This is a genomic window from Acidovorax sp. SUPP2825, assembly GCF_030158995.1.
GTDB lineage: Bacteria > Pseudomonadota > Gammaproteobacteria > Burkholderiales > Burkholderiaceae_C > Paracidovorax.
The window spans coordinates 55,906-168,530 of the sequence record NZ_BQXK01000001.1; the positions used below are offsets into that span (position 1 = coordinate 55,906).

General features: G+C 69.0%; 98 protein-coding genes, 1 tRNA gene, 2 pseudogenes and 1 riboswitch (2 of these 102 only partly in view). Of the genes and pseudogenes, 61 read left to right on the plus strand and 40 right to left on the minus strand.

Annotation, left to right across the window (positions count from 1 at the left end; genetic code table 11):
• Positions 1-723, plus strand: partial view of a class I SAM-dependent rRNA methyltransferase gene (locus tag AVAK2825_RS00260; RefSeq protein WP_284393002.1) — the 3' portion only. Its footprint begins 459 nt before the window's first position; 723 of the gene's 1,182 nt are visible here — the last part of the coding sequence; the start codon falls outside the window, past its left edge; its stop codon occupies positions 721-723.
• Positions 724-733: 10 nt separating this feature from the next.
• Here AVAK2825_RS00260 and AVAK2825_RS00265 read toward each other — a convergent pair whose 3' ends face one another.
• Together AVAK2825_RS00265 and AVAK2825_RS00270 are read right to left on the minus strand one after the other, a co-directional pair.
• Positions 734-1,612: a sensor domain-containing diguanylate cyclase gene (locus AVAK2825_RS00265; protein ID WP_284393004.1), complete on the minus strand. Its 879-nt coding sequence runs from the start codon at positions 1,610-1,612 to the stop codon at positions 734-736.
• A gap of 143 nt (positions 1,613-1,755) precedes the next feature.
• A pseudogene (locus AVAK2825_RS00270) lies at positions 1,756-2,046 on the minus strand (PAS-domain containing protein); the annotation flags it as partial.
• 208 nt (positions 2,047-2,254) lie between these two features.
• Here AVAK2825_RS00270 and AVAK2825_RS00275 point away from each other — a divergent pair.
• The 23 genes from AVAK2825_RS00275 (at position 2,255) to thiC (ending at position 29,770) form a co-directional block, all read left to right on the plus strand.
• The gene (locus tag AVAK2825_RS00275; protein ID WP_284393007.1) at positions 2,255-3,337 is read left to right on the plus strand and encodes a CobW family GTP-binding protein; all 1,083 of its coding nucleotides are present in this window, start codon (positions 2,255-2,257) and stop codon (positions 3,335-3,337) included.
• A 175-nt stretch (positions 3,338-3,512) separates the two neighbouring features.
• Positions 3,513-4,250 carry an RNA polymerase-binding protein DksA gene (gene dksA / locus AVAK2825_RS00280; RefSeq protein WP_272567197.1) on the plus strand — a complete coding sequence of 246 codons (738 nt, stop codon included), beginning with the start codon at positions 3,513-3,515 and terminating at the stop codon, positions 4,248-4,250.
• Positions 4,251-4,303: 53 nt separating this feature from the next.
• A complete protein-coding gene (locus AVAK2825_RS00285; protein WP_284393011.1) occupies positions 4,304-6,037 on the plus strand; it encodes an STAS domain-containing protein in 1,734 nt (577 codons plus the stop codon).
• A gap of 109 nt (positions 6,038-6,146) precedes the next feature.
• A complete protein-coding gene (hslV, locus tag AVAK2825_RS00290; protein WP_272567200.1) occupies positions 6,147-6,692 on the plus strand; it encodes an ATP-dependent protease subunit HslV in 546 nt (181 codons plus the stop codon).
• Between the two features lie 82 nt (positions 6,693-6,774).
• Positions 6,775-8,106, plus strand: a complete 1,332-nt coding sequence (hslU, locus tag AVAK2825_RS00295; protein WP_284393014.1) for an ATP-dependent protease ATPase subunit HslU — start codon at positions 6,775-6,777, stop codon at positions 8,104-8,106.
• Positions 8,107-8,404: 298 nt separating this feature from the next.
• On the plus strand, positions 8,405-8,833 hold the full coding sequence (mraZ, locus tag AVAK2825_RS00300) for a division/cell wall cluster transcriptional repressor MraZ (RefSeq protein ID WP_272569587.1): 429 nt from the start codon (positions 8,405-8,407) through the stop codon (positions 8,831-8,833).
• Between the two features lie 7 nt (positions 8,834-8,840).
• Positions 8,841-9,770, plus strand: coding sequence for a 16S rRNA (cytosine(1402)-N(4))-methyltransferase RsmH (gene rsmH, locus AVAK2825_RS00305; RefSeq protein WP_284393823.1), 930 nt, complete (start codon positions 8,841-8,843; stop codon positions 9,768-9,770).
• Positions 9,767-10,105, plus strand: coding sequence for a cell division protein FtsL (gene ftsL / locus AVAK2825_RS00310; protein ID WP_284393016.1), 339 nt, complete (start codon positions 9,767-9,769; stop codon positions 10,103-10,105). Before rsmH ends, ftsL begins: the two co-directional genes overlap by 4 nt.
• Positions 10,102-11,847, plus strand: coding sequence for a peptidoglycan D,D-transpeptidase FtsI family protein (locus tag AVAK2825_RS00315; RefSeq protein ID WP_284393018.1), 1,746 nt, complete (start codon positions 10,102-10,104; stop codon positions 11,845-11,847). Before ftsL ends, AVAK2825_RS00315 begins: the two co-directional genes overlap by 4 nt.
• Positions 11,844-13,349, plus strand: coding sequence for a UDP-N-acetylmuramoyl-L-alanyl-D-glutamate--2,6-diaminopimelate ligase (locus AVAK2825_RS00320; RefSeq protein WP_284393020.1), 1,506 nt, complete (start codon positions 11,844-11,846; stop codon positions 13,347-13,349). Before AVAK2825_RS00315 ends, AVAK2825_RS00320 begins: the two co-directional genes overlap by 4 nt.
• On the plus strand, positions 13,346-14,758 hold the full coding sequence (locus tag AVAK2825_RS00325; RefSeq protein WP_284393023.1) for a UDP-N-acetylmuramoyl-tripeptide--D-alanyl-D-alanine ligase: 1,413 nt from the start codon (positions 13,346-13,348) through the stop codon (positions 14,756-14,758). Before AVAK2825_RS00320 ends, AVAK2825_RS00325 begins: the two co-directional genes overlap by 4 nt.
• Positions 14,749-15,927: a phospho-N-acetylmuramoyl-pentapeptide-transferase gene (gene mraY / locus AVAK2825_RS00330; RefSeq protein ID WP_284393025.1), complete on the plus strand. Its 1,179-nt coding sequence runs from the start codon at positions 14,749-14,751 to the stop codon at positions 15,925-15,927. Before AVAK2825_RS00325 ends, mraY begins: the two co-directional genes overlap by 10 nt.
• Positions 15,924-17,981: a UDP-N-acetylmuramoyl-L-alanine--D-glutamate ligase gene (murD, locus tag AVAK2825_RS00335; RefSeq protein ID WP_502870464.1), complete on the plus strand. Its 2,058-nt coding sequence runs from the start codon at positions 15,924-15,926 to the stop codon at positions 17,979-17,981. The genes mraY and murD overlap by 4 nt, the downstream gene beginning before the upstream one ends.
• Positions 17,978-19,264: a putative lipid II flippase FtsW gene (gene ftsW / locus AVAK2825_RS00340; protein WP_284393027.1), complete on the plus strand. Its 1,287-nt coding sequence runs from the start codon at positions 17,978-17,980 to the stop codon at positions 19,262-19,264. Before murD ends, ftsW begins: the two co-directional genes overlap by 4 nt.
• Before the next feature lie 79 nt (positions 19,265-19,343).
• Positions 19,344-20,408 carry an undecaprenyldiphospho-muramoylpentapeptide beta-N-acetylglucosaminyltransferase gene (gene murG / locus AVAK2825_RS00345; RefSeq protein ID WP_284393029.1) on the plus strand — a complete coding sequence of 355 codons (1,065 nt, stop codon included), beginning with the start codon at positions 19,344-19,346 and terminating at the stop codon, positions 20,406-20,408.
• A complete protein-coding gene (gene murC / locus AVAK2825_RS00350) occupies positions 20,405-21,838 on the plus strand; it encodes a UDP-N-acetylmuramate--L-alanine ligase (RefSeq protein ID WP_272567214.1) in 1,434 nt (477 codons plus the stop codon). Before murG ends, murC begins: the two co-directional genes overlap by 4 nt.
• Positions 21,835-22,860 carry a D-alanine--D-alanine ligase gene (locus tag AVAK2825_RS00355; protein WP_284393032.1) on the plus strand — a complete coding sequence of 342 codons (1,026 nt, stop codon included), beginning with the start codon at positions 21,835-21,837 and terminating at the stop codon, positions 22,858-22,860. The genes murC and AVAK2825_RS00355 overlap by 4 nt, the downstream gene beginning before the upstream one ends.
• On the plus strand, positions 22,857-23,711 hold the full coding sequence (locus tag AVAK2825_RS00360; protein ID WP_284393035.1) for a cell division protein FtsQ/DivIB: 855 nt from the start codon (positions 22,857-22,859) through the stop codon (positions 23,709-23,711). Before AVAK2825_RS00355 ends, AVAK2825_RS00360 begins: the two co-directional genes overlap by 4 nt.
• Before the next feature lie 16 nt (positions 23,712-23,727).
• Positions 23,728-24,957, plus strand: coding sequence for a cell division protein FtsA (gene ftsA / locus AVAK2825_RS00365; RefSeq protein WP_092741824.1), 1,230 nt, complete (start codon positions 23,728-23,730; stop codon positions 24,955-24,957).
• 171 nt (positions 24,958-25,128) lie between these two features.
• Positions 25,129-26,355: a cell division protein FtsZ gene (ftsZ, locus tag AVAK2825_RS00370; protein WP_272567219.1), complete on the plus strand. Its 1,227-nt coding sequence runs from the start codon at positions 25,129-25,131 to the stop codon at positions 26,353-26,355.
• A 145-nt stretch (positions 26,356-26,500) separates the two neighbouring features.
• Positions 26,501-27,424 (plus strand): UDP-3-O-acyl-N-acetylglucosamine deacetylase, encoded by a 924-nt coding sequence (lpxC, locus tag AVAK2825_RS00375; RefSeq protein WP_272567220.1) that lies wholly within the window; start codon positions 26,501-26,503, stop codon positions 27,422-27,424.
• Positions 27,425-27,446: 22 nt separating this feature from the next.
• The gene (locus tag AVAK2825_RS00380) at positions 27,447-27,623 is read left to right on the plus strand and encodes a hypothetical protein (RefSeq protein ID WP_272567221.1); all 177 of its coding nucleotides are present in this window, start codon (positions 27,447-27,449) and stop codon (positions 27,621-27,623) included.
• 44 nt (positions 27,624-27,667) lie between these two features.
• Positions 27,668-27,791, plus strand: a riboswitch (TPP riboswitch).
• A gap of 116 nt (positions 27,792-27,907) precedes the next feature.
• Positions 27,908-29,770, plus strand: a complete 1,863-nt coding sequence (thiC, locus tag AVAK2825_RS00385; protein WP_284393048.1) for a phosphomethylpyrimidine synthase ThiC — start codon at positions 27,908-27,910, stop codon at positions 29,768-29,770.
• Between the two features lie 62 nt (positions 29,771-29,832).
• Here thiC and AVAK2825_RS00390 read toward each other — a convergent pair whose 3' ends face one another.
• The gene (locus AVAK2825_RS00390; protein WP_284393050.1) at positions 29,833-31,515 is read right to left on the minus strand and encodes a methyl-accepting chemotaxis protein; all 1,683 of its coding nucleotides are present in this window, start codon (positions 31,513-31,515) and stop codon (positions 29,833-29,835) included.
• A 272-nt stretch (positions 31,516-31,787) separates the two neighbouring features.
• Between AVAK2825_RS00390 and AVAK2825_RS00395 the strand changes: the two genes are divergently transcribed.
• On the plus strand, positions 31,788-33,452 hold the full coding sequence (locus AVAK2825_RS00395) for a methyl-accepting chemotaxis protein (protein WP_284393052.1): 1,665 nt from the start codon (positions 31,788-31,790) through the stop codon (positions 33,450-33,452).
• 300 nt (positions 33,453-33,752) lie between these two features.
• Positions 33,753-34,259 (plus strand): RcnB family protein, encoded by a 507-nt coding sequence (locus tag AVAK2825_RS00400; protein ID WP_284393054.1) that lies wholly within the window; start codon positions 33,753-33,755, stop codon positions 34,257-34,259.
• A gap of 52 nt (positions 34,260-34,311) precedes the next feature.
• Here AVAK2825_RS00400 and ruvC read toward each other — a convergent pair whose 3' ends face one another.
• The 3 genes from ruvC to AVAK2825_RS00415 are packed head-to-tail and all read right to left on the minus strand — an operon-like array spanning position 34,312 to position 36,744.
• Positions 34,312-34,860: a crossover junction endodeoxyribonuclease RuvC gene (ruvC, locus tag AVAK2825_RS00405; protein ID WP_272567228.1), complete on the minus strand. Its 549-nt coding sequence runs from the start codon at positions 34,858-34,860 to the stop codon at positions 34,312-34,314.
• A gap of 59 nt (positions 34,861-34,919) precedes the next feature.
• Positions 34,920-35,924 carry a phosphatidate cytidylyltransferase gene (locus tag AVAK2825_RS00410; protein WP_272567229.1) on the minus strand — a complete coding sequence of 335 codons (1,005 nt, stop codon included), beginning with the start codon at positions 35,922-35,924 and terminating at the stop codon, positions 34,920-34,922.
• Position 35,925: 1 nt separating this feature from the next.
• The gene (locus AVAK2825_RS00415) at positions 35,926-36,744 is read right to left on the minus strand and encodes a lysophospholipid acyltransferase family protein (RefSeq protein ID WP_284393060.1); all 819 of its coding nucleotides are present in this window, start codon (positions 36,742-36,744) and stop codon (positions 35,926-35,928) included.
• 211 nt (positions 36,745-36,955) lie between these two features.
• On the opposite strand from AVAK2825_RS00415, the gene AVAK2825_RS00420 reads away from it, so the two are divergent.
• The 4 genes from AVAK2825_RS00420 (at position 36,956) to AVAK2825_RS00435 (ending at position 39,957) form a co-directional block, all read left to right on the plus strand.
• Positions 36,956-37,939 carry a Bug family tripartite tricarboxylate transporter substrate binding protein gene (locus AVAK2825_RS00420; RefSeq protein WP_272567231.1) on the plus strand — a complete coding sequence of 328 codons (984 nt, stop codon included), beginning with the start codon at positions 36,956-36,958 and terminating at the stop codon, positions 37,937-37,939.
• Positions 37,936-38,295, plus strand: coding sequence for a cupin domain-containing protein (locus AVAK2825_RS00425; protein ID WP_272567232.1), 360 nt, complete (start codon positions 37,936-37,938; stop codon positions 38,293-38,295). The genes AVAK2825_RS00420 and AVAK2825_RS00425 overlap by 4 nt, the downstream gene beginning before the upstream one ends.
• Complete coding sequence (locus AVAK2825_RS00430; protein WP_284393066.1) at positions 38,292-39,086, plus strand: HpcH/HpaI aldolase family protein; 795 nt, start codon at positions 38,292-38,294, stop codon at positions 39,084-39,086. The genes AVAK2825_RS00425 and AVAK2825_RS00430 overlap by 4 nt, the downstream gene beginning before the upstream one ends.
• 73 nt (positions 39,087-39,159) lie before the next feature.
• Entirely contained in the window at positions 39,160-39,957 is a 798-nt protein-coding gene (locus AVAK2825_RS00435) for an IclR family transcriptional regulator domain-containing protein (protein ID WP_272567234.1), read from the plus strand.
• Between the two features lie 50 nt (positions 39,958-40,007).
• Here AVAK2825_RS00435 and mtgA read toward each other — a convergent pair whose 3' ends face one another.
• The 4 genes from mtgA to AVAK2825_RS00455 all read right to left on the minus strand — a co-directional run bounded on the left by mtgA (position 40,008) and on the right by AVAK2825_RS00455 (position 44,640).
• The gene (gene mtgA / locus AVAK2825_RS00440) at positions 40,008-40,739 is read right to left on the minus strand and encodes a monofunctional biosynthetic peptidoglycan transglycosylase (RefSeq protein WP_284393067.1); all 732 of its coding nucleotides are present in this window, start codon (positions 40,737-40,739) and stop codon (positions 40,008-40,010) included.
• A gap of 24 nt (positions 40,740-40,763) precedes the next feature.
• Positions 40,764-41,615: a shikimate dehydrogenase gene (gene aroE, locus AVAK2825_RS00445; protein WP_284393068.1), complete on the minus strand. Its 852-nt coding sequence runs from the start codon at positions 41,613-41,615 to the stop codon at positions 40,764-40,766.
• Positions 41,616-41,686: 71 nt separating this feature from the next.
• The gene (locus tag AVAK2825_RS00450) at positions 41,687-42,547 is read right to left on the minus strand and encodes an energy transducer TonB (protein WP_284393069.1); all 861 of its coding nucleotides are present in this window, start codon (positions 42,545-42,547) and stop codon (positions 41,687-41,689) included.
• Complete coding sequence (locus AVAK2825_RS00455; protein ID WP_284393070.1) at positions 42,544-44,640, minus strand: ribonuclease catalytic domain-containing protein; 2,097 nt, start codon at positions 44,638-44,640, stop codon at positions 42,544-42,546. The genes AVAK2825_RS00450 and AVAK2825_RS00455 overlap by 4 nt, the downstream gene beginning before the upstream one ends.
• A gap of 83 nt (positions 44,641-44,723) precedes the next feature.
• On the opposite strand from AVAK2825_RS00455, the gene AVAK2825_RS00460 reads away from it, so the two are divergent.
• Complete coding sequence (locus AVAK2825_RS00460; protein ID WP_284393071.1) at positions 44,724-46,283, plus strand: PglL family O-oligosaccharyltransferase; 1,560 nt, start codon at positions 44,724-44,726, stop codon at positions 46,281-46,283.
• A gap of 15 nt (positions 46,284-46,298) precedes the next feature.
• Here AVAK2825_RS00460 and AVAK2825_RS00465 read toward each other — a convergent pair whose 3' ends face one another.
• Positions 46,299-46,883, minus strand: a complete 585-nt coding sequence (locus tag AVAK2825_RS00465; protein ID WP_284393072.1) for a YqiA/YcfP family alpha/beta fold hydrolase — start codon at positions 46,881-46,883, stop codon at positions 46,299-46,301.
• Between the two features lie 110 nt (positions 46,884-46,993).
• On the opposite strand from AVAK2825_RS00465, the gene rodA reads away from it, so the two are divergent.
• Positions 46,994-48,157, plus strand: a complete 1,164-nt coding sequence (gene rodA / locus AVAK2825_RS00470; RefSeq protein WP_272567244.1) for a rod shape-determining protein RodA — start codon at positions 46,994-46,996, stop codon at positions 48,155-48,157.
• 42 nt (positions 48,158-48,199) lie between these two features.
• Here the strand turns inward: rodA and AVAK2825_RS00475 are convergent, their stop codons facing one another.
• The 6 genes from AVAK2825_RS00475 to AVAK2825_RS00500 form a co-directional block, all read right to left on the minus strand.
• Positions 48,200-49,510 (minus strand): MFS transporter, encoded by a 1,311-nt coding sequence (locus AVAK2825_RS00475; RefSeq protein WP_284393073.1) that lies wholly within the window; start codon positions 49,508-49,510, stop codon positions 48,200-48,202.
• Between the two features lie 70 nt (positions 49,511-49,580).
• Positions 49,581-50,261, minus strand: a complete 681-nt coding sequence (locus AVAK2825_RS00480; RefSeq protein ID WP_284393074.1) for a DUF4286 family protein — start codon at positions 50,259-50,261, stop codon at positions 49,581-49,583.
• Positions 50,262-50,389: 128 nt separating this feature from the next.
• Complete coding sequence (locus AVAK2825_RS00485) at positions 50,390-51,322, minus strand: LysR family transcriptional regulator (protein ID WP_284393075.1); 933 nt, start codon at positions 51,320-51,322, stop codon at positions 50,390-50,392.
• Between the two features lie 28 nt (positions 51,323-51,350).
• A complete protein-coding gene (locus tag AVAK2825_RS00490; protein ID WP_284393076.1) occupies positions 51,351-52,718 on the minus strand; it encodes an amidase in 1,368 nt (455 codons plus the stop codon).
• Positions 52,715-53,395, minus strand: a complete 681-nt coding sequence (locus AVAK2825_RS00495) for a DUF2848 domain-containing protein (protein ID WP_284393077.1) — start codon at positions 53,393-53,395, stop codon at positions 52,715-52,717. Before AVAK2825_RS00495 ends, AVAK2825_RS00490 begins: the two co-directional genes overlap by 4 nt.
• A 26-nt stretch (positions 53,396-53,421) precedes the next feature.
• Complete coding sequence (locus tag AVAK2825_RS00500) at positions 53,422-54,096, minus strand: GntR family transcriptional regulator (protein WP_284393078.1); 675 nt, start codon at positions 54,094-54,096, stop codon at positions 53,422-53,424.
• A 158-nt stretch (positions 54,097-54,254) separates the two neighbouring features.
• Between AVAK2825_RS00500 and tldD the strand changes: the two genes are divergently transcribed.
• The 4 genes from tldD to AVAK2825_RS00520 all read left to right on the plus strand — a co-directional run bounded on the left by tldD (position 54,255) and on the right by AVAK2825_RS00520 (position 58,098).
• Positions 54,255-55,715 (plus strand): metalloprotease TldD, encoded by a 1,461-nt coding sequence (gene tldD, locus AVAK2825_RS00505; protein ID WP_272567255.1) that lies wholly within the window; start codon positions 54,255-54,257, stop codon positions 55,713-55,715.
• 40 nt (positions 55,716-55,755) lie between these two features.
• Positions 55,756-56,301, plus strand: coding sequence for a hypothetical protein (locus AVAK2825_RS00510; protein ID WP_272567257.1), 546 nt, complete (start codon positions 55,756-55,758; stop codon positions 56,299-56,301).
• 257 nt (positions 56,302-56,558) lie between these two features.
• Positions 56,559-57,680, plus strand: coding sequence for a 3-deoxy-7-phosphoheptulonate synthase (locus AVAK2825_RS00515; RefSeq protein ID WP_284393081.1), 1,122 nt, complete (start codon positions 56,559-56,561; stop codon positions 57,678-57,680).
• A gap of 106 nt (positions 57,681-57,786) precedes the next feature.
• Positions 57,787-58,098, plus strand: coding sequence for a hypothetical protein (locus AVAK2825_RS00520; protein ID WP_284393083.1), 312 nt, complete (start codon positions 57,787-57,789; stop codon positions 58,096-58,098).
• A 76-nt stretch (positions 58,099-58,174) separates the two neighbouring features.
• On the opposite strand, the gene mpl is transcribed toward AVAK2825_RS00520, so the two are convergent.
• Positions 58,175-59,584 carry a UDP-N-acetylmuramate:L-alanyl-gamma-D-glutamyl-meso-diaminopimelate ligase gene (gene mpl / locus AVAK2825_RS00525; RefSeq protein ID WP_284393085.1) on the minus strand — a complete coding sequence of 470 codons (1,410 nt, stop codon included), beginning with the start codon at positions 59,582-59,584 and terminating at the stop codon, positions 58,175-58,177.
• A gap of 188 nt (positions 59,585-59,772) precedes the next feature.
• Between mpl and AVAK2825_RS00530 the strand changes: the two genes are divergently transcribed.
• The 8 genes from AVAK2825_RS00530 to AVAK2825_RS00565 all read left to right on the plus strand — a co-directional run bounded on the left by AVAK2825_RS00530 (position 59,773) and on the right by AVAK2825_RS00565 (position 66,624).
• Complete coding sequence (locus AVAK2825_RS00530) at positions 59,773-60,369, plus strand: hypothetical protein (RefSeq protein WP_272567267.1); 597 nt, start codon at positions 59,773-59,775, stop codon at positions 60,367-60,369.
• A 32-nt stretch (positions 60,370-60,401) separates the two neighbouring features.
• On the plus strand, positions 60,402-60,983 hold the full coding sequence (locus AVAK2825_RS00535; protein WP_284393088.1) for a TlpA disulfide reductase family protein: 582 nt from the start codon (positions 60,402-60,404) through the stop codon (positions 60,981-60,983).
• 108 nt (positions 60,984-61,091) lie between these two features.
• Positions 61,092-61,538, plus strand: a complete 447-nt coding sequence (gene accB, locus AVAK2825_RS00540) for an acetyl-CoA carboxylase biotin carboxyl carrier protein (protein ID WP_284393090.1) — start codon at positions 61,092-61,094, stop codon at positions 61,536-61,538.
• A gap of 7 nt (positions 61,539-61,545) precedes the next feature.
• Positions 61,546-61,722, plus strand: a complete 177-nt coding sequence (locus tag AVAK2825_RS00545) for a hypothetical protein (RefSeq protein WP_272567275.1) — start codon at positions 61,546-61,548, stop codon at positions 61,720-61,722.
• On the plus strand, positions 61,715-63,064 hold the full coding sequence (gene accC / locus AVAK2825_RS00550; protein ID WP_284393093.1) for an acetyl-CoA carboxylase biotin carboxylase subunit: 1,350 nt from the start codon (positions 61,715-61,717) through the stop codon (positions 63,062-63,064). Before AVAK2825_RS00545 ends, accC begins: the two co-directional genes overlap by 8 nt.
• Positions 63,065-63,143: 79 nt before the next feature.
• Positions 63,144-64,046, plus strand: a complete 903-nt coding sequence (gene prmA, locus AVAK2825_RS00555; RefSeq protein WP_284393095.1) for a 50S ribosomal protein L11 methyltransferase — start codon at positions 63,144-63,146, stop codon at positions 64,044-64,046.
• A gap of 58 nt (positions 64,047-64,104) precedes the next feature.
• A complete protein-coding gene (locus AVAK2825_RS00560; RefSeq protein ID WP_284393097.1) occupies positions 64,105-65,694 on the plus strand; it encodes a DUF3426 domain-containing protein in 1,590 nt (529 codons plus the stop codon).
• A 33-nt stretch (positions 65,695-65,727) separates the two neighbouring features.
• On the plus strand, positions 65,728-66,624 hold the full coding sequence (locus AVAK2825_RS00565) for a carbohydrate kinase family protein (RefSeq protein ID WP_272567283.1): 897 nt from the start codon (positions 65,728-65,730) through the stop codon (positions 66,622-66,624).
• Between the two features lie 104 nt (positions 66,625-66,728).
• Here AVAK2825_RS00565 and AVAK2825_RS00570 read toward each other — a convergent pair whose 3' ends face one another.
• The 8 genes from AVAK2825_RS00570 to AVAK2825_RS00605 form a co-directional block, all read right to left on the minus strand.
• On the minus strand, positions 66,729-67,337 hold the full coding sequence (locus AVAK2825_RS00570; RefSeq protein WP_284393101.1) for a histone: 609 nt from the start codon (positions 67,335-67,337) through the stop codon (positions 66,729-66,731).
• Positions 67,338-67,519: 182 nt separating this feature from the next.
• Entirely contained in the window at positions 67,520-68,716 is a 1,197-nt protein-coding gene (locus AVAK2825_RS00575) for a ribonucleotide-diphosphate reductase subunit beta (protein ID WP_284393103.1), read from the minus strand.
• Positions 68,717-68,853: 137 nt separating this feature from the next.
• Positions 68,854-71,796, minus strand: a complete 2,943-nt coding sequence (locus tag AVAK2825_RS00580) for a ribonucleoside-diphosphate reductase subunit alpha (RefSeq protein WP_284393105.1) — start codon at positions 71,794-71,796, stop codon at positions 68,854-68,856.
• Between the two features lie 387 nt (positions 71,797-72,183).
• The gene (ampD, locus tag AVAK2825_RS00585; protein WP_284393107.1) at positions 72,184-72,825 is read right to left on the minus strand and encodes a 1,6-anhydro-N-acetylmuramyl-L-alanine amidase AmpD; all 642 of its coding nucleotides are present in this window, start codon (positions 72,823-72,825) and stop codon (positions 72,184-72,186) included.
• Positions 72,809-74,311: a sigma-54-dependent transcriptional regulator gene (locus tag AVAK2825_RS00590; RefSeq protein ID WP_284393109.1), complete on the minus strand. Its 1,503-nt coding sequence runs from the start codon at positions 74,309-74,311 to the stop codon at positions 72,809-72,811. Before AVAK2825_RS00590 ends, ampD begins: the two co-directional genes overlap by 17 nt.
• Positions 74,312-74,329: 18 nt before the next feature.
• Positions 74,330-76,036, minus strand: a complete 1,707-nt coding sequence (locus AVAK2825_RS00595) for a sensor histidine kinase (RefSeq protein ID WP_284393110.1) — start codon at positions 76,034-76,036, stop codon at positions 74,330-74,332.
• A gap of 13 nt (positions 76,037-76,049) precedes the next feature.
• The gene (locus tag AVAK2825_RS00600; RefSeq protein ID WP_284393112.1) at positions 76,050-76,271 is read right to left on the minus strand and encodes a PP0621 family protein; all 222 of its coding nucleotides are present in this window, start codon (positions 76,269-76,271) and stop codon (positions 76,050-76,052) included.
• Positions 76,268-77,065, minus strand: a complete 798-nt coding sequence (locus AVAK2825_RS00605) for a cytochrome C assembly family protein (RefSeq protein WP_284393114.1) — start codon at positions 77,063-77,065, stop codon at positions 76,268-76,270. Before AVAK2825_RS00605 ends, AVAK2825_RS00600 begins: the two co-directional genes overlap by 4 nt.
• Before the next feature lie 89 nt (positions 77,066-77,154).
• Between AVAK2825_RS00605 and ffh the strand changes: the two genes are divergently transcribed.
• Complete coding sequence (gene ffh, locus AVAK2825_RS00610; protein WP_272567296.1) at positions 77,155-78,534, plus strand: signal recognition particle protein; 1,380 nt, start codon at positions 77,155-77,157, stop codon at positions 78,532-78,534.
• Between the two features lie 299 nt (positions 78,535-78,833).
• On the opposite strand, the gene mdoH is transcribed toward ffh, so the two are convergent.
• The 6 genes from mdoH to AVAK2825_RS00640 all read right to left on the minus strand — a co-directional run bounded on the left by mdoH (position 78,834) and on the right by AVAK2825_RS00640 (position 86,791).
• Positions 78,834-80,906, minus strand: coding sequence for a glucans biosynthesis glucosyltransferase MdoH (gene mdoH, locus AVAK2825_RS00615; protein WP_284393116.1), 2,073 nt, complete (start codon positions 80,904-80,906; stop codon positions 78,834-78,836).
• 404 nt (positions 80,907-81,310) lie between these two features.
• Complete coding sequence (locus AVAK2825_RS00620; RefSeq protein ID WP_272567300.1) at positions 81,311-82,711, minus strand: sigma 54-interacting transcriptional regulator; 1,401 nt, start codon at positions 82,709-82,711, stop codon at positions 81,311-81,313.
• 19 nt (positions 82,712-82,730) lie between these two features.
• Positions 82,731-83,447 (minus strand): hypothetical protein, encoded by a 717-nt coding sequence (locus AVAK2825_RS00625; protein ID WP_284393119.1) that lies wholly within the window; start codon positions 83,445-83,447, stop codon positions 82,731-82,733.
• Entirely contained in the window at positions 83,437-84,897 is a 1,461-nt protein-coding gene (locus AVAK2825_RS00630) for a sensor histidine kinase (RefSeq protein WP_272569595.1), read from the minus strand. The genes AVAK2825_RS00625 and AVAK2825_RS00630 overlap by 11 nt, the downstream gene beginning before the upstream one ends.
• Before the next feature lie 11 nt (positions 84,898-84,908).
• Entirely contained in the window at positions 84,909-86,252 is a 1,344-nt protein-coding gene (miaB, locus tag AVAK2825_RS00635) for a tRNA (N6-isopentenyl adenosine(37)-C2)-methylthiotransferase MiaB (protein WP_284393124.1), read from the minus strand.
• A gap of 116 nt (positions 86,253-86,368) precedes the next feature.
• On the minus strand, positions 86,369-86,791 hold the full coding sequence (locus tag AVAK2825_RS00640) for a hypothetical protein (RefSeq protein ID WP_284393126.1): 423 nt from the start codon (positions 86,789-86,791) through the stop codon (positions 86,369-86,371).
• A 125-nt stretch (positions 86,792-86,916) separates the two neighbouring features.
• Between AVAK2825_RS00640 and AVAK2825_RS00645 the strand changes: the two genes are divergently transcribed.
• Positions 86,917-86,993: transfer RNA gene (locus AVAK2825_RS00645), tRNA-Met, on the plus strand.
• 136 nt (positions 86,994-87,129) lie between these two features.
• On the opposite strand, the gene AVAK2825_RS00650 is transcribed toward AVAK2825_RS00645, so the two are convergent.
• Positions 87,130-87,618, minus strand: a complete 489-nt coding sequence (locus tag AVAK2825_RS00650; protein WP_349817149.1) for a winged helix-turn-helix transcriptional regulator — start codon at positions 87,616-87,618, stop codon at positions 87,130-87,132.
• Positions 87,619-87,697: 79 nt separating this feature from the next.
• On the opposite strand from AVAK2825_RS00650, the gene AVAK2825_RS00655 reads away from it, so the two are divergent.
• The 10 genes from AVAK2825_RS00655 to AVAK2825_RS00700 all read left to right on the plus strand — a co-directional run bounded on the left by AVAK2825_RS00655 (position 87,698) and on the right by AVAK2825_RS00700 (position 99,548).
• Positions 87,698-88,573, plus strand: coding sequence for an SDR family oxidoreductase (locus AVAK2825_RS00655; RefSeq protein ID WP_284393129.1), 876 nt, complete (start codon positions 87,698-87,700; stop codon positions 88,571-88,573).
• Between the two features lie 146 nt (positions 88,574-88,719).
• On the plus strand, positions 88,720-89,709 hold the full coding sequence (locus tag AVAK2825_RS00660) for a LysR substrate-binding domain-containing protein (RefSeq protein ID WP_284393131.1): 990 nt from the start codon (positions 88,720-88,722) through the stop codon (positions 89,707-89,709).
• Complete coding sequence (locus tag AVAK2825_RS00665; protein WP_284393135.1) at positions 89,706-91,259, plus strand: flavin-containing monooxygenase; 1,554 nt, start codon at positions 89,706-89,708, stop codon at positions 91,257-91,259. Before AVAK2825_RS00660 ends, AVAK2825_RS00665 begins: the two co-directional genes overlap by 4 nt.
• Before the next feature lie 94 nt (positions 91,260-91,353).
• The gene (locus tag AVAK2825_RS00670; protein WP_284393141.1) at positions 91,354-92,328 is read left to right on the plus strand and encodes an ABC transporter permease; all 975 of its coding nucleotides are present in this window, start codon (positions 91,354-91,356) and stop codon (positions 92,326-92,328) included.
• On the plus strand, positions 92,325-93,251 hold the full coding sequence (locus AVAK2825_RS00675) for an ABC transporter permease (protein ID WP_284393144.1): 927 nt from the start codon (positions 92,325-92,327) through the stop codon (positions 93,249-93,251). Before AVAK2825_RS00670 ends, AVAK2825_RS00675 begins: the two co-directional genes overlap by 4 nt.
• Positions 93,248-94,291 (plus strand): ABC transporter ATP-binding protein, encoded by a 1,044-nt coding sequence (locus tag AVAK2825_RS00680; RefSeq protein ID WP_502870465.1) that lies wholly within the window; start codon positions 93,248-93,250, stop codon positions 94,289-94,291. The genes AVAK2825_RS00675 and AVAK2825_RS00680 overlap by 4 nt, the downstream gene beginning before the upstream one ends.
• Positions 94,288-95,352 (plus strand): ABC transporter ATP-binding protein, encoded by a 1,065-nt coding sequence (locus AVAK2825_RS00685; protein ID WP_284393146.1) that lies wholly within the window; start codon positions 94,288-94,290, stop codon positions 95,350-95,352. The genes AVAK2825_RS00680 and AVAK2825_RS00685 overlap by 4 nt, the downstream gene beginning before the upstream one ends.
• A gap of 56 nt (positions 95,353-95,408) precedes the next feature.
• Entirely contained in the window at positions 95,409-96,998 is a 1,590-nt protein-coding gene (locus AVAK2825_RS00690; RefSeq protein WP_284393148.1) for an ABC transporter substrate-binding protein, read from the plus strand.
• 3 nt (positions 96,999-97,001) lie between these two features.
• Complete coding sequence (locus tag AVAK2825_RS00695) at positions 97,002-98,324, plus strand: acyl-CoA thioesterase/bile acid-CoA:amino acid N-acyltransferase family protein (RefSeq protein WP_284393150.1); 1,323 nt, start codon at positions 97,002-97,004, stop codon at positions 98,322-98,324.
• Positions 98,325-98,372: 48 nt separating this feature from the next.
• Complete coding sequence (locus AVAK2825_RS00700; RefSeq protein ID WP_284393153.1) at positions 98,373-99,548, plus strand: CMD domain protein; 1,176 nt, start codon at positions 98,373-98,375, stop codon at positions 99,546-99,548.
• Positions 99,549-99,579: 31 nt separating this feature from the next.
• Here AVAK2825_RS00700 and AVAK2825_RS00705 read toward each other — a convergent pair whose 3' ends face one another.
• The gene (locus tag AVAK2825_RS00705) at positions 99,580-100,311 is read right to left on the minus strand and encodes a DsbA family protein (RefSeq protein ID WP_284393156.1); all 732 of its coding nucleotides are present in this window, start codon (positions 100,309-100,311) and stop codon (positions 99,580-99,582) included.
• A pseudogene (locus AVAK2825_RS00710) lies at positions 100,305-101,201 on the minus strand (MBL fold metallo-hydrolase); the annotation flags it as partial. The pseudogene AVAK2825_RS00710 and the gene AVAK2825_RS00705, both read right to left, overlap by 7 nt.
• 123 nt (positions 101,202-101,324) lie before the next feature.
• On the opposite strand from AVAK2825_RS00710, the gene AVAK2825_RS00715 reads away from it, so the two are divergent.
• Complete coding sequence (locus AVAK2825_RS00715; protein WP_284393160.1) at positions 101,325-102,275, plus strand: LysR family transcriptional regulator; 951 nt, start codon at positions 101,325-101,327, stop codon at positions 102,273-102,275.
• A 57-nt stretch (positions 102,276-102,332) separates the two neighbouring features.
• Here AVAK2825_RS00715 and AVAK2825_RS00720 read toward each other — a convergent pair whose 3' ends face one another.
• The 4 genes from AVAK2825_RS00720 to AVAK2825_RS00735 form a co-directional block, all read right to left on the minus strand.
• A complete protein-coding gene (locus tag AVAK2825_RS00720; protein WP_284393162.1) occupies positions 102,333-103,112 on the minus strand; it encodes an enoyl-CoA hydratase in 780 nt (259 codons plus the stop codon).
• A gap of 73 nt (positions 103,113-103,185) precedes the next feature.
• Positions 103,186-104,976: a M61 family metallopeptidase gene (locus AVAK2825_RS00725; protein ID WP_284393164.1), complete on the minus strand. Its 1,791-nt coding sequence runs from the start codon at positions 104,974-104,976 to the stop codon at positions 103,186-103,188.
• Between the two features lie 111 nt (positions 104,977-105,087).
• A complete protein-coding gene (locus tag AVAK2825_RS00730) occupies positions 105,088-105,807 on the minus strand; it encodes a DsbC family protein (RefSeq protein ID WP_284393166.1) in 720 nt (239 codons plus the stop codon).
• A gap of 87 nt (positions 105,808-105,894) precedes the next feature.
• On the minus strand, positions 105,895-107,025 hold the full coding sequence (locus AVAK2825_RS00735; RefSeq protein WP_284393168.1) for an FAD-dependent monooxygenase: 1,131 nt from the start codon (positions 107,023-107,025) through the stop codon (positions 105,895-105,897).
• A 95-nt stretch (positions 107,026-107,120) separates the two neighbouring features.
• On the opposite strand from AVAK2825_RS00735, the gene AVAK2825_RS00740 reads away from it, so the two are divergent.
• The 4 genes from AVAK2825_RS00740 to AVAK2825_RS00755 all read left to right on the plus strand — a co-directional run bounded on the left by AVAK2825_RS00740 (position 107,121) and on the right by AVAK2825_RS00755 (position 110,260).
• On the plus strand, positions 107,121-107,993 hold the full coding sequence (locus AVAK2825_RS00740; protein ID WP_284393173.1) for an MOSC domain-containing protein: 873 nt from the start codon (positions 107,121-107,123) through the stop codon (positions 107,991-107,993).
• Positions 107,994-108,094: 101 nt separating this feature from the next.
• Positions 108,095-109,189 (plus strand): redox-regulated ATPase YchF, encoded by a 1,095-nt coding sequence (gene ychF / locus AVAK2825_RS00745; protein ID WP_272567328.1) that lies wholly within the window; start codon positions 108,095-108,097, stop codon positions 109,187-109,189.
• Positions 109,190-109,590: 401 nt separating this feature from the next.
• On the plus strand, positions 109,591-110,025 hold the full coding sequence (locus tag AVAK2825_RS00750) for a hypothetical protein (RefSeq protein WP_284393184.1): 435 nt from the start codon (positions 109,591-109,593) through the stop codon (positions 110,023-110,025).
• A 25-nt stretch (positions 110,026-110,050) separates the two neighbouring features.
• On the plus strand, positions 110,051-110,260 hold the full coding sequence (locus AVAK2825_RS00755) for a hypothetical protein (RefSeq protein WP_284393186.1): 210 nt from the start codon (positions 110,051-110,053) through the stop codon (positions 110,258-110,260).
• A 218-nt stretch (positions 110,261-110,478) separates the two neighbouring features.
• Here AVAK2825_RS00755 and AVAK2825_RS00760 read toward each other — a convergent pair whose 3' ends face one another.
• Positions 110,479-112,625 carry the 3' portion of an AAA family ATPase gene (locus AVAK2825_RS00760; RefSeq protein WP_284393190.1) on the minus strand. Its footprint extends 88 nt past the window's final position, so only the last 2,147 of its 2,235 coding nucleotides appear in the window; its start codon lies off the right edge, out of view; it ends in the stop codon at positions 110,479-110,481.

The window sequence follows — 112,625 nt, forward strand, 5'->3', positions numbered from 1 at the left end:
GCCAGCGTGCGCGGGCTGGAAGGGCTGGAGCCCGCCACCGGCTGGCTGCGCGGCGAGGGCGAGACGGGCCTGTCGATCCGTGAACACGGCTGGCGCCTGACGCTGGACATCGCCGAAGGCCACAAGACCGGCTTCTATCTGGACCAGCGCGACAGCCGCAAGCGCTTTGCCGACGCCACGCAGCGCCTGGGCTTCCAGCGCGTGCTCAACTGCTACTGCTACACGGGTGGGTTCACCGTCGCGGCGCTCTCGGGCGGGGCAGGGCACGTGACCTCGATCGATTCGTCCGGCCCGGCGCTGGAGCGCGCCCGGGCGCACGTCGCCCTGAACGGCTTCGAGGCCGGCCGCGCGGATTTCCTCGATGCCGATGTGAACGCCTCGCTGCGGCAGTTCCTCAAGGACGGGCGCACCTTCGACGCCATCGTGCTGGACCCGCCGAAGTTCGCGCCCACCGCCGCGCACGCCGACCGGGCCGCGCGCGCCTACAAAGACATCAACCGCCTGGCACTGCAGCTGCTGGAGCCGGGCGGCATGCTGTACACCTTCTCGTGCTCGGGCGGCATCAGCGCCGACCTGTTCCACAAGATCGTCGCCTCGGCCGGGGCCGATGCGGGGGTGGACGGCTTCATCCTGGAGCGCCTGGGCGGCGCGCCCGACCACCCCATGACGCTGGAGTTTCCCGAGGGCGAATACCTCAAGGGCCTGGCGGTGATGCGCAAATAACCGGCCGCGCTCAGCCGCCCGCGCCGAACACTTCGACGCGCCCGCGGCCGTTGTGCTTGGCCCGGTAGCAGGCCACGTCGGCATCGTGCAGCACCACGTCGGGGCTGTCGCTGTGGCTGGAGAAGACGCGCACCCCCACGCTGGCGCCCACGCGGAAGCGGGCGCCTTCGGCGGCGAAGTCCTGCTGGTGGATGGCCTGGACGATCTTCGCCCCCACGGCCTGCGCCTGCTGCGTCTCGCAGGCCTGCAGCACCACGACGAATTCGTCGCCGCCGATGCGCACCAGCGTGTCGGCCATGCGCACCGACTGGCGCAGCAGCACGGCCACCTGGCACAGCACCTGGTCGCCCGCGCCGTGGCCCGCCGCGTCGTTCACCGCCTTGAAGCCGTCCAGGTCGATGTACAGCAGGGCATGCGGCCCAGGCTGGCCGGACAGCGTCTGCACGATCGAGTGCAGCCCGCGCCGGTTCTGCAGGCCCGTGAGCGCATCGTGCAGGCTTTCCTCGCGCAATTGGTCCGTCAGCGCGCGCAGTTCGTCCTGGCGCCGCTTGTCGGTGCTGATGTCGGTGTGGAAGGCGCAGGTCTGCCCGTCGGCCATGCGGTTCATGGCCACCCGCACCCAGCGGCCGCCGGGCAGGGGCACCTCGAACGGCACCCCGGCGAAGTTCAGGCTGTCGTGCAGGGCGGCGACGATGTCTTCGGCGCGCGCCGCGTATTCGTCCGGGGCGCAGGCCGACGCCCAATGCTGGCGCACCACCTCGGCGTAGCTGCGCCCGAGCGCCGCCACCTTCGAGGGCAGGCCGTACATGGCAAGAAAGTGGTCGCTCGCAAACACGATGCGCCCGTCGCCGCTTTGCACCGAGGCGCCGTCGCCCGCGTGTTCGAGCATCTGCAGCGCATCGTCGGTCGGCCGGTCGGCCGGTCGGCGGGAGGCGGTGCGGGCGCCTGGGTGGGCATGGGAAGGGCGGCCTCGGCCACCTCCAGCCAGATGCGCACGCGGTGCCCATCGCCCATGGAGGACGCCGCCACCCGCAGCCAGCGGCCTCGGTGCTGGAAGACGTAGGGGCGCGTCTGCTGCACGTGCCGCGCGATGCCGTCGGCCACATGGCGCTCCAGGTAGCGCAGGTCATCCGGGGCCAGGCGCTGGCGGTAGAAGCGGCGCAGGTTGTCCGCGTACGGCTCGCCGGCGTGGACGTGGCCGTCGTGCTCTGGAAAGAAGCGCAGGAAGCTCTGGTTCCACAGCACGGTGCGGTGCTGGTCGTCGAAGACGCACAGGGCGATGCCCAGGGAGTCGAGCAGCGTGGCGGTCAGGCGGTAGTCCATGGCCAAAACGTATCAAAAAGCTTCTTCGATAGTCAATGTATAGCAGGGCGATGACGGTGTTGCGCTCGATGGGGGTGCTTGACAGCGCCGCTACACTGGATGATGGTCCTGCAGCCGCCTTCGCGGCCGCGCTGCAGAGGCCGGCGCGCCGTGCTTTTTCTTTCTTTCCGCGTTGCGGCACCCGCTGTTTCACCCAAGGCTTTTCTCCATGTCCCTCATTCCCGCCACCATCCTGACCGGCTTCCTGGGCTCGGGCAAGACCACGCTGCTCAAGCGCCTGCTGTCCGAGGCCCACGGCCAGAAGATCGCCGTGATCGAAAACGAATTCGGCGAAGAGAACATCGACAACGACATCCTGGTCACCGAGTCCAAGGAGCAGATCGTGCAGATGAGCAACGGCTGCATCTGCTGCACCATCCGCGAGGACCTGCGCGAGACGCTGCAGCAGCTGGCCGCCAAGAGGCGCAAGGGCCTGCTCGACTTCGAGCGCATCGTGATCGAGACCACGGGCCTGGCCGACCCCGGCCCCGTGGCGCAGACCTTCTTCATGGACGAGGAGATCGCCGAGACCTACCTCATCGACTCCATCATCACCCTGGTGGACGCCAAGCACGCCCCCCAGCAGCTCAACGACCGCCAGGAAGCGCGCCGCCAGGTGGGCTTCGCCGACCAGATCTTCCTGTCCAAGACCGACCTCGTGGGCAAGGAGGAGGCCGACGCCCTGATCCACCGCCTCAAGCACATGAACCCGCGCGCGCCGATCAAGGCCGTGCATTTCGGCGAGGTGCCTCTGGCCGAGGTGCTGGACCTGCGCGGCTTCAACCTGAACGCCAAGCTCGACATCGACCCGGATTTCCTCAAGGAAGACGACCACGGGCATGACCACGACCATGGGCATGACCACCACGATCACGACCACGCGCATGGCGAGCATTGCGACCACCCCTCGCACCAGCACGGCCAGGGACATGGCCACCACCATCACCACGACGATGACGTCAAGAGCTTCGTCTACCGCGCCGAGCGCCCGTTCGATCCCGCCAAGCTGGAAGACTTCCTGGGCGCCATCGTCAACATCTACGGCCCGCGCATGCTGCGCTACAAGGGCGTGCTGAACATGAAGGGCACCGAGCGCAAGGTGATCTTCCAGGGCGTGCACCAACTCATGGGCAGCGATCTGGGCCCGCAGTGGGCCGAGGGCGAGCAGCGCCTGAGCAAGATGGTCTTCATCGGCATCGACCTGCCCAAGGACATCTTTCTCCAAGGCCTGGGACAGTGCCTGGCCGAGTAGGACAGGACCCCGTTTGGGGCTTGCCGCACCGGCTTGTGTGATATCTGCCACTTTCCAGTTCGCGCCGGGCCTGGATCGATACAATCGCGCCCCGGTAAAACGCCGGAAGGCCTGCTACTGCCCCTGGAGCCGCGTCGCGTGCTCAGGGCCCGCCCCTACTGCGAGGAGACAGGAAGTGAAAGCCGAACCCAGCAAACCCGAGGCGGATGCCAAGGCACCCTCCAGCGGCACCGTCCGCGCGGCCGCCAAGGCGCCCGCCAAGTCCAAAGCCGCCGTGCCGGTGCCTGCCTCCGCGGGGCCTTCGAGCGAACCCGCGCGCAGTCCCCGGCCTTCTTCCCGTTTGGCCCAATTGACCGTACCATCCATGGCACCCGCGGTGGCCTCCACCGCCGCCAAAGCCAGCTATACACACACCATGCCTACGACCCTGCAACCGCAAAATTCCGTCGCGGCCGCCAAGAAAGATCCCAAGCTGGCCGGCAACTGGAAAACCAAGTCTGCCGAAGAACTGAGCGACGCCGAAGTGCTCGCCATGCCCGACAGCGAGTACATGAACGAAAAGCAGCTGGCGTTCTTCCGCCACAAGCTGGTGCAGCTCAAGCAGGACATGCACAACAACGCCGGTGAAACCACCGAGCACCTGCGCGAAGACACCGTGGTCGTGCCCGACCCCGCCGACCGCGCCACCATCGAAGAAGAGCACGCCCTTGAACTGCGCACGCGCGACCGCGAACGCAAGCTGCTCAAGAAGATCGAGCAATCCATCGGCCGCATCGATGCGGGCGACTACGGCTACTGCGACGAGACGGGCGAGCCCATCGGCGTCGGCCGGCTGCTGGCGCGCCCCACGGCCACGCTGTCGCTGGAAGCGCAGCAGCGCCGCGAACTCAAGCAAAAGATGTTCGGGGACTGACCGGCCGATCCTGTCTTCCCTTTTTGCGCGGCGAGCGACCTGACCCACCATCCATGAGCAAGGAAGAGTCTTCCCCCGGCCTGTTGTCCAAGATGGTTCGGTTCGTCCGCAACCCCACGGTCAACTGGACCGATCTCGACTCCATCGACGCCGACCGCGAAAGCCAGTACAGCAAGCAGATGCTCAAGGAGATGATCGAGCGCAAGCGCCGCAACGATTTCGTGCGGCGCCGGGAGTTCGATCAGTTGCGCAAGCTGCGCAAGCGCGAGGCCCTGCAGGGCCAGCGCACCGAAGACCCGACCGCGCGGCCTTCGTTCTTCCAGAGCAGCATGGCATCACCCGATGACCGGGCCGTCACGCTCAAGAAGATCGACGAGATCGAAGCGCAGATGTCCCAGCAGTGGTGGAAGAGCAAGAACACCCCCACGCCCAGCGAACTGGGTGACTCCGCCGCCACCGCCACCGATTCCACCATCGCCACGGCCCACGACCGGGCCTTCGCCCCCACGGCACCCGCCAGCCTGCCTGGCGTGCTGTCGGCGCCGACCGCCGTGCAGCCGCTGTTTTCGGGCGAGAGCCTGCTGCCCTCCGGCGCGTCCGAGGGGGCCGGCGCAGCGCCATCGCCTTCGCAGGCGGTGCCGGCAGCCGCTGCTGCATACGCCCCGCCACCGGCCCCCGAGGTGGCCCCCGCAGAACCGGAGGAATTCGTGCACGAACCCGACCTCGAGGAAGCCGCCATCCGCTTTGCCAATGGCGACCATGCCGGCGCGGAGTCCGGCCTGCTCGAAGTGCTGGCGCAGCACGAGCAGGACGATCCCCAGCAGCAGCTGGAGATCTGGATGACGCTGTTCGACTTGTACCGCGCCATCGGGGAGCACGAGCGCTTCGATGCGCTGGCGATCGACTACGCGGCCCGGTTCAGCCGCTCGGCGCCACTGTGGTTTTCCATGCCCGAGCTGCTGGGCCTGCAGGCGCAGCCCGCGCCGGCCGCCCCGGGCTTCGCGCAGCGCGAGTTCAGCTGGAACTCGCCGACCACGCTGGCCGCGCAATCGGTGGTGGCGCTGCAGGCGTCGCTCGCCCGCGCCGCGCCGCCCTGGACGCTGACCTGGTCGCGCCTGGCCGCCATCGACGAGGCGGCCGTGCCGCTGCTGGCCAACCTGTTCACGCAGTGGGCGGAGCAGGAGGTGCAGCTGACGTTCTTCGGCGTGGAGGCGCTCAACACGGTGCTGGAAGCCCGCACCCAGTCCGGTGACCGGGATACGTCCCCCGAGTGGTGGCGCCTGCGCATGGCGGCGCTGCGCCTCATGGGCCGACCCGACGAGTTCGAACTCGTGGCACTCGACTACTGCGTGACCTACGAGGTCTCGCCGCCATCGTGGATTTCGCCGCGATGCAGCTATTCCAGCGACGACGGCGGGGCCCCGGTGCCCGAAGATGCCACGTCCTCCGATTTGCATGCCTCGGGCTACGGCGATCCTTCGTCCATGCCGGCGGGCCTGGAGAGCGCCGAGCCTTCAGCCTCGCTGTCCGGCCACATCGAGGGCGATGCAGTGCCGCTGCTGGCGCCGTTCGAGGAGCAGGTGAAGCCCGGCGCGCCGCTGATCATCGCGTGCGACCGCCTGGTGCGCGTGGACTTCGCGGCGGCCGGCTCGGTGCTCAACTGGGCGGCCGAGCAGCAGGCCCACGGCCATGCGGTCCACTTCGTCAACCTGCAGCGGCTGGTGGCGGTGTTCTTCAACGTGATCGGCGTGAACGAACACGCCTGGGTCGTTCCGCGCAAGAACTGACCCTCGGGGCAGGGCGCCGCCAGGGCGCGCTGGCCGCTCTTCATGCCCCGTGCAACGCCGTGCGCTGGGGCCGTTGCAAACCGTGCAGGCATCCCCACATGCCAACGCTATGGAACAGTTTCACGGCACCACCATCCTCAGCGTCCGCCGCCAGACGGCGGACGGCATTCAGGTCGCCATCGGCGGCGACGGCCAGGTCACCCTGGGCAACATCGTGGTCAAGGGCACCGCGCGCAAGGTGCGCAAGCTCTACCACGGCAAGGTCCTGGCGGGCTTCGCCGGGGCCACGGCCGATGCGTTCACGCTCTTCGAACGGTTCGAGGCCAAGCTGGAAAAGCACCAGGGCCACCTGACGCGCGCGGCCATCGAACTCACCAAGGACTGGCGCACCGACCGCGTGCTGCGCCGTCTGGAGGCCATGCTGGCCGTGGCCGATACCAGCGCCTCGCTCATCATCACCGGCAACGGCGACGTGCTGGAGCCAGAGCAGGGCATCGTGGCCATCGGATCGGGCGGCGCCTATGCGCACTCGGCGGCCAAGGCGCTGCTGAACCACACCGAGCTCAGCGCGCAGGAAGTGGTCAAGAAGTCGCTGGAGATCGCCGGCGAACTGTGCATCTACACCAACATGAACCACACCATCGAGACGCTCTGAGCGCCCCGGCGGTTACTATTATTTTGATAGCTGTCTGCCCTAGAAGAATATGCGCTGACGGCTCATTTGATTACAGGTCCCCATGTCGTCCATGACCCCCCAGGAAATCGTCTCCGAACTCGACCACCACATCGTCGGCCAGGCCAGCGCCAAGCGCGCCGTTGCCATCGCGCTGCGCAACCGCTGGCGCCGCCAGCAGGTGGAAGGCAGCCTGCGCCACGAGATCACCCCCAAGAACATCCTCATGATCGGCCCCACCGGCGTGGGCAAGACCGAGATCGCGCGCCGCCTGGCCCGGCTGGCCGATGCGCCATTCATCAAGGTCGAGGCCACCAAGTTCACCGAGGTGGGCTACGTGGGCAAGGACGTGGACTCCATCGTCCGCGACCTGGTCGAGATGGCCGTCAAGCAGGCGCGCGAGAGCGACATGAAGAAGGGCCGCGCCCGCGCCGAAGACGCGGCCGAGGACCGCATCCTCGACGTGCTGGTGCCGCCCGCGCGGGGCCATGCGGCGGCCGAGGCCGCGCCGCCGGCCGACAACACCGCCCGGCAGGTGTTCCGCAAGAAGCTGCGCGAGGGCCAGCTGGACGACAAGGAAATCGAGATCGACGTGGCCGACGCCCGGCCGCAGCTGGAGATCATGGGCCCGCAGGGCATGGAAGAGATGGCCGAGCAGCTGCGCGGCATGTTCAGCCAGATGGGCCAGGAAAAGCGCCGCACGCGCAAGCTCAAGATCGCCGAGGCGCTCAAGCTGCTCACCGACGAGGAGGCCGCCAAGCTCGTGAACGAGGACGAGGTGAAGACCCGCGCCGTGCAGAACGCCGAGCAGAACGGCATCGTCTTCATCGACGAGATCGACAAGGTGGCCACCCGCCAGGAATCGAGCGGCTCGGACATCTCGCGCCAGGGCGTGCAGCGCGACCTGCTGCCGCTGGTGGAGGGCACCACCGTGTCCACCAAGTACGGCATGGTCAAGACGGACCACATCCTGTTCATCGCCTCGGGCGCTTTCCACCTGAGCAAGCCGAGCGACCTGATCCCCGAGCTGCAGGGGCGCTTTCCGATCCGCGTCGAACTCGAATCGCTGTCCGTGCAGGATTTCGAAGCCATCCTCACGCAGACGCATGCCTCGCTGGTCAAGCAGTACCAGGCCCTGCTGGCCACCGAAGGCGTCACGCTCGAATTCGCGCCCGAGGGCATCACGCGCCTGGCGCACATCGCCTTCGAGGTGAACGAGCGCACCGAGAACATCGGCGCGCGCCGGCTGTCCACGGTGATGGAGCGGCTGCTGGACGAAGTGAGCTTCGATGCCGCCCGTTTGTCCGGCCAGACGGTGGTGGTGGATGCCGCGTACGTGAACGCACGGCTCGAGTCCTTGAGCCAGGACGAGGATTTGTCGCGCTATATCTTGTAAAAGATTCCGGCGTGTTGCGGGCCCCTGGATTCTTGCCCGGATTCCAGGTTGCCCGATAGCCTTCAGGTATCACTTGCATAGCCTGGGCTAAGTGCTTATTCAGTAAAGCATTTTGGGTGTTCTCCACTGGCACTGTCGGTGCTAAGTCGTTGATTTCATTGCAAAACTTTGTTGCACCTGGCGGGGCTCGGTATTTTTTTCCTGCTACAGTGCAAAAAAGTGCAATTAAGTGGTGAAAAGTGCCCTCGTGCGTCCATTCCGGATGCGCAGGCGCGACAACGAGCTGGGGTTCGATTCCGTGTTTCAAGGGGCGTCATCGCTGAGTCTGGATGCGAAGGGAAGGCTTTCCGTGCCTACCCGGCATCGTGACGTCCTCGCGGCGACCGCCAACAGCCAGCTCACCATCACCAAGCATCCGCACGGCTGCCTCATGGTGTTTCCCCGCCCCGAATGGGAAAAATTCCGCGAACGCATTGCCGAGCTGCCCATGTCCGCCCAGTGGTGGAAGCGCATCTTCCTCGGCAACGCGATGGACGTGGACATGGACGGCACCGGCCGCGTGCTGGTCTCGCCCGAACTGCGGCAGGCCGCCGGCATCACCAAGGACACGATGCTGCTCGGCATGGGCAACCACTTCGAGCTGTGGGACAAGGCCACCTACGAGGCGCAGGAGGCTGTTGCCATGCAGGCCGAGATGCCGGCCGCTTTCCAGGATTTTTCTTTCTGAGGCCATGGTGAACGCACCGCTGCAACACACCACGGTCTTGCTGGGCGAGGCGGTCGACGCCTTGCTGGGCGCCGCCGGCCCCGCGCCCGCCGGCGTGTGGATCGATGCCACCTTCGGCCGTGGCGGGCACTCCCGCAAGATACTGGACCGGCTGGGGCCGGGCGGGGGCCTCGTGGCGTTCGACAAGGACCCCGAGGCCATCGCAGAAGCAGCGCGCATCACCGATGCGCGCTTTTCCATTCGGCACGAAGGATTCCGCCATCTGGCCGAACTGCCCGAGCGCAGCGCCGCGGGCATCCTCATGGACCTGGGCGTGAGTTCACCCCAGATCGACAGCCCCGGCCGGGGCTTCAGCTTTCGTTTCGACGGCCCGCTGGACATGCGCATGGACACCACGCGCGGCGAGAGCGTGGCCGATTGGCTGGCCACGGCCGAGGTCGGGCAGATTGCGGAGGTGATACGTGACTACGGCGAAGAACGGTTTGCTGGCCCCATTGCAAAGGCGATTGTTGCTCGTCGCGAGGAGCGGGGCCCTCTTGCCACCACCGCTGAACTGGCCCAACTCGTGGCTGGCTCGGTCAAGACCCGCGAAGCAGGCCAGAACCCTGCAACGCGCACATTTCAGGCTCTTCGGATTTTCATCAACGCCGAGCTTGAAGAGCTGCAACAGGCGCTAGAGGCCAGCCTGCGGGTGCTCGCACCCGGTGGCCGGCTGGTGGTGATCAGCTTCCATTCGCTGGAAGACCGCATCGTCAAGCAGTTCATCGCCCAGCATTCCAAGGAGGTCTTCGACCGCCGCGCGCCGTTCGCGCAGCCGCAGCCCATGCGGCTCAAGGCGCTGGACCGCATCAAGCCCGGCGCGGCCGAGATCGAGGCCAATCCCCGCTCCCGTAGCGCGGTGATGCGCGTGGCCGAGCGCACGGAGGTGCAGCCATGACGCGCCTGAGCCTGGTGCTGCTGCTGGGGGTGATGGTGAGCGCGCTGTACCTCGTGCACATGCAGTACGAGTCGCGGCGCCTGTTCACCGAGCTGGACCGCGCGGTGGCCGAGTCGCGCCGGCTGGAGACCGAACACCAGCGCCTGCAGGTCGAAAAGCGCGCCCAGGCGACGCCGCTGCGGGTGGAAAAGCTCGCCCGCGACCGCCTGCAGATGCGCACGGCCACGCCGGCCATCACGCAGTACGTCGCCGACGACGGCACGCCGGTGGTCACGGCCGCCACGGCAGCGCCCGTGCCGGCCACGCCGGGTGGCGGGGGGAGCGTGCGCCGATGAGCCGCAGCGTCAACTACACCTCCAGCCCGCTGCTGGCCAGCAAGACGCCGGTCTGGCGCAGCAAGTTCATCGTCGCCATGGTGGCGCTGGGCTTCGTGGGCCTGGGCGCCCGCGCGGCCTACGTGCAGGTGTTCGGCAATGCGTTCTTCCAGCGGCAGGGCGAGGTGCGCTTCGTCCGCACGCTGGAGCTGCCCGCCAACCGGGGCCGCATCCTGGACCGCAACGGGCTGATCCTGGCCTCCAGCGTGCCGGCGGCCAGCATCTGGGCCATTCCGGAAGACGTGGAGCAGGACAAGCCCGAGGTGCGCGAAAAGCTCCAGCAACTGGCCAAGCTGCTGGAGATGCCGCTGCCCGCGCTCAAGACCAAGCTCGCGGACGAGGACAAGACCTTCGTCTGGATCAAGCGCCAGCTCGACTGGGAGGTCGGCCAGCAGATCGCCGCCCTCGACATCAAGGGCATCTACCAGCGCAAGGAATACAAGCGCCAGTACCCCGAAGGCGAATCGGCCGCGCACGTGGTGGGCTTCACCAATGTGGAAGACCATGGCCAGGAAGGCATGGAGCTGGCCTTCGACCAGCAGCTGGCCGGCAAGGCCGGCTCGCGACGCGTCATCAAGGACCGCCTGGGCCGCGTGGTGGAGGGCGTGGGCGCCGAGGTGCCGCCGGTGGACGGGCAGGACATGCAGCTGTCCATCGACAGCAAGGTGCAGTTCTTCGCCTACCAGAAGCTGCGCGACCAGGTGGCGCTGCACAAGGCCAAGGCCGGCAGCGTGGTGGTGATCGACGCGCACACGGGCGAGCTGCTGGCGCTGGCCAACTACCCGAGCTACGTGCCCGACAAGCGCCAGAACCTCACCGGCGAGCAGCTGCGCAACCGCGCGCTCACCGACGTGTTCGAGCCCGGCTCCACCATGAAGCCGTTCACCATCGGCCTGGCGCTGGAGACCGGCCGCGTGCGCCCGGAAACCATCGTGGACACCAACCCCGGCCGCGTCACCATCACGGGCTCGACCATCTCCGACACGCACAACTACGGCGTGCTCACGGTCGAAGGCGTGATCCAGAAATCCAGCAACGTGGGCACCACCAAGATCGCCATGCAGATGCCGGCGCGCGAGATGTGGGAGACCTTCTCGGCGGCCGGTTTCGGGCAGAAGCCGCAGATCCACTTCCCCGGCGTGGTGAGCGGCCGCCTGCGGCCCTACAAGACCTGGCGCCCGGTGGAGCAGGCCACCATGTCCTACGGCTACGGCCTGTCGGCCAGCCTGCTGCAGATGGCGCGCTCGTACACGGTGTTCGCCAACGGCGGCCAGATCATTCCCGCCACCATGCTCAAGTCGAGCACGCCGGCGGTCGGCGTGCCCGTGTTCTCCGAGCGCACGGCCGACCAGGTGCGCAAGATGCTGCAGATGGCCGCGGGCCCCGGCGGCACGGGCCAGCAGGCGCAGACCGTAGGCTACTCGGTGGGCGGAAAATCCGGCACCGCGCGCAAGCAGGTGGGCAAGAGCTATGCCTCGGGCAAGTACCGGGCGTGGTTCACCGGCATGGCCCCGATCGACAAGCCGCGCATCATCGTCGCGGTGATGATCGACGAGCCCAGCAACGGCGTGTTCTACGGCGGCGCGGTGGCCGCGCCGGTGTTCAGCGCCGTGGTGCAGCAGACCCTTCGCATGATGGGCGTGCAGCCCGACATGGCCGTCAAGCCCCAGATCGTGGCCAACACCGTGGAGGAATCGCTATGACGACGACCCCGCTGCTCACTTCGGTGCACGACGCCGTGCAATGGCTGGCCGCCCGGGTGACCGGTACGCTGCAGACCGACAGCCGGCTGATCCAGCCCGGCGATGGCTTCATCGCCTGGCCGGGCGCCGCCACCGATGGCCGCGCCCATGTGGGCGACGCGCTGGCGCGTGGCGCCATGGCCTGCCTGGTCGAGCACGAAGGCATCGAGGCCTTCCATTTCGCCGACGCGCCGGTGGCCGCGCTGCGCGGGCTCAAGGCCATCACCGGAACGCTGGCGGCCGAGTGGTTCGGCCACCCCACGCAGTCGATCGACGTGCTGGCCGTGACCGGCACCAACGGCAAGACCAGCGTCAGCTGGTGGCTGGCCGATGCGCTCAACCTGCTGGCGCGCAACGAACTGGCGGCGCCCGGCGGCTGCGCGCTGATCGGCACGCTGGGTGCCGGCGTGCCGCCCGCGCTCGAATCCACCGGCCTTACCACGCCGGACCCGGTGCGCCTGCAGCGCGCCTTCGCCCATTTCGCCAAAGAAGGCCGTGTGGCCTGCGCGATCGAGGCGTCGTCCATCGGGCTGGCGGAGCACCGCCTGACCGGCACGCGGGTGCGGGCTGCCCTGTTCACCAATTTCACCCAGGACCACCTGGACTACCACCCGAGCATGGCCGCCTACTGGCAGGCCAAGAGCACCCTGTTCGACTGGCCCGGGCTGCAGATCGCCGTGGTCAACATCGACGACCGGCGCGGCGCCGAACTGCACGAGACGCTGTCCCAGCAGCCGCTGGACCTGTGGAGCGTCTCCCTGCAGGGGCCCGCACGGCTCCAGGCCCGGGACATCGCCTGGGGCGATGGCGGCCTGTCGTTCACCGTGGCCGAAGGCGCGCAAAGCCATGTGCTGCAGACGCGACTCATCGGCCACTACAACGTGGGCAACCTGCTGCTCGTGATGGCCACGCTGAGGGCGCTGGGCGTGCCGCTGGAGCATGCGCTCTACGCCTGCGCGCAGCTGTCGCCGGTGCCGGGCCGCATGGAGCAGATCCATGTGCCGCACCAGCCCCTGGTCGCCGTGGACTACGCCCATACGCCCGATGCGCTCGATCAGGCGCTGCAGGCGCTGCGCCCCATCGCGGCGGAGCGCGGCGGGCGGCTGTGGTGCGTGTTCGGCTGCGGCGGCAGCCGTGACCGCACCAAGCGGCCCCTGATGGGAGCGGTCGCGCAGCAGCGGGCCGATGCGGTCATCGTCACCAGTGACAACCCGCGCGGCGAAGTGCCGGCGGACATCCTTCACGAAATCCTGCAGGGCACCGTGGCCGGGCGCACCGTGCGCGCCGAGGTGGACCGCGCCGCGGCGATCGCGCTGGCGCTGTCCGAGGCCGGGCCGCGGGACGTGGTGCTGATCGCCGGCAAGGGCCACGAGGACTACCAGGAGGTGGCGGGCGAGCGCCGGCCGTTCTCCGACATGGCCCACGCCCAGGCCGGTCTGGCCGCCCGGGGAGGCCGCGCATGATGACGCTGCAGCAGGCCCTGGGGTTCATCCAGGCACGCGTGCCCACGGCCCGGCTGGTGGGCGAGGGCGCGCTGCCGCTGTCCCGCGTGCACACCGACACGCGCACGCTGCAGGCGGGCGATTTGTTCGTGGCGCTCAAGGGCGAGCGCTACGACGCCAATGCCTTTCTGGCCGATGCGCGCACGGCCGGCGCCGCTGCGGCCGTGGCCCACGGCGGCCTGGAGGCCGCGGGCCTGCCCGGCATCGAGGTGCCCGATACGCTCGCGGCGCTCGGCGCCCTGGCCGCTGGCTGGCGTGCCCAGTTCCGGTTGCCGCTGATCGGGGTGACCGGCAGCAACGGCAAGACCACCGTCACGCAGATGATCGCGGCGGTGCTGCAGGCCTGGAAGGGCCCGGCGGCGTTTGCGACGCAAGGCAATTTCAACAACGACATCGGCGTGCCGCTGATGCTGCTGCGGCTCAACGCGGCGCACGAGGCGGCGGTGATCGAGCTGGGCATGAACCATCCGGGCGAGATCGCGTACCTGGCCGACCTGGCCCGCCCCACGGTGGCCCTCGTCAACAACGCGCAGCGCGAGCACCTGGAGTTCATGCACACGGTGCAGGCCGTGGCCGAAGAGAACGGATCCTGCCTCTCGGCCCTGCCTGCCGATGGCGTGGCCGTGTTCCCGGCAGGCGATGCCTACACCGCGCTGTGGCGGCAACTGGCTGCGGGGCGCCGCTGCACCACCTTCGGCGCGGAGGGTGCCGACGTGCGCTGCACCGCCGCACAGTGGGAGGGCAGCGCCTGGCGCATCCGCATCGACACACCGCAGGGCGGCTTCGATGCCACGCTGCGCATTGCAGGCATGCACAACGTGACCAACGCCCTGGCCGCCACGGCCTGCGCGTTGGCGGCCGGTGCGCCGCTCGACGCCGTCGCGCGCGGGCTCTCTGCCTTCATGCCGGTCAAGGGGCGCTCGCGCGCCTTCAGCGTGCCGCAGGACGGGCGCGTGGTCACGGCGGTGGACGACACCTACAACGCCAACCCCGACTCCATGCGCGCCGCCATCGACGTGCTGGCCGGCCTGCCCAGCCCGCAGCTGCTGGTGCTGGGCGACATGGGCGAGGTGGGCGAGCAGGGGCCGCAGTTCCACGCCGAGGCGGGCGCCCAGGCGCGCGCCAGCGGCATCGGCAGGCTGTTCGCGCTGGGCGCGCTCAGCACTCACGCCGCGCAGGCCTACGGGCCGGATGCGCGGCATTTCGACGACATGGCATCGCTGCTCGCAGCGGTGCAGCAAGCCCTGCCCCAGGTGGGCAGCGTGCTGGTGAAGGGATCTCGGTTCATGAAGATGGAGCAGGTGGTGCAGGTGCTGGAAGCCCGTGCGGACACGACGAAGAACGCACGCGGGGGCGCCACATGCTGCTGATACTGTCGCAATGGCTGCAGGGCCTGTCGCCGGAGTTCGGGTTCTTCCGCGTCTTCCAGTACCTCACGTTCCGTGCGGTGATGGCGGCGCTCACGGCGCTGGTGATCGGGCTGGCGGCGGGGCCGAAGGTGATCCGCATGCTCACCTCGCTCAAGATCGGCCAGCCCATCCGTGGCTACGCGATGGAATCGCACCTGTCCAAGAGCGGCACGCCCACCATGGGGGGCGTATTGATCCTGGGTTCGATCGCGATCTCCACGCTGTTGTGGTTCGACCTGTCCAACCGTTTCGTGTGGATCGTGCTGGCCGTGACCCTGGGCTTCGGTGCCATCGGCTGGGTGGACGACTGGCGCAAGGTGGTGCGCAAGGACCCGGAAGGCATGCGCTCGCGCGAGAAGTATTTCTGGCAGTCCGTCATCGGCCTGCTGGCGGCGCTCTACCTGGTGTTCAGCATTTCCGAGAACTCCAATTCGCGCGTGTTCGAGCTGTTCATCACCTGGGTGCAGTCCGGCTTCTCGCTGGACCTGCCGCCGCAGGCCGGGCTGCTGGTGCCGTTCTTCAAGGAAGTCAGCTACCCGCTGGGCGTGCTGGGCTTCGTGATCCTGACCTACCTCGTGATCGTGGGATCGAGCAACGCGGTCAACCTGACCGACGGCCTCGATGGCCTGGCGATCATGCCGGTCGTGATGGTGGGATCGGCGCTGGGGCTGTTCGCCTACGTGGCCGGCAGCACGGTGTACTCCAAGTACCTGCTGTTCCCGCACATCGCCGGCGCGGGCGAATTGCTGATCTTCTGCTCGGCCATGGCCGGCGCGGGCCTGGCTTTCCTGTGGTTCAACACCCACCCGGCCCAGGTGTTCATGGGCGACGTGGGCGCGCTGGCGCTGGGCGGCGCCCTGGGCACCATTGCCGTCATCGTGCGCCAGGAGATCGTGCTGGCCATCATGGGCGGCATCTTCGTGGTCGAGGCGCTTTCGGTGATGCTCCAGGTGGCCTGGTTCAAGTACACCAAGAAGCGCTACGGCCAGGGCCGGCGGCTGCTCAAGATGGCGCCGCTGCACCACCATTTCGAGAAAAGCGGCTGGAAGGAGACGCAGGTGGTCGTGCGCTTCTGGATCATCACCATGCTGCTGTGCCTCATCGGCCTGACCACGCTGAAACTGCGATGAACCCGCACGACCCCCTTCTTCCTGGCGAGGCGCCAGGCCTGCCGCAGGGTGCCGATGGCCCCGGCGAAGGGGAGGTCGCGCCCATGGTTTCCCCGTTTGTGGTGGCGCCGGTGCAGGGCATGGACGCCATGCCGCCGCGCCCCGACGCATCCGGCGCTCCCGATTCGCCCGACGTGCCCCGAATGCCCGAAAGCGTGGCGCTGGCGCCGCAGGATGAGGACGCATCCTCCGCACCGGCCCCGCAGGCAGCACCGGCCCCCGCGAACGACGCGATGGCGCAGGCGCTCGCCGGCATGACCGCGCCAGCGGTCTCGGCCGCTGCGGCGGCCGCCGCGTTCGTGGCGCAGATCTTCGCGGACGTGGGCTCGCCCGAGTCCGCCATCGCGGCCGGTCCGCGCGATCCGGGCGCGGCGCCATCCTCCGATGACGCGCCCCCGGCCGACGGCGCCACCGGCCCGGTGGCCGGCCCCACGCCGGTGCCGGCCGGCTGGCCGGGCGAGGGTGCTGCGCTGCTGCAGGGCCAGGACATTCTCATTCTCGGCCTGGGCGCTTCCGGGCTGGCCATGGCCCGCTGGTGCGTGCGCTGCGGCGCGCAGGTGACCGTGGCCGACACGCGCGAGGCGCCTCCGCAGCGCGGCACGCTGCATGCCGAGCTGCCCCAGGTGCGCTTCGTGGCCGGTGCGTTCGACGCCTCCCTGCTCGAAGGGCGCACGCCGCAGGCCATCTACCGCTCGCCCGGCCTGCGTCCCGACACGCTGGCCGCCCTGTCGTCCGAGGCCCGGGCACGCGGCATCCGCATGGAGGGCGAACTCGCCCTGTACGCCATGGCGCTGCGCGAGCTGCACGCCGCGCACGGCTACGCCCCGGCGGTGGTGGCCGTGAGCGGCACCAACGGCAAGACCACGGTGACTTCGCTCACCGGCCGGCTCGTGGACTGCGCCGGCAAGACCGTGGCCGTGGCCGGCAACATCGGCCCGACCCTGCTGGACACACTGGGCCAGCACATCGATGCGGGCACCCTGCCCGAGGTCTGGGTGCTGGAGCTGTCCAGCTTCCAGCTCGACGGCGTGGCGGGCTTCGAGCCCACGGCCGCGGCCGTCCTCAACATCAGCCAGGACCATCTGGACTGGCACGGCAGCCTGGCCGCCTATGCGGCCGCCAAGGCGCGCATCTTCGGCGAGAGCGGCCTGATGGTGCTCAACCGCGAAGACCCCGAGGTCATGGGCATGTTGCCCGATGCCGGGCCGGCGCGCAGCGCGGCCAGACCGGCGACCGGGCGCGCGAAAGCCCCGAAGGTGCAGGTGCGTCCCCATGTCACGTTCGGCGGCGACATGCCGCAGCGCCCGGGCGATTTCGGTCTGGAGATCGTCAACGGCATGGCCTGGCTCGTGCGGGCGCAGGAGGCCGACGAAACCGCCCGCCGTTCGCGTGCGCAGGAAGAAGAGCTGCACATCCAGCGCCTGATGCCTGCCGATGCGCTGCGCATCCGCGGCCGCCACAACGCCGTGAACGCGCTTGCCGCGCTGGCGCTCGCACAGGCCGCCGGCTGCGCGCTGGGCCCCATGCTGTACGGCCTGCGCGAATACCGCGGCGAGCCGCACCGCGTGGAGCCCGTGGGGCTCATCGGCGATGTGGAATATTTCGACGACAGCAAGGGCACGAACGTGGGCGCGACGGTGGCGGCGCTCACCGGCCTGGGCGCGGAGCGCCGGCTGGTCGTCATCCTGGGCGGCGACGGCAAGGGGCAGGACTTCTTGCCGCTGGCCGCGCCCGTGTCGCGCTACGCCCGCGCCGTGGTGCTGATCGGCCGCGATGCACCCCAGATCCGCGCCGCGCTCAAAGACGCGGGCGTGGCCCTGCTGGACGCACCGACGCTGCCGCAGGCGGTGGACCTGGCCACGCAGCGCGCCCATGCCGGTGATGCGGTGCTGATGTCGCCCGCCTGTGCCAGTTTCGATATGTTCAACGATTACGAGCACCGCGCCCGCGTGTTTTGCGAAGCCGTGCAAGCGCTTGCGAACGATCGCGGCCAGGACCTGGAGGGCTCCGCATGAGCACCGCACCCGCATCCCCCGGCCTGCTGCAGCGTCTGACCGGAAAGTTCGGCGGCTGGTTCGGCGGCCTGCCCGCCAAGCCCGCCGATGTGCTGCCGGTGCGCGTGGGCGGCACCGAATACCGCCAGACCACGACCACGCCGGCCAGCGTGCTTGGCTTCGACCAGGCCCTCCTGTGGGTCGTGGTGGCGCTGCTCGCGTGGGGGCTGGTGATGGTGTATTCCGCGTCCATCGCCATGCCGGACAACCCGCGCTTCGGCAAGATCGCGCCCACCCATTTCCTGGTGCGCCACATCATGGCGCTGGTGATGGCCTTCGTCGCGGCCCTGCTGGCGTTCCAGATTCCCATGTCCACCTGGGAGCGCGTGGCGCCGTGGCTGTTCGTGCTGTCCATCGCTCTGCTCATCGCGGTGCTGATCCCGCACGTGGGCACGGTGGTCAACGGCGCGCGGCGCTGGCTCTCGCTGGGGGTCATGAACTTCCAGCCGTCGGAGCTGGCGAAGTTCGCCGTGCTCATCTACGCCTCGGACTACATGGTGCGCAAGATGGAGGTCAAGGAGCGCTTCTTCCGCGCCGTGCTGCCCATGGGCGCGGCCGTGGCCGTGGTGGGCGCGCTGTTGCTGGCCGAGCCCGACATGGGCGCCTTCATGGTGATCGCCGTGATCGCCATGGGCATCCTGTTCCTGGGCGGCGTGAACGCCCGCATGTTCTTCCTGATCGCCGCCGTGCTGGTGGGCGCCTTCGCGCTCATGGTGATGATGAGCGACTGGCGGCGCGAGCGCATCTTCGCGTACCTCGATCCCTGGAGCGAAAAGCACGCGCTGGGCAAGGGCTACCAGCTGTCGCACTCGCTGATCGCCATCGGCCGCGGCGAGATCTTCGGCGTCGGGCTGGGCGGCAGCGTGGAAAAGCTGCACTGGCTGCCCGAGGCGCACACCGACTTCCTGCTCGCGGTGATCGGCGAGGAGTTCGGCCTGGTCGGCGTGCTCATCCTCATCGTGCTCTTCCTGTGGATGACCCGCCGCATCATGCACATCGGCCGCCAGGCCATCGCGCTGGACCGCGTGTTCGCCGGCCTGGTGGCGCAGGGCGTGGCCATCTGGATGGGCTTTCAGGCCTTCATCAACATGGGCGTGAACCTGGGCGCGCTGCCGACCAAGGGGCTGACCCTGCCGCTGATGAGCTTCGGCGGCTCCGCCATCCTGATGAATCTGGTGGCCATCGCCGTGGTGCTTCGGGTTGACTACGAAAACAAGCACCTTATGCGCGGAGGCCGCGTATGAGGTGCTTGTTTCAACAAAACGGGCACCGCATGGCGTCAGCCATGCCGGGCGCGCAGCGCACGGTGAGGGGTGGACGCGTATGAGCGCACCCAAAACCGCGCTCATCATGGCCGGCGGCACCGGCGGCCACATCTTCCCGGGCCTGGCCGTGGCCGAAGAGCTGCGCACGCGCGGCTGGCGTGTGCACTGGCTGGGCACGCCCGGCAGCATGGAGTCGCGCCTGGTGCCGCCACGCGGGTTCGCGTTCGAGCCCATCGATTTTTCCGGCGTGCGCGGCAAGGGGCTGCTCACGCTGGCCTTGCTGCCGCTGCGCCTGCTGCGCGCCTTCTGGCAGTCGCTGGCCGTGGTGCGCCGCGTGCGCCCCGACGTGGTCGTGGGCCTGGGCGGCTATGTCACGTTTCCGGGCGGGATGATGGCCGTGCTGCTGGGCAAGCCGCTGGTGCTGCACGAACAGAACTCGGTGGCCGGCCTCGTGAACAAGGTGCTGGCCGGCGTGGCCGACCGTATCTTCACGGCCTTTCCCGGGGTGCTCAAGAAGGCCCAGTGGGTGGGCAACCCGCTGCGCACCCCCTTCACGCAGCAGCCCGCGCCGGCCGAGCGCTTCGCCGGCCGCACGGGGCCGCTGCGCCTCCTGGTCGTGGGCGGCAGCCTGGGCGCCCGCGCGCTCAACGAGATCGTGCCGCAGGCCCTGGCGCTGATTCCGGCGGACCGCCGGCCCGTCGTCACCCACCAGAGCGGCGCAGCGCAGATCGATGCGCTGCGCGAGCACTACGCGAAGGCGGGCGTGCAGGCCACGCTCACGCCGTTCATCGACGACACCGCGGCGGCGTTCGCCGACGCGGACCTCATCGTCTGCCGTGCGGGCGCCAGCACCGTCACCGAGATCGCCGCCGTGGGCGCGGCGGCGGTGTTCGTGCCGTTCCCCCATGCGGTGGACGACCACCAGACCGCCAATGCCCGCTTCCTCGTGGACGCCAGTGGCGGGTGGCTCGTGCCGCAACGCGACCTCACCCCCGAGTGGCTGGCACAGTTGCTACAAAATTCAGAGCGCGATGCCCTAGTGGATATTGCTCGGAAGGCCAAAAACATGCAAAAGATTAACGCCACCCGCGAAGTGGCGACTGCCTGCGAGGAGCTGGCATGAAGCACGCCATTCGCCACATCCATTTCGTCGGCCTGGGCGGCGCCGGCATGTGCGGCATCGCCGAGGTGCTGTTCAACCTGGGCTACGGCATTTCGGGCTCGGACCTGTCCGACAGCGCCACCCTGCGCCGCCTGCAGGCGCTGGGCATCCGTACCTGCGTGGGCCATGCGGCCGCGCACATCGAGGGGGCGGATGCAGTGGTCACCTCCACGGCGGTGCAGGCCGACAACCCCGAGGTGCTGGCCGCCCGCGAAAAAAAGATTCCCGTGGTGCCGCGCGCGCTGATGCTGGCCGAGCTGATGCGCCTGAAGCGCGGCATCGCCATCGCCGGCACGCACGGCAAAACCACCACCACCAGCCTGGTGACCAGCGTTCTGGCCGAGGCCGGGCTCGACCCGACCTTCGTGATCGGCGGGCGGCTCAACAGCGCGGGCGCCAATGCCAAGCTGGGCAGCGGCGACTACATCGTGGTGGAGGCGGACGAGTCCGACGCCTCGTTCCTCAACCTGCTGCCCGTGATGGCCGTGGTGACGAACATCGACGCCGACCACATGGAAACCTACGGGCACGACTTCGGCCGCCTCAAGGGCGCGTTTGTCGAGTTCCTGCACCGCATGCCGTTCTACGGCACGGCGATCCTGTGCGTGGACAACCCGGCCATCCGCGACATCCTGGCCGACGTGACCTGCCCGGTGACGAGCTACGGCTTCTCCGAAGACGCCCAGGTGCGCGCGGTGGATGTGCGGGCCGATGCGGGCCAGATGCGTTTTCGCGTGCAGCGGCGCAACGGCGTCACGCTGCCCGACATCGACGTGGTGCTGAACCTGGCGGGCGAGCACAACGTGCTGAACGCCCTGTCGGCCATCGCGGTGGCGGTGGAGTTGAACATTCCCGACGACGCGCTGCTGCGTGCCCTGGCCCAGTTCAAGGGCGTGGGCCGGCGCTTTCAGCGCTACGGCGACATCGCCGCGCCGGGCGGCGGCAGGTTCGCGCTGATCGAGGACTACGGCCACCACCCGGTCGAGATGACGGCCACGCTGGCCGCGGCGCGCGGTGCCTTCCCGGGCCGGCGCCTGGTGCTGGCGTTCCAGCCGCACCGCTACAGCCGCACGCGCGACTGCTTCGAGGATTTCGTGAAGGTCATGGGCAGTGCGGACGCCGTGCTGCTGACCGAGGTGTATGCCGCCGGCGAGGCGCCCATCGTCGCCGCCGACGGCCGGTCGCTCACGCGCGCCCTGCGCGTGGCGGGCAAGGTCGAGCCGGTGTTCGTGGACGACGTGGCCCTGCTCGCGCAGGCGATCGTGGACAACGCCCGGGACGGCGACGTGGTGCTGTGCATGGGCGCGGGCTCCATCGGCGCCGTGCCTGCGAAGGTGGTGGAAATGCTGCAGAAAGAAGAAGCGCCAGCGTTGGCGGAGGTCGCGCGATGAGCCACGAAGACACCCCCGCCATCGACGTGCGCGCTCTGGGCAAGGTCGCGGTGCTGATGGGCGGCTCGTCCGCCGAGCGCGAGGTCTCGCTGATGTCCGGCGGCGGCGTGCTGCAGGCGCTGCGCGCCCGCGGCGTGGACGCGCATGCGTTCGACCCGTCACAGACCGACCTGTCCGAGCTGCGGCACGGCGGCTATGCGCGCTGCTTCATCGCCCTGCACGGCCGCCATGGCGAGGACGGCACGGTGCAGGGCGCTCTCGAGCTGCTGGGCATTCCGTACACCGGCCCCGGCGTGATGGCGTCCAGCATCGCGATGGACAAGATCATGACCAAGCGCATCTGGCGCTTCGAGGGGCTGCCCACGCCGGACTGGCGCCTGGTGTCGAGCGCCGCCGAGACCGCGCAGGCGCTGCAGGCGCTGGGCGCGCCGATGATCGTCAAGCCCTCGCGCGAGGGCTCCACCATCGGCCTGACCAAAGTGACCTCGCCCGGGCAGTGCGAACAGGCCTACCTGCTGGCTTCCCGCTACGACCCCGAAGTGCTGTGCGAGGAATTCATCGAAGGCGACGAGACCACCTGCCCGGTGCTGGGCCAGGGGGCGGATGCGCATGCGCTGCCGGTGATCCGCATCGTGGCGCCGGCCGGCAACTACGACTACCAGAACAAGTATTTCACCGACGTCACGCAGTACCACTGCCCGAGCGGCCTGCCCGAGGCCGAGGAGCGCGAGATCCAGCGCCTCGTGGTCGAGGCCTTCCGCACGCTGCAGTGCCGGGGCTGGGCGCGCGCCGACATCATGATCCGCGCCAGCGACCGCAAGCCCTTCCTGCTGGAGATCAACACCTCGCCCGGCATGACCGGCCATTCGCTGGTGCCCATGTCGGCCCGCGCCAGCGGTGTGAGCTATGAGGCGCTGTGCCTGCGCATCCTGGCGAGCGCCTCGCTCGACGGGCTGCAGGGCCATGCCGGCGCCGGCGCCACCATCCACGCCACCCCCACGGGAACCCCGGGAGCCGCATGACCGCCTCGCTGCCCGCACCGCTTGACGTCAAGCTCATGAACCTGACCGCCACGGTCCTGTTCGTGGGCTGCGCCGCGTTCGTGCTGGTGGTGGGCGGCTCGTGGATGCTGCGCCATCCGGCGTTCGCGATCGGGCGCATCGTGGTGCAGGGCGAGCTGGTGCACAACAACGCCGTCACGCTGCGGGCCAACGTCGGGCCGCACCTGGTGGGCAATTTCTTCACCGTGGATCTGCGCGCCGTGCGCGAGGCGTTCGAGCAGGTGCCCTGGGTGCGCCACGCGATGGTGCGGCGCGAGTTTCCCAACAGCCTGCGCGTGGAGCTGCAGGAGCACGATGCCGCGGCTTACTGGGGCGCCGAAGAGGGCTCCACCCTGGTCAACAGCCAGGGCGAGGTGTTCGAGGCCAACGGCGACGACCTGGACGCGGACGACCTGCCCCGCCTGCAGGGCCCGCAGGGCCAGTCGCTGGAGGTGCTGCAGATGTACCACCGCCTGCAGCCCGTCTTCGAGCCGCTGGACACCAAGGTCGATGCGCTGGAGCTCACCGGCCGCGGCGGCTGGCGCGCCACGCTGGACAGCGGCGCCATGGTGGAACTGGGCGGCGGCACGCCGCAGGACGTGGTGCAGCGCACGCAGCGCTTCGTGCGCACGCTGGCGCGCGTGGCGGGCCAGTACGGGCGGCGCGCGGACGCACTCGAATCGGCCGACCTGCGCCACGCTGACGGCTATGCGCTGCGGCTGCGCGGGGTGACCACGGTCAATGGCGACGCCCCCAAGGCGGCCGCCCGGGCGCCCGCGCGCACTGCGCCGCAGCGCGCGCGCCCCGCCAGAACAACAGGGCAGAACCACTGAGGGCAGGACACAGAATATGGCAAGAGAATACAAAGACGTGGTCGTGGGGCTGGACATCGGCACCGCCAAGGTGATGGCGGTGGTGGCCGAGGTGCTGCCCAATGGCGAACTCAAGCTGGCCGGGCTGGGCGTCGCACCCAGCAATGGCCTCAAGCGCGGCGTGGTGGTGAACATCGACGCCACGGTGCAGAGCATCCAGCAGGCGCTGAAAGAGGCCGAGCTGATGGCTGACTGCAAGATCCAGCGCGTGTACACCGGCATCACCGGCAGCCACATCCGCGGGCTCAATTCGAGCGGCATGGTGGCGGTCAAGGACAAGGAAGTCACCCAGGCCGACGTGGCGCGCGTGGTGGAGACGGCCAAGGCCATCAACATCTCCAGCGACCAGCGCCTGCTGCTGGTGGAGCCGCAGGAATTCGTGATCGACGGGCAGGACGTGAAGGAGCCCATCGGCATGAGCGGCATCCGCCTGGAGGCCAAGATCCACATCGTGACCGGCGCGCAGAGCGCGGCCGAGAACATCATCAAGTGCGTGCGCCGTTGCGGTCTCGAGGTGGAGCAGCTCATGCTGAACCCGCTCGCCTCCAGCCAGGCCGTGCTGACCGACGACGAGCGCGAGCTGGGCGTGGCGGTGGTGGACATCGGTGCGGGCACGACCGACGTGGCGATCTTCACCGGCGGCGCGATCCGCCACACGGCCGTGATCCCGATCGCGGGCGACCTCATCACCAGCGACATCGCCATGGCGCTGCGCACGCCCACCAAGGACGCCGAGGACATCAAGGTCGAAAGCGGCTATGCCAAGCAGTTGCTGGCCGATCCCGAGGCGCAGGTGGAGGTGCCCGGCCTGGGCGACCGCAGCCCGCGCATGCTCAGCAAGCAGGCGCTGGCCGGCGTGATCGAGCCGCGCGTGGAAGAGATCTTCTCGCTCGTGCAGCAGGTCATCCGCGAGTCGGGCTACGAGGAGGTGCTGTCCTCGGGCATCGTGCTCACGGGTGGCAGCGCCATCATGCCGGGCATGGTCGAGCTGGGCGAGGACATCTTTCTGAAGCCTGTGCGCCGGGGCATTCCCAAGTATTCGAGCGCGCTGGCCGACATGATCGCCCAGCCGCGCGCCGCCACCGTCATGGGCCTGCTGGAAGAGGCGCGCCTGGCGCGCCTGCGCGGCTTCAAGGTGGCGCAAAAGAGCGGCTCGGTGAAGACCGCGTTCGGCCGCTTCAAAGATTTCATCGTGGGGAACTTCTGACATGTTGTCCCCTCAGCACTGGCTCGCTCGCGCTGGCCCCGATGCGCTGTTCTGGCAACGATGGCGGGGCACCGGCCCCCCTTTCGTGCCCCGGGCTGCGTCCCACCCGATTCCAACCATCCAGCCGTTTTGGCCCCATGCAATTCACGTGAAAGACTAGGAGCACCCACCATGACCATCGAAATGATCGAAGCCGAAGAATTCAATCAGGGCACCCAGATCAAGGTGATCGGTGTCGGCGGCGGCGGCGGCAATGCCGTCGCCCACATGATCGCGCGCAATGTGCAGGGCGTGGAGTTCGTCTGCGCCAACACCGACGCGCAGGCCCTCACGCGCAGCCCCGCGCACCGCACCATCCAGCTGGGCGGCAGCGGCCTGGGCGCGGGCAGCAAGCCCGACAAGGGCCGCGACGCCGCCGAAGCGGCCGTGGAAGACATCCGCAGCGCCATCACCGGCGCACACATGCTGTTCATCACCGCCGGCATGGGCGGCGGCACGGGCACCGGCGCGGCCCCCGTGATCGCACGCGTGGCCAAGGAGATGGGCATCCTCACCGTGGGCGTGGTCACCAAGCCCTTCGACTGGGAAGGCGGCCGCCGCATGGCCAATGCCGACAACGGCCTGGCCGAGCTGGAAGCCAACGTCGATTCGCTGATCGTCGTGCTCAACGAGAAGCTGCTGGAAGTGCTGGGCGACGACATCACCCAGGACGAGGCCTTCGCGCACGCCAACGACGTGCTCAAGAACGCCGTGGGCGGCATCGCCGAAATCATCAATGAATACGGCCACGTCAACGTCGACTTCGAAGACGTGCGCACCGTGATGGGCGAGCCCGGCAAGGCCATGATGGGCACGGCCACGGCGGCCGGCCCCGACCGCGCCCGCATCGCCGCTGAGCAGGCCGTGGCCTGCCCGCTGCTGGAAGGCATCGACCTGTCGGGCGCCAAGGGCGTGCTGGTGCTGGTGACGGCCGCCAAGGGCAGCCTGAAACTGTCCGAGTCGCGCCTGGCCATGAGCACCATCAATGCCTACGCCTCGCCGGACGCGCACGTGATCTACGGCGCCGCCTACGACGACAGCCTGGGCGAAGAGATCCGCGTGACCGTGGTGGCCACCGGCCTGTCGCGCCAGAACGCACGCCGCCAGCCCATCTCGGTGGTGCAGGGCGGCCTGCGCACCGGTACGGACAACGTGGCCTACCAGATGCCCATGTCCGGCGCGACGCTGGGCGCGGGCCTCGTCGGTGGCGGCACCGCCCAGGCGGACTACGGCAACATGTCGGTGCCCAGCGTGTGGCGCACCAACCGCACGCAGGCGGCCGCCCGCGTGGACGCGCTGTCCTCGGGCGGCATGGACGACCTGGAAATCCCCGCGTTCCTGCGCAAGCAGGCCGACTGACGGGGAAGGCCCTGCGGGCCTTTCTTGTTCACAACACCGCCATGTTCCGCAAGGGGCTGGCGGTTTTTTCTTGCGCGCGTGGGCCTATTGCCCCCATAGCGGCAGCGATGCCCCATGATGGGGCCTCCCCCTCTAAAATCGACCGATGCTCCAGCAACGCACGATCAAGACCCTGACCCGCGCCGTCGGCGTGGGCCTGCACAGCGGCCAGCGCGTCGAATTGACGCTGCGTCCCGCCCAGCCCGACACGGGCATCGTGTTCCGCCGGGTGGACCTGCCCGAGCCGGTGGACATCCCCATCACCGCCATGGCCGTGGTGGACACGCGCATGGCCTCCACCATCGGCGTGGGCGGCGCGAAGGTGCACACGGTCGAGCACCTGATGTCGGCTTGCGCGGGCCTGGGGCTGGACAATCTGTACATCGACATCACCGCCGAAGAGGTGCCCATCCTCGACGGCTCCTCCGCCTCGTTCGTGTTCTTGCTGCAGAGCGCCGGCGTGGAGCTGCAGAAGGCGCCCAAGCGCTTCATCCGCGTGACGCGCCCGGTCGAGGTGCGCGAGGGCACGGGCCCGAGCACGAAGTGGGCGCGGCTCGACCCGTACCACGGCTACAAGCTGCGCTTCGAGATCGACTTCGCCCACCCGGCGGTCGATTCCACCGGACAAAGCGTGGAGTTCGACCTCGGCTCCGGCAACTACACCCGCGACATCGCGCGGGCGCGCACGTTCGGCTTCACCAAGGACGTCGAGATGATGCGCGCCAGCGGCCTGGCGCTGGGTGGCGGGCTGGACAACGCCATCGTCATGGACGACTACAAGGTGCTCAACAGCGACGGCCTGCGCTACGACGACGAGTTCGTGAAGCACAAAATCCTCGATGCCATCGGCGACCTTTACCTCGTCGGCAAGCCACTGCTGGCGGCCTACAGCGCATTCCGCTCGGGCCACGCGATGAACAACCTGCTGCTGCGCGAACTGCTCGCGCAGGAAGACGCCTGGGAAATCGCCACGTTCGACAACGAGCGCCAGGCGCCCGCCGGCTTCGCGCAGCCGGTGGCCGCGTGGTAGGGCGGCGCAGGGGCTGCGCGGCATGCTGATCTTTCGCTGGATCGCCACCCTGCTGCTGCTCATGGCAGCGGTGTCGTTCGCGTTCTACGTGGGCACGGGGCAGGCGCGCTACAAGCGCTGGGGGCTCATCATCCTGAAGTGGACGGTGATCGCCGGCTTCGTGTTCTTCGCCGTGCTCATCCTGGGGCGCATCGCCTGACCGACAGGGAGGGTGGCGGCGGGCGAGGGGGCTGGCCTATACTGGCGCCTGCTCCGGGGTGTGCTGATGCGCTGAGATGCGGGCGGCCTGACGAATGTCAGGCTGGCTTGCGAACCCGACGAACTTGATCCGGTTCATACCGGCGGAAGAAGAGCCGACCTCCCGTGACCGTGCCCGCACCCGCGTGGCACGCACCGCTTCACCAGGCGCCATGCGCCTGCGTTCCAGGCACAGGTCCATTTCCGGAGCAGCCCCACCGCCCCCGGAAACAGGAGACCTGCCCCATGAACGCACCCGAACCCCTCGCCCGCGAAAAATTCGCCGAACTGCTCGCGCTCACCCGCGCGCCCTTTCCCGCATCGCGCAAGGCCTACCTGCCCGGCCACACGCACGCGGACCTGCGCGTGCCGGTGCGCGACATCGCGCTCACCAACGGCGAGCAGGTCAGCGTGTACGACACCTCCGGCCCTTACACCGACCCCGAGGCCGTGATCGACGTGCGCCAGGGCTTGGCCAGCGTGCGCGGCGGCTGGATCGCGGCGCGCGGCGACGTGGAGCACTACGAAGGCCGCCCGCCCGTGGCGCTGGACGATGGCCAAAAGAGCGAGGACGCCGCCCGCCTGGCCCAGCTGCGTGCCGAGGCCGCCGCGCTGCAGCGCCAGCCGCTGCGCGCCAAGAGCGGCGCCAACGTGACGCAGATGCACTATGCGCGCCGCGGCATCGTCACGCCCGAGATGGAATACGTGGCCATCCGCGAGAACGGCCGCCGCGAATGGATGGCGCAGTACATGCAGGATGCGGGCCGCGAGCAGCGCCTGATGGGCAACCCCATGGGCGCGAGCATCCCGAAGATCATCACGCCCGAGTTCGTGCGCGATGAAGTGGCCCGCGGCCGCGCGATCATTCCCGCCAACATCAACCACCCCGAGGTGGAGCCGATGGCGATCGGGCGCAACTTCAAGGTCAAGATCAACGCCAACATCGGCAACTCGGCCGTCACCTCCAGCATCGAGGAAGAAGTGGAGAAGCTGGTGTGGGCCATCCGCTGGGGCGCCGACAACGTGATGGACCTGTCCACCGGCAAGGCCATCCACACCACGCGGGACTGGATCGTGCGCAACTCGCCGGTGCCGATCGGCACGGTGCCCATCTACCAGGCGCTGGAGAAGGTCGGCGGCGTGGCCGAAGACCTGACCTGGGCCATCTTCCGCGACACGCTCATCGAGCAGGCCGAGCAGGGCGTGGACTACTTCACCATCCACGCGGGCGTGCGGCTGGCCTACATCCACCTCACGGCCCAGCGCCGCACCGGCATCGTCTCGCGCGGCGGCTCCATCATGGCCAAGTGGTGCATGGCGCACCACCGGGAGAGCTTCCTGTACGAGCACTTCGAGGACATCTGCGACATCATGAAGGCGTACGACGTGTCGTTCAGCCTGGGCGATGGCCTGCGGCCCGGCTGCGCGTCCGACGCCAACGACGAGGCGCAGTTCGCCGAACTGCACACGCTGGGCGAGCTCACCCAGACCGCCTGGAAGCACGATGTGCAGACCATGATCGAAGGCCCCGGCCACGTGCCCATGCACATGATCCAGGCCAACATGACCGAGCAGCTCAAGACCTGCCACGAAGCGCCGTTCTACACGCTGGGCCCGCTGACCATCGACATCGCTCCGGGCTACGACCACATCGCCAGCGCCATCGGCGCGGCCATGATCGGCTGGATGGGCACGGCCATGCTGTGCTACGTGACGCCCAAGGAGCACCTGGGCCTGCCCGACCGCGACGACGTCAAGCAGGGCATCATCGCCTACAAGATCGCCGCGCACGCCGCCGACGTGGCCAAGGGCCACCCCGGCGCCCGCGCGCGCGACGACGCGCTGAGCCAGGCGCGTTTCGATTTCCGCTGGCAGGACCAGTTCAACCTGGGCCTCGACCCCGAGACGGCCCAGGAATACCACGACGAAACGCTGCCGAAAGACAGCGCCAAGGTCGCCCACTTCTGCTCGATGTGCGGCCCCAAGTTCTGCTCGATGAAGATCACGCAGGAGGTGCGCGAGTTCGCCGCCAAGGGCCTGCAGGAAAAGGCGGTGGAGTTCCGAGGCACGGGCGGCGAGCTGTACGTGCCGATCCAGCCGGTGGGCTGATCATCGCCCTGCATGGGTGCAGGGCACGCCGCCTGGCAAGGCGACGTGCCGCGGCGCGAACTTCAGGCGTGGCCCAGGCGCAGGGCCCGCGCCCCCGGCACCGTTGCCGGCGCGGGCACCGATACGGAAAGGAGGCCCGTCGCCTCGCCCGCCGCCGTGGAGTGCGGCAGCGCGAAGCGGCTGATCACCGCCGACAGGTCGTGGGCCTGCCCGCGCAGGCTTTCCGCCGCGGCGGCGGATTGTTCCACCAGCGCCGCGTTCTGCTGCGTCATCTCGTCCAGTCGCGACATGGCGGCGTGGATGGCCGCGATGTCCTGGTTCTGCGACCGGGTGTGGCTGCGGATCTCGCCCATGGTCTGGGCCGTGTGCTGGATGGTGGAGACCACGCGCTCCATCGTGCGGCCGGCGTGCCCGGCCAGGCTGGCGCCCGAGGCCACCTGCTGCACGGAATCGGCGATCAGCGCCTTGATCTCCTTCGCGGCCTCGGCCGAGCGGTTGGCCAGGCTGCGCACTTCGGACGCCACCACGGCGAAGCCCCGGCCCTGGTCGCCGGCGCGCGCGGCCTCCACGGCGGCGTTCAGCGCCAGGATGTTGGTCTGGAAGGCGATGGAGTCGATCACGCCGGTGATGTCGGCGATGCGGCGCGAGCCTGTGGCGATGCGGTCCATGGTGTCCACGACTTGCGTGACCACGCCGCTGCCTTCCTGCGCCACGCTGGCGGCCTGCGAAGCCAGGGCTTCCGTGCGCTCGGCGGATGCCGCCGCATCCGCCACGCGGCGGGTGACCTGCTCCAGCGAGGCCGCGGTTTCCTGCAGCCGCGCGGCGGCTTCCTCGGTGCGGTTGGACAGGTCGGCGTTGCCGCCCGCGATGTCGGTCGATGCGGCGCTGATGCTCTGCCCCAGGGTCTGCACGCGGTGCACCAGGCTGCGCAGCGCGCCCTGCATCACCGACAGCGAGGTGAGCATGCGGCCGGTCTCGTCGCGTTCGTGGCCGGCGATGTCCTGGCGCAGGTCCAGCCCCGCCACGCGGTCGGCCGTGGCGCTGGCGATGGCGATCGGGCGGGTGATGCTGCGCACCAGCCATAGCGCCAGCAGGGTGCCCAGGGCCAGCGACAGCGCGCCGAAGGCCACCAGCGCCCAGCGCGCCATGCTGCTCAGGCGCGCGACCTGCGCCGCCGCTTCGTCGATGTCCTGCCGCTGCGACTGCGAGAGCGCTTCGAGCGCCTGGAGCAGCGCCGTGGCCGAGGGCAGAAAGCGTTCGCCGTAGACCTTGCGGATGCGCTCGGTGAGGCCCGAATCGCGCGCGGCCACCAGTTCTGTCCGCGCGGCCAGGAAGGTGGCGCCCATGGTGCGCACCTGCGTCACTTGCTGCATGTCCTCGGTGCCTTCGAGCCGCCGGGCCAATTGGGCGACCAGCGCGTCGTACTGCTGCTGGGTGCGGGCGATGTCCGCGCCGAGGATCTCGCCCACCTCGGGTTCGGAACTCAGCGCCACGGCCTTGTAGCGCTCGGCGTTGATGGCCTGCAGCCGGTACGCATCGGCCACCAGGCGCTCTGTCGCGACGCTGCGCTGCACCATGGCGTCCGTGGCGCGGCCGATGTGGTGCAGCGACCAGATGCCGATGGCCGAGCCCACCAGGCTCAGCGCCAGCACGGCGAGAAAGACGGTCAGCAGGCGCTGGCTCAGCGAGCCGGTGCCCGGACGGGCGGCGGTGGAGGCAGGGGAAGCAGTGAAGGGGTGTGCCATGTGGAGTGCAGAGGTGTGGAGGGCGCCAGGGCGGGGCCGGAAGGCGCGGGCCGGCGCATTCGCGATGGGGTGACTGTGCCCTCCATATGTGACAATTTGTTTTCCATCGCACTAGGTGAGGGCATGGCACCGTGCGTTGGCACCTCGGTGAATACCCCGTCGGCTATTGGCAGGGCGCCGCATATAGTGATCGCCCATCCGGCCCACGAGGCCGGTTTTTTTGGTGGCGTGGTTATTGCCAACGCTCAAGTAACATTTTGTAGAGGAGAGCCATGAACGCTCTGGGCCGCCTGTCGATTCGTACCCGCCTGTATTTCGGGACGATCTTTTCCTTGGTGCTCCTCGTCGTCATCGGTGCCATGGGCTATCTGGCCCTGGACCGCACGCGGGACACGTTGCAGGTGCTGTTTTCGCAGCGCGTGCAGACCCTGACCGACATGGCCGAACTGCGCACCACGTTGGGGAATCTGCGCCGGGCCGAGAAGGACATCATCATCAACTTCAACAACTCGGTCGAGGTGTCGGCCCTGCGCGACAGCTGGGGCAAGACGCTCGCCGCGCTGCGCAAGAGCCTGGCCGACGTGCGGCAGGCCCAGGCCGGGGATGCCGCCTTCGTCGAGGGCATCGACAAGTCGCTTGCCGAGATCAAGCAGTACGAGACCGGCATCTCGCCCATCTTCGAGCAGATCGAGCGCGCGCAGATCGACGGGGCTGGGGGCGGCGCCTATGCCGACCGCCTCAAGCAGCACATGGAGGCCACCGACCAGCTGTTCGCCAGCCTGGCCACCACCGCGCGCCAGCAGATGGAGGAGGCGCGCCAGGGCGTGGAAGCGCGCACGGCCTTCATGTCGGCCGCGATCGGCGGCGGGCTCCTGCTGGGGCTGGCGGTGCTCATTCCGTTGACCTTCTTCAGCGTGCGCTCCATCACGCAATCGCTGGCCCAGGCGCGCGATCTGGCCGAGCGCATCGCCAGCGGCGATCTGTCGCACGAGGTGCATGCCACGCAGCAGGACGAGGTGGGCCAGTTGGTGACCGCCATGGGCCGCATGCAGGACTCGCTGCGCGGCCTGGTGCGGCAGGTGCAGGAAGCGTCGGGCAGCATCTCGACGGCCAGCACCGAGATCGCCTCGGGCAACCACGACCTGAGCCAGCGCACCGAGCAGACGGCCGCCAACCTGGAAGAAACCGCGTCGTCCATGGAGCTGCTCACCAGCACCGTGCAGCAGAGCGCGCAGTCCGCGCGCCAGGCGAGCGAATTCGCCACCACCGCGGCCGAGGTGGCCGCGCGCGGCGGCGCCGTGGTGTCGCAGGTGGTCAGCACCATGGGGCAGATCACCGACAGCTCGCGCAAGATCGCCGACATCACCGGCGTGATCGATTCCATCGCCTTCCAGACCAACATCCTGGCGCTGAACGCCGCGGTGGAAGCCGCTCGCGCCGGCGAGCAGGGCCGGGGCTTCGCCGTGGTGGCCAGTGAGGTGCGCAGCCTGGCGCAGCGCAGCGCCGAAGCAGCCAAGGAGATCAAGGGCCTCATCGGCTCGTCGGTGGACCGCGTGGAAGACGGCTCGCGACTGGTGAGCGAGGCCGGGGCGACCATGAACGAGATCGTGGGCAGCGTGCGCCGGGTGTCGGACATCATTTCCGAGATCACGGCCGCGTCGTCCGAGCAAAGCGACAACATCGGGCAGATCAGCCAGTCGGTGAGCCAGCTCGACCAGATGACGCAGCAGAACGCCGCGCTGGTGGAGGAGTCCACCGCCGCATCGGAATCGTTGCGCGACCAGGCCAACCAGCTCACCCAGGCCGTGAGCCAGTTCAAGCTGAGCGATGCCGCCGAAACCGCCCCGGCGGGCCGGATCGCCGCGCGTGCCCCTGCCCACCCTGCCAGCGGGTTGCCGCCCGCTGTGGCGCAAGCCAAGGCGCTGCAGCTGCGCTGAGTGCCGTCGATGGGGGCGGGGCAGGCTAGTGCCCTGCGCCGCCTGCCCATTCAAGCCGTGCATGCCTCTGCGGATGCATTTCGTTGCCGGTGTGCAGCGTGTGCAAACCTGTGGCAACCGCGGGAAAACCTCCGGTAAAGCAGGGCCGCCCCGGGACCGGGCCCCGGCAAATTGCGGCACCATGCGGGCATGTTCAACCTTTTCGAAAGGCTGGAAATGTCGCGAGACGCTTCGACCCTGCATTCCTTCCCCGGCCGCGCTGCCGCCGCGGGAACCCCCATCACCGTTTCGACCGCTCCCATGCCCCGCCGCCTGCAGGGCCTGGCCGCCGCGTGCGTGGCCGTCCTTCTGGGCGCGGCATCGCTGGGCGCCGAAGCCCAGCCGCGCGACGACCGGTACGAGCAGCGCCATGGCCAGCGCCACGGCGGCCGGCACGACGACCGGGGCCGCGACGACGGGCGCCATGGCGACCGCCGGCACGACGACCGCCGTGGCCCGCCGGCCTACCGCCACCCGGGCCCGCCGCCGCAGGCCTACCACGGCGGCCCGGTGTACCGGCCCGGACCGCCGATGGTGCACCCCGGCCATCCGCAGATGCACGGCCGGCGCGGCGTCGGCCCGCAGCACAACTGGTACCGCGGCAGCCGCGTGCCGCCCATGTACCGCTCGCACCATTACGTGGTGAACAACTGGCGCCACCACCATCTGGCTCCGCCGCCGCGGGGATACCACTGGGTGCAGAACGGGCCGGACTACCTGCTCATCGCCATCGGCACTGGGGTGATCGCGCAGATCGTCTTCCAGTAGGCCGCCGGCCTGCCCTTTGGCCGAGGGGCCCGATGCCGGCGCACCCCGCCGGTCAGTAGCTGCGGCCGCCCTTGTACATGGCGTGCTGGCGCCGGTTGAGCGTGGCTGCCTCGCCCAGGCGCGCCATGGCCGCCCCCGCATGCGCGTGGGTGATGGCCATGCCCAGCGCATCGGCCGCGTCGGAGCCGGGCAGGCCCGGCAGGTGCAGCAGCCGCCGCACCATCTCCTGCACCTGGGTCTTGGCGGCCCGGCCGTGGCCGACCACGGCCTTCTTCATCTGCAGCGCGGTGTACTCGGCCACCGGCAGGTCGCTGGCCACCAGCGCGGTGATGCAGGCGCCCCGTGCCTGGCCCAGCAGCAGGGTGGACTGGGGGTTCACGTTCACGAAGACGATTTCCACCGTGGCCACGTCGGGCTGGTAGCGCGCCACCACTTCGGTGATGCCGTCGAACAGCACCTTGAGCCGGCCCGGCAGGTTGCCCAGTGCGAGCGCCGTGGTGCGGATCGTTCCGCTGGCCACGTAGCTCAGCGCGTGGCCGTCCACATCCACCACGCCGAAGCCGGTGGTCTGCAGGCCGGGGTCGATTCCCAGGATTCGCATGTGCTCACTTATTCATAGCATCGAGGGCAATAAGTTCTAGGGCATGAGGCCGATTTCGCCTACAAGCCGAAGTACCAGCGCACGGAGTGGAAGAACACCGGCGCCGCAAAGCACAGCGCGTCCACCCGGTCCAGCAGCCCACCCGCGCCCGTGACCGACTGGCCCTGCATGCCCCAGCTGGTGATGCCACGGTCGCGCTTGAGCGCCTTCATCACCAGGTGGCCCAGGCTGCCCGCCAGGCACGCCAGCAGGGCCATGCCCAGCGCCTGCCCCGGCTTGAACGGCGTGATGAACGACAGCATGACCCCGGCCACGCCGCCCACCGCCACGCCGCTGGCCCAGCTCAGCCACTGAAAGCTCTGGCTCACCTGCGGCGCCACCGGCTTGTGGGGGAACCGGCGGCCCAGCAGGTGCTGGGCGATCACGCCGGCCTGCACGACCACGACCAGGAAGAACACCAGGAAAGCGCCCTTGCCCTCGTAACCCGGAAAGTCGAGCAGCAGCAGCGCGGGCACATGGCTCATGCCGTACACGCACACCATGATCCCCCACTGCAGCTTGGCGTTGCGCTCCAGGAAGCGCTCGGGGTCGTTGGCGAGCGCGCTGGCCACCGGCAGCGCCAGAAAGACGTACACCGGGATGAACACCGTGAACAGGTCGAACTTGCGCGTGCCCACGAGGATGAACTGCAGCGGCAGCACCACGAAGAAGGCCAGCACCAGGCTGCGGTGGTCGCCCCGGCGCGTGGGCGAGAGCGTGATGAATTCGCGCAGGGCGAAGAACGCCACGATGGCGAAGAGCACGGTGGCCACGGTATCGCCCAGGGCCCAGCCCACCCAGAACACGGTGGCCATGAACCACGAGGTCTTGAGCAGGCTCCAGAAGCGCCGCCATTCCTGCTGATGCGCCTCGTGCTCGGCCTGGTCCTGCACGCCGGTGCCGCGCGCCTCGCGCAGGGTCTGGAAGAAGGCGTAGAGGGTGACCAGCGAGAGCAGGCCAAACATCGCGACGAAGAGCGCGCCGATCTGCTGCGTGGTGGTGAGGTTGCGAAGGAAGTCGTTCATGTCAGACCTCCCGCAGGGCGATGACGGCGCGGCGCGCGCGGTCCAGGAAGGGGCGGCGCTCCTCGCCGGGCTCGACCTGGATCGGGGCGCCGAAGGTCACCGAGCACAGGATGGGCACGGGCACCACTTCGCCCTTGGGCATCACGCGCTGCACGTTGTGGATCCAGGCCGGCACCAGCACCGCCTGCGGGAACATCAGCGCCAGCTTGTACAGGCCCGACTTGAAGGGCTGGGGCTCGTCGCCGTGGCCGCGCGTGCCCTCGGGAAAGATCACGATCGAATCGCCGCTGGACAGCGCCTGCACCAGCGGGGCCAGCGGGTCGTCGGGCGCGAGCGCTGCGCGCAAGGCCTCGGGAGTCGGCGGCGCGGATTCGGCGGCCGCGTCATGGGCTGCCGGGACCGGAGCTTCCACCGACGATCCGCTCTGCGGAATGTAGGCCGGATTCAGGGCGGCTTGGCCGTCCGCCGGGGCCGTTTCGGCGCCGGGCGCCGCCGCTGGCGCCGCCGCTGGCGCCGCCGCTGGCGCCGCGGCAGGTGTGCCCGACTGGCGGTCCACGTACACGGCGTTGAACACCGCCGAGGTGATCCAGTGCCGAAAGGGCGTCTTGGTCCAGTAGTCCTTGGCGGCGATGGGGCGGGTGATGCTGCGCAGCTCCTGCGGCAGCGCGGCCCAGATCATCACCAGGTCGGCGTGGCTCTGGTGGTTGGCGAAATAGATGCGTTGCTCGGCCTTGGGCGGGCAGCCGTACCAGCGGGCCTGGGAACCGGTGAGAAATCGCACCAGCCCGAGGAGGAAAAGGCTCATCAACTTGGAAAGCATGGCGGCGATGATACGGGGGCGTGGCAAAGGGGCCGCGCCGGCCTGCACCGTGGGCCGGCGAGCCCCCTGCCACGGGCCGGCCGCGCACCGGGAAGATTCGTTCTGCGAAGTGGAATTTTCCAAGTTCGCGCTTCCCTTTCGCGAGGCCACTTCTAGACTGTCCGTACCGCTTCACCGCGGCGATTCCGCTAAAAAAGCAGGGAGTTTCTCCATGAACGTTTCGACCACACGCCGCCAGGCCCTGGTTCTGGGTGCCTCGGGCGCCTTGCCCATGCTGGCGAGGGCGCAGGCCGGCGCCGACTTTCCCACCCACCCCGTGCGCCTGATCGTGCCGTTCGCGCCGGGCGGCTCGACCGACATCCTCGGACGGCTGCTGTCCAAGCACCTGTTCCCCGCCAGCGGCCAGCCGATGGTGGTGGAAAACATGGCCGGCGCGGGCGGCAACCTGGGCGCCGCGCTGGTGGCCCGGTCCCCGGCCGACGGCTACACCCTCGAGATCGGCGCCATGTCCACGCATGCCATGAACGGCAGCCTGTACAAGCAGTTGGCGTTCGATCCGATGAACGATTTCGACACCGTGGCCATGCTGGCCTACGCGATCAACGTCATCGCCGTCTCGCCCAGCGTGCCGGCGCGCACCTTCCCCGAACTGCTGGCCTACATCCGCGCCAACCCGGGCAAGCTCAACTACGCCTCGGGCGGCATCGGCACCCACAACCACCTCACGCTCGCGCTGCTGGCCAAGACGGCGCAACTGGACATCGTGCACGTGCCCTACAAGGGCGGCGGCCCGGCCGTCGCCGCGTTGCTGCAGGGCGAATGCCAGATGTTCGCGGGCGGCGCCTCGTTGCTGCTGCCGCATGCGCAGGCCGGCAAGGTGCGCCTGATCGCCGTCACCGAAAAGACCCGCTCCGACCTGCTGCCCGACGTGCCCAGCGCGGCCGAGACGCTCAAGGGCTTCGAGGTCACCAACTGGTACGGCGTGTTCGCGCCCAAGGGGCTGGACGTGGCGCGCCGCGCCCTCATCAACCACGAGATCAACCGGGTGACCGGCCTGCCCGAGGTCGCCGAGCGGCTCAAGGGCCTGGGCATGGTGCGGGCGCCCGTGGACCCGGTTCAATTGCGCGAGATCCTGCAGGCTGACTACCGGCTGTGGTCTTCCACCATCAAGTCGCTGGGAATTTCCTCCGAATGAACGCCCCACACCCCCTGCCCATGGCGCTGAACAGCGTCGATTGGAATGCCATGGAATGGAAGCCCGTGCGCCACGGCATCGAGCGCAAGGCGTTCGGCAGCGAGCACGTCACGCTCGCGCTGCACCGGCTGCTGCCGGGGCACGAGCCGCGCCCGCATTCCCATCCCCATGAGCAGGTGGTGTACATCCTGGCGGGCCAGATCGACTTCTACGTGGAAGGCCAGGTGGTGCGCCTGGGCCCGGGAAGCCTGCTGGTGGTGCCTCCCAACGCCATGCACCACGGCATCGTGGTGGGCGACGAGCCGGTGCTCAATCTCGACGTCTTCACCCCCGCGCGCCCGGAATACCTGGCATGACGGCGGCCCGCCCCGGCGCCGCCGATGAGGCCCCGTCCCTGCGCGAGCGGCTGGTGGCGGGCGATTTCCTGTTCGCCACGTTCGTGAAGACCACCTCGCACCAGACGGTGGAGGTGCTCGCCGCGACGGGCCTGGACACCCTGGTGCTCGACGCCGAGCATGCGCCCTTCGGGCCGGAGAGCCTGGACCGCAGCCTGCTCGCGGCACGCGCGTGCGCCCTGCCGGTGCTGGTGCGCGTGCCCTATCCGCGCGGCGCGGCCATCCAGCAGGCGCTCGACATGGGCGCGGCCGGGGTGATGGTGCCGCACGTGGACTCTGCCGCCATCGCGCTCGAAGTCGTGCGTGCGGCGCGCTACGGCGGCACCCGGGGCTATTCCGCCTCGCCGCGCGCCGGCGGCTACGGGCAGCGGAGCATGGCCGACCACCTGCGGCTGAGCGATGCGCACACCGCGGTGATCGTGCAGATCGAAAGCGGCGAGGCCGTGGCGCAGGCGCGGGAGATCGCGGCCGTGCCGGGCGTCGACTGCCTGTTCATCGGGCCGGCCGACCTGGCCGTGTCCCTGGGGGCCGACGGCCCGGGCGACCCGCGCGTGGCCGAGGCCATCGCCCGGGTGTGCGCCGCCGGGCGTGCCGCGCAGTGCGCCGTGGGGTGCTTCGTGTCCGATGCCGCGCAGGTGGCCGGCCTGCGGGCGCTGGGCATCGCTTTCTTCGTCGTGGGCTCCGACCAGGCGCTTTTGCGCGCTGCGGCACGGCAGGCCATGGCGGGCGCGCTGGAATCCATCGCCGCCTGACTCCCTGGTACTACATATTGCGCGGGGTGTATGGCGTGCGCCATACTGCCCAACCCGAGACCGAGAGAGAAACATGAGTACCGAAGTCCGTTCCGTGCAGCGAGCGCTGCTCATCCTTCGCGTGATGAATGAGCGCTCCACCTGGAGCCTGCAGGAGTTGCATCAGCGCACCGGCCTGGCCAAATCGACCCTGCACCGCCTGCTGAGCACGCTGGAGTCCGAGAAATACGTGCGCAGCGATCCGCACGCCTATGGGCAATACCAGCTCACGCTCGCCGTGGGCAACCTGAGCAGCGGCATCAACGAAAAGCTGCGCCTGGCCGAAGTGGCCGCGCCGCTGATGATCGCCACCACGCGCCAGATCAAGTGGCCGCTGTCCCTGGGGGTGATCGAAGGGCACCAGATCCGCGTGGTGTTCTGCACCATGCCCTACAGCCCGTACGCGATCCGGCCCTCCAGCCTGGGGCGCCGCTACGAGCTGATCCCGTCCGCGCTGGGCCGCACCTACCTGTCGTTCTGCAGCCGGGCGGAGCGCCGCATCCTGGTGGAGTCGGCCAACCTGAATGGCGACGAAAGCCAGAAGATCACCGACCTGTGGGCGATGCGCAAGATCGTGCAGCAGACGCGGCGCCAGGGCTACGCCATCCGCCACGCGCGCAGCAATGCCGAGAGCACGGCCTTCGCCGTGCCGGTGTTCGGCGGCGGGGTGTTGCGCGGCACGCTGGTGTATTCCACGTTCGCCAGCCAGATGGACGAGCGCATGCTCAAGCGTTTCCTGCCCCTGGTGCAGGCCACGGCGGACCGCATCGGGGAAGAGGCGGCCATCATGCCCGGCCAACTGGGCGAGGCGCTGAACGGCCCGCACGTCTGACCTGACGCCTTGGCGCAGGAGGGGACGGCGCGCCGCCGCTCCGTTCGCCCTCAGGGCAGTTCCGCCGAGCCCATGCGTCCCAGGATCACCCGCGTGCGGCCGGAGAGGTAGGCCGAGCCCGGCGCCTTCTCGAAGCGCTTGGGCTGCGGCAGCATCACCGCCAGCCGGGCGGCCTCGGCCGCGCTGAGCTTCGAGGCGCTCTTGCGAAAGTAGTGCTGCGCGGCGGCCTCGGCCCCGAACACGCCGTCGCCCCATTCCACGCTGTTGAGGTAGATCTCCAGGATGCGCTGCTTGCTCAGCAGCTGCTCCAGCGCCAGCGTGAGCACGAACTCCTGCCCCTTGCGCAGCAGCGTCCGTTCGCCCGACAGCAGCAGGTTCTTTGCCAGTTGCTGGGTGATGGTGGAGCCGCCGCGGATCTTGGGGTTGCGCACCGGCCGGTCGGGCTGCAGCTCCTGGCGCTTGGCGGCCTGGGCCTCGGCGCGGGCGTTGCGCTCCCAGGCCTTTTCGATCGCGTTCCAGTCCACGCCGTCGTGGTTGACGAAGCCGTCGTCCTCCGAGGCGATCACCGCGCGCTTGAGGGTGTCGGCGATCTGGCCGTAGGGCACCCACTGCTGGCGCCATTGCAGCGTGCCTTGGGCGACCTGGCCCCAGGCCTCCGAGCGCTGGAAGGCGGTGGATTCGGGGTCGATCGCCACCATGGCCGCGATGCGGCCGACGAAGAACACCTGCAGCGCCACGAAGGCCAGCAGCACCAGCCCGATCCAACGCAGCAAGCCTTTCATGGCGCGGTCTCTCCCCGGGGCGGGTCAGTGGCCGGCGGCCATGGCGGCGCGCAGCTCGGCCAGCACCTGGGCCGCGGGCGGGCGCACGCCGCGCCAAAGCGCGAACGCCTCGGCCGCCTGCTCCACCAGCATGCCCAGCCCGTCGCGCGGCACCGCGCCGTGGCGGGCGGCCCAGTCCAGGAACCCCTGCGCGGCGGGGCCGTACATCATGTCGTAGGCCAGGCTGCCGGCCCGCAGCACGTGGGCCGGCACCGGAATGCCGCCGCCGCCCAGGCTGCTGGCGGTGGCGTTGACGATCACATCGAAATCGGCCTCCAGCGCATGATCTTCTAGGGCGTTTAGCTCTGTTTTTTGTAGCAAAGCGAGATCGGCGTGCGCGTGCACCAGCGCCTGGGCGCGGGCCGCGGTGCGGTTGACCACCACGATGCGGCGCGGCCGTTCGTGCAGCAACGGTCCCAGCGCCCCGGCCGCCGCGCCGCCCGCGCCCACCAGCAGCACGTCGCTGCCTGCCAGGGGCACGCCGGCGTTGCGCACGATGTCGGCCACCAGGCCCAGGCCGTCGGTGTTGTCGGCGGCGATGCGGCCGTCGTCGCCGAAGGTGAGGGTGTTGGCCGCGCCGGCCAGCCGCACCCGCTCGCTGCCCTGGGCGGCCAGCCGTGCGGCGTCGAGCTTGAAGGGCACGGTCACGTTACAGCCGCGCCCGCCCGCCGCGGCGAAGTCGGCCAGGGCCTGCGGGAAGCCGTCCAGCGGCACCAGCCGGCGGGCATACGACAGGCGCTCGCCGGTGAGTTCGGCGAAGCGCGCATGGATCCAGGGCGAGCGGCTGTGCTCGACCGGGTTGCCCATCACGCAGTAGGAATCCACGGGCGAAGTCATCGGGGTGTCGTGCGGGAGAAAAGCGGCAAGGAAAGTACGGCGCAGGACGTACGGCGAAGGGTGGCGCGGCGTCAGCGCACGCTGGTTTCCAGGGTCTGGTCGCGCGTGAACTTGAAGCGCGAGACCACGGCGATCTGGTCGGCCTTGGCCCGCATGGCGGGGCCGAACACGCCGAACGGCCCGGCCGAGCGGGCGATGGCCTGGGCGCGGTTGTCGAGCAGGCGGTTGCCCGAGCCCTGCACGATCTCGGTCTCCAGCACCGTGCCGTCGTGGTTGACGGTCACGATCATCGTCAGCTCGCCGTAGAGCTTCTTGCCGCCCTGTTCGGGAAAGTTGTCGGTGCCCTTGTCCTCGATCTTGCGGCGCAGCCCGTCATAGTAGATCGCGTAGACCTCCTCGCGCGTGGCGGGGCTGATGTAGCGCTTCTTGGGGCGGGCGTTCTCTTCGTTGATGCGCTTTTCGATCTCGGCCAGCAGCTTGATGAGCTGGCGGCGCTTTTCCTCCTGCGCCAGCGCGTCGGCGCTCTGGCTGGGCTGGCGCGGGTCGGGCACCGGCAGGGTGGCCAGTTGCTTGCGCAGCTGGGCCAGCAGCTGGCTTTGCTGCTCCTGCATGGCGTCGAGCTTGCGCTGGGCCTCCTCGAAATCGTCGCCCACCGCCGTCAGGGCCGAGTAGGGCAGGGGGCTGGTGGCGCGGCCCTTGGCGGCCTCGCCGCCGCCGGCCAGCGACGACTGCGCGATCGCCTGGGCCTTGTCCGGCCGCTCGTTGGACTTGGCGTTGACCAGGATCACTTCCAGCGGCGTGTCCTGGAAGACGCGGTTGAAGCTCTCGGGGTCGATGAACCGCACCGACAGCAGCACCGCATGCACGGCGATGGACACGCCGAGCGCCAGCTGCAGCGTGCTGAATCGTTGGAAGAAGGCGGGCAGTTTCACGGCGCCCGATTATCCGTGCTGGCGCTGGCGCTGGCGCCGGCCTCGGTTTCGTTCACGTCCACCGCGATGGCGATGGGGCCGGCCACGGCCTCTTCGTCGTCCTCGCCCGCCTCGTCGCCCTGCGGCGCGGCCTCGGCGCTGTCGGCGGGGCTGTCCAGTCGCTCCAGCACGGTGCCGTTCACGTCGAGCGTGATCTCGTCGATCTCACCGAGCTTGACGCGCACCCGCGCGCCGCGCGGCAGGTTCTGCGCGCCCAGCACGGGCAGCACCAGCGGCAGCGTGTCGGCCCGCACGAGGAAGCTCCCCCCGGGGCCTTCCTTGAACACGGTGGCTTCGATCTCGGTGATCTCGTTCTGCTGCAGGTACTGCAGCGTCCAGAAGCGCTCCATGCCGGCCTGGTAGCCGTTGTAGGCGCTGTAGGCCGCATCGAAGCTGCTGATGACGGAGAACAGGTCCGCGTCCTTGGGCTTGAACGGCGCGGCCAGCGCGGCGGTCTTGCCGTGGCGCACGCACGCGATGATCTGCCACTGGTTCACCAGATCCACGTAGCGGCGCAGCGGCGAGGTGGCCCAGGCGTAGCTCTTGACGCCGATGCCCGCGTGCGGCAGCGCCTTGGTGCCCATGCGCACCTTCACGCCGGGCGCCAGGCTGGCCTGGCTGCGGTAGATGCCAGGCACGCCGTGGTCGGCCAGCAGGCCGCCCCAGGTGCTGTTGGCCACGATGGCGGCCTCGGCCACGATCAGGTCCAGCGGGGCGCCGCGCCGGCGCGTGGTGATCGAGACGGTCTCGCGGCCCTGCGGCTCGGCGCCGTCGTTGCCGGTGAGGCGGAAGTTGTAGTCCGGCCGGTTGAAGGTCTCGGGCTTGCCTCGCACCACCTCGCGCTGGGCCTTGAGGCTTTGGGCCAGGCGGTACAGAAACGATAGCTGCCCGCGCAGCTCCAGCAAGCGCTGGGGGGCTTCCGGGGCCTGCACCGCGGGGTCGGTCAGCCAGGCTTCGGTGACGATGTGGTCCAGCTGGTCGTGGCGCAGGTTGGCCGCCACGGGCACGCGCTCCAGCCTGGTTTCGGTACCGGTGACTTCGAGCGTGGCCTCGTCGATGGTCACGTAGAGCGACACGGCCGGGTTGGCGCGGCCTTCGTCCAGCGTGTAGATCTTCACCACCTCGTCGGGCAGCATGGTGATCTTGTAGCCGGGCATGTACACCGTGGACAGGCGGTTGCGCCCCAACTGGTCGAGCGGCGTGCCCGGCACGATGGCCAGGCCCGGCGCCGCGATGTGGATGCCCAGCACCACGGTGCCGGTGCCCAGGCCCTGCACCGACAGCGCATCGTCGATCTCGGTCGTCTGGGAATCGTCGATGGAATAGGCCTGCACGGGCGCCAGCGGCAGGTCCTCGGGCGGCTGCGGCGCGGTGATGGCCGCAAAGCCGGTGCCCTTGGGAAAGTTGTCGAACAGGAAGCGCTTCCAGTGGAACTGGTAGGCCGAGTCGATGGCGCCGGCCCGCTGCAGCAGATCGAGCGGCGGCAGGTGGGTGGCGCGGCTGGCCTCCACCACGGCCTTGTACTCGGGCGCGTTCTTGTCGGGCCGGAACAGGATCTTGTAGAGCTGCTCCCGGATGGGCTGCGGGCATTCACCCCGGCCGAGCTGCTCGGCCCAGTCGGCGATCTGCTGCAGCACGAGTTTCTTTTTCTCGATGGCGGCCAGCGCCTGCTGCAGGATCTCGGCCGGCGCCTTCTTGAAGCGGCCCTTGCCAGCGCGCCGGAAGTAGTGCGGCGCCTCGTACAGCGCGAACAGCGCGCCGGCCTGCTGGACCAGGGTGGCGTTCTCGGAGAAATAGTCCCGCGCCAGGTCGGCGAAGCCGAATTCGTCCTCGGGGGCGAACTCCCAGGCCAGGTCGAGTTCGATCGACGCGGCCACGGCCTGCGCCTGGGCGAGCATCTCGGCTGGGGCGGGTTTTTCGAACCGGATCAGCAGGTGGGCGGCCTTGACCTTCACCCGTTTGCCCGAGTCGAGCTCGATCTGGGCGGAGCTTTCGGCCTCGGAAAGGATGCGTCCGGCGAGAAATTTGCCGGCTTCTTCAAACAATGCATGCATGGGCGGGATTGTCCCATGGGCGCCCGTGGGGCCGAACGGGCGGCCCTGCCTATGATCGGCCCTTTGCCTCGGCCAACCGCCCCATGCCTTTGTTCAACGCTTTCGCCGCCGCGCTGGCCACCGTGGCCGTGGCGCTGCCGTTCCTGTTCGCGCACACCCAGGCGCCGCTGTCCAATTTCTGGCCGCTGATGGTGTCGGGCGCGTGCGCCCTTGTGCTGGCGGCCCTGGCGATCGGCGTGGCCCGGGTGCCGCCGGCCCGGGGCGGGCTGCGCCGCGGGGCCGCCTGGGTGTTGGCGGGCGGGCTGGTGCTGGCCGCGGTGCTGGCCTCCGGGGTGGGGCTGGTGCAGTTCTTCTGGGGCGACGTGGGCGCGGCGCCGTGGATCTACCCCTCCACGCCGGGGCTGGCGCTGGGCAATCTGCGCCAGCGCAACCAGCAGGCCTCGCTGCTGGGCATGGGGGCCTGGGCCCTGGCCTGGATGGTGGGCCGCCTGCAGGCGGCGCTGCCCGGCACCCGCCAGCCGTGGCAGCCCGTGGCCGCGGGTGTGCTGGCCGCCTGGGCGCTGATGCTCATCAGCACGGCGGATGCGGCCACCGCCTCGCGCACCGGCATCCTCGAATGGGGCGTGATGCTCGGGCTGCTGGTGCTCTGGCGCCGTTCCCTGGGCGGCCTGCCCCTGGCCTTCGCCGCCACGGGGGGGCTGCTGTACGCGCTGGCGGCCTGGGCGCTGCCCTGGATGCTGGAGCGCTGGGCGGGCGTGTCGATGGACGGGCTGTTCCAGCGGCTCGCGGACGAGGGCCAAGGCTGCGTCAGCCGCACCGTGCTGTGGTCCAACATGCTCCACCTGATCGCGCAAAAGCCCTGGACCGGCTGGGGCTGGGGCGAGATGGCCTATGCCCACTACAGCACGCTGTTCCCGGGCGAGCGCTTTTGCGTGCTGCTGGACAACGCCCACAACCTGCCGCTGCACCTGGCCGTCGAGTTGGGCCTGCCCGTGGCGGGCGGGCTGTGCCTGCTGGCGCTCTGGGGCGTGTGGCGCCTGGCCCCCTGGCGCGAGACCGATCCGGTGCGGCAGCTGGCCTGGGGCGTGCTGGCCATCGTGGGCGTGCACAGTCTGCTGGAGTTTCCGCTGTGGTACGGCCCGTTCCAGCTGGCCACGGGGTTCGCGTTGCTGCTGCTCGTGCGCCCGGCGCGGCCCTGGCGGCCCGGGCCGGCCTGGATCGCCGCCGCCGCGCTGGCCGGGGGTGCTGCGTTGGCCTTCGGGGGGCTGCTGGTGCGCGACTACGAACGGGTCAGCCAGCTCTACCGCGCCGTGCCCGACCGCGACCCGGCCTACCGCGAAGACACTGCCCGCAAAGTGCTGGGCGATATCGCCTTCTTCCGCGGCACGGCCGATTTCGCCACCGTCACGACGACGCCCGTGACCGCGCAGAACGCGGCCGACGTCCACACCCGGGCCACGCGGCTGCTGCACTACTCGCCCGAGCCCCGTGTCATCGAGGCGGTGCTGGCCAGTGCGGCATGGCTCTGGCGCACGGACGAGGTGGATTTCCACACGGTGCGCTACCGCATCGCCTATCCGCAGGAGTACGCGCGCTGGGCGGCCAGCCACCCGGCCGCCGCGGCCTCCGCTCCGCTGCCTTGATGTCCTGACCGCCCCTCAGGCCAGGCCGCAGAACCGCGCCACCGTGCCGATGTGCGCGGGAAAGTCGCTCAAGGCATGGTCGCCGCCCTCCAGCAGGACCACCTGCGCGGCGGCATAGCGGCCCGCCATCTCGCGCCAGTCCAGCAACTCGTCGCCCTTGGCGATGACGGCCAGTTCCGGGCCGGCCGGGGGGCGGCCCCGCATGTCCAGCGCGCGCAGCTCGGCGATGTATTCGGGGCGGAAGAAAAAGCGCTCGGCCGGGTCGTGCCATGCGGTCTGCTCGCCGATGTAGCGTTGCAGGTCGCGCGCCGGGTCCACGGCGGGGTTCAGCAGCACGCTCGGGCAGCGGGCCTGCTGCGCCACCCAGCTCGCGTAGAACCCGCCGAGCGAGGAGCCCACCACCGCCATCGTCCCCTGCGGCCAGTCCGCGATGCCCTGCGCCACGAGGCCCATGGCCGCCCGGGGCGAGGGCGGCAACTGCGGGCACCAGAAATGCACGCCCGGATGGTGGGCGGCCACGTGCGCCGCCATCTGCCGGGCCTTGGCCGACTGGGGCGAGGAGCGAAAGCCGTGCAGGTAGAGCAGGTGGGTGGTGGGCATGGTGGGAGGCGCGGCGGCGTGGAGCGATGCAGGCAATGGTGCGGCAGTGCCGGGGGCCTTCGATTGTGCCGGGACGGCGGCGCCTTCGGCCGGCCGGATAATCGCGCCCCATGTCCGCCGTCTTCGACAAACCCTCCCTGCTGCAGCGCGTCCTGCCTCTGTTCCGTGGCTTCGACTGGCTGCTCATCCTGGTGCTGTTGATGCTGGCATCGACCGGGCTGGTGGCCATGTATTCCTCGGGCTACGACCACGGCACGCGCTTTTACGACCATGGCCGCAACATGCTGCTGGCCGCCGGCATCCTGTTCGTGGTGGCGCAGGTGCCGCCCCAGCGGCTGATGGCGATGGCCGTGCCGCTGTACACGGTGGGGGTGGCGCTGCTGGTGGCGGTGGCGCTGTTCGGCATCACCAAGAAGGGCGCGCAGCGCTGGATCAACCTGGGGTTGGTCATCCAGCCCAGCGAACTGCTCAAGATCGCCATGCCGCTCATGCTGGCCTGGTGGTTCCAGCGGCGCGAGGGCCAGTTGCGGCCGCTGGACTTCGTGGTGGCCGGCGCGCTGCTGGCGGTGCCGGTGGGGCTCATCATGAAGCAGCCCGACCTGGGCACCTCACTGCTGGTGCTGGCGGCCGGGCTGTCGGTGATCTTCTTCGCCGGCCTGCCCTGGAAGCTGGTGCTGCCGCCCGTGCTGATCGGGGGCATCGGCATCGCCCTCATCGTGTGGTTCGAGCCCCAGCTGTGCGCCGACGGGGTGCGCTGGCCCGTGCTGCACGACTACCAGCAGCAGCGCATCTGCACCCTGCTGGACCCCACGCGCGATCCGCTGGGCAAGGGCTTTCACATCATCCAGGGCATGATCGCCATCGGCTCGGGGGGCTTTTGGGGCAAGGGCTTCATGGCCGGCACGCAGACCCACCTGGAGTTCATTCCCGAGCGCACGACCGACTTCATCTTCGCCGCGTTCTCCGAGGAGTTCGGGCTGGCCGGCAACCTGTTCCTGATCGTGTGCTTCCTGATGCTGGTGTGGCGGGGCCTGGCCATCGCGGTCGGGGCCACCACGCTGTTCTCGCGCCTGATGGCCGGGGCGGTGTCGATGATCTTCTTCACCTACGCCTTCGTGAACATGGGCATGGTGAGCGGCATCCTGCCCGTGGTGGGCGTGCCGCTGCCCTTCGTGAGCTACGGCGGCACCGCCATGGTCACGCTGGGGCTGGCGCTGGGCGTGCTGATGTCCATCGCGCGGGCACAGCGCATTCCGCTGAACGAGCGCACATGAAAAAGCCGGCCAGGCGGCCGGCTTCGAGAGGGGCCGGGCGGCTCAGGCCTGCAGCGGCTCGTGCGCGGTCTCGCGGGCGACCAGCAGGGCCACCAGCGTGAGGCCCAGCGCGGCCGTCACGTAGAGCGACACCGCCACCGTCGATCCGTACGACTTGAACAGCGAGGCGATGATGAGCGGCGCGAAGCCGCCACCCAGGATGCCCGCCAGCGTGTAGGCCAGCGAGGCGCCGGCATAGCGCACCCGGTTGGGAAACTGCTCGGTCACGAAGGCGGCCTGCGGGCCGTACATCATGGCGTGGATCAGCAGACCGCCGACCACCGCCGCGCAGATGGCGAGCGGCTGCGCCCGGTCCATCAGCACGAAGAACACGAAGGCCCAGGCGATGCCCAGCAGCGCGCCGGCGATGTAAACCGGGCGCCGGCCGATGCGGTCCGACAGCGCGCCGAACCATGGCACGGCGAGGGCGTTGCACGCCGCGCCGATCATGGTGGCGGTGAGCGCCAGCGGGCGCGACAGGTGCAGCACCGTGGTCACATAGGTCAGGGTGAACACCACGACCAGCGCGTACAGCACATCCGAGCCGATGCGCGAGCCGCCGGCCACCAGCAGGCGCCGCCAGTGCTGCGAGAACACCTCCTTGATGGGCGTCTTGGCCGTGGCCTGGTGGGCCTCCATTTCGCGGAACACCGGCGTCTCGTCCACGCCGCGGCGCAGCCACAGGCCGAACAGCACCAGCGCCACGCTGGAGACGAAGGGAATGCGCCAGCCCCAGGCCTGGAAGTCTTCGGGGCTCAGCCAGGCCGAGACCAGGGCGATGAAGCCGGTGCCGATCAGCGTGCCGCACGACGGGCCGACCTGCGTGAACGAGGCGTTGCGCCCGCGCTCGGTGGGCTTGCCGTGCTCCATCGACAGCAGCACCGCGCCGGCCCATTCGCCGCCGAGCGCCACGCCCTGCACGAAGCGCAGCGCCACCAGGGCGATGGGCGCCCAGATGCCCCAGGTGCCGTACGTGGGCAGCAGCCCCATCAGCCCGGTCGAGACGCCCATGATCACCAGCGTGGCCACCAGCACGAAGCGCCGGCCCAGCCGGTCGCCCAGGTGGCCGAACACCATGCCGCCCAGCGGCCGGGAGATGTAGCCCACGGCATAGGTGGAGAACGCGAGGATGGTGCCGGTGAGCGGGTCGAAGGACGGAAAGAAGATGGCGTTGAAGACCAGCGCCGCCATGATGTTGTAGACCGTGAAGTCGTACCACTCGAGCGTGGTGCCGACCGAGCTGGCCATGGCAAGTCGGCCCATCTTGGGGGCGGCGGGGGGAGCGTGGGCGACGCCCTGGGGAACTGCACGCATTGGGGGGATCTCCGGTGAAAGGCGATGAAGGAAAAATCGGGGGCGCAGGGGCCGGGAATGGCAGATGGGATCAGCCCAGGTCGGCCCGCGTGAGCTTCCAGCCCAGTGCGTACTGGGCCGCCGCGGCCGCATCGGCCTGCAGCAGCGCGGCGGCACGGGCCAGGGCTTCGCGGTGCGCCTCGGCGTGGCCGGTTTCCACCACCATGAGCGGCTGCAGCACGCGGCCCTCGGTGCGCTCCGTGGGCAGGGGCGTGCTCAGCACCGGGTCCGGCACCAGCAGGTACGACTGCACGAAGCCGGGCACCTGCGCGAGCTGGGTGCCGGCCTGCACGGCGCGCGCCACCAGTGCGGCGCGATCATCGGCCGGCGGCAGGGCCAGCACGCTCAGGTGGCTGCCGGAGCCGAACCCGGTGACGGCCTCCACCGCGCACACGCGGCGCATCGGGTCCCGCATGCGGCCCAGGTTGGTGACCGACCACGGCGTCTGCCGGCCGAACGCGGCGCGGTACGCATCGGACGTGAAGGCCGCGAGCGACTGCGTGCGGTACAGGCCCAGGTACTTGCGGCCGCCCTGCCGAGAAACGTAGCGGGCGCCGGAGAGAAAACCGTCGATGCGCACGCGCTCTTCGACATGCTCGCGGTCATACCATTGGTTGAAGTCGGCCTCGTCGGCGGCATCGACATCGGCGGCCACGAAAAGCATGCCGTGCACGGTGCCGGGGGCGGCGGAGGGAAGGTTCTGGGAAGCCATGGGCACTTGCGATTCCTTGCAAAAAGACCAGGGAATCATCGGCCGCGCATCGGCGTGCCACAAACGGGTTTTTTTGCCCTGCGGCCATCAGAATTACTTGTCGGGTCGGATGCTTTTACTGCACCAAATCAGGGTTCACCCTCTGTGCCCGGCGTCCGGAATGGTGCGGACAGCGAGGCAGCGAAGCGCTCGGATTCGCTGCACGCCAGCTCGGCCGCGCGGCGGATGGCGGCCGAGCCGCTGGCGTCCAGATGGCTCACCACGATGCGCTGGGGCGGCAGGGGCGTATCGCACGCGATCACGCGCAGGTCGCCGCGCTCGATCTCCTCGCGCACGGGTGGCAGCGGGATCAGCGCGTTGCCGAACCCCGACTGCACCAGCCTCACGATCGCCGCCATCGAACTCACGCAATGCACCTTGCCCACGGGCATGCTGGCCTGCCGGTACAGCTGCTTGAGCGCCTGGTGGGGCTGTGACCCCGGGCTCATGGTCAGCACCGGCTGCAGCAGCAGGTGGGCGATGCGTCCATCGTCGGGCTGGGGCGCGGAGGCGCCGGCGCCCACCCAGCCCATGGCCATCGGCGGGCAGGCCATGTTGACGATCTCGGCGCTGGCCATGGGGTCGGTCTGCAGCGCGATGTCGATCGCGCCGATCTGCAGGCGCTCGTGCAGGGCGAGGGTGGTTTCCGAGGTCAGCTGCACTTCGATGCCCGGGTGCAGGCGCTGCAGCGTGCCCAGGAAGTCCACCAGCCAGGTGTGCACCACGCTCTCGATCGCGCCGATGCGCACCAGGCCCAGAAGCTCCTGCTGCGGGTGCCCGAGCGCGATCATCTCGCGCTGCAGCTCCAGCATGCGCTCGCCATAGTCCAGCAGCCGCAGGCCCACGGGCGTGAGCCGCAGGTCGCGCGGGTCGCGCTCGAACACGCGGGCGCCGATCTCTTCCTCCAGCGAGGCGATGCGGTTGGAGATGGCCGCCTGCGTCACGTGCAGCCGCTCGGCCGCGGCGCGGAAGCTCCCGAGCCGCGCGATCCAGAGAAAGGCTTCGACGAAGCGGGTGTTCATCGTGCGCAGGGCCCTGGCCGCAAGCGTTTCAGCCCGCGCGCAGGCAGGCTTCGATGGCGCGGCCCACCTGCAGCACGCGCGCATCGGCGGCGTGCACGCCGCCTACGGACAGGCCCACGGGCAGTTCGCCGGGCGCCTGGCATGGAAGGGAGAGCGCGCAGCCATCCAGGAAATTGAGCACCGTCGTGTTGCGCAGCACCAGCCCGTTGATGGCGAAGAACCGGGCATCGTCGCCGGTGAGGTCCGCCAGGCGCGGCGCGCGCACGGCCACGGTGGGCATCAGCCAGGCGTCGAGGTCGCGCAGGCGCTCGCGGGCGGTGGTTTGCAGGCGCAGCCGCGCGTCCTGCAGATCGATGTAGTCGGCCGCGGAAATCGCGGCGCCGCGGCGGGTGCGCTGGGCGACGCGGTGGTCGTACTGCGCCTCTTGGGCCGGGTCTTCCAGCCGCGCGCGATGCACCTGCCAGGCCTCGGCGGCGATCAGCCCGCCCGCGGCGTTGAGCGAGGGCAGCTGGTGCAGTTCGGTGAAGCCGAAGCGCACGATGCGTGCGCCGGCGGCGGACAGGCGCTGGAGCGCGCCGTCGAAGGCGGCCGCCACCTCGGGCTCGACGCCGTCCATGACGAAGTCGTCCGTCACACCCAGGCGCAGCCCGGCCAGCGGTGCGGCGCGGGTGTCCAGCGCCTCGCCGCTCAGGATGGCATCGACGACGGCGCAGCAGTCCACGCTGCGGGCCAGCGGGCCGGCCGAGTCCAGGCTGCGCGACAGCGGATAGGCCCCGGCCAGCGGCACCCGCCGGGCGGTGGGCTTGAAGCCTGTGAGCCCGCAGAACGCGGACGGAATGCGGATCGAGCCGCCCGTGTCGGTGCCCAGCGCCACGGTGGCCAGATCGAGCGCCACGGTGGCGGCGCCGCCGGAGGTGGAGCCCCCGGTGATGCGGCTCGGGTCGTGCGGGTTGGCCGGCGTGCCGTAGTGGGGGTTGAGTCCCAGACCCGAGAAGGCGAACTCGCTCAGGTTGGTGCGACCGAGCAGCACTGCGCCCGCGGCGCGCAGGCGGGCCACCGCGACGGCGTCGGCCTGGGCGGGCGCCCCGGCCATCACGGCCGATCCGGCACGGGTCACCTGGCCCTGCACGTCGAACAGGTCCTTGATCGAGACGGGCAGGCCCGCCAGCGGCGAGGGCACGTGCCCGCCCGCGCGGGCGGCGTCGCTGGCGCGGGCCGCCTGCAGCGCGGCCTCGGCTTCGACCTCGCCCACATAGGCGTGCCCGCCCGCCGCGCGGTGCGTGGCGATGCGCGCGAGCGCCGCCTCGACCAGCGCCACGCTGGTGGTGTCGCCCCGGGCCAGGGCCTCGGCCTGTTCGCGGACGGTGGGGTGGCGGGTGGTGGCGAGGGCATTCATCGGGCGATCTCCAGGGCTTGGGTGGCGTAGTGGTGGTGCAGGCTGCGGTTCAGAACGGGGTCGTGCAATTCCAGCTCGAAGGCCTCGCCCCAGCCGAGTTCGCCGATCACCGCATGGGTGCCGCAGAACATGGCCGTGTGGGCGGGCAGGCCGCCTGCCGCATTCCATTTTTGCATCAGCTCGGCGGGGTGCAGCAGGCGGGCCAGGGCGCCTTCCTGGTACAGGGCGCGCACGCCGTCGCGGGTGCGCCAGCAGCGGGTGACCAGCTGGTCCCAGTGGCCCTGCACCTCCGACAGCTTCCATAGGGTGCGGCCCACGGGCTTGGCGCACATCTGCTTGGACACCGTGACGTCGTAGGCCTCGACGGTGCGGTCCGTGTGGTCCGAGCCGATGCCCACGAGCACGCCGTGCGCCTCGCTCGCCAGCAGAACGCATTCCACTTCGCCGCTGGAGTCATGGCCCGGAACCTGCACCGTGCTGCCCGTGTCGAGCAGCTGGCTGGCCACGCGGTAGAAGGTGGGTACCGTGGAGGGCGGCTTGACGCCGATCGCGGCCAGTTCGGCGATGTGGTGGTCCACCGCCGCGCGATCGCGGCCGGCCCAGCCGGCGATGACGAGGTGGCGGATGTCCAGGGTGACCGGCCCGTGGCCGGCGAGATCGAAGGTGTGCTGGGGCATGGTGGGGCAACGAAAGGGCGGAAGGATCAAAGTGCGCGGGTGATCGCGCGGCGGAAATCGTCGATGTGGCGCTGCATCGCGGCGGCGGCGGCATCGGGGTCGTGGCGCTCGAGCGCGGCGAGGATGTCCTGGTGCTCGTCGTGGATGCGCACGCTGTGCCCGGCCTCCGAGAGCGTCAGAAACCAAAAGCGCGCCTGCTGTTCGTGCAGCCGGCGCAGCAGGTCGGCCAGCACGGTGTTGCGGGCGGCGGCCGAGATCGCGCTGTGAAAGCGCAGGTCCAGCGCCATCAGCGCAGGCACGTCGTGTGCGGCCAGGAGCGCCGGGACCTCGCCCAGCAGGTGGCGCATCGCGGCCAGTTCAGCGGGCCGGACCCGCTCGGCCGCCAGGCGAACGCACAGGGTCTCGTTGCAGGCGCGCACCTCGATCATGTCCAGCACCTCGTCCAGCGACAGCGGCGCCACCACGATGCCCTTGCGCGGCAGGATGGTCACGAGCCCTTCCATCTCCAGCCGGTGCAGCGCCTGGTGGATGGGCGTGCGGCCCAGGCCGAGCAGCGTGCCCAGTGCGCCTTCGTTGATCTGCGCGCCGGGTGCCAGCTCGCAGGCAATGATGCGGCGCTTGATGTCGGCGTAGGCCTGCTCGCGTAACTGGGCGCCGCCGCCGGGTGCGGCGGGAGGGGACGGCTGGGGCAGGGCGGGCATCGGGGATGGATAGGTTCGACTAAACTCAAATGATATATCAGTGAAATATCACAGATATCTCTTGGACATGGCCGATTCGTGTCGTCATGGCCGCGCCGCCGGGTGGGATGCTCGCAAAGCGCCATGCCGGCAGGCACCAAGGCTTCTAGAATCCGCCCATGATCTCCCGCGAACCCACCATCGAACGCCTGTCCGTCGCCCGCCGCCTGCTCCTGGAGCCTTTCGGCCTCGACGAAACCCATCTGGCGCGCGCGCTCGCCGACATCCGGGCCCATCAGGTGGACGATGCCGACCTGTATTTCCAATACACGCGCAGCGAGGGGTGGAGCCTGGAAGAAGGCATCGTCAAGACCGGTTCGTTCAGCATCGACCAGGGCGTCGGGGTGCGGGCCGTGAGCGGCGAGAAGACGGCTTTCGCCTATTCCGACGACATCTCCGAGGCCTCCTTGCTCGATGCCGCCCGCACCGTGCGGGCGATTTCGGCGGCCTCGCAGGAAAAGCGGGCGAAGATCTCGCTCAAGAAGATCTCCGCCAGCCGATCGCTCTATCCCGGCACCGATCCCATCGCTTCGCTGGACAGCACGGCCAAGGTGGCGCTGCTGGAAAAGGTGGAGCAACAGGCCCGCGCCAAGGACCCGCGCGTGGCCCAGGTCATGGCTGGCCTGGCCAGCGAATACGACGTGGTGCTGGTGGCGCGCTCCGACGGCACGTTGGCTGCCGACGTGCGCCCGCTGGTGCGCCTGTCGGTCACCGTGATCGCCGAGCAGGCTGGCCGCCGCGAGGTGGGCTCGGCCGGCGGTGGCGGGCGCTTCGGCCTGGCCTATTTCGATGATGCGCAGATCACCCAGTACGTCGACGAGGCCGTGAACGCCGCCCTCGTCAATCTGGAGTCGCGCCCTGCGCCCGCGGGCGAGATGACCGTGGTGCTCGGCCCCGGGTGGCCTGGCGTGCTGCTGCACGAGGCCGTGGGCCATGGGCTGGAGGGCGATTTCAACCGCAAGGGTTCGAGCGCCTTCAGCGGTCGCATCGGCCAGCGCGTGGCGGCCAAGGGCGTGACGGTGCTGGACGACGGCACCCTGGCCGACCGCCGCGGCTCCCTCAACGTGGACGACGAAGGCCACGCCAGCCAGCGCAACGTGCTCATCGAGGACGGCATCCTCAAGGGCTACATCCAGGATTCGATGAACGCGCGCCTGTCGGGCGTGGCGCCCACCGGCAACGGCCGGCGCGAGAGCTACGCGCACATTCCCATGCCGCGCATGACCAACACCTACATGCTGGGCGGCGACAAAGACCCGGCGGAGATCGTGGCGAGCATCAAGCGCGGCCTCTATGCCACCAACTTCGGCGGCGGCCAGGTGGACATCACCAGCGGCAAGTTCGTGTTCTCGGCCAGCGAGGCGTATTGGGTCGAGAACGGCAAGATCCTGTACCCGGTCAAGGGCGCGACCATCGTCGGCAGCGGTCCGGAATCCCTCAAGAAGGTGACGCTCATCGGCAACGACATGGCGCTCGACAGCGGCGTGGGCACGTGCGGCAAGGAAGGCCAGAGCGTGCCGGTCGGCGTGGGCCAGCCCACGCTGCGCATCGACGGCCTGACGGTCGGCGGCACCGCATAAGGCCCCGGGCGGCGGCGGACCTTCCAGGCGTGCACCCACCATGCCTGACCCCTCGTCCAGCCAGCTGCTGAACACCGCACAATCGTTTGGCGATGTGAGCCGGCTGCTGCGCGAAGGCGTGGCCGATGAGGAGTCCCGCCAGTTCCGCGATGCGCTGACGTCGCTGTCCGCGCTCATCGAAGATGCCGCGCACCTGCGCCGCGCCTGCGCCGATCCCTCCGCCATCTTCTGGAGCCTGGAGCACCTGAAGCGCGCCGCGCGCGAGCACCAGTTCTTTCTCACCGGGCTGGGCTCCGCCTGGCATGCGCTTTATGAGCTGGGGGCCTATCAGCAGGCCCTGAAAGACCTGCGCGATGCCATCGAGATCTGGCACCAGGCACTGACCCGCCAAAGCCGCAGCGAGCCGGCCTGCTTCGATGCGTTCGAGCGCCTGGCCTGGCGCACCCTGGGCGAGGCGATGCTGGTCATCGACATGTACGAGCAGGGCGGGGCGATGCTCAGCGAGCCTTCTCCAGAGCCCGCTGCGGCCCGGCGCCGCCCGATGCTGGCGCGCCTTCGCCGCTGGTTGGCGGGGCGCGGGCGATGAAAGCGCGGCACCCCGCTTGTGGCAGCGCTGCAACGCGCCGGGGATGTTGCGGCGCAAAAATCGGTGTTACATTGCCACCGATGCAAGTGCGTAGCGCGTTTTATTTTTGGTTTTACTTCTCTGTCCCAGGCGGATGAGAGGTCAGCGCGCAACCACCCGAGCCCCCCTCCTCTAGAAACCGCCGAAGCTGAAAAGCCCGGCGGTTTTTTGTTTTTCCGCTCCCCCTTTTTTCCGATCCAACCCACGAGGACGCAACCATGACGGCCACTTCCAACCCCACCAGCGATGCCTGGTACCGCGACGTCGAGAAGACCAGCCAGACCGACGACGAACGTATCAAGGACATCACCGTGTTGCCCCCTCCAGAACATCTGATCCGCTTCTTCCCCATCCGGGGAACGGCGGTGGAATCCCTGATCACGCGCACGCGGCGCGGCATCCAGGACATCATGGCGGGCCGGGACGAACGCCTGCTGGTGGTGATCGGCCCCTGCTCCATCCACGACCCGGCCGCCGCGCTGGATTACGCGCGGCGCCTGAAGGCGGTGCGCGAGCAGTACGCCGACACGCTGGAGATCGTGATGCGTGTGTACTTCGAAAAGCCCCGCACCACGGTGGGCTGGAAGGGCCTGATCAACGATCCGTACCTGGACGAGAGCTACCGCATCGACGAAGGCCTGCGCATCGCGCGCCAGCTGCTCATCGACATCAACCGCATGGGCGTGCCGGCCGGCAGCGAGTTCCTGGACGTGATCTCGCCCCAGTACATCGGCGACCTCATCAGCTGGGGCGCCATCGGTGCGCGCACCACCGAAAGCCAGGTGCACCGCGAACTGGCCTCGGGCCTGTCGGCGCCCATCGGCTTCAAGAACGGCACGGACGGCAACATCCGCATCGCCACCGACGCGATCCAGTCCGCCAGCCGCGGTCACCACTTCCTGTCGGTGCACAAGAACGGGCAGGTGGCCATCGTCAACACGCAGGGCAATCCCGACTGCCACGTGATCCTGCGCGGCGGCAAGGCACCGAACTACGACGCGGCCAGCGTCGCCGCGGCCTGCCAGGACCTGGAGGCCGCCAAGCTGCCCGCCACGCTGATGGTGGATTGCAGCCATGCCAACAGCAGCAAGCAGCACGAAAAGCAGCGCGACGTGGCGCGCGAGATCGGCGCGCAGATCGCGGGCGGCTCGCGCTGCGTGTTCGGCGTGATGATCGAGAGCCACCTGACTGCCGGTGCCCAGAAGTTCACGCCGGGCAAGGACCAGCCGGGTGCGCTGGAGTACGGCAAGAGCATCACCGACGCCTGCCTGGGCTGGGACGATTCGCTGTCGGCGCTGGCCGACCTGTCGGCGGCCGTGGCCGCCCGCCGCGCCCGCTGAAAACCAGGGACCGGGGCAGCGGCGTGCGATGTAAGCTCGATGGCCCCGCCGCGGGCATCGGCTTGCGTGGCCGGCCTTGGCCCCACCTCAACCAGGAAAACAATCCATGCGCAGAGAAGTCTCGATCACCCTGGCGCCGGGCCAGGAATTCCGTTTCGACCTGGAAGGCTCGCAGCCTTTGAGCAATGAAGACGCCCGCCGCTGGCTGGACGAGGCGTTCATCAGCCTGGAGTGCGAGCCCCTGCGGGCCAGCGGCAAGGTGCTGCTGGCCGACAAGGTGCTCACGGTGGCACAGGCCGCCGGGGCCCCGCTGCTGGCCGATGCGCAATGGGGCCGGCAGTTCGCCGAGGCTGCCAGCGCCGCACTGGCCCGCCCGATCGTGCGGGTGGATGTCCCGGCCATGGCCGTGACGTATTGAAGAGGGGCGGAGGGTCGCCTTCTGCGCTATCGGCCGAATCGGCCTCCAGCGCATATTCTTCTAGGGCATATTGCTATTATTTTGATAGCGAATCAATGAGCTTGCCGTGGATGCCGCCGAAGCTGCCATTGCTCATGCACACGATGTGATCGCCCGGCCGGGCCGCCTGGGTGATCTGTCCGATCAGCGTGCCGATGTCCGCCGCCGTCCGGGCCTTGTCGCCCAGCGGCGCGAGCACCTGGGCCGCGTCCCAGTCCAGGCCGGCGGTGTGGCAGAACGCCAGGTCGGCCGGCTCCAGCGCCGAGGGCAGCTGCGATTTCATGGTGCCCAGCTTCATGGTGTTGCTGCGCGGCTCGAATGCCGCGAGGATGCGCGCCGCCGGGCCCACGCTGCGGCGCAGGCCGTCCAGCGTGGTGCGCAGGGCGGTCGGGTGGTGGGCGAAGTCGTCGTACACCGCGATGCCGCGCACGGTGCCGCGCAGTTCCATGCGCCGCTTCACGTTCTGGAACCGCGCCAGCGCACGGCCGGCCTCTGCAGGCGCCACGCCCACGTGGTGGGCGGCGGCGATGGCGGCCAGCGCATTCAACTGGTTGTGCACCCCGGTCAGCGCCCATTCCACGTGGGCCACGGTCCGGCCCTGGTGGAGCACATCGAAGGCGTGCGGCTCGCCCTGGGCCGTGAAGTCGCTCACCAGCGCGCCGAAGCTCGCCACCTCGCTCCAGCAGCCGGCATGCAGCACGCGGGCCAGGCTTTCCTCCAGCCCGTTGACCACCACGCGGCCCGACGGCGGCACGGTGCGCACCAGGTGGTGGAACTGCCGCTCGATGGCTGGCAGGTCGTCGAAGATGTCCGCGTGGTCGAATTCCAGGTTGTTCAGCACCGCGGTGCGGGGGCGGTAGTGCACGAACTTGCTGCGCTTGTCGAAGAACGCGGTGTCGTATTCGTCCGCCTCGATCACGAACACGGGCGCATCGCCCGCCACGCCCGGGCCGGCCACCGGACGGCGCGCGGCGCCCAGCCGGGCCGACACGCCGAAATCCAGCGGTACGCCACCCACCAGGAAGCCGGGCTGCAGGCCCGCGCATTCCAGAACCCAGGCCAGCATCGACGTGGTGGTCGTCTTGCCGTGGGTGCCCGCCACGGCCAGCACGTGCCGACCCTGCAGCACGTGCTCGGCAAGCCACTGGGGGCCGCTGGTGTAGGCGGCGCCGGCGTCGAGGATGGTCTCCATCAGGGGGAATTTCGGCGTGCCGTCGGGCAGGCGCGCCCGGCTGACCACGTTGCCGATCACGAACACATCGGGCGCCAGCGCCATCTGGTCCGCGCCGTAGCCTTCGATCAGTTCGATCCCCAAGGCGCGCAACTGGTCGCTCATCGGGGGGTACACGCCGGCGTCGCAGCCGGTGACCTTGTGGCCCGCTTCGCGCGCCAGTGCCGCCAGGCCCCCCATGAACGTGCCGCAGATGCCCAGAATGTGAATATGCATGGGCGCAGATTCTAAGGTTCCAGGTCTGCAAGGCTGCCCCCGCAGATCCCTCTTGCCTCGATTGCTACATTTTCAATAGCAAGGTCCACGATGGGGCGCACCATGCCCCTGCCGGATGCGGGCGTTTTCCCGGGCCGCCTTCTTGCATTGAGGCCACAATGGACCCTTCCCCCCACCCGATCGCCGCCATGCCAAACGCCCTCGCCACCGAGATCGCCAACGCCGCGGCCCGCATGGTCGTCGAAGAAGGCCTGGAATGGGGCCCGGCCAAACGCCGGGCCGTTCGCCAACTGGGCCTGCCCACCCGCACACCGCTGCCCGACAACGATCTGATCGAGGACGCGGTGCGTGAGTACATCGGCCTGTTCTGTGCCGACACCCAGCCCCAGGAATTGCTCGCGCTGCGGCAGCTGGCGCTGATCTGGATGGAGCGCATGGAGACGTTTCGCCCGCACCTGGGCGGAGCGGTGTGGCATGGCACGGCGACCCGGCTGTCCGACATTTATCTGCAGTTGTTCTGCGACGACTGCAAATCCGCCGAGATCGCGCTGATCGACCACCATGTGGACTACGAGCCGCGTACCGTCACCGGCTTCCATGGCGAGTCGGTCGAGGCGTTGAGCCTCTCCAGCCATTCGCCGGTGCTGGGCGAGATGATCGGCGTGCACCTTTTGATCTATGACCTGGATGACCTGCGCGGCGCATTGCGCCCCGATGCGCGGGGCCGGGCACCGCGCGGAGACATTCGCGCCGTGCGCAAGCTGTTGGAAAGCCCTCCCGAATGAATGTGTCACCGCCCTCCGATACGGGCACCCCTATGTCCCCACCCGCCCCCCGCCCGGCCCCCGCGGCCGGGTCCGATGCTGCGCCCCAGGCTTCGCGTCGCAGGCTGATGGCGTATGCCGGCGTGGCCGCCGCCGGGCTGGGCGGCGCAGGGCTGGCGTGGTGGCGGTTCCAGCCGCACGCGGTGCTGTCCGGCGCCGAAGCCGCCCTGTGGGCACAGCAGTTCGAGGCGCCTTCGGGCGGCGAGCCCGTGGCGATGGCGCGTTTTCGCGGCAAGCCGCTGCTGGTGAACTTCTGGGCCACGTGGTGCCCGCCCTGCGTGGACGAGCTGCCGCTTTTGAATGCCTTCTACCGGGAACATGCCGCCAAAGGCTGGCAAGTCGTGGGCTTGGCGATCGACCAGCCCTCGTCCGTGCGGCAGTTCCTGGGGCGCCTGCCGCTGGATTTCCCGGTGGGACTGGCGGGGCTTTCGGGCACCGAACTGGGCCGTTCGCTGGGCAATCTCACCGGAGGCCTGCCTTTCAGCGTGCTGATGGGCGCAGATGGCAGCATCCTGCACCGTAAAATGGGCCAGGTCACCGCGCAAGACCTGACCCAATGGGCTTCCCTGGGATAGCGGTCTGCAATCCACCGCGAAGATCAATGAATTTGCGCCCAAATACCGGCCATAGGTCGAATTTGGGGTAAATTCGCGCCCTATTTTGTTTTTGGCGTTGGAGTTCCCATGGATTTGCGAAAACTCAAGACCTTGATCGACCTCGTGTCCGAGTCGAATGTGTCAGAACTCGAGATCACCGAGGCAGAAGGCAAGGTCCGCATCGTCAAGAGCGGCGGTGCGGTGGTCCAGCAATATGTGGCCGCACCCGCCCAGCAGGCCCCGGCACCCGCGACGGCGGCCGCCCCGGTGGCCGAGTTGCCCGCTCCGGCCGCCCCGACCGGCCACATCGTGAAGTCGCCCATGGTGGGCACGTTCTACCGCGCTTCCAGCCCGGGCGCCAAGTCGTTCGTCGAGGTGGGCAGCCAGGTCAAGGAAGGCGAGACGATCTGCATCATCGAGGCCATGAAGATCCTCAACGAGATCGAGGCCGACAAGTCCGGCACCGTCACCCGCATCCTGGGAGAGAACGGCCAGGCGGTGGAATACGGGCAGCCCCTGTTCGTGATCGAATAAATTGCGCATGTCTTCCTCGGTCCTTGTCGGGCGCGCCGGCCTCGTTGCCGGGCGCCAGGGAACGTCCATGTTTCAGAAAATCCTCGTCGCCGGTGCCGGCCGTCTTGCCCCGGGCAAGGCCACGCCAACCGCACTCGCATGTGCCCGCGCATGGGTGATGAGCCGCGAAGAAACCTATGTTTAAGAAAATCCTCGTTGCCAATCGCGGCGAAATCGCATTGCGCATCCAGCGCGCCTGCCGTGAACTCGGCGTCAAGGCCGTCATGGTGTATTCCGAGGCGGATCGCGATGCCAAGTACGTGAAGCTGGCCGAAGAGGCGGTGTGCATCGGCCCCGCGCCCTCGCCGCTGTCCTACCTCAACATGCCCGCCATCATCTCGGCCGCCGAGGTGACCGATGCGGAGGCCATCCACCCCGGCTACGGCTTCCTGTCCGAGAACGCCGACTTCGCCGAGCGGGTGGAAAAGAGCGGCTTCCAGTTCATCGGCCCCACGCCCGAGTCGATCCGCACCATGGGCGACAAGGTCTCGGCCAAGCAGGCCATGATCCGCGCGGGCGTGCCCTGCGTGCCCGGCTCCGAAGGCGAGTTGCCAGAAGACCCGGTGCAGATCCGCCGCATCGCCAAGGCGGTGGGCTATCCCGTCATCATCAAGGCCGCGGGCGGCGGCGGCGGACGCGGCATGCGCGTGGTGCACACCGAGGCGGCGCTCGTCAACGCGGTGCAGATGACCAAGGCCGAGGCCGGCGCGGCGTTCGGCAATCCGGCCGTGTACATGGAGAAGTTCCTCCAGAACCCGCGCCACATCGAGATCCAGATCCTCGCGGACAAGCACCGCAATGCGGTCTATCTGGGCGAGCGCGACTGCTCCATGCAGCGCCGCCACCAGAAGGTGATCGAGGAGGCGCCGGCGCCCGGCATCCCGCGCAAGCTGATCGAGAAGATCGGCGAGCGTTGCGTGGCCGCCTGCAAGAAGATCGGCTACCGCGGCGCGGGCACGTTCGAGTTCCTGTATGAAAACGGCGAGTTCTACTTCATCGAGATGAACACCCGCGTGCAGGTGGAGCACCCGGTGACCGAATGGATCACGGGCGTGGACATCGTGAAGACGCAGATCATGGTCGCCGCCGGCGAGAAGCTGCCCTTTACCCAGCGCCAGATCGAGATCCGCGGCCACGCCATCGAATGCCGCGTGAACGCCGAGGACCCGTACAAGTTCATCCCCTCGCCAGGCCGCATCACCATGTGGCATGCGCCGGGCGGCCCGGGCGTGCGCGTGGACTCGCACGCCTACACCAACTACTACGTGCCTCCGAACTACGACTCGATGATCGGCAAGATCATCGTGCACGGCGACACGCGCGAGCAGGCGCTGGCCCGCATGCGCACGGCGCTGTCCGAAACCGTGATCGAGGGCATCAACACCAACGTGCCGCTGCACCGCGAGCTGATGGTGGACGCCAAGTTCGTGGCGGGCGGCACCAACATCCATTACCTGGAAGAGTGGCTGTCGCAGCACAAGCGCTGAGATCGCCGCGCGTGGTGGTTTTGCATGCTGGCACCTGGCAACGGGTGCCAGCATTTTCGTTTTCTCCCGGAGGTCTCCCATGTTTGAGCTGAGCCTGATGTGCCCCGAAGACCGGGTCGAGTCCCTGAGCGATGCGCTCGATGCGCTGCAGGCGCTGAGCGTGTCGGTCGAGGATGCCGACGCGCAGACCGATGCCGAGCAGGCGCTGTTCGGCGAGCCCGGCATGCCGCCGCCCAAGGACGGCTGGCAGCGCAGCCGGGTGGTGGCGCTGTTCCAGAACGAAGCCGAAGCGCAGGAGGCGCGGGCCCTGCTGGAGGTGCAGGATTTCTTCGAAGGCTGCCGCGTTCTGGGCGTGGCCACCGTGCCCGAGCAGGACTGGGTGCGCCTCACGCAATCGCAGTTCGCACCGGTGGACATCACGCCGGATTTCTGGATCGTGCCCACCTGGCACGAGCTGCCGGCCCAGGCCACGCGCAGCATCCGGCTCGATCCCGGCCTGGCGTTCGGCACCGGCACGCACCCCACCACGCGCATGTGCCTGCGGTGGATCGCGGCGAACGGCGCGCCGTACGGCGCCAGCGGCAACCCGCTGGGCCGCGTGCTCGACTATGGCTGCGGCTCCGGTATCTTGGCCATCGGCGCCGCCAAGTTCGGTGCGACGGATGTCGATGCCGTGGACATCGATCCGGCGGCCGTGGAGTCCACGCGTTTGAACGCCGAGGCCAACGGTGTGGCACTGAAGGCGGGCTTGCCCGACCAGGCCAGCGGCACCTACCAGACGGTGCTGGCCAACATCCTCGCCACGCCCCTCAAGGTGCTGGCGCCGCTGCTGTGCGCGCATGTGGCGGCCGGAGGCCATCTGGTGCTGGCCGGCATCCTGGAGCGCCAGGCCGACGAGCTGAAAGAGGCCTATGCGCCGTGGCTGCCCCTGGAGGTGGCCGACACGCAGGAGGGCTGGATCCTGATGGTGGCCGCGCGGTGACGGGCAGGGCCGTGCCGCCCTTCGGGCGGGCATGGCGCCCACCTACAATCCCGAGCCGATGAGCCAGATCACACGCTGCCCCGCCTGCGGCACGACCTTCAAGGTCGTCGCGGACCAGTTGCGCATCTCCGATGGGTGGGTGCGGTGCGGGCAGTGCAAGGAGGTCTTCGATGCGGCGGCCCATCTGGTGCGCTCGGCGTCGCAGGACCTGCTGCCGGAGATGGCCATTCCCGACGCTCCGCGCGCGACCGTGCGGCCGCCGGCGCCTGCCGAACGGGCCTGGGGGGCCGGCGCGGCGAGCGTGCCGCAACCCTCTCCAACAGCGCCCGCGCCCGGCGTGCCACGCGGGCCCACCGCCTCTGCGGCCCCGGCACCGCCACATTCTTCGTCCCCTCCAACGCCAGCGCCGACCGCACCGCTGCCGATGGGCGACCCCGCCCTGCCCGCGCCGCTGGAGGTGCCGGAGCCGCCGCTGGTGCCGAGCTACCTCACCGCGCGGCCGCTGGCGTCGCCGGGCGTGGAGCCGCCCGCCGACTGGAGCCTGGAGCCTGCGTCTCCGCTGGTTTGGCGAACCCGCTCAAGCGCGACGGATTCCACTGCTGCGCCGGCCAAGCCCGTTCTACCTCCACTGCCATCGGGATGGGCTTTGCCGGGATCGGTGGCTGCCGCTGAACGGCCCATCGGTGCGGTGCCCGCCGCCCCGACAACCCCGCAGGACGAAGCGGCTGCGGCAGGGCGCGCGCGCAGCGCAACGCCACCCGAGCCAGCGGGCTATGAACTGCCCTTCGCGGAGTTGCGCGATTCGGAATGGCCCGACGATCTGGACGACGGGCCGCTGCTAGCCGCCGCCGATGTGCCGGATGGCCATGGGCGGCAGGCTTCGACCGACGATGCCATCGCCAAGGCGGTGGCCATGGACATGGCCCTGGAAGCCATCGATGCCGACACCGATCCGGTGGCCATCGCCACGCAGGCCGGTGGTGGGCTGGAAGGCGTGGTGGCGTTGCCGGCAGAAGCGGCCATCGCCTCCGCGGCCCAGGCCGGTGCGCAGCCTTCCGTTCACCGCCTGCCACTGCACTCGCCGGCGAAAGACGATGACGAGGACGACGATGCGGTGCATGCCACGGCCGCTGATGAGCCGGGCTTCATGCGCGCCGCGCGCCGCAAGGCCTTCTGGGGCAAGCCGGCGGTGCGCGCCGGCCTGGCCGTGCTGCTGATGGCCCTGGCCGCAGGCCTCGGCCTGCAGCTGGCGGTGCAGGAGCGCGACCGGCTGGCATCGCAGTACCCGGGTGCGCGGCCCGTCCTCCAGGCGCTGTGCGTCCCGCTGCAATGCGCCATCGCCGCCCCGCGCCGCATCACCGAAGTGGTGATCGACAGCTCGTCCTTCAACAAGGGACGGGGCGACTCGTACCAGCTGGCCTTGTCCATCAAGAGCCGTGCCGGCTTTGCCGTGGCCATGCCGTCGGTGGAGCTCACGCTGACCGACACGCAGGACCGGCCGGTGCTGCGCCGCGTGCTGCAGCCCCAGGACCTGGGGGCGCCCGCGGAGATCGCGCCCGGCGGCGAATGGAGCGGCACCTTGCCCATGGTGGTGGCCACGGGCGGCGCGCGCGTCTCCGGCTACCGTGTTCTGGCTTTCTATCCCTGATCTTCGGATCTTTTCTTCTTCACCGGATTTGTTATGGCTGCCTTGATTTGCGGTTCCCTGGCGTTCGACACCATCATGACTTTCGAGGGCCGCTTCGCCGAGCAGATACTGCCGGACCAGTTGCACATCCTGAACGTCTCGTTCCTCGTGCCTTCCCTGCGCCGCGACTTCGGCGGCTGCGCCGGCAACATCGCCTACAGCCTGAAGCTGCTGGGCGGCGATCCGGTGCCCATGGCCATGCTGGGCAGCGACGGCGCCGGCTATCAGGAGCGCCTGCGCAGCCTGGCCATCGACACGCGCCACGTGGGGCAGGTGGATGACCTCTACACGGCCCAGGCGATGATCATGACCGACCGCGACAACAACCAGATCACGGCCTTCCACCCCGGCGCCATGATGCAGGCCCACCGCTCGCGCATCGTGGCCGAGCCCGACGTGCGCCTGGCCATCATCGCGCCCGATGGCCGCGATGCCATGCTGCAGCACGCCGCGCAACTGGTCGAGGCGGGCATTCCGTTCGTGTTCGATCCGGGCCAGGGCCTGCCCATGTTCAACGGCCAGGAACTGGCGCAATTCATCGATCAGGCCACGTGGATCACCGTGAACGACTACGAAGGCCGCATGCTGTGCGAGCGCACGGGCTGGAGCCTGCAGGACATCTCCCGCAAGGTGCGCGGCCTTGTCGTCACGCTGGGCGCCGAGGGCTGCGACGTCTGGGAGAACGGCGAGCGCACCAACGTGCCGGTCGCGGCGCCGGCCGAGGTGGTGGACCCCACCGGCTGCGGTGACGCCTGGCGGGGCGCGCTGCTTTTCGGGCTGGAGCGGGACTGGCCCCTGGTGCGCTGTGCCGCGCTGGGTAACCGCATGGGCGCGCTCAAGATCGCGCAGCGCGGGCCGCAGAACTACGTGCTCGACTTCCACCCCGAGTAAGCCGAGAGGCACAGGCCTGCCGCCGCACGCTGCGCGCGCGACGCAGGCATAAAAAAACCCGGTGCAGGGCACCGGGTTGGCGGGACTTCCCGTGGACGTGGGCCTTACGGCTTGCCACCCGTAGGGAAGGGCCAGGCGGCCTGGGGGTTCAGCGTGGTCTGGGCTGCAGGCGCGGGCGCAGGGGCCTTGGCGGCTTTCTTGGGCGCGGCGGCCTTCTTGGCGGCCGGTGCTGCGGCAGGCTTCTTGGCAGCAGGTGCGGCCGAGGTCTTCTTCGCCGACGTCACGGCCTTCTTGGTCGCGGTCGCTGGCTTGGCGCTGGCCTTCTTGGCCGCTGGTGCAGCCGCCTTCTTGGCCGGTGCAGCCGACTTCTTCACGGCCGTTGCCTTCTTCGCTGGCGCTGCGGCTTTCTTGGCCGGAGCAGCGGCCTTCTTGGCCGGCGCTGCTGCCTTCTTCGCAGCCGTCACCTTCTTGGCGGGGGCGGCGGCCTTCTTGGCGGGCGCTGCCTTCTTCGCTGGAGCGGCGGCCTTCTTGGCCGGTGCTGCTGCCTTCTTCGCAGCCGTTACCTTCTTGGCGGGGGCCGCGGCCTTCTTGGCGGGCGCTGCCTTCTTCGCCGGAGCGGCGGCCTTCTTCGCTACCACAGCCTTCTTGGCGGGGGCGGCGGCTTTCTTCGCGGGTGCTGCCTTCTTGGCGGCGGTCTTTTTCGCAGTTGCCATCATTTTCTCCTTGGGTCAATTTGCAAAGAGCACTCCACGCCTGCATTGGACATGGAGCGATCCATGGCGATGGGACGAGTCCCATCGCCATGAACACGGGAACGCCCCGCACGGCAGGGCTTTGCAGCGCTGCCGGTCTGGGACGTGGAATGAAAATGCATGGCCTGGAATGTGTCGGGAGGTCAATCCCAGGACAGTGCACCGCCGGACTGGTACTCGATGACGCGGGTCTCGAAGAAGTTGCGCTCCTTCTTGAGGTCGATCATCTCGCTCATCCAGGGGAAGGGGTTTTCTTCGTTGGGGAACAGCGCCTCCAGGCCGATCTGCGTGGCGCGGCGGTTGGCGATGTAGCGCAGGTAGCCCTTGAACATGGAGGCGTTCATGCCCAGCACGCCGCGTGGCATGGTGTCTTCGGCGTATTGGTACTCGAGCTCGACGGCCTTCATGAACAGGCCGTTGATCTCTTCCTTGAACTCCGCGGTCCACAGGTGCGGGTTCTCCAGCTTGAGCTGGTTGATCAGGTCGATGCCGAAGTTGCAGTGCATCGATTCGTCGCGCAGGATGTACTGGTACTGCTCGGCGGCACCGGTCATCTTGTTCTGGCGGCCGAGCGCGAGGATCTGCGTGAAGCCGACGTAGAAGAACAGGCCTTCCATCAGGCAGGCGAACACGATCAGCGACTTGAGCAGCGTCTGGTCGGTCTCGGGCGTGCCGGTCTTGAAGTTGGGGTCCATGATCGCCTCGATGAAGGGGATCAGGAACTCGTCCTTGTTGCGGATGGAGGCGACTTCGTTGTACGCGTTGAAGATCTCGCTCTCGTCGAGGCCGAGCGATTCGACGATGTACTGGTAGGCGTGCGTGTGGATCGCTTCCTCGAAGGCCTGGCGCAGCAGGAACTGGCGGCACTCGGGCGCGGTGATGTGGCGGTACGTGCCCAGCACGATGTTGTTGGCGGCCAGCGAATCGGCGGTCACGAAGAAGCCGAGGTTGCGCTTGATGATGCGGCGCTCGTCTTCGGTCAGGCCGTTCGGGTCTTTCCACAACGCGATGTCGCGCGTCATGTTCACCTCTTGCGGCATCCAGTGGTTGGCGCAGGTGGCGAGGTATTTTTCCCAGGCCCACTTGTACTTGAAGGGCACCAGCTGATTGACGTCGGTCTGGCCGTTGATGATGCGCTTGTCTGCGGCATTCACGCGGCGATGCACGGTGTCGGCGGGCGGGGCAGAGGGGGTGGGCGTGCTGCCGGTGGGCAGGCTTTCGGCGGGTGCCGCAGCGGCTTGCGAAAGCGCGGACGGCGACTCCGCCGGGCGGTTGTTTTGCAGACCGCCGTCCAAGAGTTTCTGCGATGAGGGCTTGACTTCTTCGTCCCAGGTCAGCATAGGTTTTCCAATGGTCGGATTATGAAAGCAGCGCTGCAAAATTAAAAGCGCTGGAGCGTGATGCAGCCATGTTTTTGTTGCTTCACTGCACATGCGCGGCACCCTGATCGATCAGGGTGCCGCGCATGGCGTGCGCATCACTGGCAGGCTTCGCAGGTCGGGTCGTCGATCGCGCAGAACTTCACGTCGGTCGCGGGCAATGCCGCGGCCTGTGCCTGTGCTGCGGCCGCAGCGGCTTCGAGCGCGCTGGGCTTGGATGCTGCCTGTGCGCCGCCGCCGTCGGTGCCCGACGACACGGCGTTGAGCTGGCGCGTGTTCACGGTGCTCATCTCGACGTGCGTGGCGCTTTGCGTGCGCAGGTAATACGTGGTCTTGAGGCCGCGCACCCAGGCGAGCTTGTAGGTGTCGTCGAGCTTCTTGCCCGATGCGCCCGCCATGTAGATGTTCAGGCTCTGCGCCTGGTCGATCCATTTCTGGCGGCGCGATGCGGCCTCGACGAGCCACGACGGCTCGACCTCGAAGGCCGTGGAGTACAGCGCCTTGACGTCCTGCGGCACGCGGTCGATGGAGTGCAGCGAACCCTTGAAGTGCTTGAGGTCCATGACCATCACGTCGTCCCAAAGGCCCAGGCGCTTGAGGTCGCGCACCAGGTAGCCGTTGATGACGGTGAACTCGCCCGACAGGTTCGACTTGACCGAGAGGTTGCCGAACGAGGGCTCGATGGACGCATCGACACCGACGATGTTGGAGATGGTGGCGGTGGGCGCGATGGCTACGCAGTTGGAGTTGCGCATGCCGTCCTGCGCGATCTTCTTGCGCAGCGCATCCCAGTCCAGCGAGGACGAGCGGTCCACTTCCACGAAGCCGCCGCGGGCCTTCTCCAGCAGCTCGAGCGTGTCGAACGGCAGGATGCCGCGGTCCCACAGCGAGCCCTTGTAGCTTTCGTAGTGGCCGCGTTCCTTGGCCAGGTCGGTCGAAGCCCAGTAGGCGTAGTAGCAGATGGCTTCCATGGATCGATCGGCGAACTCGACCGCGGCCTGCGATGCGTAGGGAATGCGCAGTTCGTACAGGCTGTCCTGGAAGGCCATGATGCCCAGGCCCACGGGGCGGTGGCGCATGTTGGAGGCGCGGGCCTTTTCGACGGCGTAGTAGTTGATGTCGATCACGTTGTCGAGCATGCGCATGGCCGTGGAGATGGTCTTGCGCAGCTTGACGTGGTCGAGCTCGCGGCCGCTCGGGCCGTCCTTCAGATGGCGCAGCAGGTTGACCGAGCCGAGGTTGCAGACCGCGGTTTCGGTGTCGCTGGTGTTCAGCGTGATCTCGGTGCACAGGTTGGACGAGTGCACCACGCCGGCGTGCTGCTGGGGCGAGCGCACGTTGCAGGCATCCTTGAACGTGATCCAGGGGTGGCCGGTTTCGAACAGCATGGTGAGGATCTTGCGCCACAGGTCGGTCGCCTGCAGCGTGCGCGAGGGCTTGATCTCGCCGCGCGCGGCCTTCTCTTCATAGGCCACATAGGCCTTTTCGAAGTCGGTGCCGAACAGGTCGTGCAGGTCGGGAACGTTGGAGGGCGAGAACAGGGTCCAGGTGCCCTTCTCCATCACGCGGCGCATGAACAGGTCGGGAATCCAGTTGGCCGTGTTCATGTCGTGCGTGCGGCGGCGGTCGTCGCCGGTGTTCTTGCGCAGCTCCAGGAACTCCTCGATGTCCAGATGCCAGGTTTCGAGGTACGTGCAGACGGCGCCCTTGCGCTTGCCGCCCTGGTTCACGGCCACGGCGGTGTCGTTCACCACCTTGAGGAACGGCACCACGCCTTGCGATTCGCCGTTGGTGCCCTTGATGTGCGAGCCCAGTGCGCGCACGCGGGTCCAGTCGTTGCCCAGGCCACCGGCGAACTTGGACAGCAGCGCGTTTTCCTTGATCGACTCGTAGATGCCGTCCAGGTCGTCGGGCACGGTGGTCAGGTAGCACGACGACAGCTGCGAGCGCAGCGTGCCGCTGTTGAACAGCGTGGGGGTGCTGGACATGAAGTCGAACGACGAGAGCACCTCGTAGAACTCAATGGCGCGCGCTTCGCGGTTGTCTTCCTTGAGCGCCAGGCCCATGGCCACGCGCATGAAGAACGCCTGGGGCAGTTCGATGCGGCTCTTGCGCACGTGCAGGAAGTAGCGGTCGTACAGCGTCTGCAGGCCCAGGTAGTCGAACTGCTGGTCGCGCTCGAACTTCAGTGCGGCGCCGAGCTTTTGCAGGTCGTACTCGAGCAGGCGGGGGTCCAGCAGGTCGTTGTCCACGCCCTTCTGGATGAACACGGGGAAGTAGTTCGCGTAGGCGGCGCCCATTTCGCCGGGCGCCACGTCGCGGCCCAGCACCTCGCGCACGATGGTGTGCAGCAGCAGGCGCGCGGTGGCGTAGGTGTAGTCGGGGTCTTTCTCGATCAGGGTGCGGGCGGCCAGGATGGAGGCCTTGTACACCTCGTCCATGGGCACGCCGTCGTACAGGTTGCGCATGGTTTCGGCCACGATGGGCGCGGCCTGGATGTCGGCGCCCAGGTTGGAGCAGGCGGCCTGGATGAGGCTCAGCATGCGCGCTTCATCGAGGGGCACGCGCTGGCCATGGTCAATCACGTGCAGGGTGGGCACGGCGGGGGTGCGCTGCTCCTGCTGGTGGGCGCGCTCCTGCGAGCGGCGCTCGCGGTACAGCACATAGGCGCGCGCGACCTCGTGGTGGCCGCCGCGCATCAGGCCCAGCTCGACCTGGTCCTGTACGTCCTCGATGTGGAACGTGCCGCCGCCCGGGCGCGAGCGCATGAGGGCGCGCACCACGTTCTGGGTCAGCGTGTCCACGACTTCGCGCACGCTGGCCGAAGCGGCACCCTGGGTGCCGTGCACGGCGAGAAACGCCTTCATCAGGGCCACTGCGATCTTCTGCGGTTCGAACGGCACCACCGCGCCGTTGCGGCGAATGATCTGGTAGTGCGTCAGCAGGTCGCTGCCGGGCTGCGCCGCCGGCGATTCGTCTGCGGCAGTGGGGGTCTGCCCCGTAGCGTTGGTGGTGGATGAAGGGTTTAGCGCAGCTTGCATGAAAGGTCCTTTGGGAGCTGTCGGAAAAGGCGGATCTGGCGGACCGTAAGGCGGCGCCAAAGCGGAGAACGGGGTGGGGGTTGGGTGCTGGCCCACACGCTATATCTAGGGTGTGCAATGGTAGCAAGACACTACCGGTAGTGTACAGCGCCCTCTGCTCCGGATTCTGGAAACATGCTGTTTCCATGGCCTGGAAGCCGTGGCCGAGGCATGGCGCAAAGGCCGTGTGGATGCGGTTGGGAGACGGGAAAACGTGGTCTGGCGCAGGACGCCGGGCGTTTTGACTTCAGGAGCCGCGTGGGCCCTGTCTTCCATGGCGGGAGGGCAGCGGGCCCAGAGTGTCGCGGTTTGGCGTCTCGCGTGCAGAGGGTTGGGGAAAACCCTCAATTATGGCGGTGGTCGGGTTGACTTCAGTGGAAACACGTCGGGTGGCCACGGCAGGTCCGCTCGAAGCCGCAGCCAGTCGAAGCCCGGCCCCGGGTCCTGCTTTCTGCCGGGGGCCACGTCTTCGTGGCCTGCCACGTGGGCGATGGGGTAGCGCAGCGGCAGGTCGGCGCAAAGCCGCGCCAGGGTGGCGTATTGGGCGGGCTCGAAGGTCTGGCCCTCCAGCCCCTCCAGTTCGATGCCGATCGAGTCGTCGTTGCAGTTGGCGCGGCCCCGGTAGCTCGACGGCCCGGCATGCCAGGCCCGCAGATCGCAGTCCACGAACTGCCAGAGCCGGCCGTCGCGCTCGATGAAAAAGTGGGCCGACACCTGCAGCCCGCGGATGCCGGCGTAGTAGGGGTGCGCATCCCAGTCGAGGGTGTTGGTGAAAAGCCGGTGCACCTGCCCGCCGCCGTATTCGCCGGGGGGCAGGCTGATCGAATGCACGACGATGAGATCGATGACCGCCTGGGCCGGGCGCGGCCCGAAGTTGGGCGAGGGCTCGCGCGTGGCGTCCCGGTACCAGCCGTCGTCCCACACCGGCCTGTCCCCCGCCTCCGGGCAGGGCACTGGGCCGGGGTGCGGTGCCTCATTCGCTGTCGTCATTCGCGTCGCTGTCGTTGGGCGCGGCAATGTCCAGGCGGGCGATGCGGTAGCGGATCTGCCGCAGGCTGATGCCCAGCCGCGCCGCGGTGGCGGTGCGGTTGAAGCCGGTGTCCCGCAGGGCCCGCACCAGAATCTCGCGCTCCTGCTGGTCCAGCCAGGCCTGCAGGTCGCTGGGCAAGGGCACGGAGGCGGCCGGGTTGGCGCTGCGCGGCGTGCCGCTGCCGGGCGGCTCCCCCCCGGGGACGGGCGATGCGCCCGCATCGGCGCGCGCGGCATCGGCGGCCGAGGCATGCGGGGGCTCCACGTGCAGCTCTTCTCCATCGCTCAGGGCGACGGCGCGGTGCAGCAGGTTTTCCAGCTCGCGCACGTTGCCGGTCAGCGGGTGCATGGCGATGCGGTCGAGCGCGTTCTGCGTGAGGGGCGGCACCGGCGCGCCCGATTCCTGCGCGATGCGTGCCAGCAGCGTGGCGCACAGGGCGGGCAGGTCTTCGCGGCGTTCCCGCAGCGGCGGGATGACCACTTCGATCACGTTGAGGCGGTAATACAGATCCTGGCGGAACCGGCCGGACTGCACATCGGCCGACAGGTCGCGGTGGGTGGCGCTGACGATGCGCACGTCCACGGTCTCTTCCCCCGTGGAGCCCAGCGCCCGCACGCTGCGTTCCTGAATGGCGCGCAGCAGCTTGGATTGCATCGCCAGCGGCAGGTCGCCGATCTCGTCCAGGAACAGCGTGCCGCCGCGCGCCGCCTGGAAGTAGCCGTCGCGGTCCTGCGTGGCGCCGGTGTACGAGCCCTTGCGCGCACCGAAGAACTCGGCTTCGAGCAGGTTTTCCGGAATGGCGCCGCAGTTGACGGCGACCAGCGGTCCGTCCGCGCGCTGGCTGCTGGCATGCAGCGCGCGCGCCACCAGCTCCTTGCCGGTGCCGGATTCGCCGCGGATGAGCACGGGCGCCATGCTGCGCGCCACCTTGGCGATGCGCTGCTTGACGTTGCGCATGGCCTCGGACTCACCCACCAGCCGGTCCAGCGACAGCGTGGTGCCGCCGGCCACGGCCTCTTGCGGGGCGCGCGGCGCGGTGCCGGGACGGGCCGAGCGGGGCGGCGGCACGCCGCCCGTGCCCTGGACCGCCGATGCGACGACCGAGCGGAACTGCTTGAGGTCCACCGGCTTGGTGAGGTAGTCGAAGGCGCCCGAGCGCAGGGCCTCCACCGCGTTCTCGGCCGAGCCATAGGCCGTCATGACCACGCAGCGCTCGCGCCGCTGCTGGTCGCGCAGCTCGTGCAGCAGCTCCATGCCGAAGCCGTCCGGCAGGCGCATGTCGGTGATCACGGCGTCGAACTTGCGGGCCTGCAGCTGCTGGCGGGCCTCCTGCAGGTTGCCTGCCGTCTCGACCCGGTAGCCTTCGCGCAGCAGCGTCAGCTCGTACAGGGTGCGCAGGTCGGGTTCGTCATCGACGACGAGGATCGTGGCGGCGTTGGCGTTCATGGACAGGTGCGTGCGGGGTCAGACGACGATTGTGTCAAACAGCGTGGTGTTCGGGTCCTGCGGCCGGGCGTTCTTGCGGAACACGACCGTGAACGCGTTGCCGCCGACCGCACCGCGCGGCAGGTTGCGGGTGAGGCGCTGGTAGCCGATCGACGCGCCGTGCCGCTGGCACAGCTCGCGGCAGATATAGAGGCCCAGCCCGCTGGAGCGGCTTTCCGAGGAAAAGAAGGGCTCGAACAGGTGGCGCTCCACAGTCTTGTCCAGCGGCGCGCCGTCGCTCCACACCTGCAGCGCCACGGAGCCGGCCGCGCTGACGTAGGTGGCCACGTAGAGCGAGTCGGGCTCGCCGCCCATGTAGCGCAGCGCGTTGTCGAGCAGGTTGACGAGCACGCGGCGCAGGTGTTCGGCGTCGAACTCCACGGGCGCGCGGCCCGCCTCCAGCGCGAGCTGGGCCCGGCGCTTGCCCGGGTCCTGCGCCTGCCAGTCGCCCCAGACCTGCGCGACCGCATCGCACAGCACGACGGTGGAGGCGGGGGCGTGGCTGATCTGGTGCTGCACCCGGGCGATGTCCAGCACCTCCTCCGCGATGCGGGCCAGCCGCTCGGCGTTCTGCTGCACCATGTGGGCCAGGCGCTTCTGGCCGGGCTCGTGCAGTTCTTCTTCCAGCAGGGCATTGGCCTGCATGATGGCCGCGAGCGGGTTGCGGATCTCATGGGCCACGGCGGCCGACATGCGGCCCATCGAGGCGAGCTTTTCGGTGCGCAGGCGCGCCTCCATCTCGCGCAGGTCGTGCAGGAACATCACGCACAGGTGCTCGCCCCCGGTCTCGCGCGCGATCTCCTGCGACGACGTGAGCCAAGCCCGAACGTGCAGCGCCAGCGGGCTTTGCCCCGGGTGCAGCACGTCCACGTCGGCGCTTTGCGGCTGGCCTTTCTGGAAGGTCTGGCGCGCCATGGCCAGCAGTGGCTTCCAGGGCGAGGAATGGGCCATGGAGAACGGCAGGGCGTGGCGGGCGTTGGTGCCCAGCAGCCGCAGCGCCGCGGGGTTGGCGATGCGCACGGTGTCGCGCTGGTCCAGCACCAGCACGCCGTCCGACAGGTTGTGGATGACCAGGGCGCTCACCTGTTCCTGCACCTTGGCCGCCATCTGGCTGGCCTGGGCCAGCTGCTGCTCCCGGTTCAGGCGCGAGGCGAGCTGGTGCACCAGGTAGGCGACGATGAAGTAGCCCGTGCCGGTGAGGGCCGTCTGGAAATAGCGCTGCGTGGCGTCGGAGCCGCCGCTGCTGCCCAGCCACCAGGCCCATGCCAGCAGCAACAGCGTCACCGCCGCGGTCGTGCCCAGGGCCAGGGTCAGCGTGCCCAGCACGCCGGCCATCAGGATGGGCAGGCCGAACAGGGGCGTGAAGTTCATGGAGCCCACGTGCAGGATCTGCAGCGTGCTGATCAAGGCCAGGTCCACGCCGATCGAGCACATCCACTGCAGCCATGAATGGGGCCCGGGGGGCGCATTGCCGGCCAGCACCAGCAGCAGCACGGTGGCCACCAGGTAGCCGGCGCAGATGCCCAGCAGCAGGGGTTCGTAGGACTGGTTCAGCGCCACGCCCAGGCCCTGCAGCAGCAGCAGGGCGGCGGCCACCATGATGCGGCCCGACAGGAAGCTGCCCCACAACCGGGCGAAGGGGGCGTCGGCCGACAGCAGGGCGCTGGCGCGTTTCAGGGCCGGCACGGGCGGGGGCCTTTCACGCCGGCCCTTGGCGCTGGTGCTCGGGACTGCAGTAGCTCGCGCCGCCGTCGGTCAGCGCCTCGGAGCGGGGGATGTGCATGCCGCACCGGGCGCAGGACACCATGGCCTGCGGCAAGGCGGGGCGCGCCGAGGTCGGCGGCGGCATCTCCCGGCGCCGCTGGTTGCGCCACACGCCGAACGCGATGACCAGCACCGCCAGCAGGACGAGGTATTTCATGCGGCGCGTCCCAGGACCACTTCGAGCACGAAGCGCGAGCCCACGTAGGCCAGCAGCAGCAGGCCCGCGCCGGCATACAGCACGCGCACGGCGCTGCGCCCGCGCCAGCCGAAACGCGCGCGCCCGATCAGCAGCACCGCGAACGTGATCCATGACAGGACCGAGAACACCGTCTTGTGCTCCCAGTTCCAGGCCCGGCCGTACAGCGTTTCGCCGAACAGCCAGCCGGCCACCAGCGTGGCGGTGAGGAGCACGAAGCCGGCCATCACGAAGCGGAACGTGAGGCGCTCCAGGGTGAGCAGGGGAATGCCGCTGTGCGGGTCCGCGGCCTGGCGGATCTTGCGCTCCGCGCGGGTCATGAGCCAGGCGTGGACCACGGCGGCGGCGAACAGACCGTAGGACGCGATGCCCAGCGCCAGGTGCAGCGGCAGCCAGGCGGATGCGTTCACGTGCAGGGGCTGGCCTGGAAACAGCAGCGCGAGCACCACCGCCACGGAGCCCAGGGCGCCCAGCAGCCAGCGGGCCTGGAGTTCGGGAAACATCTGGCGTTCGACGGCGTACACGGTGAGGACCAGCCATGCCGTCATCGAGAGGGCGGGCGCGAAACCGAAGTGCGGCGCGCCTCCGAGCAGGCTGTAGGCCAGCACCGCCGCGTGCAGGCCCCAGGCGACCCACAGCGCAGTGCGGCCCGTTTTGCCGCCGAACCGCGCGGCGGCCACGGCGGGGGCGGCGTAAGCCATCGCCGCGGACAAGGCCAGCAGCCAGCTGACGGGAGACGCACTGGGTAAAATCATGGACTCACAGTTTAGCCCTTCGCCCGCCCCCGGCGGACCTGCCTGCGGCACCAGCCGCCCAGGCACAGGGGCACTTCCGGAACACTCCTATGGCCTCCGCCCTTACCGAAAAACTCACGCGACTCGTCAAGGAGATGCGCGGCCAGGCCCGCATCACCGAATCCAACGTCCAGGACATGCTGCGCGAAGTGCGCATGGCGCTGCTGGAGGCCGACGTGGCCCTGCCGGTGGTGCGCGACTTCATCGCCCGCGTGAAGGAGAAGGCCCTGGGCCAGGAGGTGCTGGGCTCCCTCAAGCCGGGGCAGACGCTGGTGTCCATCGTGAACCGCGAACTGGCCGCCACCATGGGCGAGGGCATCGCCGACATCAATCTGGCGGCCCAGCCGCCCGCGGTGATCCTCATGGCCGGCCTGCAGGGCGCGGGCAAGACCACCACCACCGCCAAGCTGGCCAAGCACCTGATCGAAAAGCGCAAGAAAAAGGTGCTCACCGTGTCGGGCGACGTGTACCGGCCCGCCGCCATCGAGCAGCTCAAGACCGTGACGGCGCAGGCCGGCGCCGAGTGGTTCCCGAGCACGGCCGACCAAAAGCCCCTGGACATCGCCCGCGCGGCCATCGACTACGCCAAGCGGCATTACTTCGACGTGCTGCTGGTGGACACGGCCGGGCGCCTGGCCATCGACGAAGCCTTGATGAACGAAATCAAGGAACTGCACGCTGCGCTGAACCCGGTCGAGACGCTGTTCGTCGTCGATGCCATGCAGGGGCAGGACGCCATCAACACCGCCCGCGCTTTCAAGGAGGCGCTGCCGCTCACCGGTATCGTGCTGACCAAGCTGGACGGCGACTCGCGCGGCGGCGCGGCGCTGTCGGTGCGCCAGGTGACCGGTGCGCCCATCAAGTTCGCCGGGGTGTCCGAGAAGATCGACGGCCTGGAAGTGTTCGATGCCGAGCGCCATGCCGGCCGCATCCTGGGCATGGGCGACATCGTTGCGCTGGTCGAGCAGGTGAGCGCGGGCGTGGACATGGAGGCGGCGCAGAAGCTCGCAGCCAAGGTCAAGAGCGGCGACGGCTTCGACCTGAACGACTTCCTGTCGCAGCTGCAGCAGATGAAGCAGATGGGCGGCCTGTCCAGCCTCATGGACAAGCTGCCGGCCCAGTTCTCCGCCAAGGCCGGCCAGGTGGACATGGACAAGGCCGAGAAGGACATCCGCCGCAAGGAAGGCATTATCCAGAGCATGACGCCCCTGGAGCGCCGCAAGCCCGAGCTGATCAAGGCCACGCGCAAGAAGCGCATCGCCGCCGGCTCCGGCGTGCACGTGCAGGAGGTGAACCGCCTGCTGAACGAGTTCGATCAGATGCAGGGCATGATGAAGAAGATGAAGGGCGGCGGCCTCATGAAGATGATGAAGCGCATGGGTGGCATGAAGGGCCTGGGCGGCGGCGGGATGCCGAAGCTGCCGTTCTGACCCGAGCCCCGACGCCCGCCGTGCCGGGCGGACCGCAGGCACCGGTGGCGGCAGTTTGCTATCAAAAATATAGCGATATGCCCTAGTGAATCATGCGCTGGAGCCCGAAAAGACTTTGATCTATCGGTGCGTGCGTGTGCGCTTGGTGGATGGAGCCCGATCTCCGAGCTTGGCCGATCGCCACGCGCTCGCGCCGGCCCGGTCACCATTCACCTTCCCATAGAAAAAGCCGACCCGAGGGTCGGCTTTTTCATTGAAGCGCCGCGGTGGGCGGCGCGTGTTTGGCAGGTTGCTGTCGTTCAGGCCGCCTTCAGCACCGGGGCTGCGGAACGCTGGGGGCGGTTCTTCAGCTGGGTGGCATGCATCCATGCGCGGCGCAGGACGGGCGGCGACCATGCCTCTTCGGGGATCAGCAGCAGGCGCTGGGCCCGCACGGCACGGCCCAGGGCGATCTGGCTGGAAACCACCACCAGCGGGATGGACAGGGCCAGCGGCAGGCCGACGGGCATGAGCCAGATCAGCGCGCTCGGGTCGATCAGCGCCACGCCAAGGCCCAGCAGGGCGATCACGCCGGTCATCGGGGCCAGTTGGCGCACCGCATCGCTCCAGGGCACGGCGTTGGCTTCGCGGGGAGGCGACTTCCATTCCAGCTTCAGGCCGGTGAGGGCGATGATCACGAACAGCGAATGGGCCAGCATGCGGATCGGGGCCTGCAGGATGGCCAGCACGCTTTCCAGGCCGGCGCTCTTGATCAGGCTGGCGGTGCCGCCGTACTGCTTTTGCTCGCCCTTCATGAAGATCGCTGCCACGCCCAGAGCGCGGGGCAGGAACAGCATGCACAGCGTCCAGGCCCACAGCGCCATCAGTTCGCTGGGCAGGATGTTCCAGTCGGACACCAGGCGGGCGCCGGCCAGCCAAAGGGCCGTACCGAAGGTGATGAAGGCCAGCCACAGGGGCGCCGACAGGTAGGCCATGGCGCCGGTGACGAACATGGCGCGGTGCACGGGATGGATGCCGGGCTCGGCCATCAGGCGGGCGTTCTGCAGGTTGCCTTGGCACCAGCGGCGGTCACGCTGCAGCTCGGACAGCAGGTCCGGCGGTTGTTGCTCATAGCTGCCGACCAGGTCGGACACCAGCCACACGTGGTAGCCGGCACGGCGCATCAGGGCTGCTTCCACGAAGTCGTGCGACATGATGCCGCCGCTCATGCCGCCGGTGCCCTTGATCGGGGCCAGCGCGCAGTGCTCCATGAAGGGCTGCACGCGGATGATCGCGTTGTGGCCCCAGTAGTGGGACTCGCCCAGTTGCCAGAACTGCATGCCCAGCGTGAACAGGCGGCCCGTCACGCGGGAGGCGAACTGCTGTGCACGGGCGTGCAGGGTGACGTGGCCGATGGCCTGGGTGGCGGTCTGGATGATGCCGGCGCGGGGATGCGCTTCCATCAGCTTGGCCATGGAGACGATGCAATCGCCGCTCATCACGCTGTCGGCGTCGAGCACGACCATGTAGCGGTAGTCCTTGCCCCAGCGGCGGCAGAAGTCGGCCACGTTGCCGGCCTTGCGGTGGCTGCGGCGGGTGCGCAGGCGGTAATACACCTCGACCTGCGGCTGGTTGCCGTTGGCGGCCAGGGCGGCGCGCAGGTCTTCCCACGCGGCGCGCTCGGCGGCGGCGATCTTGGGGTCGTAGCTGTCGGACAGCACGAACACGTCGAAGGTCTTGGCATGTCCCGTGGCAGCCACGGATTCGCAGGTGGCGCGCAGGCCGGCGAACACGGTGGAGACGTCCTCGTTGCAGATCGGCATGATGATCGCCGTGCGCGCGTCGGCGTTCAACGGGTTGTTGCGCACGCTGGCGGCGGACAGCGCGTGCGCGTCGCCCCGCAGCATGACCCAGAAGCCCATCACGCCGGTCAGGAAGCCGGTGACGACCCAGGTGGAGAGCAGGGCGAACAGGGCGAGTTGGCCGTATTCAAGCCAGGCGCTGTCGTAGCTGGGCTGCACGCCTGCGAACAGCGTGGTGGCGAGCGCGCTGCTGGCCACGGTCAGCAGCATGAACACCAGGCGGCGCTGCTGGGCGGCCTGTTGCCACGTTTCGGTGATTTCGGAGCCTTCCGCGGGGCGGTTGCGCTGGCCGTTCAGGCGCATGAGCAAGGCGGTGCCGATGCTGTTCCAGAAGCCGCGCCATGGCAGGGGCGCCATGGAGCCGCGGTGCACCGGCGGTGCGGTGAGCGAGTTGGGGTGGCGTTCTTCGCGCAGCGTGCTGCGGTCAGAGGCCACCGGCCGGGGGTACGTGGCGCCGCGCCGCGCCACCACGGCGGGGGCGTGCGCAACAGCGCCGACACGTCCTGCACGGGAAGATTGATGTGGGTCCATGGTTCCCTCACTGCGAAGTTGGGTTGTCGTTGGGGAAGAAGCGGCCGTCCGGCTTTCGGCGACAAACGCGCCGAAGGCCGAGGACGGGGCCGGACGCGCAGAGGTTTCACCCCGGGCCGCCTGCACCGGTGGCTGTCCTGCAGCCACTCCTGCTGCAGGTGTCCGGTTCGCATCAGCGCGGTGCGCTGGGCGGGCGGTAGAGGAGGAAATTTCTTGCGTCATGCCGGTCTATAGGGCAAACCCTGTGCCAGCTTCTAAAAGTCTTTTTAAATCAAAGACTTACGACGTTTTTGGTCTGTAAGTAGTTGTGCGGCGCAGCAAAACCACTTCAAAACGGCCGAATCTGTCGGGATTCAGCGACCCATCCCTGGGTAGGAAACCACATTTCCTTTTAAATCAACGACTTAGTCCTGTCGCTCATCGGCGACATCGTCTGCCGCGCCCGCATCGGCCTTGAAATTGCCCGGGGTCAGCGCATGCTTTTGCAGCAGCCGGTAGAACTCGGTCCGGTTGCGCTGCGCCAGGCGGGCGGCGTCGGCCACGTTGCCGTCCGTCATCTTGAGCAGGTCCACTAGATACTCCCGTTCGAACCGCTGGCGGGCCTCGGCGAAGCTGAGCACCTGGGCCGAGGGCGTGCGCAGGGCGCGCTGCACGAGGCCCAGCGACACCAGGGGCGTGGTGGACAGGGCGCAGACCTGTTCCACCACGTTGAAGAGCTGTCGCACGTTGCCGGGCCAGGCGGCCGTGGTCAGCGCCTTCAAGGCCTCCGGCGAGAAGCCGGACAGGCGCTTGTCGTACTTGCGGGCCAGGTTGTCCAGGAAGTGGTTGGCCAGCAGCGCGATGTCCTCGCGCCGGTCGCCCAGCGTGGGCAGGGTCAGCGTGACCACGTTCAGGCGGTAGTAGAGGTCTTCCCGGAACTGGGCGGCGGCCATGGCCGTTTCCAGATCCCGGTGGGTGGCCGAGATGATGCGCACGTTCACCGGCGTCGCCTGGCTCGCGCCCACCGGGCGCACGGCGCGCTCCTGCAGCACGCGCAGCAGCTTGACCTGCAGGGCGGGCGGCATATCGCCGATTTCGTCGAGCAGCAGCGTACCGCCGTCCGCCGCCTGGAACAGGCCCTTGTGGTTGGTCACCGCATCGGTGAACGCGCCCTTCATGTGGCCGAACAGTTCGGATTCGAGCAGCGCCTCGGGAATGGCGCCGCAGTTGACCGCCACGAAGGGCCGGCTGGCGCGGGGACTGGCGCGGTGGATGGCGCGCGCCAGCAGTTCCTTGCCGGTGCCGCTGTCGCCCAGCAGCAGCACGCTGGCATCGGACTGCGCCACCATGTGGGCCTCGGCCAGCAGGTCCGCCATGCGGTTGGAGCGGCTGATGATCTCGGCGCGCCAGGCGTCGTCGGCGCGGGTGGCCTGCGCCGTGGGCGTGCTGAACGCCAGGGCCTGGGCGATCTTGTCCAGCAGGTCCTTGGCGTCGTAGGGCTTGGTGAGGTAGGTGAAGACGCCGCGCGCCGTGGCCTCCACCGCATCGGGAATCGTGCCGTGCGCGGTCAGCAGGATGACCGGCAGCGAGGGGTGGCGCGAGCGCACCTCGTCGAACAGCGCCAGGCCGTCGCGCCCCGGCAGCCGGACGTCGCTCAGCACGAGCTGGGGACGGTCGATGTCCAGCTGCGCGAGCGCGGCCTCGGCGGACGTCACCGCCGTGACCTCGTATCCCGCGCCCTGCAGGCGCAGGGACAGCAGCCGCAGCATGTCGGCGTCGTCGTCCACCACAAGGATGCGTTGGCGGTGTCCGGAGGAAGCTTTCATGGTGGCGATCGGTTGGCGGTCAGCGTTGGGGTTCTGCGGCGGGAGGGGGCTGCGCGCCCTTGGCGGGGTCGTTGACGCCGCCGCCGGGCCGCGCGTTCAGGCTGCGCTCGATGGCGCGCATGGCCTCCAGTCGGTCGTTCAGCTGGTCGATCCGCCGCTGGGCATCGCGCAGTTGCTGGTTCTGCCGGTCCAGCTGGTCTTCCAGCCGGCGCTGCTGCAGCAACCGGCCTTCCAGCAGGCGGGCCAGGGGATGCAAGGCCGGTGCGGGCGCCGTGGTGTCGGCCATCACGCGCTGCACCAGCCCGAGGGCCCGGGCTGTGTCGGGCGGCTGGCGAGTGTGCATGAGCACGATGGCCAGCTGCAGCGGCTTTTCGGGCGACTGCTGCTGTGCGTTGGACAACTGCGAGATCTCGGCGGCAAGCTCCGCCGTGCCCATGCTGCGCACCTTGTCCGCGTACTGCAGCATCTGCCGCGGAACGGAAGGCCGCTGGCTGCCGTTGTTGTCCTTACTGGCGGGTTCGGACACCGGGGCGGGGGGCTCGTCGGGCTCTTCCTTCGGCGGCGGGGTGGTGGGCGCGGGCACTTCCACGGGCGGAGGTGGCGGTGGCGCCGCCGGCGGTGGATTGGCGCAGCCCGTGCTCAGCAGGGCCACCGCCAGCAGCAGGCCGGCCGGCCCGGCGCTGCGCGCACCGATGACCGCTCGCGGGACGGAGTGCGACGGGAAATCAGGAGACATGGGGCAATTCAATGCGGAAGGGGGTGCGTTCGCCGTCTTCCACAAGGGTGACGTGGCCGCCGTGGGCGCTCACGTATTCCTGGACGATGGACAGGCCGATGCCCGTGCCGCGTGCGGCGTCCTCGGGTTGGCGCACACCCCGATAAAACGGTTCGAAGATGCGGGAGCGGTCATTCTCATGCACTCCGGGGCCGTCATCCGCGAAATCGATGCGAATCCGGTCGGGAAAACGTGACAAGGTGATCCGAATCGTTCCGCCGCGCGGCGAAAACCGGATGGCGTTCGACAGCAGGTTGCTGACCGCCGGAGCGATCTTCTCCGCGTCGATCTGCAGCGCCACCGGCGCGCCCTCCACCACCACGTCGAGCTTCTTGGCCTGCCAGTGCAGGCGCTGGGCCTCCACCTGGCTTTCGATGAGCGCGAGCAGGTCGGTCTCCGCGCGGCGCAACTGGCGCGCTTCGAACGCCGCCGCGTTGAAGCGCAGCAGCGCCTCGATCTCGCCCTGCAGCACCAGGGTGTTCTGGTGCAGGATGTCCACCACCTCGCGCTGGCCTTCGGTCAGCTCGCCCGTCACGCCGTCCTGCAGCAGCGCCACGCCTTCGCGCATCGAGGCCAGCGGCGTCTTGAGTTCGTGGGAGACATGCCGCAGAAAGCGGGCCTTGTCGGCATCCAGCTCCAGCAGCCGCATGCGCAACCATTCCAGCTGCTGGCCCACGCGGCGGATGTCCACCGGGCCGGACAGGTCCACCGCCTGCGACAGGTCGTTCTCGCCCAGCAGGCGGATGGCGTGCTCCATGCGCTTGAACGGCCGGGCCAGCCAGATGCCGAAGGCCAGCGCCAGGGCGAGCGCCAGCACGATCACGCCCACCACCTGGTGCGTCACCTCGCGCCGGCTGGCCTCGATCTTCTCCAGCAGCTCGGTGCTGCGCTGCGCATTCATGTCCTGCACGGTCTGGGCGATGGTGCCGTTGAGCGCGTCCAGTTCGAGGAACAGCGCCGCCACCACCCGCTCGTTTTCCAGCGACAGCGCTGCGGGGCCGTCCAGCAGCGACGTGACCTCGCCCAGGTGCTTGCGCCACTGGTTGGCCAGGTCCGGCGGCAGGCCCTTGGCCTCCAGCCGCTGCAGGATGTCGCGAGCCTCGCGCGAGACCTCGTCGAACCGCCGCCGCAGCGACTTGTCGGCCAGCACCAGGGACTGGCGCGCCGCGCGCTCCAGTGTCTGGCTGCGCCCGTTCAGGCTCTGCGCCGAGGCGTTGAGCTGGATCGCCTCGGCCGCGCCGTTGCGGCTCTGGCCCATCAGCTGCTCCAGCGTGAAGATCGCCCGCAGTGAACTGGCGCCCAGCAGCCCGGCGATCAGGAGGAAGGCCAGCAGCAGCATCTGCTGGAACGACAGGCCGCCCAAGGCCGCGACGCCTTGCTGCCGGCGCAGGAAGCGCATTGCGAATGCCACGCCCATGCGGCTCAGTGCGCCAGCGCCGGTTCGCGCACCACCACCTCGCCGCGCAGGGTGTAGGCCTTGGCCTCGGTGATGGCCACGTCTACCATCTGCCCGACCAGCCGGGGCTGGCCGACGAAGTTGACGACGCGGTTGCATTCGGTGCGGCCCATCAGCTCGTTGGCGTCGCGCTTGGACGCACCCTCGACCAGGATGCGCTGCACCGTGCCCACGCGGCTTTCGCTGATCGACTTGATGTTGCCGTTGATCACGGCCTGCAGTTCCTGCAGGCGGCGCAGCTTCACCTCGTGCGGTGTGTCGTCGTGCAGGCTGGCGGCCGGCGTGCCTGGACGCGGGCTGAAGATGAAGCTGAAGCTGTTGTCGAAGTGCACGTCGTCGATGAGCTTCATCATCTTGCGGAAGTCCTCTTCCGTCTCGCCTGGGAATCCCACGATGAAGTCGCTGCTCATGGCCAGGTCCGGCCGGATCGCGCGCAGTTTGCGCACGGTGCTCTTGTATTCCATGGCGGTATAGCCCCGCTTCATGGCCATGAGGATGCGGTCGGCGCCGTGCTGGACCGGCAGGTGCAGGTGGCTGGCCAGCTTGGGAATGCGCGCATACGCCTCGATCAGGCGCGGCGTGAATTCGTTGGGGTGGCTGGTGGTGTAGCGGATGCGCTCGATGCCTGGAATGTCGGCCACGTATTCCAGCAGCAGCGCGAAGTCGGCGATTTCCGCCGTGTCGCCCATCTTGCCCAGGTAGGCGTTCACGTTCTGGCCCAGCAGCGTGATCTCTTTCACGCCCTGGTCGGCGAGCCCAGCGACCTCGACCAGCACGTCGTCGAACGGCCGGCTCACCTCTTCGCCGCGGGTGTAGGGCACCACGCAGTAGCTGCAGTATTTGCTGCAGCCTTCCATGATGGAGACGAAGGCGCTGGCGCCTTCCACGCGCGCGGGAGGCAGGTGGTCGAATTTCTCGATCTCGGGAAAGCTGATGTCCACCTGCGGGCGGCGCTGCACCTCGCGCTGGGTCAGCAGCTCGGGCAGGCGGTGCAGCGTCTGCGGGCCGAACACCACGTCCACGTAGGGCGCGCGCTTGATGATCTCGGCGCCTTCCTGGCTGGCCACGCAGCCACCCACGCCGATCTTCACGCCCCGCTCTTTCAGGTGCTTGATGCGCCCGAGATCGCTGAAGACCTTCTCCTGCGCCTTCTCGCGCACCGAGCAGGTGTTGAAGAGGATCAGGTCCGCCTCGTCCACGTTCTGCGTGGGCTCGTAGCCCTGGGCGGCATGCAGCACGTCGGCCATCTTGTCCGAGTCGTACTCGTTCATCTGGCAGCCGAAGGTTTTGATGAAGACTTTTTTGCTCATGGGGAATCTCTGGTGTCGGTAGCGCTGCCCGCGGCCAATGGCGGGCGGGGCCGGTCGTGCGGCTGGAAAGGGATGGCGCACCCAGCGGCCGCAGCGCTGGCGGCGCCAGGGCCTGTCTATCGCTTGGGAATCTCGGATTCGAAGATGAAATTGCGGTCCGTCGCCGTCGCACCCTTGCGCGGCTGGGCCGCTTCGTCCTTGCTGAGGATCCAGGCGGTCAGCAGCATGCCGGTGCTGGCCTCGACGACATAGTTCACCGTGAACTTCTGCCCGATCACCGAGTGGGCCATGACCAGCGTGTTCTGTGGGCTGAGCAGGCGCATGCCGGGGGCCATGCGGATGGCCTTGCCATCCAGCTGCGCATCGACGGTGCTGTTGATGGCCAGCGTACCGCGCAGGGCATTTTCAGGAAAGGTGCGCACGCCGCCCAGGGGGGCGACCACCTGGGCCGCGGCGGGCAGGACCGCGCCGCAGAGCAGGGCGCTGGCCAGCAAGGGCGCGAAGAGAAAGGAAAAACGAGCAGTGGGGCAGCGGTTCATGGTTTACATCCAGGGGCTGGGGGCGCGATTTTACGTGCAGGCCCGAGGCGATCGCCGGCCGTGTTGGAAGGGGCGACAAGAAAAGTCTTGAACGCCAAAAAAGTCGCGCTATAATTGAGGGCTTAGGCGCTTTAGCTCAGTCGGTTAGAGCGATGGAATCATAATCCACAGGTCCGCGGTTCGAATCCGTGAAGCGCCACCAAACAAAAAAGGGGCTGCGTGCAAACGCAGCCCCTTTTGCTTTTTCGGCCCGCTGGCGGGCAAAGGATGGTGGGGATTCATGCTTCCCTCGTGCCCCATGGCCCCGGAGCCCGGCGGCCACGACAGCCGCCGTCCAGTCACCCCATCGCGGCGGGTGCTACCGCCTCTGCCGGCCGTTGCACCGCCGCGCCATCGAACCGTTCCCGCGCACTGCGGATGCTCCGATGGTTCATTTCCGCCCACTGCAGCAACTGCGACAACGGCGCCAGCACCGACTGCCCCAAAGCCGACAGCCGGTACTCCACGCTGGGCGGCTTGGTCGGAAAGACGTGCCGGGTCAGCAGGCCGTCGCGCTCCAGGGACCGCAGGGTCTGGGCCAGCATGCGCTTGGAGATGTCGGGCACGGCCCGCTGCAGTGCGCCGAAGCGCAAGGGGGCCGGGGCGAGCGTCAGCAGGATCAGCGTGGTCCATTTGTCGCCGATGTGGTCCAGCACGTCGCGCACCGGGCACTGGCCGAGGTCCAGCCCTTCGGGGCGCTCGCGCATCCAGGCCTGGGTGGCAGCGAGGGCTTCAAGGGCCTCGGGGGCGGCCGGGGCAGGGGGGTGAGCGTCAGGTAACCAGGGCATGAAAAGCTGCCTTCTTGTGGAAGTTGGGGCGGTTCCTAATATAGACCTCCTCTCCAATCCATACCCAGAGGATCTTTGCATGTCCACTTCTTCCCCCCGCCTGCTCGTCACCGGTGCCAATGGCCAGCTCGGCCGCCTCGTCATCCAGCAGCTTCTCACGCGGGTGCCGGCCTCGCAGATCGTGGCCTCGGTGCGCAATGTGGAGAAAAGCGCGGCCGTGTTGCCCGCAGGCATTGAGCTGCGCCAGGCGGACTACGGCGATGAGGCCTCTTGGGACGCCGCGCTGCAGGGCATCGACCGCGTGCTGCTCATCTCTTCCAGCGAGATCGGCAGCCGGGTCGCGCAGCATGGCAACGTGATACGGGCGGCGGTGCGGGCCGGGGTGCAACTGATCGCCTACACCAGCCTGCTGCATGCGGACGAGTCCCCCTTGGGCCTAGCCCTGGAGCATCTGGCGACCGAAGGGCTGCTCAAGGAATCGGGTGTGCCCTTCGTGCTGCTGCGAAACGGCTGGTACACCGAGAACAACCTGATGGGCATCGGCGATGCGCTGGGCCGTGGCGTGCTGGTGGGGGCTTCGGGCGAGGGGCGCTTTGCCTCCGCATCGCGGGCGGACTACGCCGCCGCCGCGGCAGCCGTGCTGGCCGCTGCGGACAGCCCGGCCGGCAAGGTGTATGAACTGGCGGGCGACGGGGCCTACACGCGGGCCGAGCTGGCCCAGGAGGTGGCGCGGCAGGCTGGCAAGCCGCTGGTCTACCAGGACATGCCCGAGGCGGCGTACCGCTATCTGCTGGTGAGCGTCGGCCTGCCCGCGCCGGTGGCCGAGATGCTGGCGGACAGCGATGCGGGCGCCGCGCGTGGAGGTTTGTTCGACGATGCACGCCAGCTCAGCGCCTTGATCGGCCGGCCGACGACGCCCCTGGCCGCATCCGTCGCCGAGGCCTTGAAAGCCTGACGACCCCAAAACCCTTTCGACCGCAAGGCCGAAGGCGAGCGTCGAGCCCCCGCTTGCGCCCCTTCGGCATTTGCATATGTGGTCAAAGTATTTGTATTTCGCATGCAAGGGCCTCATGATTTCACAAAACGCATGAAATCAAGCCCATGGAATTGCGCCATCTCGAAGCCTTCGCCGCGGTGATGTCCACCGGCAGCGTGACCGCGGCCGCGCGCCTGCTGGACCGCTCGCAGCCTTCCGTCAGCCGCTCGCTGCAGGAACTGGAGGCCGAGATCGGCTATGCGCTCTTCGCCCGCGGCGGCCCGCGCGTCACGCCCACTGAGCAAGGCTTTTTGCTGTACGAGGACGTGGAGCGCGCACTCGGCGGCCTGCGGCAGATCCGCGATCGCGCCGCCGAGATCGCGCGCGGCGAGGCCCGGCCCCTGCGCCTGGCCGCCACCTCGGCGCTGGCCGTGGGCCTGCTGCCCCAGGCGCTGCGGCTGGCTGAGCCGCACACCGGCAGTGCCGCCATCCAGTTGCGCAGCACCTCGCCCGAAGAGGTGGTGCATGCCGTGCTCACGGGCGCGGTGCAATTGGGGGCCACCAGCCTGCCGCTGGAGCACCGCGGGCTGCAGGTGCACTGGATCGCCCAGACCGCCTGCATGGCCGTGCTGCCGCAGGACGACCCGCTGGCCGCCGAACCGGTCGTGCCGCTGGCGGCCCTGGCCGAGCGCCGCCTCATCACCCTGAGCAATCCGTTTCGCCTGCGCGGGCGCATCGACCGGGCGCTGGCCCAGGTCGGCCAGCCGGGACTGGCGCGCCGCGATGCGATCGAGACCAATTCGTCCGTCAACGCCCAGGCCGCCGTGCGCGCCGGGCTGGGCGTGGCCGTGCTGGAGCCGCTGACCGCGCTGGGACTGCCCTGCGACGGCGTGGCCGTGCGGCCGCTGGACACCGACATTCCTTTTTTCTTCGGGGTCATCACGCCCCAGGCGCAGCCCGTCACGCCGCAGGTGCAGGCCGTGGCGGACGCGCTGCTGCAGGCGGCCCGCCCGCTGCCGGGATTCGTGCAACACGCCCCGCAAGCGCATGCCGCGCTGCTGCAGGCGCTCTACGGCGGCGATGCCGGCCCCACTGCTTCCGAGGTTTCCGAATGACGATTGCCACCCCCACCGATTCCACCCTTGCGCCCGCACCCGCCGGGCTCGTCGCCCTGGAGGCGCGCCTGCGCCAGGACCTGCAATGGCTGGGCCTGCCCGCGCGGCGCTGGGTGCCGCCGCGGCTGACCGAGGCGGGCGAGCCGGTGCTGGACGTGGCCATCGTCGGCGGTGGCATGGCCGGGCTGGCGCTGGGCGCCTCGCTAGCGCACATGGGCGTGCAGGCGCCGCTGTTCGACCGCGCGCCGGAGGGCTTCGAGGGACCGTGGGCGACCACGGCGCGCATGGAGACCCTGCGCTCGCCCAAGGAGCTGACGGGGCCCGCGCTGGGCCTGCCGGCGCTCACCTTCCGCGCCTGGTTCGAATCGCAGTTCGGCCTGCCGGCCTGGGCGGCGCTGGACAAGATCCCGCGCCTGCAGTGGATGGATTACCTGCGCTGGTACCGCCGCGTGCTGGGCCTGGACGTGCGCAACCGCCAGCGCGTGCTGGCTGTGCATCCGCGCGCCGACGGCCTGGTGCGGATCGACCTGGCCGACGATGCCAACGGCGGCGCGCCCCACCACGTGCTGGCCCGCCATGCGGTGCTGGCCACGGGCCGCGACGGCCTGGGCGGCCCCTGGGTGCCCGACTGGGCGCGGGCGCTGCCGGCGGGCCGCTGGGCGCACTCGGCCGATGTGTGGGACGGCGCCGCGCTGCGCGGCCTGCGCGTGGCGGTGGTGGGCGGCGGGGCCTCGGCGATGGATTCGGCCGCCACGGCGCTGGAGGCCGGCGCCGCGCGCGTGGACCTGCTGGTGCGCCGCGCCGAGCTGCCCCGCGTGAACAAGGGCAAGGGCGCGGGCAACCCTGGCATGGCCCATGGCTTTTGGTCGCTGCCGGACGAATGGAAGTGGCGCTTTCGCCATTACCTGAACGTGCAGCAGGTGCCGCCGCCGCACGGCAGTACCCTGCGCGTGTCGCGCCACGCCAACGCGCACTTCCACCTGGGGGCCGGCGTGCACGGCGCGTCCGTGCGGCCCGATGGCGCGCTGCGCCTGGAGACCGCCAAGGGCCCGCTGGCCGCCGACTTCGTGGTTTTCTGCACCGGCTTTCGCACCGACTGGGCGCTGCGCCCGGAGTTCGCCGCGTTCGCGCCGGCCGTGCGCCTGTGGCAGGACCGCTTCGTGCCGCCGGCCGGCGAGGACGATGTCGAGCTGGCCGCCTCGCCCGACCTGGGGCCGCTGTTCGAGTTCCAGGAGAAGGCGCCCGGCGCCTGCCCGGGCCTGGACCGCGTGCACTGCTTCAACTACGGCGGCGCGCTGTCGCAGGGTGCAGGCGCGGGCGACATCCCGCAGATCAGCGATGGCGCCCAGCGCCTGGCGCGGGGCTTGGCCGCCCGCCTGCTGGCCGACGATGCTGCGCTGCACTACGCGGCCATGCAGCGCTACGAAGAGCCCGAGCTGGACGGCGACGAATGGACGCCGGCGGCCTTCCCGGCCTATGGCCCCGAGGGCGCCGCTCCGGCCGCCAGTGCCCCGGCCCTCTCCGAAAGCGCCCCGGAGGTTACGCGATGATTGCTATGAAAATAATAGCTATATGCCCTAGTGGATATTGCACTGGAGGCCTTTTTGCCTTGAAACGCTCGCGGCCGCCCGCGGCCCCGCGGCCATGACCGGCTGGCTGCTGCGCCGCCTGGGCCAGGCGCTGCTGGTGGTGCTGGCCATGACGGTGATCGTCTTCGTGGGCCTGCACGCCATCGGCAACCCGGTGGACATCCTGATCGGCGACGACATGAACCAGCAGGAGCGCCTGGCCGCCATCGCGCGGCTGGGGCTCGACCAGCCGCTGTGGCGCCAGTACCTGGCCTTCATCGACGGCGCGCTGCACGGCAGCCTGGGCAAGAGCTTTGTGTACCAGGAAGACGCCGTGCGCCTGATCCTGCAGCGCCTGCCCGCCACGCTGGAGCTGGCCCTGGCCGCGCTGGTGCTGGCGGTGGTGCTGGGCGTGCCGCTGGGGCTTTATGCCGGCATGCGGCCGGACAGCGCGGTGTCCAAGGCGCTCATGGCGGTCAGCATCGCGGGCTTTTCGCTGCCGGCGTTCTGGGTGGCGCTGATGCTCATCATGGTGTTCAGCGTGCAACTGGGGTGGATGCCCGCCAGCGGCCGCGGCGCCACGCGCGAGCTGTTCGGCGTGCCGTGGTCGTTCCTCACGCTCGATGGCCTGCAGCATCTGGCGCTGCCGGCGTTCAACCTGGCGCTGTTCAAGATCTCGCTGGTGCTGCGGCTCACGCGGGCCGGCGTGCGCGAGGTGCTGCCGCAGGACTTCGTGAAGTTCGCGCGCGCCAAGGGCCTGTCGCCCGCGCGGGTGATGGGCATGCACGTGCTGCGCAACACGCTGATCCCGCTCGTCACGGTGCTGGGCCTGGAACTGGGCTCGACCATCGCCTATGCGGTGGTGACCGAAAGCATCTTCGCGTGGCCCGGTGCGGGCAAGCTGATCCTGGACAGCATCAACAGCCTGGACCGCCCCGTCGTGGTGGCCTACCTGATGGTGGTGGTCGTGATCTTCGTGACGCTCAATCTGGTGGTGGACGTGCTCTACCGCCTGCTGGACCCGCGCGCCCGGGTGGAGGGCGCGGCATGACGCAGCCTGTGGTTTCGCCCGACGCCTCCGTGGCGCGGGGCTTCGACGACCGGTCGATCTGGTACCGCGTGGCGGCGGATTTCCTGCGCTCGCGCACCGCGGCCGCCGCGCTGGCCGTGCTGGCGCTGGTGGTGATCGCGGCGCTGGCCGCGCCCTGGATCACGCCGCAGAACCCCTACGACCTGATGCAGCTCGACGTGCTGGATGCGCGCCTGAAGCCCGGCGCGGCCAACGCCGAGGGCACCTTCACCTACTGGCTGGGCACGGACGGGCAGGGGCGCGACCTGTACTCGGCCATCGTGTACGGCCTGCGCATCAGCCTGCTGGTGGGCGTGGGCTCGGCCGTGGTGGCGGCGGTGATCGGCACGCTGGTGGGGTTGCTCGCGGCCTACGCGGGCGGCAAGGTCGATGCGCTGCTGATGCGCGTGGTCGACCTATTGCTGTCGTTCCCGACCATCCTCATGGCGCTGATGATCCTGGCCTACGTGGGCAAGGGCGTGGGCAACGTGGTGCTCACGCTGGTGCTGCTGGAGTGGGCCTACTACGCCCGCACGGCGCGCGGCCAGGCGCTGGTGGAGGCGCGCCGCGAATACGTGGAGGCCGCGCGCGGACAGGGCATTCCGGGCTGGCGCATCGTCACCGGGCACATCCTGCCCAACTGCCTGCCGCCGCTGCTGGTGATCGGCGCGCTGCAGGTGGCGCGCGCCATCACGCTGGAGGCCACGCTGTCGTTCCTGGGCCTGGGCGTGCCGATCACCGAGCCGTCGCTGGGCCTCCTGATCTCCAACGGCTACCAGTACCTGCTGTCCAACGAATACTGGATCAGCTTCTTTCCCGGCCTGGCGCTGCTGTTCACCATCGTCGCGATCAACCTCGTGGGCGACCAGCTGCGCGACGTGCTCAACCCGAGGCTGCAGAAATGATGGGCACCGCATCGTCTTCCCCGATCCCGGCGTCCGCCGCAGCTGTGCCCGCCGGCGTTCCCACGCTGGAGGTGCGCGACCTGCGCACGCGCTTTCACACCCGCGCCGGCGTGCTGCCGGTGGTGGACGGCGTGTCGTTCACGCTCGGGCGCGGCAAGGTGCTGGGCCTGGTGGGCGAGTCGGGCTCGGGCAAATCCGTCACCGGCTTTTCGATCATGGGGCTGGTCGATCCGCCCGGCCGCGTGGAGGGCGGGCAGGTGCTGTTCCAGGGCCGCGACCTCACCACGCTGCCGGCCGCCGAGCGGCGCGCGCTGCAGGGCAACCGCATCGCCATGATCTTCCAGGACCCGATGGCCACGCTCAACCCGGTGCTGCGCGTGGACACGCAGATGATCGAGGCCGTGAAGGCGCACCGCCGCGCCACCACCGCCGAGGTCCGCGCCCTGTCGCGCGACACGCTGGCGCTGATGGGCATTCCCAGCCCCGACGACCGGCTGCGCGCCTACCCGCACCAGCTGTCGGGCGGCATGCGCCAGCGCGTGGCGATCGCCATCGCGCTGCTGCACGGGCCCGACCTCGTCATCGCCGACGAGCCGACCACCGCGCTGGACGTGACCATCCAGGCGCAGATCCTGTCGGAAGTGCAAAAGCTGGTGCGCGAGCGCGGCACCTCGCTGATCTGGATCAGCCACGACCTGTCGGTGGTGGCGGGCCTGGCCGACGAGATCGCCGTGATGTATGCCGGGCGCATCGTGGAGCACGGCACGGTGGACGATGTGCTCGACCACCCGCAGCACCCCTACACCCAGGGCCTGATCGGCAGCCTGCCCAGCGCCAACCGGCGCGGCGAGCGGCTGCGGCAGATTCCCGGCATGGCGCCGTCGCTGCTGCACATGCCGCCGGGCTGCGCCTTCGCGCCGCGCTGCGCGCGCGCCAGCGCCGCCTGCGGAACGCCGCCTGCCATCACGCACCCGCGCGCCGACGCCCCGGCGCACGCGGTGCGGTGCTTCCACCCGGGCAACGGGGAGGGCGCGGCATGAGCGGGGTTCGCGACGATCTTTCGCCGCCGGGCCATGGCGGCGCCACCCCGGTCACGGCCACCGCGCCGCCGCTGGTGGAGCTGCGCGGCGTGGCCAAGCGCTTCGGCCAGCAGCCGCCGCCGGGCCGCGTGGGCCGGGCGCTGCGGCGCCTGGGCCTTTCCAGAGCGCCGGTCGTCACCCACGCGGTCGACGGCGTGGACCTGGCGGTGCACGCGGGCGAGGTCGTGGGCCTGGTGGGCGAGTCGGGCTGCGGCAAGTCCACGCTGGGCCGCATCGCTGCCGGGCTGCTGCCGGCCACCGAGGGCGAGGTGCGGGTGGACGGGCGCCCGCTCGAAGGATTGAGCCACCGCGACCGGCTGGCCGCGCGGCTGCGCACGCAGATGGTGTTCCAGGACCCGTTCGCCAGCCTGAACCCGCGCCTGCGTGTCTCGCGCATCGTGGGCGAGGCGGCGCTGCTGCACGGCCTGACCGATGCCGCCGGGCTCGATGACTACGTGAGCGCCCAGCTGCGCCGCGCGGGGCTCGACCCGGCGCTGCGCCACCGCTACCCGCACCAGTTCAGCGGCGGGCAGCGCCAGCGCATCGGCATCGCCCGCGCGCTGGCGGTGCAGCCGGGCCTGCTGGTGTGCGACGAGGCCGTGGCGGCGCTGGACGTGTCGATCCAGGCGCAGATCCTCAACCTGTTCATGGACCTGCGCGACCAGTTGGGCCTGACCTACCTGTTCATCAGCCACGACCTGGGCGTGGTGGAACACGTGTGCGACCGCGTGGTGGTGATGTACCTGGGCCGCGTGGTGGAGAGCGCGCCGGTCGAGGAACTCTTCGCCCGGCCCAACCACCCCTACACGCAGGCGCTGCTGGCCGAGATCCCGAGCGTGGCCGCGCGGCGCACGCGTTTTTCGTCCATCCGCGGCGAGATCCCCAGCCCCATTTCGCCGCCCTCGGGCTGCCATTTCCACCCCCGGTGCCCGCACGCCATGCCGCGCTGCGCCACCGAGGTGCCGCGGCTGCGCGGCATCGCCGTGCGGCACGAGAGCGCCTGCCATCTCAACGACTGCTGACCGCCCACCGCCCGTTGCCCGCCGTATCCCGTTCGTTTTTTCCTGAAAGGCCCGCCATGACTTCCTTCCGCCTCGCCACCCTGGCCGCCGCTGCGCTGCTCGCCGCTACCGGTGCCACCGGCGCGCTCGCGCAGAACGGCAACACGCTGTCCATCGGCTTCGCCGACCCGGTGTCGTCGGTCGATCCGCAGCTCAACAACCACGCGGGGGACCGCTCGCTGGCGCTGCATTTCTGGGACTCGCTGGTCAACTCGCGCGACGGCGGCAAGCTGGAGCCCGGCCTGGCCGCCAGCTGGAAGACGCTGGACGACAAGACCTGGGAGTTCAAGCTGCGCACCGACGTGAAGTGGCAGGACGGCACGCCCTTCACCGCCGACGACATCGTGTTCTCGTTCCAGCGCGCGCGCAACGTGCCCGGCAGCGTGGCGTCCTATGCGGGCGCGCTGCGCACGGTCGAATCGACCACGGCCAAGGACGCGCACACTGTCATCGTCAAGACCAACACGCCCAACCCCATGCTGCCGCTGGAGATCGCCTCGATCTACATCGTGAGCAAGCACGTGGGCGAAAAATCCAAGACCGAGGACTACAACGCCGGCCGCGCCGTCGTGGGCACGGGGCCCTACAAATTCGTCTCGTACGTGCCGGGCGACCGCACGGTGTTCGAGCGCAGCGCGAGCTACTACGGCACCAAGCCGCTGTGGGAAAAGGTGAACTACCGCTACATCAACAACGGCGCGGCGCGCACCGCCGCGCTGCTGGCGGGCGATGTGGACGTGATCGACAAGGTCGCCGTGACCGACGTGGAGAAGCTGCGCAAGACGCCCAGCGTGAGCGTGTACACCTATCCCGGCCTGCGCGCGCTGCTGCTGCAGCCCAGCTTCAAGGCCGGCGCCAACGAGTTCGTCACCGACAACGCGGGCAAGCCGCTCGCGCAGAACCCGCTGCGGGACGTGCGCGTGCGCCAGGCGCTGTCGCTGGCCATCAACCGCAAGGCCATCGTGGACCGCGTGCTGCAGGGCACGGTGACCGAGGCCAACCAGTGGATGCCCAAGGGCAGCTTCGGCTACAACCCCGAGGTCAAGGACATTCCCTACAACGTGGAGCAGGCCAGGAAGCTGCTGGCCGAGGCCGGCTTTCCGCAGGGCTTCCAGATCACCATCCACGTGCCCGGCGACCGCTACCCGCAGGCCCCCGAGACCGTGCAGGCCGTGGCCCAGTTCTGGAGCCGCGCGGGCGTGAAGACCAAGGTGGAGGTGCTGCCCTGGGCCTCGTACGCCAGCCGCGCCAACAAGAACGACTTCGCCGTCAGCGTGATCGCCTGGGGCAACGGCACGGGAGAGGCCGGCTACGGCCTGCTGCAGACGCTGGCCACCACCGACGCCCAGCGCGGGCGGGGCGCCAACAACTGGGGCCGCTACAGCAACGAAGCGGTGGACAAGGCGCTCGACGCCGCCACGGTGGAGTTCGATGCGCGCCGCCGCGAGGCCGTGTTCCGCCATGCCGCCAAGCTGGTCACCGACGACGTGGGCCAGATCCCGCTGTTCCACTACCAGAACATCTGGGCGGCCAAGAAGGGGCTGAAGGTCGAGCCGATCCTGAGCGACCGCACCACCGCCCTGCAAGTCACCCGCGTGGGCAAGTAAGGCGTGGCCGCGCTCACCATCACCCCCGCCGACGCGCTGATCGACGTGCCGCGCCACGTCGTGGCCAGCGGGCTCGTGCCGGGCGAGACCGTCACGCTGCGCAGCCGCACCCTGCGCGGTCCGGGCGTCGCCTGGCGCGCCGAGGCCGTCTTCGAGGCCGATGCCCAGGGCACGGTGGACCTGTCGCGCGACGCGCCGCGGTCGGGCAGTTACGCCGGCGTGTCGCCGATGGGCCTGGTGTGGTCGCAGGTGCCCGACGGCGGGCAGGCGCCGCGCGCTCTGTTCGCCAGCACCCCGGCGGCACCGCTGACCACCGACATCGCCCTGGAGCGCACCGCCACCGGCGGGGCGCCGCTCTCGGGCCGATTCGTGCAGCACCTGGTCGGCCCCGGCGTGGTGCGGCGCGACGTACGTGACGAAGGCCTGTCAGGCACGCTGTTCCTGCCGCCGGGCCCGGGCCCGCACCCGGCGGTGCTGGTGCTCAACGGCTCGGGCGGGGGCATCAACGAGCCGCGCGCCGCGCTGTACGCCTCGCACGGCTACGCGGCGCTGGCGCTGGGCTACTTCCAGTCGCCGGGGCGGCCCGACCACATCTCGGACACGCACCTCGAATACTTCGAGACCGCGCTCGCCTGGCTGCACCGCACGGTGCGCCCGCGCGGCGGCTTCGTCGCGTTGAGCGGCCAGTCGCGCGGCGGCGAGCTGGTGCTGCTGCTGGGCACGCTGTTCCCCGAGCAGGTCTCCGCCGTCATCGGCTACGTGCCGGGCGCGGTGGTGCACAGCGCGCAGAACGCCTGCAACCCCGCCAACGGCCCCGACAGCCGCAACGGCCCGGCGTGGATCTTCCGCGGCCAGCCGCTGCCGCACCTGTGGGAAAACAACCGCACGGCCACCTGGGCGCCGTGGGACGAGGGCCCCGAGCCGCGCCGCCATGCCAACGCGCTGCTCACCGCGCTGCAGGACGAGGACGCCGTGGAGCGCGCCCGCATCCGCGTGGAGCGCATCCGCGGCCCGGTGCTGCTGCTGACCGCCGAGGACGACGGCTCCTGGCCCTCGTCGCGCTACGGCCGCATGGTCGTGGAGCGGCTCAAGGCCCATGCGCACCCGCACCCGGTGGCGCAGTACGACTACGCGGGCGCAGGGCATTCGATTTTGTTTCCCTACCTGCCCACCACGCAGACCGTGCACGCCCACCCGGTCTCGGGCCGGCTCAGCACCGGCGGCGGCGCGCCCGCGCCCAACGCCTGGGCCGACGAACACTCGTGGCGGCAGGTGCTATCGTTTTTGAAGCAAACTGCCCTAGAAGAATCTGTGCTGCAGCCCTAAAACACTGAGATCCCTGGCGGCCGACGGGCCGCCCCACCGGAGCCGACCATGACCGATGCATCCCTTTCCCCCGACCTGGTGGACACCCTGGTGCCGCTGACCCCCGGCGACCCCGTGCACGCCGTGCGCCACCAGCGCGACAAGGTGGTCGCCGCCACCCAGGGCAGCTACGACAGCCTGTTCGATCCCGCGCTGGAGGGCCTCTCCCTGGCCGAGCGCCTGCTGGCGGCGCGGGCCATCGCCACCCAGGCCGGCAGCGCGCCGGTGGCGGCGCACTACACGGCGCGGCTGCAGGGCCTGGCCGACCTCACGCCCGCGCAGCGCGCGGCCCTGGACCCGGGCGATTCGCCAGTGCAGGACCCGCGCCTGCAGGCCATCCTGCGCTTTGCCGACCTGCTGGCCGCGCGGCCGGTGGAGGGTGACCGCGAGGCGCTGCTGCAGCTGCCCGCCGCCGGCCTGTCCACGCCCGCCGTGGTGGCGCTGGCGCAGCTCATCGCCTTCGTGGCCTACCAGGTGCGCGTGGTGGCGGGGCTGCAGGCCCTGGCGGCGCTCGGCACGCCGGCGGCTTCGCCCGCCGCCGCTGCTGGCGAGCCGGCCCCGGCCGCCGCACCGTTCGTGCACCCGGCCAACCTGCCGAAGCCCGGCGAGCCCGTGCGCGTGAACGGCTACACCAGCGAAACGCTGGAGTGGAAAGCCTGGCTGCCCGTGCTGGACCTGGCGCAGGCCTCGCCCGCGCAACTGGCGGTGCTGGAGGCCAGCCACCCCAAGGCCAAGACCAGCGACTACTACCGCGTGCTGGTGCACCAGCCGCGCATCCTGGAGGAGCGGTCCATCGTGTTCAACGCGATCATGTACGCGCCCGGCGGCCTGTCGCGCGCCGAGCGCGAACTGGCCAGTGCCGTGGTCTCGCGCGTGAACGGCTGCGTGTACTGCGCCTCGGTGCATGCGCAGCGGTTCGAGCAACTGACCAAGCGCAACGACGTGATCGTGCAGGTGTTCACCGAGCCGCAGGGCGCGGGCACCACGGTGCGCGAACAGGCCATCGTGCAGGCCAGCATCGACCTCACGCGCGCGCCCGGCGCGTTCCGTGCAGACCAGGTTCGGCCGCTGCGCGCGGCCGGCCTGTCGGACCTGGAAATCCTCGACGCCGTGCACGCCGTGGCCATCTTCGCCTGGGCCAACCGGCTGATGCTCAACCTGGGCGAGCCGGTGTTCCCCGGCTGAAAAACGCAGGGCAGGGGATGCCCCCCCGCCATCAGATCGCGCAGCCGTCCGGGCGACAAGCCAGGGCACTGCCAGCCGGCGCGATGGCGGCCCGCCCGGCCTCCAGGTGCTGGCGCAGCACCGTCTTCCAGGCCTCGGGCTGGCCGAGCCAGGGGCCGATGTCCAGCGTCTGCAGCGGCGCGCCGGGCTGCTCCAGCGCCAGGGTGGGAAAGCCCTGGCCGCCCGCGCGGGCCAGCCATTGGCGGCTTTCCGCGAAGTGCGCCTGGGTGGGTGCGCCTTGCCATTGCGCGAAGGCGGCGCGGAACGCCTCGGCGTCCAGGCCCAGTTCGGCCGCCAGATCCTGCAACACCGCGGCATCCGCCACGCGGCGGCCTTGCGCATAGTGCGCGTGCTGGATGCGGTGCGCCATGTCCAGCCCGCGCTGGTCCAGGGCCTGGGCGGCCAGGATGGCGGTGGTCGGCGGTTCCGAATCCATCACCGCCGTCGGGTCGCGCAGCAGGCCTTCGAAGTATGCCTCGCCGAAGGGCTGGCCGGTGAGCTGGGCGATGCGCCGGTCGTGCGGCACCACGTGGTCGCGCCACCGGGGCGTGATGGCGATGCGGTTGGGGCCGGCCAGCATGCCGCCGCCGTGCAGCGCGATCGCCAGGCCCGGCACCTGCCGGGCGGCTTGCACCAGCGGCGCGGCGGCGTAGCACCAGCCGCACAGCGGGTCGAAGACGTAGTGCAGCACCGCAGACGGTGCGGCGGCGTTCACTGCGGCCATTTCATTTCGCCCTTGATGACCTTGGCGCCCAGCTCCAGCGACGACGATTCCCCCAGTTGCGGGTAGCGCTTCTTCATGGCGGCGACCAGCGCGGCCGAGTCCTTGGCGCGGGCGGCTTCTTCCTCGAAGGCCTTCACGTAGCCGCGGGTGAATGCCACCGAAGCCGTGCTGCGCGGCTCCCGGCCGCTGGCGTCCGGCACGAAGTGGCCGGGCACCACGACCTCCGGCTGCAGCGCGTCGATCTGGTCGAGCGTGGCGAGCCAGTCGCGGCGCGATTCGGGCGTCTGCGTGTCGGCCATCCAGACGTGGATGTTGGCGGCCACCGGCACGCCGCCCACCACAGCCTTCAGCGAGGGAATCCACACCACCGTGCGGCCGGGCGTCGGGCCGTTCAGGCCGACCACCTGGATGGCCTGGCCTTCCAGCGTGATGGTGTCGCCCTGCAGCGGCTCGGGCACCACCAGGGCCTGGGGGGCGTTGGCCTTGAGGATGGGGCCCCAGTGGGCGAGCTTGCCGTCCTTGGAGGCCTGGATGCCGGCCACCGTCTGCGGCGTGGCGACGATGCGGGCCGCGGGGAAGGCGGCTTGGATGACGTCCAGCCCGAAGTAGAAATCGGGGTCCTTGTGGCTGATGTACACCGTGGTCAGCTTCTTGCCGCTGGCGCGGATTTTCTCCACCAGCGCCTGGGCGTCGTCGCGCTGGAATTGCGCGTCGATCAGCACGGCTTCGGTCTCGCCCGTGATCAGCTCCGACGACACGGGGAACAGGCTCTTCGTGCCGGGGTTGTACACCTGCAGCTGCAGCGGGCCGGCGGCCAGCGCCACGGCGGCGAAGCCGAGGCTGGCGGCGCCGGCGATCAGGGTGCGAAGGAATCGGGGTGTGCGGGACATGGCGGGCTCCTGGTCAGCGAGGGTTTAGTTAAAGGAAATGAGGAATGGGCTGGATCGTAGGTTGCCTGGATCGGCCGAAAAATCCCCTACCATGCAAAGCTTTGTTGCATCGATCGATCGAATATGGACCGCCTCACCGCCGCCGACGTCTTCGTGCGCATCGCCGAGCGCGGCAGCATGACCGCCGCCGCCGAATCGCTGGACATGTCGCGCGCCATGGTCACGCGCTACCTCGCGCAGATGGAGGCCTGGGCCGGCGCCCGGCTCCTGCACCGCACCACGCGCCGCCTCGGGCTCACGGCGGCCGGCGAGCAGGCCCTGGCGCGCTGCCGGCGCATGCTGGAGCTGGCCGCCGAGATGGCGGTGCCGGTGGGCGAGGGGGCCGAGGTGCCGCGCGGCCTGCTGCGCATGGCCAGTTCGCAGTCGCTCGCGCAGGAGGTGCTGTCGCCCGCGGTGGCCGAGTTCCTGCGCCGCCATCCGCTGGTGGCCATCGACCTGCACATCGATTCCCGGCCGGTCAACCTCGTGCAGGAGCGCATCGACCTGGCCGTGCGCATCAGCAACGACCTGGACCCCAACCTCATCGCCCGCACGCTGGGCGAATGCGCATCGGTGGTGTGCGCCGCGCCCGCCTACCTGGCCGCGCATGGCACGCCGCGCCGTGCGCAGGACCTGGCGACGCACAACTGCCTCACGTATTCGTACTTCGGGCGCAGCCTGTGGGAGTTCACGCACCGGGGCGAGCGCATCGCGGTGCCGGTGGGCGGCAACCTGAGCGCCAACGAATCGCAGGTGCTGCTGGCCGCCGCGCTGCACGGCGCGGGCGTGACGCTGCAGCCGGTCTATGCCGCCGCGCCGCTGATCGCGCAGGGGCGGCTCACGGCGCTGCTGCCGGCCTGTGCGCCGCGCACGCTGGGAGTGCACGGCGTGTACGCATCCCGCCGGCAGGTGCCGCCGGCGCTGCGCGCGCTGCTGGACTTCCTGGTGGAGCGCTTCGCCGATCCGGCGCACTGGCAGGCCGGGTTGCCGGTGCCGGCCGCCAAGGCGCCGTCGCGGGCGAAAAAAAGCCGCTGAGGGCAGCGGCGGGGGTTGTGGCGCAGCCCCGTGGCAGGGGCCGCGCGGCGGGGTGCCTCACTGGTGGGTGAAGGTCGCCTTGCGCTTGTTCACGAAGGCGTCCATGCCTTCCTTCTGGTCGCTGGTGGCGAACAGCGCGTGGAACAGGCGGCGCTCGAACATCACGCCGTCCGACAGCCCGCTCTCGAACGCACGGTTGACCGATTCCTTGGCCGCCATCACGGCGATCTGCGAGAAGTCGCTGATCTGCAGCGCGGCGCCCAGGGCCTCGTCCATCAGCTGGGCGAAGGGCACGACGCGGCTGACCAGGCCGGCGCGCTCGGCCTCGGCGGCGTCCATCATGCGGCCGGTGAGGGCCATGTCCATGGCCTTGGACTTGCCCACCGCGCGCGGCAGGCGCTGCGTGCCGCCGGCACCGGGGATGACCCCCAGCTTGATCTCGGGCTGGCCGAACCTGGCGTTGTCGGCCGCGATGATGAAGTCGCACATCATGGCCAGCTCGCAGCCGCCGCCCAGGGCGAAGCCGCTCACCGCCGCGATCACCGGCTTGCGGATGGAGCGGATGCGCTCCCAGTTGCGGGTGATGTAGTCGCCCTTGTACGCGTCGGCGAAGCTGTATTGCGCCATGGCACCGATGTCCGCGCCCGCGGCGAAGGCCTTCTCGCTGCCGGTGACGATGACGCAGCCGATCTTCTCGTCGGCGTCGAAGGCCTGCAGCGCCTCGCCCAACTCGTTCATGAGCTGGTCGTTCAGCGCGTTCAGTTGCTTGGGCCGGTTCAGCGTGATGACGCCGACCTTGTCCGCCTCGATGCGGACCTCGATGACTTCGTAGGCCAAGGGGTATCTCCGTTGCTCGTTGTGATCGGCAGACTATACCCAAGGGGCCCCGGAAAGCCTCTGCCAGGGTCCTCTATTGGCCCGCGGCGCCGTCCAGCCAGCGGTTGGCCAGGGCCGCATCGGCCACCGACAGGCCGATGGTGTCGACTTCGGCCTCGGCGCCCGCATGGGCCGTCGAGGGCAACTCCAGCGGCAGTTCGAGCAGCCGCCGGTCCCGCGCCACCAGCGCCGTCACGCGGGGCTCCACGCCGGCGTAGAGCGGCACGTCGTCCAGCCGCTGCACGCGCCAGGCCTCGCCCTGCACCTCGATCCCCAGCCATTCGTCGCCCGCCGCGAAGCCCGCCTGCTCGGCCAGGCCGCCGCGCAGCACCACCTTGATCTGCAGGCCCTGGCCTTCCGACACCCGCACGCCCAGGCGCTGGGCCAGCTGCGCCGGCTCGCCCTGCAGCGTCACGCCGTTGGCCGCCAGCAGCTCGGCCAGGGGCAGGTCCTCGGTGCCGTGCACCCACTGCGCGATCTCGGTGGCGAACGAGCGGCCCGCCAGCGCCTGGATCGCGTCGAGCAGGTCGGCTTCGGACATGGGGCCGGCGGCGCAGCGTTCCCACAGGGCGCGCATCACGTCGTCCAGCGTGGCCTGGCCTTCGCGGCGCAGCGCAAGGTCCAGACACAGCGCCACCAGCGAGCCCTTGGTGTAGTAGCTCACCGTGCTGTTGGGCGTGTTCTCGTCCTGGCGGTAGTACTTGACCCAGGCGTCGAAGCTGGCCTGCGCCACCGACTGCACCTTGCGGCCGGGCGTCTGCAGCACCTGGTTGACGGTCTTGGCGAGCAGGCGCAGGTAGGTGGCGTTGTCGATCAGGCCCGCGCGGCGCAGCAGCAGGTCGTCGTAGTAGCTCGTGAAGCCCTCGAAGAACCACAGCAGGCGCGTGTAGTTCTCCTGCGTGTAGTCGTATTGCGCGAACTCCGCCGGGCGCAGGCGCTTGACGTTCCAGGTGTGGAAGTGCTCGTGGCTCACCAGCCCGAGCAGCGTGTTGTAGCCCTCGGGCGCGCGTGCCTGGCCGATGCGGGGCAGGTCGCGCCGCCCGCAGATCAGCGCGGTGGAGTTGCGGTGCTCCAGGCCCCCGTAGCCGTCGTCCACCACGTTCAGCAGGAACAGGTAGTTCTGGTAGGGCGGCTTGCCGCTGCCGTGCCAGAAGCGGATGCCGGCCTCGCAGATGCGGCGCACGTCGGCCACGATGCGGTTGCCGTCGAACGAGGGGGCGGCGCCCGCGATCACCAGCCGGTGCGGCACGCCGCAGGCCGTGAAGCGGATGCTCCAGAACGGGCCCATCTCCACGGGGCAGTCCACCAGTTCGTCGTAATGCTCGGCGCGGTAGGTTCCGAAGCCGGCGCGCGTGGTCTTCTCGGCGGCGAGCCCGGTGGCGACGGACCAGCGCGTCACGGCGGGCGTGCTCACGATTTCCAGGTCGTGTCGCGCGGCCTCCTGGCCGTGCACGCGCAGGCACAGGCTGGTGCCGTTGAAGAAACCGCGCGTGGCATCCAGAAAAGCGGTGCGCACCGAGGTGTCGTAGGCGCAGACTTCGTACGTCAGCACCAGCGGGTGGTCGTTGCGGCACTGCACCTCCCAGCGGCACTTGTCCAGCTGGGCGAGGGGCACGTCCTTGCCGTCCTGCTGCGCGCGCAGGTTCTGCAGGTTCTTGGCGAATTCGCGCACCAGGTAGCTGCCGGGAATCCAGACGGGCAGCGACAGCGCCTGCCGGCCCGCGGGCCTGGCCACCGTCAGCGTCACGCTGAACAGGTGGGCGTGCAGTTGCGCGGGCTCGACGCGGTAGTGGACGGCGGGGTGGGCGTGGCGAAGGACGGACATGGTGCGTGCGGCGCTGAAGGGTCGGGGAAGGCCCGGGCCGGCGCAGTGAGTGGTCCGCGCCGCCCGGCGGTCAGGAGCGTGCGCCGCGGCAGCCGCCGCGCACGCCGGGGCTCAATTGCCGGAGCCGCCGGCGTCGGCCATGCGCTTTTCGACTTCCTGCGCGTTGATCGCGCCCGGCACGCGGGAGCCGTCGGCGAAGATGATCGTCGGCGTGCCGGTGATCTTGTGCTTCTTGCCGAAGGCCAGGTTGCGCTGCACGGCCGCGGTGTCGCAGCTGGCGGCGGGCGCCGGCTTGTCGCGCACCATCTGGTCCTGCCAGGCCACCACGCGGTCCTTGGCGCACCAGATGTTGCGGGACTTCTCGGCCGAATCGGGGCTCAGGATGGGATACAGGAACATGTACACGGTAACGTTGTCCACGTTCTGCAGGTCCTTCTCGAAGCGCTTGCAGTAGCCGCAGTTGGGGTCCTCGAACACCGCGATCTTGCGCTTGCCGTTGCCGCGCACGATGGTGAAGGCATCCTTGAACGGCAGCGCGTCGAAGTCCACCGCGGTGAGCTTGTTGATGCGGTCTTCGGTCAGGTTGCGGCGGGCCTTGGTGTCGATCAGCTCGCCCTGGATCAGGTAGTTGCCCTTGGCATCGGTGTAGAACAGGTCGGTGCCGATGCGCACCTCGTACAGGCCCTGCATGGGCGTGCTGCGCACCTCGTCGATCTTCTCCAGCTGCGGAATGCGGTCGGACAGCGCTTTGCGGATGACCGTTTCCTGGGCGAACGCGCCGAGGGACAGAGTGAGCGCGGCGCCGGCCAGCAGGGAGGAGATCAGTTTCATGCGATTCTTTCGTTCTTCAGCTCGTTGTTCATCAATGCGCCGCGGCGGTCGCCAGCGGCCCGCCTTGCGGCCCTTCGGTCCATCCCGTCAGCGCAGGCCCATGGCCTGGCGCGTCACCCAATCCTTGAGCGGGCCGCTGCGCTCGAAGCCCTTCATGCCCCAGTTGCGCAGCGCCGTCAAAGGCCCTTCGCTGCGCGAGAAGAGCTGCTGCAGCCCGTCCATCGTCCAGCCCATCGGCAGCAGGGCCGCCTTGCGTTCGCGCTCGTATTGGCGCAGCAGCCGCAGGTCGCCCACGCCGCGCCAGTAATCGCGCCCGTTCAGCACGCGGGCCAGCGCCTGCGCATCGCCCAGCCCCAGGTTCAGGCCCTGGCCGGCCAGCGGATGCACGTTGTGCGCCGCATCGCCCGCCAGCACCCAGCTGCGCGCGGCGCCCGGTTGGCCCGGCGCCGCCATGGGGCCGCACCAGCGGTCCGCGCGGGCCTGCTGCAGCGGCCAGGCCGCGCGGTCCGCGCTCAACTGCAGGGTGCCCAGCGTGTTCTGGCTGGCTTGCTGGATCTGTTGCTCGAATTCGGTGGGGTCCAGGGCCGCCAGGCGCTGCGCCCGGTCCTGCGAGACTGACCAGACGACCGCGACGGAGTTCCCCGCGGCGCCGTCCAGCGGCAAAAAGGCCAGGATGCCGTCGGGCAGGAACCACTGCCGCGCCACCTGGCCGTGGGGCTGCTCGCACTGCAGCCGGGTGGCGACCGCGTGCTGCCCATACGGCATGGTGGCGAAGTCCACGCCGAATTCCTCGCGCGTGCGGCTGGCGCGGCCCTCGCACACCACGGTGAGCGCGGCGGGCACCGGGGCGTCCACCCATTCGGCCTGGGGCTGGAACCGCAGGGCATCGGCCAGGCGGGCCTCCAGCGCGGGCACGTCCACGATCCAGGCCAGCGCTTCGGTGCCCTGGCGTTCGGCATCGAACGTCACCTCGCCGCCCTGGTCGCCATGCACCTGCATCTGCCGCACCGCGGTGGCGTGGGCGGCATCGGGCCACCCGCGCACCGATTCGAGCAGCCCGCGCGAGGCGGCGTTCAAGGCATAGGCGCGCACATCGGCCGCCGGGGGGGCGGGCGTGCCGACCAGGGCCACGCGGAGCCGTTCGCGCGCCAGCAGCAGGGCCAGGGTGCGGCCCACGACGCCAGCGCCACGGATACATACATCAAAGGTTTGGGCCATGCCGGGCATTGTAGGAGCCGGCCAAGGCGGCACGGGCGGGCACAATCCCGCTTTCACCGATGGGTTTCGCGCCCGCGCCCCTGGAGCTTTTTCCCGTGACTTTCCGCCCCGACCACGACCTTGCCGGCACCATCGCGCGCCTGTTCGTCCACCCCGTCAAATCCTGCGCCGGCATCGAAGTGCGCCAGGCGCTGCTCACCGACACCGGGCTGGACCTGGACCGCGCCTGGATGGTCGTGGACGCGGCCGGCCACTTCCTCACCCAGCGCACGCTGCCGCGCATGGCCCTGGTCCGGCCCCAGCTCAAGGTGCACGAAATGGTGCTGCGCGCCCCCGGCATGCTGGCGCTGCACGTGGCGATCGACCAGGTGGAAGGCCCGGCCACGGTGCGGCTGTGGGACGACACCGTGCCCGCCTGGGACATGGGCCCGCTGGCCGCCCAGTGGTTCACCGACTTCCTGGGCCAGCCCTGCCGCATGGTGCGGTTCGACCCCGAGCACCGCCGACTGTCCAGCCCCAAGTGGACTGACGGACTGGAGGTGCCCAACCTCTTTTCGGACGGCTTTCCGCTGCTGCTGGCCAGCCAGGCGTCGCTGGACGGGCTGAACGAGCGGCTGCGGGCCGCTGGCCACGCGGCCGTGGGCATGGAGCGCTTTCGCCCCAACATCGTGGTCGATGGACTGCACGCGCACGACGAGGACCGCATCGACCGGCTCTACATCGGCACCGGGGAGGGCGAGGAAGTGCACCTGCAGCCCACCAAGCCCTGCGCGCGCTGCCCCATCCCGGACATCGACCCGGCCACCGCCGCCAGCAGCCCCGAGGTGAGCGACATGATGCGCACCTACCGCCACGACCGCCGGCTGGGCGGCGCCATTACCTTCGGCATGAACGCCATCGTGCGCGAAGGCGCGGGCCGCATGCTGCGCGTGGGCCAGCCTGTCGCGGCCGATCTGCGCTTCGACTGAATCGCCCGCTCGAAAAGGGCCGGGATCCGCCCGGCCGCCAGGGGCCCGGGCCCACCCCGTAAAATCGCGGGTTTGTCTCCCGAACACCTGAAAGCCCTGCCATGAGCCTGAAATGCGGCATCGTGGGCCTGCCCAATGTGGGCAAGTCCACCCTCTTCAACGCGCTGACCAAGGCCGGCATCGCCGCCGAGAACTATCCGTTCTGCACCATCGAGCCCAACACGGGCGTGGTGGAAGTGCCCGATCCCCGCCTGCAGCAACTCGCCGGCATCATCACGCCCGAGCGCATCGTGCCGGCCATCGTCGAGTTCGTGGACATCGCGGGCCTCGTGGCCGGCGCCAGCCAGGGCGAAGGCCTGGGCAACCAGTTCCTCGCGCACATCCGCGAGACCGACGCCATCGTGAACGTGGTGCGCTGCTTCGAGGACGACAACGTCATCCACGTGGCCGGCCGCGTGGACCCCATCTCCGACATCGAAGTCATCCAGACCGAGCTGTGCCTGGCCGACCTCGCCACGGTGGAAAAGGCGCTCAACCGCTACAGCAAGGCCGCCAAGTCGGGCAACGACAAGGAAGCCGCCAAGCTGGTGTCCCTGCTCACGCCCATCCAGGCCGCGCTCGACCAGGGCAAGCCCGCGCGCACCGTGCCCTTGAGCAAGGAAGACGCGCCGCTGCTCAAGCCCTTCTGCCTCATCACCGCCAAGCCCGCCATGTTCGTGGGCAACGTGAGCGAAGACGGCTTCGAGAACAACCCGCTGCTGGAGCGCCTCAAGGAATACGCCGCTGCCCAGAACGCACCCGTCGTGGCCATCTGCGCCAAGATGGAAGCGGAAATGTCCGAGATGAGCGACGAGGACCGCGACATGTTCCTGGCCGAGATGGGCCAGGCCGAGCCCGGCCTGAACCGCCTGATCCGCGCCGGCTTCAACCTGCTGGGCCTGCAGACCTACTTCACGGCGGGCGTGAAGGAAGTGCGCGCCTGGACCATCCACGTGGGCGACACCGCCCCGCAGGCTGCGGGCGTGATCCACGGCGACTTCGAGCGCGGCTTCATCCGCGCGCAGACGATCGCCTTCGAGGACTTCATCGCCTTCAAGGGCGAACAGGGCGCCAAGGACGCGGGCAAAATGCGCGCGGAAGGCAAGGAATACGTCGTCAAGGATGGCGACGTGATGAACTTCCTGTTCAACGTTTAAACCGGCACGTGTCGGTTTTTCAAGCTTGGCCGACGTTTGCGGGCGTCGGCCAGCGCTCAGGAAAATGCAGGCCTGTCTAGGGCGCTCTCGATTCCTTGATTTCAACAAGAGCGAAATAGCGCTTCTTGGATAGAGCCTTGCCGCAGATGCATATTGCAGTGGTGGAGTTCGGCCAGTCCGTTGACCTGAACGCTCGCGATAGGCTTCTCGCAGCAGACATCTATCGGCCAGCATGCTCTCTTTCGGCTGAACAGTAGTTTCAGGCTGATTTCGGACTCTTATTCAGTCCCCCATTGGCAGGCAGTTTTAGACCCCAAGCGATTGGTTCCCAGCGGCGTGGTGTGAAAGCACGATCTGCGACTTTGGGTGGGATGGCGAATGATGTGCTGTGCAACTGCAGCTTGAAGAGCGAGAAAAATATGCTGTTAACCGATATAGCCGTCGAACACACTCTGGTGTCCAAAAATGGGGTTCGTCAGACTTTCTTGCTCCATCCGTTTACCGATACACAGCGAGATTCGCTTGGTAAATTCGAGATCGTTCGTGACGTCAGTCGGCCAGGATTCAAAGACGTTAAACGTTCGACCTTCGTCACGTTTCAACAATTAGCGGAGTTGTATGCGAAAGGTGCACTCGAAGAATTCGGGTTTTCCGTTCGCATGTGTCCGGGTCAGGGCACGTACCCCGCCAAGAATCCAGCAAAAAAGATACTGCCAACCAGCATCAAGCCAGGCTCACCGTTCGACCTGGCTGTTCAAAAGGTGGATGTTTCAAAACCTGCGAATCGCGAATTGAGAACCGCCTTGCTTCGCACCGACGTCCAAATTGAAGGGTGACGCCGCTGATCGATATGGAGTACCTGTGAATCCATCCGTTGCCCATGCTGCACTCATCGCCACTTTCAAGCTGGCCGAGGCAGATGCCGCTCACAAGTTCGCATTGATCAAAGCTGCTGCGGTTAAAGGCCCGAAAGCAGTCCAAGCCGCCTCCGAAACCGCTGCAAAGGCAGCAAAACGCAGGGACTCGTATGCAAAAAAGCTGGGCAATCTGGGGGTGAGCCTCAAGGATTGAGCGCGGCCAAGCCGCCAGCGTGATGGGTGGAGAGATGCATGAGTCGCTTCAGGCTGGTTGCCGTCATCCGCGAGCCAGCTCGCAAGCGATGGCTATCGACCCACAGGTGCCGGTCGACGATGTCTAGGCCCTCCGAGTACCGGACGTTCTGGGCGGCCGCAGTTCACGGCCTAGTCTTGCGACATAGCAGTCCATCCGTAACGAATGCAGCAAGGCATCTACTGGGCCTCCGCCGCCACTTCTCGCATCATCATTCTGTAATGCGGTAGGTGCCCCGATACCTTGAACACTTTCTTGAATACTCGGAGATAGCGTTCGATCGACGAGTCGTCAAGCGCCAAGTGCAAGTCGTCAAGAGCGCCATGCGAACCAGCATTGACCCAAGAGAAGAGAGACTTGCACACGGGTTGCTCTGCAGGGTCAAAGTTTTCCCACATCCTGTTGAGATCCCACCCGCCCAAGATCTTGAAGTACGTTTCTAGGATTCGTCGTAAGGTGTTTTGGATACTAGGGGCGGGTGTCCCCGGGCGGCGGAGCTCGGCCCAAAGCATTTCGTATGAGCTCGACACCGGGTTGCCATCGTGGAACTCCACTAACGATTGCCCGCGGATCTTGCGAACGACCCAGAACGTCTCACCGCGTAGCGAGCCCGTACCGCGCTTGGTGTCGAACGACACTTCCTTGTGGAAGTGCACGTTGTGAGTGAGCACGAAGAGTTGCTTTACCGGCCCTTGCCCCGCCTTGATCGACTCGATCAAGCGGTGGATCAGGCTGCTGACGATGAACAGCACATCGCTGTCGAGGCTGGACACCGGGTCATCCAATACAACTACTCGGTCGCTCTGTGTGTCGATGCCGCTCGCGCTGCCCTGAGCGAGAAAGTAGAAATAGAGGAATGTGATGAATGTTCGTTCGCCCTCGCTGAGCGTTTTGCGGGCGCTCGATCCGTCCGACCGCCGTAAACGGTATCGATCGTGGCTCCCGTCTCGCTCGATAGTGAAGCTATTGAACCCGTAGGAGCCTAGGAGTTTGTTGATTTCATCGACCGTTGGCTGAACGCTGGTGGCCTCCTTCTCCAGGGCCTGAATCTGCCGCTGCAGTCCCCTTTCCTCGGTCTCAAACTTTGTGATCTGCTCGTTCAGGCTATCGATGGCCCGTTGAATGCTCGCCGCCTTTTGGAAGTGCTCATCCAAATCGGTCTTGAGCTCTACGTCGACGATATAGCGCCACACTTGCGTTGTCAGGCGAGACTTCTCGACATTCAGATTAGCGACGGTAGCGTTGTGCGTCTTGATTGCCGAGTTGGCCGTTGCGATTGGACCCAAGGCGGCGTCGGCCGCCTCAGCGAAGCTTTGGAGAGCAATGGGCCTACTCGGCTCTCGCCGCTTCGCCGCGATCGAGAGCAGATTGGCCTCAAGGCGTGCCGAAGCGGCGTCCCGGAGCGTCCTCAGCTTGTCGATGTCCAATCGCGGATGATTTCCGTCTAGCGGCGCGGCGATAGTTTCCAGCCATGACTGAGCCTCCCGTCTATATTCAGCCTCCAGCGCCGAGATGGCCGACGTGTCGGCGAGGAATGCCTCGTCGAAATACTGTGAGAGGCTGTTGGCGAGGTTCGGGGGCAAACGTTGTTGGCAGAAAGGGCAGGCCCCCTCGCTCTCCGCCAAATAAGGCTGGCCCTGCTTGACCCAGTCGCTGTTTCCCAATCTCTCGATCAACGCTGCGACGTCTACGTCCTTCTTGCCGACAACAACCTTCGCGAGGATGGGCGCCGATTCGAGCTCAATGAGCCTCGCGGCGGACGGTGTCGGAATGAAGGTTTCAGTAGCTTTCGAAGGGCCATAGACGGTCTTGGCTCGCTCGCGCATGTCGTCGATGGTTGCCGGAACGAAGTCCGGCCCCGGCTCGGACGCCCGCGTGTCCCGAGCCTTCCTGAGAAACTTGGCCTTGTCGTTGCGATAGCCTTCGAGCGCGCCGGCCAATTGACCTTCATGTTTGAGCTTTTGCTGCCAGCATCTGGCCGTCAGCTTCTTGCCCAGTTCGCCGAGTTCTGCGAGCTTGCCCCCCTCGGTCTCCGGATCCGTGCCGCGAAGCGTCTCGCGTCGTTGTGCAATCTTTGCCACTAGTTCGACGGACTGGGCTCTGAGGCGAGAGATCTCCTGCAACGCTTCGACGCTACGTTTGCCTACAGTGAATACACCCTTGATGTCTTCTCCGCCGAAGTTCTCCTCGACGAAATCGCGGTTGTAGACCAGCGTCTCGATTGGGCGGCCGCTCTTCCATACAACTCGGCAGTTGGCGTGGTCTGGATGCGATGGGGCGGCGATGACCCTCGAGATCGTGGTCTTGCCAGAGCCGTTGGCCCCGT

Excerpts from the sequence above, each read along its gene's own strand:
- AVAK2825_RS00265 (WP_284393004.1), bottom strand. The coding sequence starts at position 1,612 with ATGCTCGAACACGCGGGCGACGGCGCCTCGGTGCAAAGCGGCGACGGG.
- AVAK2825_RS00275 (WP_284393007.1), top strand. The coding sequence starts at position 2,255 with ATGTCCCTCATTCCCGCCACCATCCTGACCGGCTTCCTGGGCTCGGGC.
- AVAK2825_RS00285 (WP_284393011.1), top strand. The coding sequence starts at position 4,304 with ATGAGCAAGGAAGAGTCTTCCCCCGGCCTGTTGTCCAAGATGGTTCGG.
- hslV (WP_272567200.1), top strand. The coding sequence starts at position 6,147 with ATGGAACAGTTTCACGGCACCACCATCCTCAGCGTCCGCCGCCAGACG.
- hslU (WP_284393014.1), top strand. The coding sequence starts at position 6,775 with ATGTCGTCCATGACCCCCCAGGAAATCGTCTCCGAACTCGACCACCAC.
- ftsL (WP_284393016.1), top strand. The coding sequence starts at position 9,767 with ATGACGCGCCTGAGCCTGGTGCTGCTGCTGGGGGTGATGGTGAGCGCG.
- AVAK2825_RS00315 (WP_284393018.1), top strand. The coding sequence starts at position 10,102 with ATGAGCCGCAGCGTCAACTACACCTCCAGCCCGCTGCTGGCCAGCAAG.
- AVAK2825_RS00320 (WP_284393020.1), top strand. The coding sequence starts at position 11,844 with ATGACGACGACCCCGCTGCTCACTTCGGTGCACGACGCCGTGCAATGG.
- AVAK2825_RS00325 (WP_284393023.1), top strand. The coding sequence starts at position 13,346 with ATGATGACGCTGCAGCAGGCCCTGGGGTTCATCCAGGCACGCGTGCCC.
- mraY (WP_284393025.1), top strand. The coding sequence starts at position 14,749 with ATGCTGCTGATACTGTCGCAATGGCTGCAGGGCCTGTCGCCGGAGTTC.
- murD (WP_502870464.1), top strand. The coding sequence starts at position 15,924 with ATGAACCCGCACGACCCCCTTCTTCCTGGCGAGGCGCCAGGCCTGCCG.
- ftsW (WP_284393027.1), top strand. The coding sequence starts at position 17,978 with ATGAGCACCGCACCCGCATCCCCCGGCCTGCTGCAGCGTCTGACCGGA.
- murG (WP_284393029.1), top strand. The coding sequence starts at position 19,344 with ATGAGCGCACCCAAAACCGCGCTCATCATGGCCGGCGGCACCGGCGGC.
- murC (WP_272567214.1), top strand. The coding sequence starts at position 20,405 with ATGAAGCACGCCATTCGCCACATCCATTTCGTCGGCCTGGGCGGCGCC.
- AVAK2825_RS00355 (WP_284393032.1), top strand. The coding sequence starts at position 21,835 with ATGAGCCACGAAGACACCCCCGCCATCGACGTGCGCGCTCTGGGCAAG.
- AVAK2825_RS00360 (WP_284393035.1), top strand. The coding sequence starts at position 22,857 with ATGACCGCCTCGCTGCCCGCACCGCTTGACGTCAAGCTCATGAACCTG.
- ftsA (WP_092741824.1), top strand. The coding sequence starts at position 23,728 with ATGGCAAGAGAATACAAAGACGTGGTCGTGGGGCTGGACATCGGCACC.
- ftsZ (WP_272567219.1), top strand. The coding sequence starts at position 25,129 with ATGACCATCGAAATGATCGAAGCCGAAGAATTCAATCAGGGCACCCAG.
- lpxC (WP_272567220.1), top strand. The coding sequence starts at position 26,501 with ATGCTCCAGCAACGCACGATCAAGACCCTGACCCGCGCCGTCGGCGTG.
- AVAK2825_RS00380 (WP_272567221.1), top strand. The coding sequence starts at position 27,447 with ATGCTGATCTTTCGCTGGATCGCCACCCTGCTGCTGCTCATGGCAGCG.
- thiC (WP_284393048.1), top strand. The coding sequence starts at position 27,908 with ATGAACGCACCCGAACCCCTCGCCCGCGAAAAATTCGCCGAACTGCTC.
- AVAK2825_RS00390 (WP_284393050.1), bottom strand. The coding sequence starts at position 31,515 with ATGGCACACCCCTTCACTGCTTCCCCTGCCTCCACCGCCGCCCGTCCG.
- AVAK2825_RS00395 (WP_284393052.1), top strand. The coding sequence starts at position 31,788 with ATGAACGCTCTGGGCCGCCTGTCGATTCGTACCCGCCTGTATTTCGGG.
- AVAK2825_RS00400 (WP_284393054.1), top strand. The coding sequence starts at position 33,753 with ATGCCCCGCCGCCTGCAGGGCCTGGCCGCCGCGTGCGTGGCCGTCCTT.
- ruvC (WP_272567228.1), bottom strand. The coding sequence starts at position 34,860 with ATGCGAATCCTGGGAATCGACCCCGGCCTGCAGACCACCGGCTTCGGC.
- AVAK2825_RS00410 (WP_272567229.1), bottom strand. The coding sequence starts at position 35,924 with ATGAACGACTTCCTTCGCAACCTCACCACCACGCAGCAGATCGGCGCG.
- AVAK2825_RS00415 (WP_284393060.1), bottom strand. The coding sequence starts at position 36,744 with ATGCTTTCCAAGTTGATGAGCCTTTTCCTCCTCGGGCTGGTGCGATTT.
- AVAK2825_RS00420 (WP_272567231.1), top strand. The coding sequence starts at position 36,956 with ATGAACGTTTCGACCACACGCCGCCAGGCCCTGGTTCTGGGTGCCTCG.
- AVAK2825_RS00425 (WP_272567232.1), top strand. The coding sequence starts at position 37,936 with ATGAACGCCCCACACCCCCTGCCCATGGCGCTGAACAGCGTCGATTGG.
- AVAK2825_RS00430 (WP_284393066.1), top strand. The coding sequence starts at position 38,292 with ATGACGGCGGCCCGCCCCGGCGCCGCCGATGAGGCCCCGTCCCTGCGC.
- AVAK2825_RS00435 (WP_272567234.1), top strand. The coding sequence starts at position 39,160 with ATGAGTACCGAAGTCCGTTCCGTGCAGCGAGCGCTGCTCATCCTTCGC.
- mtgA (WP_284393067.1), bottom strand. The coding sequence starts at position 40,739 with ATGAAAGGCTTGCTGCGTTGGATCGGGCTGGTGCTGCTGGCCTTCGTG.
- aroE (WP_284393068.1), bottom strand. The coding sequence starts at position 41,615 with ATGACTTCGCCCGTGGATTCCTACTGCGTGATGGGCAACCCGGTCGAG.
- AVAK2825_RS00455 (WP_284393070.1), bottom strand. The coding sequence starts at position 44,640 with ATGCATGCATTGTTTGAAGAAGCCGGCAAATTTCTCGCCGGACGCATC.
- AVAK2825_RS00460 (WP_284393071.1), top strand. The coding sequence starts at position 44,724 with ATGCCTTTGTTCAACGCTTTCGCCGCCGCGCTGGCCACCGTGGCCGTG.
- AVAK2825_RS00465 (WP_284393072.1), bottom strand. The coding sequence starts at position 46,883 with ATGCCCACCACCCACCTGCTCTACCTGCACGGCTTTCGCTCCTCGCCC.
- rodA (WP_272567244.1), top strand. The coding sequence starts at position 46,994 with ATGTCCGCCGTCTTCGACAAACCCTCCCTGCTGCAGCGCGTCCTGCCT.
- AVAK2825_RS00475 (WP_284393073.1), bottom strand. The coding sequence starts at position 49,510 with ATGCGTGCAGTTCCCCAGGGCGTCGCCCACGCTCCCCCCGCCGCCCCC.
- AVAK2825_RS00480 (WP_284393074.1), bottom strand. The coding sequence starts at position 50,261 with ATGGCTTCCCAGAACCTTCCCTCCGCCGCCCCCGGCACCGTGCACGGC.
- AVAK2825_RS00485 (WP_284393075.1), bottom strand. The coding sequence starts at position 51,322 with ATGAACACCCGCTTCGTCGAAGCCTTTCTCTGGATCGCGCGGCTCGGG.
- AVAK2825_RS00490 (WP_284393076.1), bottom strand. The coding sequence starts at position 52,718 with ATGAATGCCCTCGCCACCACCCGCCACCCCACCGTCCGCGAACAGGCC.
- AVAK2825_RS00495 (WP_284393077.1), bottom strand. The coding sequence starts at position 53,395 with ATGCCCCAGCACACCTTCGATCTCGCCGGCCACGGGCCGGTCACCCTG.
- AVAK2825_RS00500 (WP_284393078.1), bottom strand. The coding sequence starts at position 54,096 with ATGCCCGCCCTGCCCCAGCCGTCCCCTCCCGCCGCACCCGGCGGCGGC.
- tldD (WP_272567255.1), top strand. The coding sequence starts at position 54,255 with ATGATCTCCCGCGAACCCACCATCGAACGCCTGTCCGTCGCCCGCCGC.
- AVAK2825_RS00510 (WP_272567257.1), top strand. The coding sequence starts at position 55,756 with ATGCCTGACCCCTCGTCCAGCCAGCTGCTGAACACCGCACAATCGTTT.
- AVAK2825_RS00515 (WP_284393081.1), top strand. The coding sequence starts at position 56,559 with ATGACGGCCACTTCCAACCCCACCAGCGATGCCTGGTACCGCGACGTC.
- AVAK2825_RS00520 (WP_284393083.1), top strand. The coding sequence starts at position 57,787 with ATGCGCAGAGAAGTCTCGATCACCCTGGCGCCGGGCCAGGAATTCCGT.
- mpl (WP_284393085.1), bottom strand. The coding sequence starts at position 59,584 with ATGCATATTCACATTCTGGGCATCTGCGGCACGTTCATGGGGGGCCTG.
- AVAK2825_RS00530 (WP_272567267.1), top strand. The coding sequence starts at position 59,773 with ATGCCAAACGCCCTCGCCACCGAGATCGCCAACGCCGCGGCCCGCATG.
- AVAK2825_RS00535 (WP_284393088.1), top strand. The coding sequence starts at position 60,402 with ATGTCCCCACCCGCCCCCCGCCCGGCCCCCGCGGCCGGGTCCGATGCT.
- accB (WP_284393090.1), top strand. The coding sequence starts at position 61,092 with ATGGATTTGCGAAAACTCAAGACCTTGATCGACCTCGTGTCCGAGTCG.
- AVAK2825_RS00545 (WP_272567275.1), top strand. The coding sequence starts at position 61,546 with ATGTCTTCCTCGGTCCTTGTCGGGCGCGCCGGCCTCGTTGCCGGGCGC.
- accC (WP_284393093.1), top strand. The coding sequence starts at position 61,715 with ATGTTTAAGAAAATCCTCGTTGCCAATCGCGGCGAAATCGCATTGCGC.
- prmA (WP_284393095.1), top strand. The coding sequence starts at position 63,144 with ATGTTTGAGCTGAGCCTGATGTGCCCCGAAGACCGGGTCGAGTCCCTG.
- AVAK2825_RS00560 (WP_284393097.1), top strand. The coding sequence starts at position 64,105 with ATGAGCCAGATCACACGCTGCCCCGCCTGCGGCACGACCTTCAAGGTC.
- AVAK2825_RS00565 (WP_272567283.1), top strand. The coding sequence starts at position 65,728 with ATGGCTGCCTTGATTTGCGGTTCCCTGGCGTTCGACACCATCATGACT.
- AVAK2825_RS00570 (WP_284393101.1), bottom strand. The coding sequence starts at position 67,337 with ATGGCAACTGCGAAAAAGACCGCCGCCAAGAAGGCAGCACCCGCGAAG.
- AVAK2825_RS00575 (WP_284393103.1), bottom strand. The coding sequence starts at position 68,716 with ATGCTGACCTGGGACGAAGAAGTCAAGCCCTCATCGCAGAAACTCTTG.
- AVAK2825_RS00580 (WP_284393105.1), bottom strand. The coding sequence starts at position 71,796 with ATGCAAGCTGCGCTAAACCCTTCATCCACCACCAACGCTACGGGGCAG.
- ampD (WP_284393107.1), bottom strand. The coding sequence starts at position 72,825 with ATGACGACAGCGAATGAGGCACCGCACCCCGGCCCAGTGCCCTGCCCG.
- AVAK2825_RS00590 (WP_284393109.1), bottom strand. The coding sequence starts at position 74,311 with ATGAACGCCAACGCCGCCACGATCCTCGTCGTCGATGACGAACCCGAC.
- AVAK2825_RS00600 (WP_284393112.1), bottom strand. The coding sequence starts at position 76,271 with ATGAAATACCTCGTCCTGCTGGCGGTGCTGGTCATCGCGTTCGGCGTG.
- AVAK2825_RS00605 (WP_284393114.1), bottom strand. The coding sequence starts at position 77,065 with ATGATTTTACCCAGTGCGTCTCCCGTCAGCTGGCTGCTGGCCTTGTCC.
- ffh (WP_272567296.1), top strand. The coding sequence starts at position 77,155 with ATGGCCTCCGCCCTTACCGAAAAACTCACGCGACTCGTCAAGGAGATG.
- mdoH (WP_284393116.1), bottom strand. The coding sequence starts at position 80,906 with ATGGACCCACATCAATCTTCCCGTGCAGGACGTGTCGGCGCTGTTGCG.
- AVAK2825_RS00620 (WP_272567300.1), bottom strand. The coding sequence starts at position 82,711 with ATGAAAGCTTCCTCCGGACACCGCCAACGCATCCTTGTGGTGGACGAC.
- AVAK2825_RS00625 (WP_284393119.1), bottom strand. The coding sequence starts at position 83,447 with ATGTCTCCTGATTTCCCGTCGCACTCCGTCCCGCGAGCGGTCATCGGT.
- miaB (WP_284393124.1), bottom strand. The coding sequence starts at position 86,252 with ATGAGCAAAAAAGTCTTCATCAAAACCTTCGGCTGCCAGATGAACGAG.
- AVAK2825_RS00640 (WP_284393126.1), bottom strand. The coding sequence starts at position 86,791 with ATGAACCGCTGCCCCACTGCTCGTTTTTCCTTTCTCTTCGCGCCCTTG.
- AVAK2825_RS00650 (WP_349817149.1), bottom strand. The coding sequence starts at position 87,618 with ATGCCCTGGTTACCTGACGCTCACCCCCCTGCCCCGGCCGCCCCCGAG.
- AVAK2825_RS00655 (WP_284393129.1), top strand. The coding sequence starts at position 87,698 with ATGTCCACTTCTTCCCCCCGCCTGCTCGTCACCGGTGCCAATGGCCAG.
- AVAK2825_RS00660 (WP_284393131.1), top strand. The coding sequence starts at position 88,720 with ATGGAATTGCGCCATCTCGAAGCCTTCGCCGCGGTGATGTCCACCGGC.
- AVAK2825_RS00665 (WP_284393135.1), top strand. The coding sequence starts at position 89,706 with ATGACGATTGCCACCCCCACCGATTCCACCCTTGCGCCCGCACCCGCC.
- AVAK2825_RS00670 (WP_284393141.1), top strand. The coding sequence starts at position 91,354 with ATGACCGGCTGGCTGCTGCGCCGCCTGGGCCAGGCGCTGCTGGTGGTG.
- AVAK2825_RS00675 (WP_284393144.1), top strand. The coding sequence starts at position 92,325 with ATGACGCAGCCTGTGGTTTCGCCCGACGCCTCCGTGGCGCGGGGCTTC.
- AVAK2825_RS00680 (WP_502870465.1), top strand. The coding sequence starts at position 93,248 with ATGATGGGCACCGCATCGTCTTCCCCGATCCCGGCGTCCGCCGCAGCT.
- AVAK2825_RS00685 (WP_284393146.1), top strand. The coding sequence starts at position 94,288 with ATGAGCGGGGTTCGCGACGATCTTTCGCCGCCGGGCCATGGCGGCGCC.
- AVAK2825_RS00690 (WP_284393148.1), top strand. The coding sequence starts at position 95,409 with ATGACTTCCTTCCGCCTCGCCACCCTGGCCGCCGCTGCGCTGCTCGCC.
- AVAK2825_RS00700 (WP_284393153.1), top strand. The coding sequence starts at position 98,373 with ATGACCGATGCATCCCTTTCCCCCGACCTGGTGGACACCCTGGTGCCG.
- AVAK2825_RS00705 (WP_284393156.1), bottom strand. The coding sequence starts at position 100,311 with ATGGCCGCAGTGAACGCCGCCGCACCGTCTGCGGTGCTGCACTACGTC.
- AVAK2825_RS00715 (WP_284393160.1), top strand. The coding sequence starts at position 101,325 with ATGGACCGCCTCACCGCCGCCGACGTCTTCGTGCGCATCGCCGAGCGC.
- AVAK2825_RS00725 (WP_284393164.1), bottom strand. The coding sequence starts at position 104,976 with ATGTCCGTCCTTCGCCACGCCCACCCCGCCGTCCACTACCGCGTCGAG.
- AVAK2825_RS00730 (WP_284393166.1), bottom strand. The coding sequence starts at position 105,807 with ATGAAACTGATCTCCTCCCTGCTGGCCGGCGCCGCGCTCACTCTGTCC.
- AVAK2825_RS00735 (WP_284393168.1), bottom strand. The coding sequence starts at position 107,025 with ATGGCCCAAACCTTTGATGTATGTATCCGTGGCGCTGGCGTCGTGGGC.
- ychF (WP_272567328.1), top strand. The coding sequence starts at position 108,095 with ATGAGCCTGAAATGCGGCATCGTGGGCCTGCCCAATGTGGGCAAGTCC.